This window comes from Verrucomicrobiia bacterium (assembly GCA_035489575.1).
Taxonomy (GTDB): domain Bacteria; phylum Patescibacteriota; class Saccharimonadia; order Saccharimonadales; family JAGQNK01; genus DATHJY01.
Genome location: DATHJY010000009.1, coordinates 1 through 97633 on the forward strand (window position 1 = coordinate 1; position 97633 = coordinate 97633).

A 97633-nucleotide genomic window follows, 5' to 3' on the forward strand; every position below is an offset into this window, starting at 1 on the left:
TGGCAGCTTGCGGAACTTGTCCTGTCTTTGTTATTGATTTCAAACGAAATACAGGACTGCACACAGTCCTCGCTGCGCAGGTAGCAGAACCTTCCCTGTCTAATCTGTTTACCCAAAGCCAGCCTGGGCCCACAGATGCAATCCAGCGCGAAGACCACAGCACGGGTGTCTTCACGTAGGCAACCCAGTGCCGGGGGATTGGATACATACGCTCAGATCAGGCTTTGCAGAAACTGATTGGACGGGGGCATTCGGCATTATGCGCTCCGAGGACTGTCTGAAGCCCTGCTTTCCATTGAATCAATTAATAAGGCAGGGCAAGTTCCACAGGAGCCAAATGCCGGATGCCACCCGAACAGTCATGTTTCTGGAACCGCCTGTCTGGGGGTGTGTATGCAATCCCTAGCAGACAGGCTTACGCAGAGGCGCAGTGCCTACTTATAGATGGATGTGATCACCACTGTCAAAGGCTAGATCTGGAGGTCTTTGAAATTGTCTTCGCCCAAGGACAGGATCAATTTGTCACGGTTGATGGTGTACTCGCGGCCACGATAGCGCAATATGCCTTTTTTCTTTAACTTGACCAGTTCTGCCGCCGTTGTTTCGCGCGTCAGGCCAATCAAGTCAGCAATCATTTGCTGAGTCAGCTGCATTTCTATGCGGTAAGAGCCCTTTAGCATTTCGCGGCCGTATACCTGCATCAGGTAGTACAGCGTGTACAAAACTTTGTCGGCAGCTTTGGGCTGTTCCAGTGCAGTGATACGCATCAGCGCACCAGCATAGTTGCCTAGATAGTGATTAGCCACGGCCTGTAAGGCTTCATGATTTTTATTGATATAGTCCCTGAACTCTTCGGTGGGGACCACGTACATTTCGCCGTCGGTCTGCGCCTCGTAATAATAAAAAGCAGTAGGACCTTTATCGAACGACCAAGTGGTGGGGAAAATATCACCCTGTAGCTTGAACGTCGCAATACGTTCGTCACCTTGTGGGGTGATGTTGTATAGCTTTACGATCCCCGACTTCACAATATAAGCATTCCGAGGAACCTCACCTTGATAGATAAGAATATTCCCCTGACGGAAGCGTTTGGTAATAAGTGTCTTTAAAAACGGCTGAAAAGCTTCACCTAGCACAGTCTGCAACTTCCCCATATTTGAAATTAGTTTGCCCTTCCATTGTAGCGTCATAGTGGCCAGGCAGCAAAATCACTTCGGTTATTGTACTATATGTAATCATTCTTACAGATAAATCACCCCTATATAGTTATGCTATTTATGAGTTAACAGCTCGAACATCAATAACGAAAGGAGACGAGCATGAGAAACTCGCAGGCCAATAGGGTAGACCTAGACACAAGGATTGATTCCTTCCTCGGCAGGAAGTTCAAACAATACCCCAATCTAAGCACTTCCGAAAAAGCCATAGGTACGCTCACGCGTCGTCCCCAGGACTCGTCCCCTACATAAGAAACTTCAAGTCCAGCTGATCGGAGCGGGACCGTGCAAGTTCTAGGTGACAGAGTAGATGTAATAGGTGCTGCATGTATGTTTGAACTTGTGCTATGGATTGGGCTTGGGGCACTTACCGGATGGATCGGCTCGTTAGCCACCCGGACAAATGATCATAGGGCTACGGTTCCGTACATACTATTAGGCATTATTGGTTCGGTCTGTGGCGGCATTGCGGGTCGCAGCCTCGGTATGACCGCTTTTAGCGGAAAACTCGCAATCAATCCAAATAGTCTTATGATTGCTTGGTTTGTGGCAGTAGTCTCTGTTGTAGCACTCAGTTTTTTCGGGCGGACTAGCTCAAGCTAAGCCGACCCATGACGTCCCAAGGGGGAGACAAAAACAATATGCGGCACCTTTTACATGTCCTTTGATTTGGCGATTTGGTAGGTTAGTTTGTTTTGGGCCAGATATATACCAGCACCCACAATCGCAAAATAGATAAGTCCCATAATACACGCCTCTAGTAAGTGAGACGGTTTGATTATCAGTAAATATGTGCCCGTAGCCAACGTCGCCGAGGCAAAGGCATAAGACGTCTGTAGTTTGCGCCTCGATGGCGCCAGATAGGTATAAGCCGTGAAGGCCATGCCGCCAAAGGCGGTCATAATATGGAGTAAAAGCATCATACTAAAAGTATACCACTAGCAAGTTTAATTTTACGGCAACCAGGCGTCGAGTGATATGAGTAGACTAAAGGCAGTGAGCACCACCAGCGACACCCCAAACAGGCCGCGCGCCCACTTGACGTCATCTTCTACGCCAAAGCCTTTGATTGCTTTATAAAGCCACCACAGCCCAACTACTGTCATAGCTACTAAGTACACATATCCCGTGTAGCCCAGGGTTGTTAGCAGGCTTGTCGCCACAACAAACAACACGATATAACCCAATATGCTTACCTTGGCACGATGATTGCCCTTTGCCACCGGCAGGACCGGCAAGCCAGCGGCCTTGTAGTCCTGGAATCGATACATAGCTATGGCGTAAAAATGTGGCATCTGCCAGCTTGCCAGCACCAAAAACACCAGCAAGGCACCAGTATCAAACCGGCCGTTTGCAGCCGTATAGCCGGCCGTTATAGACAAAGCCCCAGGTATGCTGCCCACCAGCGTACCTAGCGGAGAGGCCCGCTTGGCAACCGCATACACCCCAACATACATACCAAAAGCCAGTACGCCCAAGGACACCGTCAGTATGTTTGTCCCCACGGCTAGTACCGCAAAACCAAGCCCGCCCAGCGCAGCGGCATACACAAAAGCATGGGGTGGGCTTATGGCCCCTTGCACCAACGCACGGTTTTTTGTGCGGGCCATTTTTTTATCAATGTTGCGGTCAATATAATTGTTACAGACGCAAGCGCAGCCGATAACCAAGGCCACACCAACACAAGTAGCCAGCAGCTGCCAGAGATCAATCGACCGCCCAGAGGCCAGCAAAAAACCAGCACCAGCCGTCATGACGTTAGCTCGGATAATGCCTGGCTTTGTAACAGCAATATATTTCTTGGCTACTTCCACTTTTGCCCCTTAATGAGCTTGATTATATACGACACCGCTCATTAAGCGTAAGCAGAGGAGTCATATGGTATATTAAGCATAAGGATATCGGGCAAGTGATCATGGAGTGTTAAATGGCAAAACGCAAAAAAACCCAGGGTAAGCCTCTATGGCTGGCCTTATTTGGATTGGTAGGCCTCTGCGTGCTTGTCGCGGTACTTTTGCGTGGCAACGACGTTATCCTGTTTAACCCCAAGGGCCTAATAGCCACCGAGCAACATCGGCTAATGGTAACCTCTACATTAATCATGCTGGGCTTTGCGGTGCCAGTGCTCTTTTTCCTTTACTTCTTTGCCTGGAAATACCGGGAAACCAACCAAAAATCTGCCCACAACCCGGCTGCCAGTCGCGGCAAGCTGCCCGTCTTGGCATTTTGGGCCATGCCGACGGCTATCATGCTGATTTTGGCGTCGATAATGGTGCCGGCAACCTTCAAGCTCGAACCACAGGACAGCATCCAAACCGAAAAAGAACCTTTGACTGTCCAGGTGGTAGCCATGCGCTGGAAGTGGCTGTTTATATACCCCGAACAAAACATCGCGACTGTCAATTATGTACAGATCCCCGTGGATACCCCTGTCAAGTTTGAACTAACAGCTGACGAAACACCCATGAGCTCGTTCTGGATCCCCCACCTAGGTGGCCAGCTGTACGCCATGACCGAGCACGTCAACCAGCTAAACCTACTGCCCGACACACTGGGCGACTACGAAGGCAGCGCAGCCGAAATAAACGGGGCCGGTTTTGCTGGCATGAGGTTTAACACCCGCGTCAGCACCCAGGAAGATTTTGATGCATGGGTATATGCCAAAAAGCTATCCGCCCATGAACTAAGCACCCAGGAATATGCAAAATTGCTCAAGCCCACCGAGAATCACCCGGCCGAGTTTTATTCCAGCGCTGATCCAAAAATATATAGTACTATACTGAGTAAATACGCCGGATCTCACCAGCACCCTACAAAACAAGGTGAACATACCGAGCATGAGGGACACTACTAATGAGAGAATTCTGGCTGGGAAGGCTAAACTCGCACGCGCTGCCGCATGAGTGGTTCACTATTGCCGGGTCCGTATCTTTTATATTAATGGGGGTCACGGTCATTGCCCTCCTGACCTACACAAAACGCTGGAAGTGGCTATGGAACGAGTGGCTGACGTCGGTTGATCCCAAGCGGATCGGCATCATGTATTTTATCGTTGGAGGGTTCATGCTGCTTCGAGGTGGGCTAGATGCCATCATGATGTGGCTGCAGCAGTCACTGTCATCCGGAGCTTCGCACGGCTACCTGTCGGCGGAACACTTTCAGCAAATCTTTACAGCCCACGGCAACATCATGGTGTTCTTTGTGGCTATGGGACTTATCTTTGGCCTTATCAACTACATTGTTCCTTTGCAGATCGGGGCACGCGACCTAGCATCGCCGTTTATGAACACACTCGGGTTTTGGCTGTATGTGGCCGGCGTCCTTATGGTAAATATGTTCTTCTTGTTTGGCGGAGAATACGCCGCAACCGGCTGGCTGGCCGTTGCCCCGCTGTCCGGCAAAGCGTTTAGTCCGGGTGTGGGAGTGGATTATTGGATATGGAGTCTGCAAATTTCTGGTATCGGCACCACACTGGGCGCCATCAACTTTATTATGACCATCCTCAAAATGCGCGCCAAAGGAATGTCTCTTCTAAAGATGCCCTTGTTCACGTGGGGCAGCTTGTGCAGCATGATCATGGCGGTCAGCGTCTTTCCGCTGCTTACCATGACACTTTTCCTGGTGTTCTTTGACCGCTATTTTGGCACTCACTTCTTTACGACAGACGCAGGCGGCAATGCCATGATGTACACCAACCTGATCTGGATGTGGGGACACCCGGAAGTGTATATCCTCATGCTGCCGTCGTTCGGTGTCTTTTCAGAAATAGTTTCTACCTTTAGCCGCAAGCCAGTGGCTTACTACAAATCCAATGTTCTGGCCATGATCGGCGTCTCGTCCATTGCACTGTTGGTATGGCTGCACCACTTCTTTACTATGGGCGCCAGCGCCGAAGTAAACTCCGCCTTTGGGGTAGCAACCATGCTAATCGCCATACCCACAACCGTGCTGGTGTTCAGCTGGATTGCCACCATGTATAAGGGCCGGATACGGTTCACCACACCCATGCTGTGGTTCCTTGGGTTCATTGCCATTTTTGCGCTCGGGGGGATTTCTGGCGTGTTGCTGGCTATACCGCCCGTTGATTTCCAGCTGCACAACAGTCTGTTCTTGGTGGCACACTTTCACTCCACGGTTATCGGCGGGGTGCTGTTTGGCATCTTTGCCGGGCTAAACTATTGGTTCCCTAAATTTGCCGGATTCAAGCTAAACGAGCGGATCGGTCGGTACGCCGTGTGGAGTTGGATAATTGGATTCTTCGTCGCCTTTACTCCACTGTATATCCTCGGACTCATGGGAGCCACCAGAAGATTAGACCACTATGACTCCGCCAAGGGCTGGCAGCCATTCTACATCATGGCACTTGTCGGAGGTCTTATCATTGCCGTTGGCGTAGCCCTGCAAATCGTACAAATTATTGCCAGCGTCATACAAAGAAAGCGACTGTACGACACCACGGGCGATCCATGGGATGGCCGCACTCTGGAGTGGTCGGTCAGCTCACCCGCTCCCGCCTACAACTTTGCTACCATCCCAGAAGTAAATAGCCGTGATGCGTACTGGGAAATGAAGCATCTGCACAAACCAAAACATACCTACGAAGACATACCTACGCCCAAGAACACTGCCTCTGGCATATATATCTCTATCTTTGCTTTTTTGGCTGGATTTGGGTTTGTCTGGGAGATGAACTGGCTGGCCGTGGTTGGCATAGTTGGCATCATCGCCTGTTTGATTGCTCGAACGTTCAACGAAGATTCCGAATATATAATTTCGGCCGAACAAGTTGAAAAGATGGAAAAAACACACGCCCAAAAAGTTCGTGCCCTGCAGCGCGGTGACCATACCAACGAAGAAGACATGGGTCTTATAGAATTTGTGCGTATCGTGCTAGTTTGGGCCCTTGGAATAGCAAAGGGCATACTGAGGGGCAAAAGAAGATGACGCGTCATGCAGAAATGACTCACGAAGAAGCCGCCAACGACCGCGTGATGTTCGGCTTTTGGGTTTACCTGATGACCGACCTGTTGATGTTTGCCATATTGTTTGCGGTATACGCAGTACTCCACGGCAATACCATGGGCGGGCCAAGCGGCCGTGATTTGTTCAAACCCCAGTTGGCTCTAGCCGAAACGCTGATCCTGCTGACCAGTAGCTTTACCGCCGGTATCGGTATGATTGCTGCCCGCCGCGGTATCAAACGCCAAGTGCTGGTGTGGTTTGGCATCACCTTCCTGCTGGGGCTGGCTTTCTTGGGTATCGAGCTGTATGAATTCGCCGAATTTATCCACGAGGGTCATACCATGACCGTTAACGCATTCCTGTCTTCATTCTTCTTGTTGGTTGGTACACACGGCCTGCATATCACCTCGGGGCTACTATGGCTAGCAGTCACGCTGGTGTTTGTCATAAAAAGAGGTCTTAACTCGCACATGGTCCGCAAGCTGGCCCTGCTCAGCCTGTTCTGGCACTTCTTAGATATTGTCTGGATATTTATCTTCACAGTGGTGTACCTGAGGGCGTTCGTATGAGCAAGACAACCCACACCCCCCACCACCAGCCAAAGGGCGAACACGGCACAACCAAGTCTTATGTTATCGGCTTTATTTTGTCCCTGATCTTTACCATCATTCCGTATCACCTAGTGGTGAACAAAGTACTAACGGGCAACACACTGCTGGCAACAATCTTGGGGATCGCAATTTTGCAGATGTTTATCCAGATATTTTTCTTTCTGCACCTGGGCCGTGGACCCAAGCCGTTTTATAACGTAGTTTTCTTCTTTGCGACAGCCGGCATTATTGTGCTGGTCATAGGCGCTTCCTTGTTTATCATGAGCAATCTGTACCACAACATGTCACCCAGAGAGGTGGTCAAGAAACAGGCCCAAGAGGAAGGAATATCCCAGATAGGCGGCGAAAAGACCGGTGCCTGCGGCCAGCTCCAGGACAATCACGTCGTTACCATTAGCGGAGGTATCGCTACCCCCAGCCGTATCGAAGCCCAGCAGTGCGACACCCTGACGTTCATCAATAAAGACGGCCTGGAGCGCGAGATGGTTTTTGGCCCTCACCCTAACTACCACAGCTACGGCGGAGAAGATAAAACATTGCTGGACGACGAACGCGCCGAGACCATCACCCTTAACGAATCCGGAGGGTTCATGTTCCATGACCACCTCCACCCAAGCCTCACCGGCTACCTCACCGTAGCGCCCTAGGCCAAATTGTCAGTCTAAATAAAAATAACAGGAGAAACCATGGCGACAAAAAAGAAATTTCTCGATCATTCCGGAATTAAGGTATGGGCCTTGCTGCGCATTAGCTTGGGTGCCATATTTTTGTGGGCATTCGTAGATAAACTATTCGGCTTAGGTTTTGCGACTTGTCGCGATGCAGCCACCGGCAGTGTTACAACAATGTGCTCGAAGGCCTGGATCGAAGGCGGCTCTCCCACAATAGGATTTTTAAAGTTTGGGACAAGCGGACCACTTGCCGAATTCTACCAAACCTTAGCCGGCAATACATTTATTGACTGGCTCTTTATGATCGGCTTACTGTCCATTGGCGTAGCACTCATTCTGGGCATTGGCGTGCGGATTGCCACCATCACCGGTTCGTTATTGCTCCTTATGATGTGGGGTGCGGTCTTGCCGCCAGAAAACAATCCTGTGTTGGACGACCATATCATCTATATCTTCGTGCTTGCCGGCATCTATCGCACCAATGGCACGCAAGCTTGGGGCCTACGCACCTGGTGGGTCAAACAAAATGTCGTAAAGAAATTCTCAATTCTAGAATAAGACAGCTTGGGCTTTGCAACACCATGCAACCCGGCATTCTCACCTAAACTTTTATATACTCTTGTAAAAGCTTGAGTGAGAAGCCAAAGGGAGAACGAGACAGAGGTGCCGGCGGTTGCCAGCGCATGTCGGGTTCTGCCCTTTGGCCATCTCTTCCTACCCTAGGGGCAACGCCAGCGATCTAGTTGATCAGATCGACACGCCGCCGTACTGCTTGGGCTCGACACCCCTCGGACGCAACATGCGCTGCAAGCTGTCCCAGCTCATGTAGCGAAGGTATCCGACCTCGATCGGTTCGTCGGTGTCGAGCTTGAAGAACGCGACGGCGATCAGAGCCAGGCCACCCAGCCCGGCGGAGGTGTCAGGAACACTGGGGTAGACGCCGAAGTAGCCGAAGTCCAGATCCTTTCCGCCATTGGCGCCAGGGTTGACGGTTCGGGACTCGCGTTGGCCCAGCCGGAGGCACTTTTCGTGCGGACGCGCCCATGCGTGCTTGCCAGTGTGCAAATCGATGCCATCGATTGAGACGACGGCACGCACTGGCTCGTCCCGGGTGTTCCGAACAACCAGGCGGTAGCGCTCGAGCGGATGGACGCCGATGGTCTCCACACCGTCGAGCTCGTAAGGCACGTAGGGAAGACCATGCCAGCCCTTTTCGCCCGAGTGATTGATCACTACAAGTATCATCATGCACCTCGCATAGTGAGTAGTTGCCGCATTCCTTGCCAGGGTCGCAGCGTTGTTTGGGGGCATGATAGGCAAAAAAGGCTTGCGCCCATGATGCCACCAAACAACTATCGCACCTCCGACAGGCAGGAAGAGTGCTGTAAAAGTACAACGTATTACTATACAACAAAAAAATATAATCCGCAACTTAAGTCTCCCCAAAAAACAAAAATTTAGTCCGAACTTGCTTCGGCTAAATTTTATCTGCTCTCAGGAAGGAGCAGCCCACGAAAATGGAGCACATTTTCATGGCGCGATGAGGAAACCTATCCCGGTTTCCTCATTACCCCTAAAAATGGTCGCGAATATGCTTCATGGAATAAGCCCAGTCGGCAGTGGCTTTCTTGTGAGGGTTAAAGATATGTTGCGGATCAAAAATATCTTTGGTTTCCTTGAATAAGCCCAGCACTTTGGGGCCATACATTTGGCGCAACCATGGGCCGCGGATCATGCCGTCGTTGTGCTCGCCAGACAATGAACCACCATATTTCAGCACCAACTCGTTTACCTCGCGCATGGCAGGCATCAGCTTGGCTCGCTCCGAGGGCTCTTCTATCTTCATCAGTGGAATGACATGAAAGTTGCCATCACCCATATGCCCAGCCACCGTAGCCAACAGGTTGTATTTGGTAATTATCTTGCGCAGCCGCGGCAAAAACTCCGGCAGGTACGGTGGCGGCACCACCAGGTCATCAATAAAAGGTGCGGTGTGCTTGTCTTTTACTTTTTTTCGCAGCAGGTTAAAGCTCTCCCGGCGCATGATACGGAACTTCCAGGCTTTGGCGGTGGTGTTGTCTTCTTCTATGCCCTGCAGCTTGTTGTCTTTTAGCAGCTGGTGCATGGCAGAGATTTTCTGGTCTACCTCTGGCTGGGTTTGTCCGGTAAATTCTATCAGCAACACCATTTTGGGAATGCCGCGCAACAATACAAAGGCGTCTGGAATTAGCTGAAAGGCTAGCTTGATCAGTCCACCCCATCCCAGCGTCTTTCTAAAATAGGGGAAGAATTTGATAGACAGCATCAGGGTGTAGTTATCAAAGGACTCAAAGCTGGTAGGGTTCTGCGACACCACCTCATTAATCACTTGACCCAAATTCTTGGTGTTTCTCATGAATGCCACCAATACACCAGAATAGGGCTCTTGCGGCACCAGCTTAAACTGAATATCAGTCACTAACCCCAGCGTCCCCTGCGACCCAACAATCAGTTGAGTCATGTCAAACATCCCTGTTTCGCGGTCCCATACATTCCATAGGCTGTAGCCCGTAGAGTTTTTGCTGACGTTAGGCTTGGCCGCCTTGATGGTGTCATAATTTTTCTCGATCAGCTGAAATGTCTGCTTATACAGCTGGCCCTCGTATGTTTTTTGGGCCATTTTTTCATCCAGCTCTTTTTTGGTCAGCGGCTTTACGGTATATTCTTTGCCGTCAGCAAATACTACTTTTAGCTCTTTTATAAACTTCTCTGTCTTACCGTAGCGCAAAGATAGCTCACCACCAGAATTGTTGGCCACCATACCGCCGATAGTACACAGCTCGCGCGACGCCGGAAAACTGGGCATGAGGGCCCGATGCTTCAGCGTCTCTTTTTCGAATTCGCGGTAGAACATGCCAGGCTGGGCATGAGCATGTTCGTTATCACCCGTAATGAACTGGTTCATATGCTTGTTAAAATCTACGATCACCGACTCTCCAATAGCCCCGCCAGACATATCGGTACCACCACTGCGAGCGGTCAGCGACAGACTGGGTACAGTTTTGCGAGCTTCTGCGGCGGCGGACACAATCCGCTGCACATCCTTGGCATTCTTGGGGAACACCACCAGCTGCGGCATTACCTCGAACAGAGAGGCGTCGTGACTATAAAAGTCCCGAGTTTCCACCGAAGCATCGGTCTCGCCCGTAAAGCCAAACTGTTTCAGTGCCGTCAGAAAAGAGTCCATATATACGTGTCTAACCTTTAGCATTATGGTATCATGCCAGGGAAGAAAATGACTAAAATAGACCATTTTAGGAGCAGCATCTGAGCAACCACAACATTGTTATCGTTGGCGGCGGATTTGGGGGAGTCAAGGCCGCGCTAGAACTGGCGAAAGATCGCCGGTTTCATATCACGCTTATTAGTAGCCACTCGGACTTTCGCATTTACGGCACGTTGTATCATGTTGCCACCGGGGGTGCACGGCGCGTTTCTAGCATTCCACTAACAGAGATCTTTGCCGGTACCAAGGTCAAGGTCGTGATAGACAAAGTGACCGCCCTAGACCGCAAGGCACGCGCTGTCATCACCGGCTCCAAAACGTCCTTTGGCTACGATGCCCTGGTACTAAGCCTGGGTGTCACTACCAATTTCTTCCACATAGAAGGCCTAGAAGAATTTGCCTATGGCATAAAAACCCCCGACGACGCCGAAAAGCTAAAACAACACCTGCACAAGCAGATGGTAGGCGATGGTCGAACCGACCTAAACTATGTGGTTGTTGGCGGTGGCCCCACGGGAGTAGAACTGGCCGGTGTCTTGCCTTCATATATCCGCAAGATTGCCAAAAGTCATGGACTCAAACCCCAGAAAGTGCACGTAGACCTCATAGAGGCCGCCCCGCGGCTGCTGCCCCGCATGCCCAAAGACTTGTCCAAGAAAGTCAAAAAACATCTGCAAAAAATTGGCATTACCGTACGGCTAAACAAAGCCGTCCAGGCTCAAAGCGCCGATGCACTCATGGTAGACGGCAAACCCATACGCAGCCACACCGTCATCTGGACCGCCGGCGTTACCAACAACCCGTTCTTTAGCGCTCAAGAGTTCCAGCTAACCCACACCGGCAAAGTCCGGGTAGACCAATACTTGCAGGCCGAGCCTGGTATTTACGTCATTGGCGACAACGCCGACACACCCTATACTGGCATGGCCCAAGTGGCTATTTCTGACGCCAAATACGTTGCCAAGAACCTCGTGCGGCTGGCTGACAAAAAAGAGCCCCACCCCTACCATGCCAAAAAGCCCATATACGTCATGCCTGCCGGGCCAGGCTGGTCTGCCGCCTTGTGGGGAAACGTTCGGATATACGGACGGCTTGGGCATTTCTTGCGGCGCATGGCCGACTACATTGCCTACCACGACTACGTGCCTTGGCAGATGGCCCTCTCCCGCTGGACCGCAGAATATGACGACGAAGAAAACTGCACCACCTGCGACGGCAAGCTCCAAAGAGTAAAATACGAATCCGGCGAAGTATAAAAAACTTATAAAAGTAGTAAGGGTCCGGATAGGCACTGGGATGCACGCGGCAAGGCGGGCAAATCAGTGCTTTTCCGGACCCCAAAAGACCCGATCAAAAAGCGGCGTCTACCACCTACTGATCAAAGTCGGTATAGCCCGCGCCGGGCTGACGATCCACCCCGATTCTGCACCTACATAGGGTGCACGGTCACGATGCCAATCCAGCACCGGAACTCCAGACCACTCAGGTTGGGACGAGTCGTTGACCTGCAAGCCGGGCAACCAAACGCGCGGAACCATCTTTGTGCCCATTCTCACCAACCATTCCGGGTGCAGGGCCGCAGCCGCTAGCACTTCAAGACCTGGCGAAGTGTCAGGATGACGGACACTTTCTGGGCTGTGCTGGCAACGATGTTGCGGTGTCCAATAGCCACCCAGGTCAAGTTCCACGGTCTTCACCTCTGGCTCTGCACCATAGCGGCCGACGTCAAGCAATCGCAGCTGATCAGCTCCGCTGGAGACAGTGTCGACTGGCCAATACCGGTGTACATCGCACATCCACAGCCATAACTCGATATAGGTGGTCTGCAGATCGCCCAGCCAGATGTCAACGCTCAGACACCGCAGGCCGCTGCTGTGACCTTGCAAAAGCTGGCCACAAACCACATCGATCTGCTCTTTGGCAAGCGGCCAACTCCGCCATTCGGCACGTCGCCTCAGGGCCGTAGCCATGTCGGTGGGCGACGCGAACACGCTGGCCGGATCAAACGGAGCCACGGCAGCCCCGAAGCGTCGCCGGTCAATCTGACTTGGGTCAACCTCCAGCAACATCCTGAGCAAGTCCTGTGAATCCAGCAGCCGCTCGACAGTACCGCCAGGATGGTCGGCGAGCAACCGTAGTAGCCGTGTCACCTGATCTATACTGGCCGTCATCAACACTCCCTTCACCAAGTGTGCGAGGATATCCTGTGTCTCCCTGAATTGTCAGAGCAGGTATCCTATTCGGAAACGGCGCACTGCCGCCTAGCTTAGGCAACAAAACGCCACCTCCAAAAAATGCACAGCAGGTTCTAAAAAGTGCAACTTGTATACTATAAAATAAAAACTACTCAACGTCTATGAGTTACTGTATCCAGATGTGGAAAGGGTCCGGAGGGCACTGGGCGGCGCACGCATAAAAAGCGAGCATCGACAGTGCCATCCGGACCCAAAAGGACAAATGGCTGGTAACTACAGGCGTTCCACGATCACGGGGATCGAGTATGGCCCGCGCGACTCCGAGTCAAGCGCCTCGCCCATGAACAGCTCGTGCTCGGCGTCCACCCACCGCATGAGCGGCACGTGCGTCCACGGTGCATCGTCGCGCGCCCTGATCTGCAGACCCGGAAGCCAGATACCAGGAACCAGGCGGGAGCCAGTGCGCACGTACCACTTAGGGTGCAGCGCCGCGGCAGCCAGCAGCTCGAGGCCCGGAGAACTCTCTGAACGACGGACGCTAGCCGGACTGGTGAAGACGCGACCCGTAGTGCCACCAGGCCAATGAGCGCCCAGATCAAGCCGCACTACTCCCAGAGATGGCTGCCCCTCGACATAACGCCGGACGCCAGGCAGAAGCTGCATGCGATCACGGCCCCAGAAAAGTCCGCGCCACTCATGCACCACATCAACACCCAGGACGTCACCCATCCAGAGCCATAGCTCCTTGTAGGTTCTCTCGAAATCACCGAGCCAGATGTCAAAAGAGTAGCATGACAGGCCATGAGAAGGATGAAGCGGCAGCTTGTCCACGACTTCCTGAAGCTGTCGGGGAGTGAACGGCCAACGGCGTACGCGAGCACGTTCCAGAAACGCACTGGCCAGCTTTTCGTGCGAGGTGAACGCACTGGCCGGATCGAATGGCCGTAACCCCTCCTTGAAGGACAGCACGTCAACCTGTGACAGATCAACATCTTTGCCAAGCATCATCTTCAGCAGATGACCCGCTTCGATGAGGGCCTGCACTTCTTGTCTCGAGTGGCCGGCGAGAAGCTCCAATAGCCCTTTCGCTTGGCCTAAGGGCCTCCATGAGACATTCCCTTCTGTCTGCCGCAAGGATAGCCTATGTTCCCCTGGATGATCCAAGAGTAAGTATCCTGTTCGGAAACGGCGTGCTGCTGCCTAAATTAGGCAACAAAACGCCGCTTCCAAACGGTGTAGTACCAATATTTTAAAGTCCAAGCTAGATATTATGCAATAAATAAAACACAGATACAATGGCAGGCAGTCAGGATCGCTCGACGCCTTCTGCTCGATGGCGTGGAGAATGAGGCCAGAAAACTTTGGCCACAACCAATTCTCTGGGCAGCCACCCAAAGTGCCGGCTATCTGTACTTGTCTCTGAATGGTCCCCCAGCACAAAAATCCTGTCATCCTGCAGTTGGTCTAGGCGCTTTATCTTTTCTTTGCCGTTGTGCTCAAAAATAATCACGTCGCCCGGGCTCAGCCGCATAAACCATCGCCGCCCCACGACAAACGTACCCGGGGGAAGTACGGGCAACATGCTGTGGCCATGAATCTGCCTGACAGCCAGTGGGCGTCTACGACTTGGTGGCGGCAAAAACTTTGGCAATCTCATCAATCAGATCTAACAGCTTCTGGCTTTCATCCACGTCAGTGATCTTTTTGACCGCACCGGCCTGCTTGGTAGCCTTCCAAAATAAATCATGCAGGTCCGGGTGCTTTTCTAGGTGCTCGGGCTTAAAGTAGTCAGTCCACAGCACCCACAAGTGGTGCTTCACCAGTTCCAACCGCTGCTCTTTAATAAATACCGCTCGCCACCTGTCTTCTTCGTGGTCCAAGCTTTTATATTTCTCTAGTATTTTGTGCACCGACTCTGCCTCTATACGGGCCTGGGCAGGATCATACACCCCACAAGGCAAATCACAGTGAGCGTAAACCGGCTTGATAAAACTCCTTAAACGCATAATGGCTCCTTCTATTTCAAAGTCTTATTATACCAATCTTCATGCCACAAAACGCAAAATGATAATGTTAACTTTTTAACAGTAAGGATAGATGTCCGGCGGGAGCCGCAAATCGCGACGAGCCTGCTGCTGCGACATCACATATCACAAAAATTATTTGTGAGCTTTCTGGCAGTACCACTATGCCTCAAGCTGATACATTTACCCCCCTAATATTCTCCCTAAAAGAAAGGTGTGTTGTAGTGCGTATAGGTATTGTAGGGCCGTCAGATGAGCGAGTACCGCCGGTCCGGTACGGTGGCACCGAGGTGCAAGTATCTAACCTAGCCGAGGGTTTGGTAGAGGAAGGCCATGACGTAACACTCTTTGCCAGCGGCGACTCAGAGACATCCGCAACACTTCACGCCACAACGCCCCATGCAGTACGTGTGTTGCCTGAAGCTGCCGATTTTGACACACGCCGAAGGCTCAACAGAACAGCACTCAAGGCTGGCCTAAGGCATATTCGTGACAACCAGGACGCATTCGATGTCATTCACACCCACACATTCCCCCCTGAGCTTGTGATACGAGCCAGCCGTATCATGAATCTTACGATACCGCTCGTCTGCACGCCCCACAGCAGACTAGACCTTTCTATGTATAAAAGACTCCAGCAAAACTACCCAGACGCACCGTTTGTGAGCATCAGCAATGCACAGCGAGAACCAGCGCCAGATCTCAATTACATAGCCACTGTCTATAATGGCATCAAGATTCCGGAGTACGAAGTCAATGAGTCGCCAGGAGAAGACCTACTGTTCGTAGGCCGTATGTGTCCCGAGAAAGACCCGCTATCTGCCATAGAAATTGCCAAAAAGACCGGCAGACGCCTTATCATGGCGGCCAAGGTTGACCCGATAAACCGAGACTACTTTGAGACCGAAGTCGAACCCGCCATCGACAGCAGTAAAGACATCGAATACATAGGCGAAATCACACCCGCCGAACGCGACGAGCTACTACGCGATGCCTATGCGCTTGTTGCACCCATAAACTGGCCCGAGGCCTTTGGGATGTTTGTAGCAGAAGCCATGGCCGCTGGCGTACCTGTAGTGGGCCGAAGACGAGGTGCATTACCAGAGCTTATCAACGAGGACGAGGAAAAGCGCACCGGCTACCTGGGTGAAACCGTGGATGAAATGGCAAACTATGTAGAGAAAGTCGAGGGGCTCGACCGTCAGGGATGCCGTGACCATGTAGAGCTTAACTTTACTGCCAAGAAAATGGTTCAAGGCTATATTAGCGTCTATCGACAGCTCCTCTCACAAACGGCCTAGACATTCTTTCCAGCTGCTCTCCCTTATCTTGTTTGAGCGTTCGCCTGCTCTTGGCGCCAAGCTTCTATCTGGGCATGGTTGCCACTCAGTAATACTTCTGGCACCTGCATACCCCGAAAGTCTTCGGGGCGAGTGTACTGCGGAAACTCCAGATTGTCCCCGTCGCTAAAACTTTCTATCTCGGCGCTCTTTTCGCCGCCCAAAACACCAGGGATTAGCCGGACAACAGCGTCTACCAGCATCATGGCTGGCAGTTCGCCGCCGGTCAGCACAAAGTCGCCAATACTTACCTGCCGGTCTACAAGAGTAGTGATACGCTCGTCGTAGCCTTCATACCGGGCACAGATAATAATCATCCCGCTGTCTTCATCGGCAATCTCCTGGGCACGCTTTTGCACCAAACGGTCGCCTCGGGGCGTCATCAGATACACCAGCGCATCAGAATCTTGCTGCTTGGCGTGTTCTACCGCCGCAAACAGCGGCTCTGGCTTGAGCAGCATGCCATCGCCACCGCCATAAGGTGTGTCGTCTACGGTTTTGCGAGTACCCAGCCCAAAGTCGCGCAAATTGATATAGCTATACTCCACAATGCCTTTATCTTTGGCCTTGTAGAGCATGCTAGTTTCCAAAACGGGCGGAAACATCTCTGGAAATAGTGAAATAATCTGTATCTTCATGAGTATCATCTTATCAGAAGCATAAAAGTATCAGGGAGTCTCATACCCTTATGTCAATATCACAACAGTGTTTGTAGGGGGAAAGAATGAAATGATTTCATCATTCTTCCCCCCCAGGGTTATTTCTCTGCCTACTTGCCGCTAAAGGGCACCAATCCACCAAGTGCCGCACGCAATCCCAGGGGCCTTCCCCAGTCAAGCCGACGTAGCACCACGGCGTGGTCTTTTTGGACCGTAATGTCATAGTGGGTCGTGGCCAGCGCAGGCAGCCAGGTATGGCCATACAGGGCCTTCTCGGGGCTGGCAAAGAGAGAGCCCTCAGAAGCGTCTATCTTGAAATGGCCCGAGGACCGACTGTAGCCGGTGCCCCACACCTGGCGCTCACTCAACACAGCGTCGTCAGCCCAGCCCCCGAAGAGACGAGGCAAACCGTACACCCTGAACATGACATAGAACATATAGCCGTCTTCGGACTGACAGAGATACGTCCACCGCGGATTTACTCTCCGCTTTACCCCAGATAGGGTGGACCGAGTCATATCTTCTCCTGAAACTATAGGTTGGCGGCAGAGAATCACACATTATCTCGGAGATACTTCTCCCAAGATAGATCCCATACTCCCACAAATGCCGTACAAACGTCAACGAGCCTTCTCTCATTTATGCTCTGCAAATCAAAAAGAACCCTACGATAGGATTCCTTCTGGTTTGCTGCGCAATCAAAAAGAACCCTTTTTGTGGGGTTCTTCCTGGTTTGCTGCGCAAAACAAATAGAACCCTGTAAAAGGGTTCTATTTGTCACATATAAAGCTCCCACCAAGGTGGCTCGCAATGAGCTTTGACGCATTTTTGTTTTAAAAGTATTAGTCTTTGTATAGACTAGAATTCACTGTACCGCAACTCTTCTTTTATTGCAAGTGAAGCTTGTAGAGCTCTTTATGGCGAGGTGCTGAAACGAAAATAGATGCCAAGGTTTCGCCATTTTGGCTTATATATTCAATTGTCTCTGCCAAGTATCTATCTATTGTTAGATGAATACGGTTACGATCAATCAGTTGCAGGGCCCGGTCCACAAATTCCCTCCCCTTATGATAGAAGTGCCTCAGGAGCTCTGCCAGCTCAAGGATAAGCGCCACGGTGAGTTCTATGTGCTGATCTTTGACTCCAATATTTTTTAGCCACTTGCGTCTCATCAGATTCAAGAACACTTCCTCGGCCTCATGGTTGGTTCGCATTTCGTTCCTTGCGGCCATTGCCACCAAGGTAGCCAGCAGAAAACGCTCGCGACCAGGGAGATTGCGCATAATCGAATATTGTAGTGTAGTCCTATCGTCATGAAAAATGACCGAACTCATGATATACGCCATGTGATACCCAAGATCAGTCAAGCGCGCGCAAAGCTCCACGTGTTCTCCATGCATGCCAAAGAAGGGGTGAAAACCTCCTACTTCTAAGAATACAGGGGTGCGTACAGCAAAGAAGCAGCCATGAATAGCCGGCACCTGCACCACTCCCTTGGTACGCAAGAGCATACCCTGTCGTAATAGTGACCCTTCGGGCTTGTTTATAAGCTCTCTGGGTAGCCGGTCAAAGGCTGGTGGATGATCAAGATATGCCAGATCCGTCGAATCACGAAGCCACATAGACGGAAACCCAAAAGCACTCATCTCAGGGTGCTCGTCAGCCCTCTCCCAGAGCAGCTGAATGGTCTTGCGCGGCAGATACACATCGGAGTCTATGAATAGCAAAAAGTTTCCGATAGATGTGATCTGACTGCTCTCCTGCAAGAGTTGAGTGCCCTTATTTTTTGCAGTACTAATAGTAAGCGTGGCATCAAAGTGGTACACAATCGATGCAACACCCGCCCGAGCCCTGATATCTTGTAAGCCCTGGTAAATTACATCCCGTGTTTCCTTATGCAACGACTGATCTACCACTACAATGTGAGCCGACTTACCTGCGTCCTCCAGGCTGCACAGCAAATAGTTTAGGCACGCAATAACCTCTGGTCTTTCGAAAACCGGTATGACCACACTCATGTCGGCCCGCGAACTTACCTTTAGCCTCTTGGTCTTAACACGGCCTACCGACAGCGAATCATCCTTGAAAACTTTTTTGCCCCGCTCAACCACAAAGTAACCAGCGTCGCTCACTACACACCCCCTTATGAATAGATACAACCTACATAATCTACAGATCCACACAGAAACTACTACAGGATTTATCACATTTAATACATAGTTAGGTGATTGGTAGTGACGACGATAAATTTTTAAACCCCCAGAGTTGATCTGGGGGCTTATCGTGATATGTCGTCTAGCTTGCTAGATATCTAAGTCGTCTAAATCTTCTAGTTCTTTGCGAGTGTTCGCTACTACTTCGCTCTCTTTTTCTTCGGGTTCTTCCGCGGCAGTAGCATCAGCAGGGGCATCATCTGCAGCAGCGTCGTCCGCAGGGGCGGCAGCGCCATCATCAGATGCGGGGCCTGTTCCACCGGTAACATCTACAATCTTTAGGTTATAGCGGGCATCGTTCTTAGTACCCAGGGCACGCAACAGGGTACGCAGACTCTGAGCGGTTGCCCCACGTTTGCCAATAACCCGGCCTAGATCTTCGCCATCTACGGTTAGTTCTAGCAAAACACCTTTCTCATCTATCCGGCGCTCGATTGTGACGGCGTCGGGGTTACTTACCAATGATTTTACAATGTATTCGATAAATTGTTGGTCGATAGTCGCACTCATATTGTCAGCCATTCCTCCATGTTTACAGATTTCAGACTATCTTATTATACACCACGCCTTTCAAGGCCACTGCAAAAAGCCAGGCTGCGGGCGCCTGGCTTTTCTGCCTGTGTAGTAGTTTACTTTGCGGGTTTTTCTTCTGCGGCTGCAGGTTCTGCTTGTGCGGGAGCTTCTTTGGCTGAAGCTTCTGCGGCTTCGGCGGCTGGCTCTTCAGCAGGTATTTCTTTAGGGGCGGCTTCTTCTGCAGGGCGATTTTTGCGCAGTTTTTCGGCGTGCCTGGTGGCGCCCTGTTTGGCAGTGGGTAGTTTGACCCATGTAGGCAACTTGACACCTTCATTTTTCAGCAGGCGAGCTACACGGTCAGAAGGCTGCGCACCATGCTCTAGGTAGTAGGCTGCTTTTTCTTTGTCTATAACCGCTGTTTTAGTATGAGGGTTAAAGTGGCCCAAAGCAGCTACAACACGGCCGCTGGTTGGGGTCCGGCGTGAATCTTGGACGACTACGCGGAATTGGGCGTGGCCCTTGCGACCAGTACGCTGCATACGAATGGCTAACATTCTATGTTCTCTATCTTCCCATTAGGATTTATATGATTAACTGACCTATTTTACCAGAGAACCACCCCTGTAGTCAATCATTGCTTAATTTTTGGTGATCTGGGGTGGTATATTGACTATTTGGTATTTTATTGTATAATTATATACACTATTCCCTTAGGGATAGCACCTTACCAATCTCTGCTACCGATAACTGGAAATACAGGCACTTTTTAAATTAAATTGTCTGTATTTCCAGTTATCTCACCCGGAACAGCTGTTCCATGATTGCCAGGAGGCACCATGCCCACCGACACCACCCCGACCACTGTCATCGAGTTCGACAACCAGACCAACCCGCCCAGCGGCAACACCACCCAGGCCTTCGTCATCTTCGACGAGGGATTTCCCTCGGACGTGGAAGTCGAGCTCAAGGAGCTTCTCCCCGACCGCGTGGTGCAGAGCCCCGACCAGATCATCCACATCGCCGACACCCTCCTGACCCATGGCGTGTTCAGCTTCACGTTCTACACCACGCACAAACCGGAGCCCCAGCGCCTCGAGATCCACGACCTCGTCGCGGTGTTCACGGTGCTGCAGCATCTGGGCCAGACGGTCGTGAATGTCGCTCAGTACGAGCGCCGCACGGCCCCGCCGCTGTAGGTGGTGACGCCCCAGGGTCGTACCCAGTAGCAGAGATCAGAACGGGCCAGCGGCGGCAACAAGGTGCCTCACCGGCAACCCCACCCCGCAGCCCGTTCTGAACTCTCCCAGCTTTAGATGCCACCATGTAGAGCTAGGAGAGTAAACGGTTTCTAATCTTTTTGGATAGCGTGCAGGGCATTTTCGGCTGCAGCCACCTGAGCCATTTGCTTGCTGGGACCCATTCCTTTGCCGCGCTCTTTGCCGTTCACAAACACCCCAACCGTAAAGGACTTCTCGTGGTCAGGACCGACCTCTTCGAGCACCTTGTACTGAGGCGTATGCCCTTCCTGGCTCTGCGTCAGCTCTTGCAGGTGCGACTTGGGGTCCATCCAGGACCCTGACTTGAGGATATCGTCAAAGGTTATCAATAGGTTTTTGGCTATAAACTCGCTGGCCACATCATATCCTTGGTCCAGATACATAGCCCCAATCACTGCCTCGAAAGAGTTGGCCAGTATCTGGGCGCGGGCACGAGCCGTACCCCGCTTTTCGCCACGACTCAGCCGTAGCAGAGGTTCAAAACCCAAGCGAGCAGCTGCCGCACCAATGCTTTCGGTGCGTACCAAAGCACTCCGCCAGTTGGTCAAAATACCCTCTGGTTCGCCGTGGTGAGTGAACAAATACTCGGTGACCACCAGTTCTAGCACGGCGTCGCCCAAGAATTCTAGGCGCTCATTGTGCTCTTTGACGGTTTTCTTGTGTTCGTTTACATACGAACGATGAGTAAACGCCGTTACCAACAACTCTAAATCTTTAAATGTAATATCTAACTTGTCTTTGGCAAATGCTTGATATGCTGAAAAATCCATAAAACTCTAAGTAAGTTCCCCTCTATAGTCCTGCGTGTCTAATCTTTTTAAGCCCCAATAATATAATCTTGCCGATATCTTCGTACTCTATCTTGTCCAAAGCTTCGGTAGCCGGGAACCATTTGATACCGTTCATCCAATCCTCTGGCTTGAGGTCGTCGGTGTCACCCTGGCCTTGCACCAAGAATATCTCGGTGGTCATGAGCACCAGGCTAGACCCGCGACGATACCGGAAATTGATCTTGCCTAACCAGTTTAGGACTTTCATCTTTTGCAGACCAGTCTCTTCCTTGATCTCGCGCTCGGCTGTTTCTTTGGCTGTCTCGCCTTCTTCTATGTGGCCCTTTGGGATGGTCCACCGATTTTTGGCATCTTGGATTAGCAAGATCTCTATGTCTTTGGACTTGGGATTGCGACGAAAAATAATGCCGCCAGCGGTAGGCTCGCGCACAACCTCGCTAATAGCGGGACGACGCTTGTGTACAAACTTTCGAAAGCCCTGCAAGGGCTTTTGTAATGGCTTAGGTCTCTTCATTCTGTTCTGCTTTCTTGGGTTTGGCAGGAGTTCCCTCGGACGCACCTTCTTCGCCACCCCGCTCGCGCAACACCGTACCAAGGACACCGTTGATGAACTTGCTAGAGTTTTCCCCACCAAAGGCCTTGGCTAGTTCAACAGCTTCATTGATAACAACTTTGGGTGGCACACCGTCGCCATAGATAAGCTCGTAAGCACCCATGCGCAAAACGATACGATCCATGCGAGCAATCTGGTCAATAGGCCACTCTGGAGCAACGGGCTGCAGAATGGCATCAAGCTCAGTTTGTTTGGATTCGACGCCAAAAACCAGTGTCCGGATGAACTCCTGGTCATCAACCATATCTTTGTAACGGCTGATGTTTCGCGCCAATACTGACTCAAGGTCAAAAGTCGTGTCCTGACAATCCAAGCGAAAGTCTTGTTCGTACAAGGTCTGCAGTGCGATGATACGGCCAAGGTGTCGGTTCGATGCCATGTTGTTAACTATCCTCTTATCATGCTTATCCCCAGTATACGCTACTGGTTATAAAACTAGGCCGATTTTTTACCGGTTTCGCGGTTTGTAGTGCGGGCCTTTACTGGCGACTTAGCATTGACGGCACGGGCCAATTTAAGGACAAGGTGACTACGGCGTGTACCAGTGCGGCGTGGGCTGGTTCGTTTCTTTGGTTTACCCATGGTTAAAAAGCACTCCTGCTACTTAATCTGATGAATATTAGCCCTAGTATACCTTTTTATATAGATAAGCACAAGACGCAAATATTGACACGAAGTCTATTATGTGTTAATATTTACGTCTATGTCCGAAATAACACACGATGATGCCACGCCAGCCAAGGACGTACGCCTTGGCCAGATTACTTATGATCGCCGCCGTCCCGTGCAGTTTGAAGATGGCGAAGTTCAGCGAGAAGCGCTTGGCATCTGGAAAATTGTACTTACCGTTGGCGGCACAGCAGTTGGCATCGTTGGGTATGGTGCCTGGCGCCTCGTAAGCGGCAACAACGAAGCACCAACACCGCCGCCCGCCGAACCAATAGTGGTCGAAGCACCCATCGATCACGCAGGCGATGCCTACCTGCCTTCAGACCCCCTTATGCAAGACGTCGATGCCTTTCTTGGCTACGATGAGTAGTAAATACAGTTTACGGGGGTATAATTGACTTTTGAAGAGTTTTATTATAAAATATATGTAGATTTGTCCTTTCAAATCACGCCTAGAAGGAAGTGATTGCATGCGCACTCGTCTTGTCATAGCCGCCGCGGCAGCTCTGATCGGCCTGGGCCTGTTGGTCCCGTTCGCACTGAGCCATGTCGGTTCAGATGCCCAACCCTCGGAGTCCTCGCAAGAGGATCTCTGGTGCCCGCCCGAGCCCATAACCCACACCGTCACCGGCAACCTCGACACGCGGATCGACCTGCACGACGGCATGTGGTACAACGCCACGTACGCCGGCTCCCGCCTAAAGCTGGACCTGATGGTCGGCATCCAGCCGGCACTGATGCATCCGGACTATTCGGAATCGGAAGACTTCTCGGTCTTCGACTCTGACGCAGGGACGCAGCACGCCATCGACGAGGGATACTACCCCATCGTCCGATTCCTGACCGTTCCGACTGTCGACGAAGATCCCATCTTCACCTACATCGAAGGCGGTGGTCTGCACGTCTACGTGTCGGTCACGCCCGTGCGTGAAGATGGCTACCCCCAGGTCCAGATCTTCAGCGAGGGAGAGACCCTCAGAATGACTTGCGAGTTCCGCCGCTAACCATCACCACCTCTTTGCCCCGCCTAGGCCCCTTGCCCCATAGGGGATACTTCCGAATGGTTCGGAAGATCAAAGGTTTGCCCTCCTAGGCACCCCGGACCAAGCTTTCCCGCGTTTTTGGGTGCCACCGCACTCTCACCGCTCGCTCAGCTTGGTCCTTCTTTATATTTTGCTTGAAATATTTATAAAAGTATTGTATAATAGTGTCTTCTCTATCTTATAGAGATGTTTTTTGACAAGCAAACAGGAAGATTAGGTGGAGTAGTGGCGCTTTAGCACTTAAGGCACTACCACTCCGCCTAATCCCAACCAATCTGTTCCCCCCTCGAAAGCGAGTGACATGCCCATTCTCGTTGCCCTCTTCATGCTGGTAGTCCACCTGTACGTCGTGGCCTTCTGTGCCGTTCCTCTGGTGCACGCCCTTGGCCCCTACTTCACCACGCGACTCCAGCACCTGTCGAGCCGACACGATGCCATCAAGGCCGATCTGTTCATCCTGGGCGTCCCCCTGGCAGGCTTCGTGCTGTGCGAGTGGATGATCTACCTCAACGGTGGTCCTACGCTCATCTTCGCAGCTGCTGTCGCGGTGGTCATCGCGGTCATGCTGAACCTCTACTGGCACTACAAGGCCCAAGTCCACCCCCAGGGGATGACCAACTTCGAGATCGTCACCGAGACCGCCTTCGGGCTGGTCTTCGGCGCAGCCGCGCTGTACATGCTGTACGGACAGCTGGTCTAACCAACGTGGGAGCGACGAGCCAAGAGGAGAGAACAGAATAATAGAAGCTGCCGGTCTTTGACCCGCACCCTTCTATTTCTGTTTTGTCCTGTTTGCTTGTCGCCCTACCACGCTTTTTATTCCCACGCCCGTCCCATGGCTAGACCACGAAGTTTATGAGTTTTTTGGGGACATAGATAGTTTTCTTGGTGCCAGCTTCTATATAGCCGACCACTTTGGGGTCGGCCTTGGCTGCCGCTACTACAGTATCTTCTGTCGCATCTGTAGACACTTCTATCTGAGCACGTAGCTTGCCATTTACCTGCACCACAATTTTCATGGTGTCCTGCTGCAGATATGTCTCGTCCCACTCTGGCCAGGTGCTGACATGCACTGAGCCTTCTTGGCCCAATTGCTGCCACAACTCTTCGCTGATGTGCGGAGCAAATGGAGCCAGCAATTGTATCAGGGCGACCAGCCCTTGGTTCCACTCGTCTGAGCCTACCGGAATAGTTGTTTTATGCTTATACAATTCGTTGATGTATTCCATCAGCGCGGCCACGGCGGTATTGAAGCCCAGCTCATGCAGGTCTTCGGTTACGCGCTTGATGGCACGGTGCTGTGACTGCTGTAGAGCCCTGACGTCGCCGGCTGATTCTTTGGGGGCGTCAGCGGCCTCTTGCACCAGTGTCCAGATGCGCTGCAAGAAGCGATGGGCGCCACCCATGCCCTTGACGCTCCAGTTGGCCACCTGGTTCCAGGGGCCAATGAATAGTTCCATAATACGGATAGAATCAGCACCGTAGCCTTGTTCGATCAGAACACCTGGCTCTATGGTGTTGCCCTTGGACTTGCTCATCTTGGCGCCGTCGGGGGCCAGAATCATGCCATGGTTGCGCAGTGTCTTGAAGGGTTCCTGGAAAGTTATCAGGCCTTCGTCAAACATCACCTTGGTCCAGAAACGAGCGTACAGCAGGTGCATCACGGCGTGCTCGGCTCCGCCGATGTAGTCGTCTACCGGCAGCCAAAACTTGGCCTGTTCTGGGCTAAAGGGTTGGTCGTTGTTGTGTGGGTCGGCAAAGCGCAGGAAATACCAGCTACTGCAGGCAAAGCCGTCCATGGTGTCTGTCTCGCGCTCGGCTGGGCCGCCACAGGTGGGGCAAGTAGTGTTCACAAACTCTGGTACATTGGCCAGCGGACTACGGCCATCACCTGATGGTTCATAGCTCTTCACTTCTGGCAAAACCACGGGTAACTGGTCATCTGGTACCGCCACTGCTCCGTCTGTGGGACAGTGGACAATAGGGATGGGTGCGCCCCAATAGCGTTGGCGGCTGATCAGCCAGTCACGGATACGGTAGCTATGGACGCGCACGCCCATACCGGTTTCTTCCATGTGGTCTTTCATTTTCTCGGTGGCTTCGTGAATGTCCAGGCCGTCCAAGAAATCTGAGTTGATCATCTTGCCAGTCTTTTCCTGTACCTGCTCGGGCTTAGTCACCAGCGATTCGTCGCCGTCTGGACCCACCACAACGCGCTGAACAGGAATATCAAACTGCTGCGCAAACTGGAAATCACGCATATCATGGCCAGGCACACCAACCACCGCACCAGTACCAAAACCAGCCAGCACAAAGTCAGACACCCATACCGGCAACTTCTTGCCATTCAGCGGGTTATCTATATAGAAGCCGGTGAAGGCGCCGGTCTTTAGGCGACCTTCTTCTTGGCGTTCGAGTTCGCTCTTGTTCAGTGACTTTTGCACATAGTGTTCTACCGCCTGCCAATGAGACGGACCGTCGGTGGGGACAATTTCTTGTTTGATAACTTTTTGCACAAAAGGATGCTCGGGTGCCAATACCAAGAAGGTAGCGCCAAAGTTAGTGTCTGGGCGAGTCGTAAAGACGGCCAGTTCCTGGTCACTAGCGACATTGGATACTTTGTAAGTAATGTTTATACCGGTCTTGTGGCCGATCCAGTTGCGCTGCATTGTCTTGATGCTGTCCGTCCAGTTAACATCATCCAGATCTTTTTCTAGGCGGTCAGCATAGTCGGTAATCTTGAAGAACCACTGCTTAAGGGCTTTCTTTTCTACCTGGCTGCCACACCGCCAACACTGGCCGTTTTCTACCTGCTCATTGGCCAGCACGGTCTTGTCTACCGGGCACCACCACTGCATGCTTTCTTTTTGATAAGCCAGTCCACGCTTGAACAGCAGGTTGAAAAACCACTGGGTCCATTTGTAGTAGTTGGGGTCAGTACTGTCTATCTCGCGTGACCAGTCGTAGCCAAAGCCCATTTGGGTTAGCTGTTGCTTGAAGCGCTTGGTGTTTTCGTCTACGGCCTTGCGCGGGCTGGTGCCGGTCTTTATAGCATAGTTTTCGGCGGGCAAGCCAAAGGCATCCCACCCCATGGGGTGCAGCACATTGTAGCCCTGCATGCGGTTAAAGCGGCTGATGGCGTCGCCAATAGTGTAGTTGCGTACATGACCCACGTGCATGGCAGCACCACTAGGGTATGGGAAATATTCCAGCACGTAGCGCTTAGGTTTGCTGGGGTCTTCTGTGGCTCGGTGGATGCCCTGCTGTTCCCAGGTGTCTTGCCACTTGGACTCAATATCTTTTGGGATGTATCGTTTCATAATAAAAAACCAACTTGTATTACTTTGTTTGCATTATAACTTAGTGAAAGAGAAAATTGCCCTAGCGGGCGAGAAGAGTACGTGCGGTAGTATGTCGCATAATCATTGCTACACAATACTAAAGTAGCCAACAGAGGTCAATGGGCTAATGGCGTCCGAATATATCAGCCTTTGGGGATTGGAGCGAAAGACCCATAAGCTGGCTGACCGTTACCAGTTGATAGTGTTGTTTTAGGGTAGCCACAAATTCTGTGGCAGCGGCCACGGTCACCGATTTTATATCATGCATGACCACGATGCCGCCCGGCTTGGCCAAGGCAATGACGGCCTGAGCCAAAGCATGCGGATCTTTAGCATCCCAATCCTTGGGGTCAATGTTCCAGTAGGCTAGTGACATCTCGGTGGCTTGCTGCACAGCAGGAGTGTGGATGCCATACGGCGGACGCATCAGTCGAGGCGTAACTCCCAGGTCTTTGAAAGACTGCTGGGCGTGGGCAATATCCGCTGCAATATGCACTTGCTGCATTGGCCCAAAGTTGGCATGACCCCAGCTGTGGTTGCCGATCTCGTGTCCCTCGTGAGCCACCCGGCGTACAACGTTTGGATACTTCACTGCCTGTGAGCCCAACATAAAGAAGGTGGCACTGGCCTGGTGGGCAGCCAAGGTATCGAGCAAGGCGGCAGTATGTTCGCCCGGCCCATCGTCGAACGTCAGAGCCAGACAGGCCCGAACCGCACAGTCCAGAGCCGGCTTTGGTGGACTGAGTTCGGCAAACACTACGGTAGCTGGTGCGTGATTGATCTGGAGCACTCGGGCTGCAGACTGGCGGGACACCGTGGACTGGGGTGAGGATGACGCAGGGGCACAGGTGACACCAAGCTGCATGGCCAACAGAGCCACCCCGGCGGCGGCTGATTTAATGCAAGCGGCCATACTTGCCCCTTTGTCAAAAAGCATGAGCCTATTGTACAGCTTGGACTATTTGCTGCAAAGTCGCAGAAAACTTGGCGTCGTCAGCTTCCAGCAATGTCATGCGGAAACCAGGCACGTAACTATTAAAGCCTGTGGTCAGTGGCACCGTACAAATACCCGTGGCCGCCAGTAGCTGGTAGCAGAACCGTTTGTCAAAAGCATCCTCAGGAATTTTGGCCAATTCTTGGTCTAGGAGCGCCTGAGCCTTGGGGTTCGCCGCCGCTAATACAAAAGGCTTCTTCATGAATTCCTCAGAGAATGTCACCGACAGATAAAACGCTCCTTTTGGAATAACCACATCGAGTGCGGGGCTGGTACCAAGTACTTCCAAAGCTTGTTGGGCACGTTTGGCATACTGGATTCGTCGGACGGCAAGGTGAGCCGGATAGCGTTCGTCGCTCAGAATAGTAGGCAGCACCGCTTGCGGCAGCGTGGTCGAACATACTTCGTTCATCTTGGCTTCTTCTATAGACTGCACGTAGCGGGCAAAATCTGGATCTGCGTCTACATTGTAGAATTCTAGCCAGCCACACCGGCCACCAGGCCATGGCACTTCCTTGGACAAGCCACGCATGATCATAGTCGGAATGCCTACCGCCAGCTGTGCAATAGACACAAAGCCGCTATCTTCATAGGCCAGGTTAGCGTAGATCTCGTCGGCGATGAGGAACAGGTTGTGTTCGCGGGCGATATTCACAAACTCTTCTAGTATTTCGCGCGGGTAGACTACGCCAGTGGGGTTGTCGGGGTTAATAATCAGCAATGCGCAAACGCTGGGGTTGTATTCTACCTGCCTGCGTACGTCTTCTACGTCTGGCAGCCAGCCGTTGTCCGGCAAGAGTTTGTAAGTCAGTTGTGGCGAGCCGCCATGGGCACCCTCGAGCGATGAATGCGTAGGATAGGCGGGATTGGGACCAAGCACCCGGGCACGGGGATGCAGCCAAGCGTACACCTTAGTTACGGCATCGCCCAAGCCATTAAAGAAAATAATATTCTCAGACTTTAGGTCGATTCCCGTTTCTTTGGTACGTGTACGGGCCAGATACTGACGAGCCTCTAGCAATCCTTTGGTAGGCGAATAGGCAAAAGACTGCACGTCGGTTCGCACCTCGTTGGCCACGATATCACGAATCCAGTCAGGGATTTGTTCGCCCTTGGCCACGGGATCACCGATATTCTCCCAGATAATATCTACGTCTGCTTTGGCTAGTTTTTGAGCAAACTTTACAATGCCGCGGATTTCATACCGAAGCTCTCCTGCCCCGGGATGCACAATGTTGGTTCTCATTGGAATCTCCTTAAGAAATTAAATATCGACGTACGTCGGGTGACAAATCCGTCAGCAAAGAGTAAGAAAACAGCCCGTGCTGGACTGCAATGGTATCTATTGAATTTTGATCTGCCGAGTGGTTACTATACACCACTACTTCATCGCCTGCATGAACATTTTCATCCCCTAGAGCGACTATAGTGTGGTTCATACAGACCCGGCCAACAATGGGGTAGAATCGTGATCCAATTTTGACCTGGCCCTTATTGCTCAGCGCTCGGCTGACCCCCTCATGATACCCCAGCGGTAGTATGCCAATGCGCATAGCCTTAGGAGCGGTAAAGGTGTAGTTGTAGCTCACTTTATCGCCCTTCTCTAGCTGTTGCACCTTGCTAATGGTGCTAACTAGCCGCAGTGCGGGACGCAACCGCACAGTGTCATGTAGTGCATGTTTGGGTGGGAATGGGTTGATTCCGTACAGACCAATACCCAGGCGCATCGCGTTGGCATAGGCGGACTGCGCCCGGGGCCCACCGGCGGTTTGTGCCGTGTGGAACAGCGTTGGCTTCAACCCGGCAGCCAGTATCTTTTCTACTGATGTATCAAACAATTTTACGGCAGCGTGAATGGTCTGACTGTCGTCTCCGTCTGGGTCGGCCAAATGAGCCATGATACCTTCCAGCTGAATTTTCGGATACTGCTGTATGAGATCGATATATTTTTGCAGCTCATGTGGCATAACACCGTATCGGTTCATTCCCGTATTCAGTTCTAGATGAATCTTGACCCGTTTGCCCAGCTTGCCCAGAGCGTGCAGAGTGTCCTCGTCCTGGACGACAAAAGCTAATTGGCGAAACTTGAGCTTGGGAAAATTCTGTGGCTTGATCATACCCATAACCAAAATGGGCTGGCGCGGATTATGTGCACGCACCTTGAGCGCCTCGAAGTACCCATCTACTGCAATATAAGCGAACCATTCGCCTTTTAGTGCTGTGGCTACTTGCTGGATACCATGACCGTAGGCGTTGCCCTTTAGCACCGGGATTATCTGGAGTCCACTGTGCTGGCCGAAAAATTCAGCGTTGTGCGTCAGCGCAGACTTGGATATTTCAATACGATTGTATACTTCGTACGATCGCTGCAATTTCTTTGTTAGGCGGTGCAGATGTGTACGAATCATAGCCTTACCTAAAATTGCTTTAAGAAGTTGGTACCAAAGCTAGTTTGCAAACGCTGCTGGGCCGCAAAACGGGCTTCGGCGTATCCGACCAGTCGCGTCACCAGCTCTACGTTAGACACACCCTTTTGGCGCCAGTTGTGAGCGTATAGGCTGCCGGGTAGCGGATTGACTTCGTTGAAATAGACTGCGCCTTTCTTGCTGTCTATCAGCATGTCCACGCGAGCCGTGCCGGTGCAGCCCAGTGCACGGTAGACATCCAGACCAGTTTGTTCGGCTTTTTTGTACAGCTTTTCGGGCAGTTCGGCCGGGACCTTGCTGTAGCCTTGGGCACCCAATTTGCCACCCATTTTTTTGCCAGCGCCTTTGCCGCCCTGGCCCATATACTTAGTCTCGAAATCAAAGAAGTCTTCGCTCTGCACGAGGGGCTGTTCCAGATAGGATGGCACCGGATCCTCGTTACCCATAATAGGCAGCGTTACTTCGATAAGGTTGGGTACTGCTTCTTCAACAATCACTTTGTCGTCATAGTGCACGGCCACTTCCAGGGCATTCATGAGCTGCTTTGGGTCTGTCGCACGGGTAATGCCAATACTAGAACCAATGTGCGTTGGCTTCACAAATAGTGGGTACTTCAATGGCTTGATACGCGTCAGCACCTCTTGTGGATTTTGTGCCAGTTCGCGCGACATAAACCATACCCACTTGTTGCTGGACACACCCTGACTTATGGCCACCTGCTTGGCCAAGACCTTGTCCATGGCAATAGCACTGGCTGCTACACCACAGCCCACATACGGCACGCCGGCCATTTCTAGCAGTCCCATCAGATCGCCGTCTTCGCCGTGAGTGCCGTGCATTGCCGGAAACACCACGTCAATTTTTTTATAAGCTTTGCGGCCAGCGAATTGGCTGGATTTGACCAGTGTCAGGCCGTTGTCGAACAGCAAGTGAACTTTGGACGCCTTGTGCATAAAGCTTTCTAGCTCGGTGCCCTGGTACAGCTTGATATCTTTTAGTTTTTGGTCCCAGTACCACGAGCCGTCTTTGGCAATGTAGACCGGTTCTACTTGGTATTCTTTGGCTAGTTCGAGGGGTTTGATGATACTGGCGATGGCCGTGACTATCGAGACATCATGCTCGGTAGACTGCCCGCCAAAAATAACGGCGATTGTTTTCATAAGCCTAGTGTACGGCGGCCAAACTACAATTACAATATACAATTAATATGTGCAATTAAGCGTGCTTTGGGCGATAAGGAATGCCCGTTTCCTTTGACACACGCTGTGCGAAATCATCTAGATCTGCAAAATGCTCGCGCTCGTGCTGAGTGAACTCATCAAAGTCTTTTCTAAGTTCGTTCAGCATCCTGTAGAGCTCTTTGATGTCGTTCTCGATCGCCTCTTGGCGACCCTCAAGCCGTGCCAGGCGCTGGTTTGTTTCACGCTGGCCACCTTCAAGGTGCTTCTGACCAACTTCAAGCCGTGCCTGGCCTGCCTCAAGGTGCTTTTGACTTTTTTCGAGTCGAGCCTGACTCTCCTCAAGGTGCTTTTGACTCTCCTCCAGTCGTGTTTGTCCAACTTCGAGTCGGTCAAGGCGCTGGTTAGCCTCCTGCTGGTTCGCCTCAAGCTTATCCATGCGTCCACCAAGTTCATTAAAGCCAGTGCCAACCGCAAGAGCAAGCTCCTCGATTGATCCAGCCAAATCAGCTATGGTGGTGTCTTTTTTCTCGGCTTGAGTCATAAAGTCATTATATCATTGGCATCCGACGAGCTTAACGTAATAACCGCTATGCGTAATTATCAGTCCAGTCGTTCTGCAACACCCAGAGGTCTCCGGCGGCCACCAAGTGTTCCATTCCCGTGTAGAAACGCAGAGGATTGTCCTCTATATGTAGTTCGTTGCTAAAGCCGGCGTCTTTCAGGCCAGCTTCTATGGCTGGACGGGCTGAGTTTTCCATCAGAACCACGCGATCAGGATTGGCCCCCGCTATGAGCTGCCCCATGTGGTGATGCACACGAACGGTTTCTATGCCCTGATCGACCAAACCTGGTGTCACATACACCTTGCGCTTGGCGGGCAAGTCTTTGAGCAAGGCTAGGCCAGCCTTGATGCCGTCGATATTGCCGTTGTAGGTATCGTCGATAATCCAGGCGCCGCCAAGCGGGCGTGGCTGCATGCGGTGTTCGAATGGCACAGTCTTGGCCACGCCCTCTTCTATGTCCTTTTTGCTCAGCCCCAGGCCATCGGCTATTGCCGATACAGCTGCCAATGGCCCCACCTGGTGTCGCCCCAGCAATCCACTATGCAAGGATAGCTTTTTGCTGCCTTTGGCCATGGTAAACCGGACGCCGTCGAAGCCTACCTTTACGCCGCTGATCTTCCAACTGCCCACATGGTGAGCATCGTAGGTAATATGACTATCGGCGATATAAGGTTGAGCCGCCTCTGACTCGGCATTTACATAAACCTGCCTGTTGTCTAGGTAGTCCGCCAGACTAAAGATGTCCCGAGCGGCAGCCTCCAGCGTGGGGTACTGGTCCAGGTGGGCAGGCGCGATACCCGTAATAACGCCAATGGTGGGCCGAGTAGTCTGCGAAAAACGAGCCACGTCACCGGGCGCGCCCTCGCCATATTCGATAACCAGTACGTCTTCGCCGCCAGCGAGCTTTTTGGCAAACAAAGCGTGCGAGCTGGCCACATTTTTGTTGGCCGGTGTGATAGCCACCTTCCTGCCCTCGGCTAGGACCGTGCCCAGCAGTTCTTTCATGGTGGTTTTGCCGTAACTGCCGGCCACCGCAATTGTGGTGGCCGAATGCTTGGCAAAAATATCACGCGACTCGGCAATCAGCTTCTTTTCTTTGGGCCTGGTAATAAACACCCGCCCCAGCCACAACGGCACCACTATCAGATGCGCCCACACCAACGGCGACAACCATACCAAACAAACGCCACTAATCCCGACCGAATAATGCGCACCCCTAGCCCACAGGCCAATACAGAACAGGCCCAGCAGAATTTGCAGACCCATGCCGGCCACCAGTGCTAGTAACAGCATTTTCGCCGCCTTGGTCTTTTGCAGATCGCGCCGTTTCATAACTACGCCAAAACTGGGTGTTCGCCAGTACCATTTCAGGTAAGGTTCTATTTGGTATTCGGTACTCTGCAACATGTAGATCACCGTCTTTGGGTATCGTGGAGAAAATGAACTGATGGTTTTTCTCATTTTAGGAATCCTTTGACCAGCTCATAAACCTCATCCAGTCGGTCGTGGTGCACAAAATGTCCGGCACCTGGCAACACTTGTAATTTGCTGCCAGCAATGGCCACGTGGAATAGCTCGCCGTAAGTCACTGGCGTCGCGGTGTCTTCTGATCCATATATTAAAAGTGTGGGCAGTTTTAATGTGGCGGCCTCTGTCTGAACGTCATCGGTTACTATTTTCTTGAAGGTTTCTTGCAGGTGCTCGGCAACAAACAGGTCTGAACCGATGGCTTTATAGGCCTTCTTTTTCAGCCTGGTCTGGACCGACTTAGGCAGTGGCGCAGTAGCTAGCTTGGCAGTCTTGGCTGCCAGCCGGAGCATTTTCTTCCGGCCCCTGTACACATCCCGTATGCCAGCTGATGCCAGTAACACCAGGATGTCCGCTTTTAGTTCGCCAGTGGCAAGCCCTTTTATGGCAATGGTTCCGCCGTTGGAGTGGCCCACAATACCCTGTAGTTTGGGGGCATCAATTTTTTTTAGAAACTGTGACACAAAATGAACGTAGTCACCCACTCCCCACGTTTCTTGTGGTGGCTGCGTGCCGCCAAAGCCTGGCAGATCTACCACTATAGTTGTGTGTGTTGTCTGAAGCTTTTTGGCTAGCTGGGCAAAAGTAGCCTGACTGTCACCCCAGCCATGCAACAGCAGCACTGCCGGACCCTTGCCAGCTTGCTCGTAAGTAGTGAGCAGATTGTCTACGACAACATTCATTACTGGCATTATAACCCTAAACGCTTATGCTACTGGATAGATTGCAGCTTGGCCTGTAGCTCTTCAGTTGGAATAGTGTTTTCCGGAATAGTTACACCACGATTAATGCCAAAGCTACCATATTTTTCAATCCGGCTGCCCATTTGGTATTGGATCTCGACAAATCGCTGGCTCCAGACGTCTACCTTGATCTTGAAGACAATAGGTTCGCCGTCTTTGTACTGCGAAGGGTCGATACTCTCTAAGTGGGTAAGGTTCATATCAGAAGCAAATTGCTTCAGCATAGTCACATAGGCCTCGGGCTTTACACTGACATCATAGGTATAGAATGGCCGACCACCTTCTATAGCGTGCACTACTTTTTGTTGATCTATTTCGTAGACGTTTTTGTCGCGGATGAGCTTGAGCAGCCCCTGGCGCTTTTGGACATTCAGATTGGCAACCGGCACAACGCCCAGCGTTGATTCGTTATAAAGGTCACCGGCGGTCATACCCTGAGCAGGCTCGGATTTGCCCCAGATATTGAGCAAGCTGGAAAAATCCAATGATTGTCCCCCGGCATTTTTCTGAGTGGTATCTATCTGCGCATAACGCACATAGTCAGCCGTAGGCGTACCGACAGACTCGGTTTTGATAGTAGCGTTGACCTCGCCGGTCTGGTCGATAGTACTGGTACTGCGGGCGACATGTTGCGCACCTTGGCTAAGGTAGGCGTCCTGATGTAACTTTTGCGGACCACTTTCTTGGGTCACCTGGCGGCTTATGCCGGTCGTGCGCAAGCTGTTGTCTATTGCAGAGTAAAAAGTTCGTTCAGGATTGCTACGGACTACATGCCACCAAGCCCAGCCACTAATGCCGAATATTACCACCGCTGCTACTGTAAAGATTGAAGCCCATCGACCTTGGTCGGACGAGCCGGGGAGTTTGTTGAGTGATTTCATTTCCCCATTGTATCAATATAAGAGAAGAGGGACCAAGTATTACAGGATTTGTAAAAATTGGTCCCTTGTCCAGGGGGAATCGCGGACACCTTATAGGTGCCGGATGCTTCGTTGCTGGACACTCCAACAACTACTTATCCCTAGACGCCCGTCACGTTGCTTGCCCCTGGTAAGGGTCTTATGTCTCGAACATGAGCACCTTCTTGGCGCGCTGCCGGGCACTCAAGCCAGGCCACCGCTGCTTAGAGTCGCGGAACACGATGTACGAGAAGGCAAAGGCCAGAACCAGTGGAGTCCCGAGCAGCGACACCCACTGAGCGGCTTCAAGCCCCCAGATGATGTAGCTCCACAGGATGGCACCAATGACCCCAATCATAGGAATCACAAAGACCGCCCAGAACTTTCTCTCGCCTGGTGTTTCGAACATGGCCGTCCTTTTAATGTGTCCCGCCGTGGCAGGGTCTATCCATTCGGAGAGACACCTTTATTATACCGAGTGATACTGGTATAATAAGCAACTGAAATTTCTATGGGGCATTGGCGCAGTTGGCTAGCGCGCCTCGATGGCATCGAGGAGGTCATCGGTTCGAATCCGATATGCTCCACCAAGTACGAATACGTATCCTGGCATCAAGAGCTAAGCCCGTCCGATTGGACGGGCTTTCATTTGCCGTGAACCTGAGGTCTTGATCTAAGCTATACTAGAACGGTATAAAGGAGCATCTACATGGCAGACAAGCTAGATTTTTCAGGCACTTGGAAAAGCACATTTGAGTACGTAAATAAGCTAGAGCCAGAAGGCGGCAAGAGCGAGTACGACATCAAGATCCACCAAATGGGCAACCAGCTGGTCTTAGAAAGCATAGCTACTCCTGCTGGCAACTACTTTGTAGCCCGCCTGAGCCTAGACGACCACCTAAATCTACTAACAGGCAACTGGCAAGAAGACGCCTCGCCAGGCGGCGCCTACAAAGGCCAAGCCTACTACGGCGTAGGCATGCTCAAGATAGACCCAGACGGTACAACCCTTCGTGGCAAGATTGTCGAATACAACAACGACGTAGAGATCATCAGCGGCGACTGGGAAGTGACGCGCACAGACAAAACTGCCTAAAATATCGACTGTAAACGCCATATAAAAGAACCGACCAAAAGCCGGTTCTTTTATTCGTGCGCGCCCACCCTGCGGCGGATACTACGCCCATCTTTTTATTTTTGCACAGTTCTTGCAGCTGGTGTGGAGCAAGAAATTGTGAAGATGTTTGTTTTTCTTCGCCGCATAATGCGCACGATTACTATTAGCATAACCTATTTACTCAATACCGTCCACAAACCTGTAGAGTTCGAGTTGGAAATTGGCGTCGGTCAAGTAGAGTGCTGATGGCGAGGTTGCCTTGATGGTATTTGGATAATCAATGGTTACCATAACGACATTGCCCTTCTGCTGAAGGTAAAAAGTCGTAGGTACACTCACGGCTTCTTGGTGGTTCTTGAACGAGTCGTAATACAGCGCCTTACCCTTGGGCGTCTTCACGGCTATGCACCGAAGTAGCTTGGGCTCGGGCCGACGCGAGGCTTCTTTGCGCTCTGCCTGGCCCAACCTGCCTACTTGACGCAGTCCCGAGAAGTCACATTTTTCGTCTTTGTATTTATAAGGATCCAACACCGGGTCGTCCCTCAGCACTGTTACCTCGAAAAAATTCTGAGGGGCAAAAGTGATATCAGTGACCGGGGGTTGAGCCTGTACCTTCTTGATCCGCGCTTGGGTGGTGAGCGTCAGGTAACCAGGATACTGCTCGAACCGGTAGCCGCATTCATACCAGGTAGCAGCTACTTCTGTTTTGGAGCAAGGTATGTCTTTTGAATCCTCTTGGACCCCCGGCGGTAGGTAGCGCGGATAGACTGCCCAGTCTATATCTGAGACCTTTCGGTATACAAAGTCCGGTGTTGGCGGATCGTATAACTGGACGAGAATGTTCAGGCCCAGCACGGCAACCGCCAAAATACCGACAAGTGCGACTTTGTAGCGAAATACATTGGTGACATAGGTAAACAGCACAAACACGAACGCACCGACCAGGAACATGCCACCCAGTACCGCTGCCGGGTTACTATACAGCCGCTCCCAGCGGGTGAGTTCGTATCCTTTTAGATACTTGAGTTCGGTCCCCGGCAATTTAGAAAGCAGTATAAAGCCAGCATACAAGGTAGTCATAGACAGAGTTGCAATCGTCATCGCAGCCTCTAACCCACGATGCTTCAAACTGTTATAGGCGATAATAATAGCGCAACAATAAACCAGTGCAGGCAATCCGTTCTGAAAAATCATGGCAGTGTAGAGCGCCACTATAAAACTCATAGACGTCAGAACTGCAATAAAGGCCATCAACAGAAGCTGCGTGGCCGCTCCCAATAGGGCAACCTGAGCCCACGGAATTTTGTACTGCTCGATCTTCACAATGCCGGCCTGTGGATGGTTGGGCGAGATTGGCAAAACATCATCGGACCTTGCCCTTCTCCCTACGTCTATGCGTGCCTTCAGGATGAGCAAGAACAGCCCACCCAGCGCCACAATACTGGGCACGCTAAACCGAACCTCACCGGCAAAAGGCGCAAACACCGAGTAAGAAGCCAATATGGCCAAGACTTCTATCATGATCAAGGCGAGCCATAGTGACAACAGCAGCGAAACAGTCTTGAAACGGTTTGATACCAAACACATCACGCCCACGCCACCGAACCCTATAGATATCACCAGAAATGGCAGAAAGACAGAAAGACTGTTGGAGACGCTATAAGTGTCTCTTATTACAGATACGTCCGAAGCAGCCAACCCCAAGCACGCTACGCTGCCAAAAATGGTTACAACGCCCAAAATCCTGAGAGACAACGGACGCTTTGCAGTGTGCATTTTGTTCTCCAAACTAACCCCAATCCCCTGCCCTAGGCAAGTATCTGTTTTTCTATATGTACTAGTTCATCTGCACAGACCCTGAAGACGGTTTCGCTGCGTAGCTTTGCCTCTGTACCCTCAAACCATACCGATAGCCACTTACAGTGCAAGCCATTTTTCTCCTCGGTCCACTTCATATCTTCTTTCTCTGCGACAGCTTTGGCCGAGCTGTTTGGTGGGATAATGAAATCTACATGATCCAGCCCCACGGCATCGGACGAGCCAGGACGACGCTGCATGAGCTTGATAAGCGTTACACCGCCGGGGAGTGAGGCATCCCTCAGATGCAAGCTAGCCAGCCAGCGTTCGTTTATCCATCCCAGATGGATTTGGTCTGATTGGTCCTTTAGCTCGGCAAATAGTTTGTCGAATTCGGCCAGGTCGGTTGTTTTCCATGCAACCGAAGTTGGCCGGAGCGAGGCAAAAAACTCTTTGTTAGAGCGATCGGCTATAAATGTGGCCCATTTGGTTTGATAGTCTTCGAGTGCGGCAGTTAACTCTTCTAGCATATTATTTTCCCTCCTTAGGCTTTGGCGTTACCTGGGGCAGGACGCCAAATGTCAGTATAAACGCGAACACTACCGCAAAGCCACACATGATACTGGGTATGCCCATCAGTGATTCTGGTCTGAGGATATTAACAGTGGCGGTCGGCAGCAAGAACACAAGATAGCCGGCCACCAGCAACATCAGCGCATTTCCCTGCTTCTTTTTGGCCTTGCGCAGGAACCGAGTCGCCAACACGATGCCCCCGAGCAACCACCCATAGTAGTACACGCAGTAAAGTTCCATCAGACTGCCGCGCAAGTCAAAGATGACATAATTTCCGCCGCAAGCATGACCCACAAAGGCCCAGTCGCCTGCGCCAAACAGTACCGCCCAGGCCAGCCCCGTGGCGTAGGCAATGTATACCAAGCGGCGCCCCGGCCGCTCGGCAATCAGATGCACCAAGTGCAACCCCAAGGGTGGCAAAGCCGTAATAGCCACAAACCCAACGCGTGACCACAGGGCAGCAGAGGTGCCGGTGCCTCCACAGACGTAGTACTCGGCCAGCTGAAAAGTAGCCAAGAACACCAATGCACTGCTGATCAGCCTGACAATTGGCGACATTTTGTACCGCCACAACACATATGCCAACAAGGCACTCTCTATCAGAAAGGTGGCCACCATAACAGGCGGCGAAAAACAGTACAGCACTGTCTGCTTTTGCTTCATATTATTTAGAGCATAAGCTATTTAGCCGTGATTTCAAAACCTTAAGAGGACAGCATTTTTAGTAGTGCGGCTTCGTCTATTTGTTTGGTGCCATATTTTTCGGCCTTGGTCAGCTTGCTGGCACCCACGTTGGCGCCCACTACCAAGTAGTCGGTATCTTTGCCCAGCGATGACTGAAAGGTTCCGCCAAGGGCTCTGATTTTCTCGGCCGCCAGGTCACGCCCCATAGTCTCGAGCGAGCCAGTTACTACAAACCGCTTGCCCTTCAGGGCACCGTGGACCGTCTTGGCGTCTCGTGGCCAAGCACCCACCTGCCTAAATTTTGCCAGTAGTTTTTGATTCTCTTCTTCGTCAAACCATACCACCACAGACTCTGCGACAATGTCGCCAACGCCATCTACCGCCCGAAGCTCTTCTAACGTGGTGGTCCCCAGAGAATCGAGCCGCTTAAAATGCTGAGCCAGATCAATAGCTGTCTGTTGTCCCACGTGCCGAATACCCAGGCCAAAGATAAAGCGGGCCAGTTCTGGATTTTTCTTTTCCTCTATGGCTTTTAGCAAGTTTGTTGCAGAAACTTCGGCAAATCTATCCATTCCCAACACTTGTTCTTTGGTGAGCGTAAAGATGTCAGCCAGGTCCTTGACCAGTCCGGCGTCTACCAAAGCTATGACGTTTTTTTCGCCCAAGGTATCGATATCTAGTGCGCCCTTACTGGCAAAATGGCGCAGCCCGCGCTTGAGCAACAGTGGGCCAGTTGCGCCTTTGACGCGGTACACAGCCTCGCCCTCTGGACGCACAAACTCCATATCCGGAAACTCGCGGGCCAGCTCGCCTTCCATATGAAAGGGCTTGGTATTTTTAGGCCGCAGCTCAGTCAGGACTTTTTGGACCTGTGGAATGATATCCCCGGCCTTAAAGATAATAACGGTGTCGCCCACCCGAATATCTTTGCGGGCAATCTCGTCGGCGTTATGTAGCGAAGCATGCTGCACGGTGGTACCGGCCACAACCACCGGGTCAAATACGGCCACGGGCGTAGCTGCGCCGGTGCGGCCGATACTGATCAGAATGTCTTTGACAATGGTGGTCGCTTCTTCGGCCGGATACTTGTAGGCTACCGCGCCGCGGGGTGCTTTACCCACCGATCCCAGCTCTGCAAATAGCTTGCGATCGTTCAACTTCACCACCAGGCCATCGGTGTGGAACGGCAGCTTGTGGCGCTTTTCTTCCCAGTCTTCGGCAAATTCCATGAGGCCATCCACGCTACGTATGATTGTTGCCTGAACGTTAGCTGGCAGTCCAATAGCCCGGAGGGCCTCGTACGCGTAGGAGTTGGTAGGGACGTCACTGGTATTCTGACGCAAGATGTCATAAGCACGGAACTGCAACGGACGGTCGGCCACCAGCCGGGGGTCAAGTTGGCGAATAGTACCTGCAGCCAGATTGCGCGGGTTCATAAAAGTTGGCTGGCCTGCAGCTTCGCGCTTTTTGTTCAGCGCTTCAAAGTCTTTTTTGAACATGATGATCTCGCCACGAATCTCGGTCCGGCCCACCAGCAAATGATCATATTTCTTGCTGGGCCGCAAGTGCATAGGAAGACTCTCTATGGTTGTCACGTTAGCCGTTACGTCTTCGCCCACAAACCCGTCACCCCGAGTTATGGCCTGGGTCAAAACCCCGTCTTCGTACACCAGTGCACAGGCCAATCCGTCCATCTTAAGGTCGGCAAAAAATTCTGGGTTCCTTCCGGGGGCCAGTTTTTCGGTACGCTTTTCCCACGCTTCTAGTTCGGTACGGTTAAAGACGTCATTTAGACTCATCATTCGGCTGCTGTGCTGCACCTTGGTAAACCCAGGCAATGGTTGTCCGGCTACTCGCTGGGTGGGGCTGTCCGGCGTTATCAACTGAGGATAAGCAGTCTCTAGCTCTGTCAGTTCGTGCTTCAAGCTGTCGGCTGCGGCCTCGCTCATGGTGGACTCATCCAGCACGTGGTAGTGGTAGCGATAGTCATTTATGAGCACTCGCAGCTTGGCTACACGGTCTTTTGCCTGAGCAAGTGTCAGCTTCTGCTTCTGGGTGCTACTCATAGAGTTCCCTGTATAGGGTATACAGGTAGGCGTGAGCGATTGTGAATCCAAACATAGTAAGTATCAGGAAAAGCAGTGGCGCTAATGGTGTCAGATACAATGCAATCGGAACCATCAGCAGTGCCCCAACTATAAAATACAAAAACGGCAACAGCAGGAGCTTGCGAATAACGCTAAACCGGCGATACTTCACCAACTGGCGAGCCGTACGCAAAGCGCCAAAGGGCCTGGTGTCCGGAAGTGTCACCACATACAACGCGAATACCGAAGAACTCAGCAGGTACAGGCTAACATACAGCAAGCCACACAACATCACTAGCGCACCAATGCCCAACACCGGATTGCCCAGAACGCCCGCCGCTCCAAGGGCAGAAAACAAAAATACACCAACCAGGGCCGGCAAAAGCTGCAAGCCAGTGGCCAGCAGTACCAGCACAAATGGTACCAGCGGATACATGCCTTTATAAAAACTATCACGCAAAGACGCTCGCTTGCCGGCCATAGCCTGACGCAGCGCCCAAATGGTTGCTAGACTGACCACTACTAGCACAACCGACTGATAAGCCGAGCCACCTTCGCCCGAGTTACCAGTGCCGATCAGCGAAGTAGCAATAGTCACACCCTTATCCAGTTGGCCAGCTTCGACAACCTCTAGTTGTTCTTTGGTATCGCCCAGGTTACCCCCCGCCGCCAAACTTCCCACTAATACTATAGATAGGACTAAGTAGACCAGGATAATACTGCCGAACAGTCGCCAGTTGGTAGCCAGGGTGCGCAGCGCTTTCTTGAGAACCTTGAACCCATTGGGCAGCGCTGCAGTCTGGGCGCGCTGATTCTTCTTGACGCGCCATCTAGCCTTCTTGGATGGCTTGAGCTGGCGCGGCTTGTCGGACTGTGTCGCTACAGTGGCTTTTGATGGCTTTGGCTTGGTGGTTGTTTTCTTTTTTGTGGCCATGATTTTCTCTTACTTAGCTTCACTCATATGTCGCAACTTTGCAACGCGATCTTGCAACGGAGGGTGGGTGCTGAATAGGTTAGATAGGCCCTTACCCTTTAGCGGGTTGGCAAAAAAGAAGTGGGCCGTAGAAGCATTTTGCTTTTTGAGGGCGCTACCATGGGCTTCTATCTTTTCGAGTGCACTGGCCAGCCCCTCGGGATACCGAGTAGTTAGCGCCCCGGTGGCATCGGCCAGGTATTCCCGGCGCCTAGATATTGCCAGCTGGATAAAGACAGCTATAAGCGGTGCAATGATAGCGGCAGCGATGCCCAGTACAAAGAAGAGTGTATTGCCCCCACCCTCATCATCATTGTCCCGAAACCACACCATTCGAAGCATAAAGTCAGCAATGATGCTGACAATGGCCACCAGGGCGAAAGCAATCATGGACACCCGAATATCATAGTTTTTAATATGCCCTAATTCGTGCGCCATCACCCCTTCTAATTCGGTATCGGTCATAACGTCTAGGATGCCCGTAGTTGCAGCCACAGCTGCATGGTTAGGGTTGCGACCGGTCGCCATAGCATTGGGGGCCGGATCGTCTATGAGGTATACCTTTGGCATAGGCAAGCCATTGGTAATAGCCAGGTTCTCGACAATACGCCACAGCCGGGGGTTGTCTTTTTTGGCTATCTCTCGGGCACCGTTAAAGGCTAGTGCCACGCTAGAGCCCACAAAATAGCTAAACAACGCATACACCCCAGCCCCCGCCAGCACATAGGGCGTGAGGGCCTGCCGGCCCATATACAGCCCAAACAGCCAGCCCAAAACGCTTACCAGAAGTATGAACAGTACCATCAATAGTACTGTTCGTCGCTTGTTAGCCGCTATTTCTTTGTACACTAGAACTTACCCTGACCAATCAGCCTGAGATTTTGCTTAAAATTCAACCTTAGTCGGCTTGCTAATACTTGCCATTTCGCTTTCTTCTACCTCGAAGAATGCGCGTGCCTTAAAACCAAGCATGCCCGCAAAGATGTTAGTAGGGAAAGTTTTGACTTTGATATTAAGATCACGAGCCGATCCGTTATAGAACCGGCGAGCAGCCTGGATCTTGTCCTCGGTATCTACTAATTCTTCTTGGAGGTGCTTGAAGTTTTCGTTAGCCTTTAGGTCTGGGTAGTTTTCGGCAACCGCAAACAAACTCTTCAGCGTTTGCTCAAAGGCGTTTTCAGCCTTGGCAGTTTCTTCTACACCCTTAGCACCCATTGCTTGGGTACGGGCTTTGGTGACTTCTTCGAATACACCCTTTTCGTGTTTGGCGTAGCCTTTGACAGCACTAACCAAATTGGGAATAAGGTCATACCGGCGTTTAAGCTGCACGGTAATGTCGCTCCAAGCCTCGTCAACTCGGACGTTGGCCCGAACAAGGCCGTTGTACATTGCAATCAAAGCGATAACAACTACCGCAATTACTGCCAGAATTATCCACATCATAGGTAGGTTTTCCCCTTATATTTATCAGTAGTAGTGTAGCACTTTTGGCCCCAGGGTACCACTGTAGAGAGCGCCCGTTTGTTTATATATATTGTGCGATCCAGGTAGTCATATCGTCTATGTCTATGCCGGTGATGGTGTGATTGACCGCGCCGAGGTTGGTCATGGTTGCACCAGTAGCAGTCCCAAAGGCCGTTACAACACTAGGCACGCAAACAATGTCGTTAGACGAATACCATATACGAATGGGCACCGCTGCAAAAGTGGCAGTATTTACAGCTGGATTAAAATTGGCGGGCGGGGTACCGCCGTAGGCTGCAGTCACACTGGGACCCAAACCGGACCGGTTGTTATCGATAATGTCCTGAATATCTACAGCGGGAACATGGAGAACAATAGCAGCTACCTTGGAAATGTTAGCCCGTGCCCAATTCAGAACCGTCGTGGCACCCATGGACTGACCCAGCAATATAACCTGATCGGTACGCGCACCCATTTGGCTGTGAAAATATGTCATGGTGGCGTCCATAGCAGTCATGGCCGTGCTATTGCCCCAAGATATAACGCCTCCTGCATCGGTAGCGATAGCGGGCATGCGGTTAGTAGACGCCGCGTTGGGCGCAATCAAGCCAGAGATAGGATCTGTAAAGAAATAATCTGCCGTACCACCCGCACCATGTATCAACGCCATGCCAATTTTGGCGTCTGCATCTAGTGGGTCTAGCCGGTGCCACCACATCACATGACGCTCACCTGAAATATACTGGTCCACGCCGCGTGTCCGACACACCTGTTGGACAGCCATATTACTTACGCCTCTACGGCTTTAAAGAAGCTAGGCGCAATAGACGTTGCCACAATATTGCCGCTGCCGGACGTAACGTTGGCCACCAAGCGATAAGTATCAGGGGTATGAGGAGGTATACGTACTTCTATATAAATCTCTTCCTGCCGAATTGCCGTAGGGATAGTAACCGCGCACGCCTGAATAACTTGCAGCACAATCGTACCAGCACTGGGCATTATTCCGACCACGACCCCAGCGCCTGCCGTGTCGTTGGTCACGTGCACTATGGCCGAAAGATATACCGGACGAACAGTATCTGGCACCGTAACCGACAAGTTGGTGATGTTAGTTACGGCAAAGCCTGGTCCAGCGCCCGTTGTAACAATTCCCAGTTGGTTAGTCGTAATCGCCGCATAGGCCAGCTCGCGACCAGACGAGTGAACGGCAGCGTCAGCAACGTGAGCGTCAAATGCCGTGGTGTTCGTTTTGGCAGTCAATCCCGGCACCGTTGGACTTGCAGACGTGCCGCCGAGGTCACCGGTTAATTGGACGACACCCTTAGCAGTCGGTGAAGCGTCGGTGGCGGCACTGGCCACTGCTGCAGTTTTTAGGCTGCCATCGGTATTGTGAGCGGCTGCCAAGAAGTCGTTTAGGACGGCGCCCCACGTGTTCTCGTCGCCACCCGGGACTGGAAGTCGTGCCACTGTTTTATTTTCCTCGCTTACTACTTATGCTTTAGTGTAGCGAATATACCCCGACCTTGTCTAGAAAAGTTACAGGCCCAACTCTGCCTTGCGCGCTTCCATCTGCGAGATAACTTCTACGCGCCCTTCCTCGGATAGTTTAGCCAGAGTCTCTGGCAGTTGTTGCATTTGTAGTATAAATTCGACTATTTCGGCCACCTGTTTTGGTGTCATGTAAACCTCCTAGACTTACCCATAGGTAATTACTATTACCGTTCCCATTCCGCCCACGCCACCATTACCCCCAACTCCCGCGCCAGTTCCAGCGCCGCCGCCTGCACCGCCGCCACCGTTGGCACCACCTGCGCCACCAGCACCACCACTGCTACCCGATGTCGTGTGTGAACCGCCACCACCGCCGCCAGAGCCACCATTAGTTCCTACGCCAGCTACACCAGTGGCACCTACGCCGCCCTGAGAAGTCGAACTAGCTCCGCCAGCCCCCGCGGGTGAAACTCCGCCCGCACCCACAAAAGCGTTAGGGCTGTTAGCCGCATCGATAGAGCGACCAGGCGCGCCGCCGCCCACATGGCCCGCACCACCAGTAGCTGCAAAGGCACCTGTGATTGCTGCTGTGCCGCTTCCTACAATCAACGAAGTAGCACCCGGGTTACCACCAAGTCCGGCACCAAAAGCAGTACCGCCAAAACCGCCACCGCCGCCACTTGCTATAACGTACGATCCAAACGAAGAGCTACTGCCAACATTAGTACCCGTAGTAGTTGGGTCGGTACCACCTGCTCCACCTGCTCCGACGGTAACCGCTACCGTTCCCGTCAGGGCATTGGCGTCGAACTGCCCAACCACCACACCACCTGCAGCACCGCCGCCTCCACCCAACCGCACTACGCCAGAGGCAGCCGTTGCGCCCTTGCCGCCACCGCCGCCACCGCCGATTACAAACACCTCTATTACCTTGGCACCTGCCGGCTTGGTCCAGGTAGTACTGGCAACGTAGGCGTCGTAGGCCAAGACACCTTTTTGATTGAGGGCAGTTTGAGTTGCCGTAGAGATCGGCTTGCCAGCGTCAGATGTATTGTCCACATTTGCCAATCCCACCGCTGACTTATCCAGCGCCTGAAAGCTTTTGTCACCACGCCAGTAGTGCGCGGTCGTACCAGCCGTGATGGTGTTTTCTTTTCCGGCCAGGCCAGGCACCGTGGGACTGCCTGCAGTTCCGCCCAAGTCACCAACCAGCTGCACAATACCTTTCTTGGTTGTACTTGCGTCGGATACAGCGTCTTCAACAGCCGTCGGTTTAATAGAACCGTCAGTATTGAAAGACTGAGACAAAAAGTCATTCAGCACATCCCCCCATGAACCATCATCACTACCCGGAACCGGAAGCCGAGCCATATCTACCCCCCAAACTATACCCCGTTTTTCTTATGCTTATTCTACGTCCGCAACCACCCGGGTGTCTAGCTTAATAACAATTAAATAATTTCAATTCGCTAAATATGACATAGATATGCAAAAGAAATGGGTATAACTATCTCTTTTTAGAGGTTGTACCCTCGAGCAGGTCGCAGGTGCGACCATAGACCAAGGGGTTATAGACTTTGCCAACGCGCTCTTTTATCAATGAGGCTTCTTCCAGGGTCAGGTCCACTTCGTTAGCGCCGTAGAGCCTGGTGCTGAGTGCATATATCTGTGCCATGACGTCTGGCGCAGGTCGGTCTTTGTCTTCAAAAGCATTTAGAGCCGTCACAAATACCCGGCGATATGTCACAGGTTCGGTACCTTCTACCAATTTTCGGTCTTCGTAATCTGTCAGTTGGTCAGTAACTTTGATACGCATATTTGTTCCTCCAAATATATTTAGGATTATACAGCAAGTAGTTTAGATAACAGCCCGAGCAACTTCACGCCAGCCTTGCGTGCCGCCTATTTCGCTCAGCACCAGGGTCAGGCTATCCCCCGCCGTGGCCACAAAGTCTACTGCACCCGCCAACAGAATAGTAATGTTGGTCGTTGCCGTGGCCTGGGCATGCTTGACAGTAGGGGTAGCAGTAAACAACAAGGTAACCGTTGACCCATTTTGCCACCCGATATTAGACAGCAGATTAACCTGAGTGGTGCCGGTAATCTCAAAAACGTTACCGTCCGTACCTAGTACCAGGTTGTTGACCGACGCCACGTCTGCCCCCTGGTTGCCAAGTATTCTGCCGTCAAACCGGGCCGTGCCAGCATCTACCCATAGCGCAAACGGGCCATTGGTGACCGAAACGTTAGCACCGGCCACGGGCGCCCCGGCGATATACACGCTGGCTAAGTTGGTAATAGTGCGAACATTGGTGGTAGAAGTCATGGTGGCTACACCAACAGAAATACCATGCTTGTTAACAAGCGTAGCAGTCTGGTTGCCCACGCTAATGCTGACCGTCGGAATAAGGAGGCCTATGCTGTCGGTAGAAGCTCCCAAGCCGTTTGCAAGTGCAGGATGAGCAATCCTTGCCCCGACATTTGTAGTGAGCGCGCCGGTAAGCGAGGCAACATCCAAGCCGTACTGGTTGGTGAAGGTGCCGGCAAATGGGTTTATGACGTCAGTAACCGAATAGGCTGTAAATGACGTCAGTATGGACAGTGGATTAAAGATAGTAATCCCCGCCTGTACGCCATAAGCATTGGCTATAGTGGATGCACCCGAGTGAACGGTTTGAGTCTTTAGGCCATACAGATTCGTGACGTTTCCGGAAGTTCCGTACCCGGGTGAACTAGATATATTAATAAAGTCCGTCAGTCCCCCGGTGCCAGTTGCACTGGTTTCTAGGGCGAAACCCACTACGCTGGCAATGGTCTTAGCCAATGCGGCGATTGGCTTGATCCAGAGCGGCCTAAAGATGGTGCTGGCGTTCACTCCCCCTACATTCGTAAAGGAAACGGTACCATCTATCTGAGTAAGGGCGAACTCACCCGCACTTGTTGCAACTGATTCGGTATAGTCGATACCAAACCAGCGAGCAGTATGTGTGGTGGCACGCAGAACAAACTTGTCAGCGGCAACGACCGACACCGACCCCTTGGTGCCGTTAGTCGTAGAGGCCAGTGTCAGATTCTCTGAGCTGGCAGTTCCTCCGATAAGCGCCTGGCCACCGGCCCGGCCCGCAAGCAAAGCATACTGAGTGTGGTCATCATCGGTCAGACCAGTGAGCGCCAGGCCGTGGTCCAGCGTTCCGCCACCGGCAGCGTTTTGGTGATTATGCGTGGCACTGACAAAACTAGCAATAACAGGCGTGGTGAGCGTCGGGCTTGAATACGTACCACCGGTAATGGTCTTGCCTGTGAAAGTCACTGCCGTAGGAATACCCAGGGTCGGGTTGCCCGCAACGCCATTACCGTCGGTAATAGTAATCTCATTGGCCACGCCCATGATAGTTCGGCCAGTAAAAGTATCGGCAGCAGTCTGGGTTACTAAGCCATTGGTGTTATAGGCGGCCAAGGCCGTCAGGGTGGCATCGGTAGCCTGCGCGCCAATAGTGGCACGGGCGTCGCTGGCATTTACATCATCAATCAGTGACCGTCCAAAGGCAGTCAGGACAATTTCTTCGATATCTCCAGCTCCCGGGGTAGAACGCCCCAGCAGCCGATCGGTCGCCGAAACATTCTGGATCTTGGCGTAGGTTACGGCGTCGTTGGCAATAGTGGCCACGGCCGATCCAGCCGTTGCAGTTACGTCCCCTCCGGCGAGAGCCGAACGCTGGATGCCGCCAGAACCCGTGAATTCCAGGCCGCCAGAGACGGTTAGTTCCTCGACATCACCCGACGATGCAGTGTCACGCCCCAGCAACCGGTCTGTAGCAGATACATCTTGGATCTTAGCGTATGTCACGGAGCCATCTTTGACGTCTGCCGTTATGATTGGGGTTGCATCATCGTAAATAAAATCAATGGTGGCGGTATCGGTCAGGATAAAGCCCACAGCGTCTTGGGCATCCTCGTTGACATACTGCGTTACAGTAGAAGAAAGCGCACCACCTGTTAGCTGTAGCCCCGTACCGATCGTAATCTCTTCGACGTCGCCACTACCTCCTGCACTGCGCCCCAACAGCCGACTCGTTGCAATATTTTGGATTTTGGCAAAAGTCACGGCGTCGTTGGCAATAGTGGCCACAGCCGAACCAGCCGTTGCTGTTACGTCTCCGCCAGTCAGGGCCGAACGTTGAATGCCACCCGAGCCAGTGAATTCTAGCCCACCAGAAACCGTCAGTTCCTCGGTATTGCCGGAACCTGCGGTGTCACGCCCCAGCAACCGGTCTGTTGCAGATATATCCTGCATTTTTGCATAAGTGATGGAATTGTCATTTACATCGGCGGTGAACGACGGCGAGCTGTCTATGTAGGTCAAGTTCACGGTAACAGTATTGGCCGCCATTGCCCCTACTGCATCTTGGGCCATCTCGTCCGTATAGCCACCGGCAGAGGTCTGTGGCTCCCACTGGCTGCCCGCAGAGTTGTATAAAAGGACCTGGTTGTTGGTGGGCGAAGTCGGAGATACGGCGTGGCCTTGCAGCCCGGTAACTGTTGGCACACTTGCAGTACCACCCAGATCACCCGTGAGCTGCACTATTCCTAGGGCAGACGGCGAGGCATGGGGCGCGGCACTTCCAACAGCAGACGTCTTAAGCGAGCCGTCAGGATTCATCGACTGCTGCAGGAAATCGTTGAGTATATCCCCCCAGGCACCATCATCACTACCCGGATTTGGAAGTCGTGCCACTACTTGTGTCCTATATTTATCCTATTACGTTTACGGTTTATTTTAGTCCTCTCCTATGGTTATGTCCAGATACATATAGGCTGCCAGAAGCCGTCAAAACCTTAGTTTGCGTTTACAGCAGTGGCGGCATGCGCCTGACCTTTCGGGTACCAATGCGTTACGGTTGCTTCTGGCGAAAGCGGCTCTACCTGAACTGGCGCTAGTTGATCATCAGCCTCACACTCGACCACACGAAGACCCAAGATCGAACCGAGTTCGGCCTGGTCTGCTTCTCCAAATTCTGGCTGTGGGGCGGGTTGTAAATCTGGTGATAAGTCTGCTAAGGACATCTTTTCTCCTAGTGTGCACAATGTGCTTATTTTTAATACCACACAAGTATTTATAGGTAATCGAAGTGCCTGTCAATTAAAAAAATCTTGCGGAAGGATGTCAATACAGAGGTGTACCGAGTCACGAACTGTTGTAGTAGAATGAACCACTCCCTCAGGAATAAACAAGCCATCGCCAGGTTCCAAGGCCGCTCCAGCCTCAAACTCTGGGAAACCAAATCTCTTGCTCCCCTTTAGCTGCACAGCCAGAACGGGATTGCCATCGGGGTGAGGCGGAAAAACAGCATCACCGGTCTCGGATATGTAGACACCCGCAGACACCTCATGGGGACTGTACAACTCACCAAGCGCCACCCGCAGGCCATTAACCGCCGCGGACAGCCCTTCCACAGCACCAATGGTATAGCCGCCGTAGGTGCCCTGCCCCCTGACATCCGTCAGTTCACCTAAGTTTTTAGGGAATATGACCTTGTTTCCTGTCTGCGCAAAATTGCTATTGTACATAGACAGCGTCTGCAGACTCAACGCCCTGAGGACCAACGCCTCTTCGTCTTCACAAAAAGCCAGACATTCGCTCACTGTATCAGGGCCAATAAGCTCCTTGAAATGAGTTGGATTCTCGGCATGTAAAGCGTTTCTTAGCTCAGAACCAATCACAATAAATTCTACCCCCATAAAAAACAGCCCGAAAAACGAGCCTTTAAATAATGTTCTGGTGCGCGGGGCGGGAATCGAACCCGCAAGCCTTGTGAGCACGACATTTTAAGTGTCGCGTGTATACCAATTCCACCACCCGCGCTTATCCTGCCGTATTATAACAAAGCTGCTAGCTCTTGAGGTGTTTTAATCACTTTATCAATCAAGGCGTCACGGCATGGATCGCCCGTCTTGCCCGACAAAGCAAACACCGGCTTAGCCAGAGCAGTCGCATAGGCCATTTCCATGGTCACGCTTGTGCCTACATAATCGTCTTTATTATAGACAAAGCACACCTCGCTTTTCCTGATCCAGTCAAAATGCTCCAGGGTCAAACCCTTAAATAATTTCGAGGTAGCGTAATCAGACCCCACCTTTTCGTGCTCAAAGATTGGCTGCTGGATACTAGGCTCGAAAACCAGTACGCCCAAGTCCTCTAACTTTTTGCAAAAATCTGCAATTTCTTTTTTATAACGCTTAGATCCACAAACAACGACAGATTTCATAAACAGTACCCCTCATAAAATGGAGGTGCGTACGGGTAACGCTCCCGTCTACTGGGTTTTGCAGACCCATGCCTAACTTCTCGGCCAACGCACCATATTCCGGGAGTATTCTACCAAAAATCGCCTTGGCCTCCTATTGGCCTTGTTCAAAACCGATCCAATGAGGTATAATTTCACTCTGTTAAGCGGGTGTAGCTCAGTTGATAGAGCGCTTCCTTGCCAAGGAAGAGGCCAGGAGTTTGAGTCTCCTCACCCGCACCAGGAAAAATACCCCGGCTTTAGTCGGGGTATTTTTCTTGATCTATGGTTGATCTGGCTCAAACTCGGTGCCCGTAGGGCAAGTTTGTTAATCAAGGCCACGCACAGGAGCGTGGCTAAACAGCACGGCTGCAGATTTGCCCTGCCCCTTCACCCGCACCAATCCAACATAACAGATGAGACATGCCATTAGGGTGTGTCTTTTCATTCTCACCCTATCTGTTATACAAATTTGAGTCCCATTTGCATAAATCTTACTAGTAAACTAGTATAATAGTGAAATGATTATTTTTCGCTTGAATACTCGCTCTGGCGTTCCGCCGTACCTGCAAATTGTGCAGCAAGTTAAACAGGCATTTCAAATGGGTGTGCTGCAAGAGGGTGACCAGCTGCCTACTGTCAAAGAAGCTGTGACACAGATTGCCATAAATCCAAACACCGTATTTAAAGCGTACCGTGAACTTGAAAGCCTAGGTTTGGTAGAAGGCAGAACTGGAAGCGGCACATTTGCAAAGAAGCGACCTGACGGTCCTTCACTCGCCGTACAAACGAAGTTAGCGGGAAGCTTGGATACATGGATAGCAGAAGCGCATAAAGCTGGGCTTGATGATGAGCAAATAGAGGCATTGGTTCACGTCAATCTACATAACGGAAAGAGAAGGGATAAGTAGGTATGAGTTCTAATAACGCAATAGAAACAACGGGTCTTGGAAAGAAATATAGGTCATTCTGGGCGTTGAAAGACGCAAACATCACTGTTCCTAAAGGTAGCGTTACGGCTCTTGTCGGTCCAAACGGTGCCGGTAAGACTACTTTACTTAAATTGTTAGTTGGCTTAAGCACATCTAGTGCTGGCACCAGCACAGTACTGGGCGAGCCATCAAGTAACGCTGCTGATTTTATTGCTGAAATTGGTTACCTTGCACAAGAAATACCCCTCTATAAACAGTTCAATACAAGCGACCATATAACGATGGGTGCGCATCTAAATAAAACTTGGGATAAAGCATCGGTAGAAAAGCGCATAACGGAATTGGGTATTCCATTAGGCCGTGCCGTTGGCAAGCTCTCTGGCGGTCAAAAGGTGCAAGTTGCATTAGCTTTAGCCCTAGCAAAGAAGCCAAAGGTTCTGTTGTTGGACGAACCTGTTGCTGCGCTAGACCCTCTTGCTCGTGTAGATTTCCTATCGTCACTGGCTCAAGCAGTAGCTGACGCAGAAGGTGAGCTGACGGTTGTAATGTCATCTCACTTACTCGCTGACCTAGAGCGTGTATGCGACCACGTTATTATTTTGGCTGCTGGCAAGACGCAAGTGTGCGACAGCATAGATAACGTCCTAAAAACACACAAGTTACTTACGGGTCCAAAGAACGATAAACCAAAAGCGTCAAACTACACAATTATTCAAGAGACACACTCTCCTCGCCAAACAACGCTTGTAGTTAGACAAAAGGACGGCAAAATCAACGAACCACACTTCAAAGTACAAACCGTAAACATTGAGGAAGTCGTATTGGCTTATATGGAACAAGACAAAGCAAGCAAGTTAGGAGGCGTAAAATGAACTGGCTTATTTGGCGACAATACAGAAAACAATTACTGATTTTTGTTGGTATATTCATCATCTTTGCAGCAGTAGCAATTCCGTTTGGTGTGAACTTTTGGAAACATTACCAAGAAGTGCAAACCAGTTGCAGTCAAGTCGGTGCTGCTGGCTGTAGTCAGAAAGAAATTAGAAATGTTATTTTCAGAACCGCAGCCGAGGGACAGGTTGTTAATCTCGTAAAGCTGACGCTCTTGGGCTTACCGTTCTTACTGGGTCTATTTTGGGGTGTACCGCTACTTGCAAAAGAGTATGCCGAGAATACGAACAAACTCGTTTGGACGCAAGGTATCTCAAGGCGCAAGTGGCTCACTACAAAGCTAGCTTGGGTACTATTTGCAACGGTCTTGTATGCAGGAGCGTTCACGGCAGTAGCGACTTGGTTCTCACGTACAGGCAATGCAGTTAATAGTGATAGATTTACAGAACTAGCATTTATGAGCCAAGGAGTTGTCCCAGTTGCAATGGCGGTGTTCGCCGTTTGTGTTGGTATTCTTTTCGGAGCTTGGTTTAAGAGATTACTTCCAGCATTAGGGGCTACGCTCGGACTATTGTTAGTTCTACAGATTGCCGTTCCTACGTTTGCCCGACCTCACTATCAGGCTACTCAGGTTACTACAGAGTCATTAAAAGTAGAGAAGGGCGAGTTTGCGCCTGGTGGACCGAATAAAGAAGATTGGACTATTAGCGCAAAACAGCTTGATAGCTCTGGTAAGGAATTAGACTCTAAGTTTCCGCCACAGCAATGCATCATTGACGAAGAACAAATGCAGAAAGAACGAGCAGAGTCGCAGGAAGCACCAAAACCTGGTACACCAGAAAAGCCCAGAACTGCTGCCTTTTCACTTGCTGGTGGACCAGTCATTAGTATAAATTGCTTATCGGACTTAGGCTATCACTGGGAAGTTAAGTATCAGCCAGCATATCGCTACTGGAACTTCCAACGTATTGAGACCGCATTGTATTTAGTACTGACTGGGATGGCAGTATCTGCAACCTACTGGCTTGTCCTAAGGCGTGACGCATAAACAATAGCGTAAGTCCCAGCTCTTACTTACTAAGCAAGTAACGTCTGTAAGGTGCCTCTAGCATCTGCCTCCAACCTAGGAGTTCTTGGCTGAATAAGTGTAAACTTTTACTACTATCCCTGCACCTTCATAATTACCAGCTTTCAAGCTTTTTGGAGGAGAATTTCATAGACAAAACCTGAGCTAGATAATGTAAAATGTCTTAGGAGTTAAATCTATTTAAGAACTTAATTTTAATGAAAAGGGATAAATGAGATGACGAAATATATCGATGGATTTGTGCTTGTAGTGCCCAAAGGAAAAGAAGCCGAATACCAGAAAATGGCAGAAGAAGGGCGAGACTCTTGGATGAAGCACGGTGCGCTTCAATACTTCGAGTGCAGAGGTGATGATCTGAAGCAGCAGGAAATGGGTGACCAAAAATCACGTGCTTTTGCTGAAATGACTGGCGCAAATAGCGATGAAAATATCTGGTTTTCTTTTATTGTTTTTGAGTCTAAAGAACACCGCGATGAAGTAAACAAAAAAGTTATGGCCGAGATGGATGAATCATATAGCGATCAGACTGACTTTGAAATGCCGAACGATATGAAGAAAATGGCGTACGGTGGCTTTGCGGTAGCCGTAGAAGGATAAAATTAAAAAACAGAGATGAAAGCCAAAAAATCTAATCTAAAAAGGATGGACAACGTTGGTATCGTGGTGGAATCACTCGATAAAGCCGTTTCTTTTTTCACTGAGCTTGGCCTAAAGCTCGAAGGACGGGCAATGGTTGAAGGGGAATGGGCTGGGCGTGTCACCGGCTTAGGCAACCAGAGCGCTGAGATTGCTATGATGGTTACCCCCGACGGACACGGCAGACTTGAACTATCGCGTTTTCTTACCCCACCCGTAATCGCCGACCATCGCAATGCTCCGGTGAATGCACTTGGCTATCTACGCACTATGTTCACCGTAGAAGACATTGACGAGACAGTATCTAGACTCCAAAAGCATGGAGCCGAGCTTGTCGGTGAAATAGTTCGGTACGAGGACTCTTATCGCCTTTGCTACATTCGTGGTCCTGAACAAATCCTCGTTGGACTAGCAGAAGAACTCTAGAAGGAATCAGACGACTATCGTTAATGTGCTAATAGGTTGCGGATAAATTAAACCGATTTGCAAGTTTCGTTTGAGTTGGTAGGATCAACATTCTCGGAATTTACAGTTAGAGATACGTACATTATCTGGCATCAAGAAGCCCGTGCTGGGGGCTGCGGTGCTTGAGGCTCGCCCCTCACCGGGATGCACTAGAGCCAAATGCGGTGCAAATGTAAGTCTTGGGCTACAATGAAACTATGAAAGAAATACAATTCTTAGTTGAGATACATGCTCCTAAAGAAAAGGTGTGGGACACTCTATGGCAAGACCAAACACTTCGCGAATGGGCGGGTATCATTGACCCGGGAACATACATGTCAGGGGAACTAAAAGAAGGTAAAGAAGTACAGTTTATATCTTCTGAAAACGGGTATGGTGTAACAAGTCTGGTTGAAAGGCTCGTGGCCCACGAATTTTTGCTGCTCAGGCACCAGGCAGATACGCAAGGTAGCGGAGAAAAGGAACGCGCCCAGGAGTGGACTGGCGGCAAAGAAAGCTACTCACTAGTAGAAAAGGATGGCACCACGACTTTAACTGCCGTATTTGATGTTCCGTCAGAAATGGAAGAATACTTCAAAGACACCTACCCCAAAGCCCTAGAGCGAGTTAAGGTATTGGCCGAAAAAGATAAGTGACAATTTCTGGGCCAACACAAACTCGTTAGGTGATTAACCCTGATAGTACGTCATGCCTGTCATCCAGAAAACGCTTGGTCAGCCTATAATGCTCCGTATCCTCGTAATTCACTATCTGCATACCATTCTTTCCGACTAAATAAATATCTGCGTCAGGATAGCCCATGATAATAGGAGAATGTGTAGCAATAATAAACTGGGCGCCATTACTGACGTGCTGATGCAGAAGAGTTATGAGCTTGAATTGCCGAGCAGGAGACAGCGCAGCTTCGGGCTCATCCAGTATATAAAGACCATTTCCCCTAAACCTGTGCTCCATTGGAGAGATAAATGATTCACCGTGTGATTGCTCATGCAGGGAGATGCCGCCATACGAAGATGTAATTGGTGGTCCACCCTCAGGGTCTTCATCTAGTCGTTCAATTTCAGACGCAACATTGTAAAAGCTTTCTGCCCTTAGAAAGTAACCGTCACGTGGCCGTCTAATACCTTTTACTAAGGTAAAGTAGTTGTGGAGTTCCGAATGACTATCTTTGGTTGAAAAATGAAAGTTCCGCGAGCCCCCTTCTGCATTAAATCCCATGCCAATGGCAAGCGACTCAAGTAAAGTCGATTTGCCGGAACCATTCTCTCCCACGATAAAGGTTACCTTTGGGTGGAACTCAAGACTGGTAAAATGCTCGACTATCGACAGATTAAAGGGATAGGTATCATGGCTTGGAAATTCTTCATAATTAATCGAAGCTTCAATTAAATAGTGGCGGGCATCAATTGCTTTCATCCCTGCATTATATTGTAGCGATACGCCAATAAGCTAGTACCATCAATAGACCTTGGCATAAGGATTATTTTATTTGCTATGATTAACAGTATGAAAACTAAACCAACTGGGATAGACGTAGAGTCTTTCCTAGGAAGTGTAAGCGACAAAAGGCGCGAAGAAGCCCACACATTGATTGCTCTGATGCAAGAAATATCTGGCGAAAAACCATGCATGTGGGGGCCGAGTATCATTGGGTTTGGCTCGCAGCACTATAAGTACGATACAGGGCGCGAGGGCGATATGCCCCGGCTAGCTTTTAGTCCACGGAAGGCTAATATAACGGTTTACTTCGAGGGTTTTGATAGATACGGCGAATTGCTAGCAAAACTAGGCAAACACAAAAGGACCGTGGCTTGTTTGTATATAAATAAGCTTGCGGATGTTAAGCTCGACGTATTGCGCGCAATGCTTGAGCAATCATTTGCAGCATAACTACGTGTGTGCATGGTTATACCCTTACTGCTGCCTGGCTATCTTAATTTCTCGACTCCACATGCGGCAAATCACTACAGACAGAGTAGTATATAGAGATGGCCCAAACCCCTTCTAGCGTTGTTATATTTTCGCATGGCTTTGGCGTACGCAAAACTGACCGCGGATTATTTACCGCGATCTCCATTGCTTTGCCCAACACCCAAAGCGTGATGTTTGATTACAATCCCATAAACGAGCAGTCGAACACACTGACGGTAAAACCTTTGCATGAGCAGGCATTGAAACTTCGGAAAGTCATTAATGCTGCTAGGGCTGAATATCCGGACGCAATTCTTGACCTAGTATGTCACTCTCAGGGATGCGTTGTAGCGGGGCTGGTGAAGCCTAGGGGCATACGCAAGGTTATTATGCTCACTCCTCCGGACGATATGAATGAAGCAACCGTTGCCGAGCAGCTCGGTGCGCGTACAGGAACAGCCATTGATGTAACGGTTAGGACACGTTTGTCACGCGCTGATGGCAGCACGACGGTTATTCATCCTGATTACTGGCAAAGCCTGGCCGGTATCGAGCCCGTGAAACTCTATAATAGACTGGCTCGATTTACGAAGCTGCGTATCATAAATGCCAGACAAGACGAAGTGTTGGGTGAGGTCAGGTTTGAAGGAATTGATCCGGCGATCCCACTCGTAACGCTGGATGGCAACCATAATTTTGATGACGAAGAAGCTCGCAAGCGGATCCTCTATATTCTGCAAAAAGAGCTAGCAAAAAGCTAGGCTTTCTCGACTCCGCCAAACCAGGTTGTAAGCGCTTGGGGTAGCTCTGGATCTGCGATGTTTCCTGTCCAGGCAACGTACCCGTCCGGTCGGATTAATGCGGCAGAGGCAGCGGTGATCTCGCCAAGAACGGGGAGTTCCCACGTACCTTTGTAAGTAGCGTTGATCAATTTAACCCTACCGGACCAAGCAGAAACATCAAACTCATCGGCCCCGCCCAGATTAAGAAGTACGGCCTTGGCATCATGTAATAGGCTGAACAAACGCGTCGGGCCGTCTGCGACCACTAGATCAAGGTCGGGCATGCGCCGTCCGAGCAAGGGGTACCCCTCTCCAAGGTCGTAGTGAATATCCAGGGCAGAGAGCATGCCCACTACGTGTTTGCGCGGCTCGTCCATGTCCAGTAGTTCGGTCATGATCTCGTGGGTGGCCACATGTTGGCCGTCGGGTTTGCTCAGGACAATTTGCGCTCTGGTGTTCTGCAATACCCGGGCACCAACCGGATGGCGCTCGGCATGGTAGCTATCCAGAAGCTTCCCTGGCGATGTTTTGTTGACCACTTGTGCCAGTTTCCATCCCAAATTCACGGCGTCTTGCAAACCAGTGCCAAGGCCTTGGCCACCTTGTGGCGGATGTATGTGTGCGGCGTCGCCGGCGAGTAATATGCGTCCTTTGCGATAAGTCGCCGCTTGCCGGGTGGCGTCGCTGAAACGCGAGACCCAATTGACGGCAGTCAGTCCATAATCTGTCTCATATGTAGAGACAAGTGCCTCGCGAAGTTCTTCCATGCTCGGCCTGTCGCCATGCTTGACGACCTTTTCGCGTATTGTGACTCCTATCGATTTGCCGTCTGCCGATGGGCCAATACCACCACCTTCAGGACGCATGCCGAACGCTGGCGTTTCACTCATCTTTACCTCGGCAATAATGTAACTAACCGAGGCGTCCAAACCGGGGAAGTCAATCCCGGCTACCTTGCGGACCAGACTCTGCCCTCCATCACAACCGACCAGATAATCTGCCCGCAAAGACTGACCATCCGACACTTTAATAGTGACGCCGTGGTCGTCTTGGGTGAAGTTCGTTACCTCGCTGCTACGCATAATTGGAACACCAAGTTCTTCAGCCCAATCTGCCAGGATAGGCTCGAACTTGCTCTGCGATATTCCCAGTAAGTAGTTGTGGCGAGTCGGAAAGTCACTGATATCTAATCTAGCGCCAGCAAATCCTATGTTTGGGTACGATTGCCCTGCAGAAATAAACCGCTCTGCGACACCACGCTGGTCTAATACTTCTACAGCACGAGCGTGAATGCCCTTGGCGCGTGACTCATCCAGGTGCTGGTCAGCGCGGCGTTCGACGATGACAACGTCAACCCCAGCCAGCTTAAGCTCAGCCGCTAACATCAGCCCGGTCGGACCACCTCCAGCGATCACTACTGCGTGTTTTTTTGTCTCCACTTTCACCCCCGTTTCCTAGCTAAAATTATAACATCTCAACAATTTAGGGTCAGGGCTACAATCCGGGGTTTTCTTTTAGTTATTTAGCCGGATGGCTCTTGGCCCAGGCAACAACTTCGTCAGGTTTGTTCATGGCTGTACCGTCGTCTAGTACTAGAACTGGCACAAAATACGAGCCAGTCAACGCAAATACTTCCCGGCGTACTTTGCCCTGGAGAAATTTTGGCAGATGTTCTTGCCCTTTTGCTTTTTGGATCTGGGGGTTATGGCCTGCTGCAGTCAAGGCTTTATGGACCTTTGCGCAGTCGTGATGGTCGCTTCCGTTGGTGCTCCAGCATATGTATAGCTTCATGTTTTGGATTATACACCTGGCATCAGCGAAAAGCGTAGCAAACCCCGTGCTACAATTCCCTGGATGAATCAAAAAGCAAAAGACATACTGCGACCACTGTATGCCTGGGCGTTTACTGAGGCACTTATTTTTTGGTATGCCATCGAGAAGCTGCTGTGGAGCGGTTCCGGTATCACCGCCAAACAAATAATCATTCTAGGCATAATCGCCCAAAGCAGCCAGATTCTTATCGAAGTACCTTCGAGCATCATCGCCGATCGCTGGAGCAGGCGGAAGTCGTTGATGGTGTCGTCGGTCTTTATGCTCACCGCAATTGTCATCGTGCTAAGTGTTCGCTCATTCTTGTCGTTTGCAATTATGTCTTTAGTCTGGGCGTTCTACTATTCTTTCCAGTCAGGGACAGTCAATGCATATATCTATGATCTCCTGAAAGAAAAAGGCGAGCAGTCACAATACAGAAAAGCCTTGTCGCGGTATACCACATTTCAACTAGCTGGATTGTTGGTTTCTTCTTTGGCTGCAAGCGTGCTTATCAAGCTCGGCGACTTACTCACCCCTTATTGGGTAACGCTTATCCCAACTGTGGTTGCACTTGTGTTGCTGTGGCGTATGCATGATCCAGCCGTAGAACGTACAGAACAATCTACCGGCACAGCCTCCCATCATGTGCGAAGCGCTATTCTTAATGTATCTAAGAAAAAGTGGCTTATTGCCATCTTTGTCGCATTGGCGCTTGTAACGGCAGGCCGTTTTGTTTGGTACGAGTACTATCAGCTATATGCGCTAAAACAAAACGTAGCTCCCATGTTGTTTGGACTGCTGTTGGCGCTTATACATGTAGGCAACATAGCTGGCTCGGAGTTTGCGCACCGTGTAAAAAGTCCGAACAGAGTACTACTAACAGCACTCGGCGCGTTACTAGCCAGCACGACAGCCCTAGCATTTGTGACGGGTACTCTCGCAATAGTTATATTCCTGGTGGTGTGTTTCTTTGGCTCGCAGGCTGGCTCAATAGTCCTGGACGAAAACCTACAACACGAAACAGCATCTGAGCTACGCGCAACAACTCTGTCAATGGCTGGGCTCGTCAGCAGAATTTTCTTTGGCGTTTCGGCTGGAGTAATAATAGCCTTTAATACATCACCAAGAATAATCGCGATTGTAACGCTCGTGGCATTTATCGGTATAGCCCTGTATTTGCCAGTGCGTAAACGACTTGCCAGTGCGGTATCCATAGAGGATGAGCTTATACCTCTTCCCACATCTCCCGAACTGTGACCGATTTTTGCTCGTCCTGCATAGTCTGGGGTGAAACTCTGTACACTTAAGTTCGGCCGCCAATATCAGCCCGGTCGGACCACCCACCTTCCATAGTTACTAGCGCGTGCCTTTACTCTACTCACCCATGTCCTCTAACCACCCCACATAACTAAAGCTGTGTCCTGTCTTGCTTTAGTAGCTTTAACTTGTCGAGGATCCTGGTATACACAATATCTATTGAATAAGGCGGCGCGCCCGGTGTGTCCCGTTGCGCAGGGGCTTCATGATGAGACTTATGCCTGAAGGACGCCGAGGGTACGATTAAATGGAGTGCTTTCGGTCGCATGTCTTTTCCGGCAGTTGGCGCCGGTCCACCTTCTTTGTGCTCTGGCATTCCCGCATACAGCGCTGCCAGCGATGAGCCCAGAAGGAATCCACTATACCAAGCCAAAGCTCGTGGCATAGGGACTTCAGAGTGTCTATTCATATATCTTCTGTATCGAGCTGCTACGAGAAGAGAAGGAATAGCGAGATTGCTTAAGGGCTCGGGCAGCTTTGTGAGTGCCTCGCCAACAATAGTCCTTTTTACACCCACAGGCTTGCCTGCTTCGTCGTACTTTAGTATAGGGTCGTTGGCTGGGTCCAAACCCTGGAACACAAGGGCACCGTGAAGCTCTTCGTCTGCAAGGATATTTTTAGTATGTCTCCGGGACACATAGCTGTCGCCCAAGGTTTTTTTAAACGCATGAAAAATTGAGCCGGGTGGATATACCACCTCTTCGTGATGATGTTTGCGGTGTTCAATGCTAAACGTAGTGGGGTCAGACCCAACCGCCCACAATGCAACTTCGGCCATCTCTCGCACCGGACTCACGAGCTCATCTGTTCTATGTGCTTGTCGGTGCGCTAAAATCTCAGCCGACAAAGGACCAATCACTACTCCGTACCCCAAACCTTCGCCAAAACTAGCTGCTAATTCTATCGGTCTCATAATGCCCTTCTTAGTGTGAAACTACTATACAACATAAGCCCGTACTAAGAGAAAATTCACACACCCCTTGTATTAATTCCTCTACATTATGGCGTGGTGTTTGTCGCCGATGTGATACTATATGACGCAAAATAAATGAAGGAGGCATTAGGTGAGCGAAGCTGGTGACTTAGCAAAAGCGGCAGCGGTGGGTATGGCAGCGGGAGTGGTTGGTATTGCAGTCGGTGGTGAAGCTTGGGGACATGAGTCGTTGGCACACCGGACTGCAGAACTGCATCCAGTAGCTGCAGTAGCAGGTGACTTGTGCTTATGGGCACTGGGCGTTGATATAGCCACTACGGATGTAGGTCACCGAAAGCATCATGCCACCGAAATGCAACACCCCGTTCGATCTCTTGGTGTGGCATTTGTAGATACTATGAAGGATATATATGTCACGCGAAAGCAGGCCCAAGAAATATTGCGCGATACGTCTCTTCATGGCTATATTATGGATTTTGGCATGGACAGAGCAACTGATCCACTCCTGGAATATGATAATGAAACTCCTACAGCAATCAAACGAGGCCATTGGCCAGGCAAGCTATTCGGAAGAGTGTTGCCCGAACCAGCGGGTAGGCTTGCTGTCCCGGCTGCCATTATTGGCATAGGTGGCCAGCTTGCCGAGAAAGCCTTTCCGGGCAAGGGACGTCAGATGCTTCTGGCAGGCTATGCGGGCTATGCAGCCTTTTCACTAGTTGCCGCTCTTATACCAGGTGTTGCCGAATACACTAATGGTGGAGACGGTAAAACAGTGGGCAGAGATATTATGAAAGGGTCTAAGGCTCTGTCGCTCATAATGCCTTGGGTAGCTTTTCGGCATGGCGAGCATCACGAAAATCCTGCCAAGCGTAGATTGGATAGCGAGCCTGCCTATTCCAGTGCACGTTTAGTTATGGTTGCACTTGATAAGTTGGGTCTTGCGAGACCAACCGGATCAGAGGAAACCGCAGTGGCTCATAAAGCAGTTATATCCGCGCCATTAGACGCTGAGCAACTTGAGTTTGAGGCGGCTACATAATAATCTAGCGATGGCAACCCTAGGGATAATTTAGGCAGAGTGGGTAGAGTCGGGACGCCGGCTACCGACCCAGCTATCGCTGGATTTGTTAAGATAAAGGTATGAGAAAAATAGTAGTACTAATGATGATCAGCCTGGATGGGGTTATGCAGGCGCCTGGTGGGCCGGAAGAGGATACTTCGGGCGGTTTTAAATACGGTGGTTGGACCTATGCATACTCTGACGAAGCTATGGCCGAAATAATTAGCAAAGAATTGAGTGAGCCATTTGACTTGCTGCTGGGCAGGAAGACATACGACATATGGAACGCGTACTGGCCCAAGCAAACGGGTTTTGTGGCTGACCCTTTTAATAAAGCTAAGAAATACGTGGTATCGGGCAAAGGCGTAGACCTCACCTGGAAAGAGTCAATTCTTATCAGTGATGACGTTGTGGCTCAGCTCAAAGCCCTGAAGGCAGAAGACGGTCCGCAGCTGCACGTATGGGGTAGCAGCGTGCTCATCCAAACACTCCTAAAGCATGATCTGGTTGATGAACTACGGCTCAGAATATACCCGGTCACGCTTGGCAGCGGAAAGCGTTTGTTTGCAGAGGGAACAATCCCTGCTGCGTTTGAGTTGCTGGACTCTACGGCTTTGCCAAGCGGTGTCATCCTAGCCAATTACAAAAGAGCTGGCGAAGTTAAAACCGGTTCGGTTGTCTAGAACACACTGTGAGACTCTATCTTTCCTCTTACGGACTGGGCAATAAGCCAGAAGAAATGCTACCCCTAATCGGCAACAATAAGCGTGTGGCAATCATCATGAATGCCCAAGACGCCAAGGCACCCGACAGACGCAGTGAACGTCTGCAGCAAGAAATCGACGGTCTGGCCGCTCTTGGCCTGGTGCCCGAAGAATTTGATTTGCGGGACTACTTTGATGATCAGGACAACCTAACAGCTGTCGTTAAACAGTTTGGATACATATGGGTGAGGGGCGGCAATGTTTTCTTGTTGCGGCGTGCGTTTAAACAAAGTGGCTTCGACCAGCTACTTACGCAACTACTGCAAGATGACCAAGTAGCTTACGGCGGTTTTAGCGCAGGAGTGTGTGTCTTGGCGCCTTCCCTACACGGTATTGAACTAGTTGACCCCACGGATGAGCTAGCAGAGGGTTACGATAGCGACATCGTATGGGAAGGCCTGGGGATTCTTGAGTATGCAGTAGCGCCACACTATAAGTCCGACCACCCGGAGTCAGCAGACATAGATAAATGCGTAGCGTACCTCAAAGAAAAACAAATCCCTTATAAAACACTACGAGATGGTGAGGCAATTGTAATCAATGGGAATTCAGAAAAACTAGTTTCCTAGGGCATAGCCCTTACCTGCCCCTATCGGAAGTCTTCTGTTGGTTTGGCCAGCCAGCCAAAAAATAATTGCATATGCTTACGTAACAGCGTATAATCTGTTGTATATTTATCAATTAACCCGGAGACGGCGACAAAAATGTTTATAGTTACAAGTATTCTGCTAGCAGATGTTGCCGGCTTACGGCGTTAAAACTCTCTTTTAGCAAAACCTCACAACTGCCCTGAGCCATAGCGTAGACTATGATGGAGCGCTCTATACATACCACTAATTATGCGGCAACCAACCGCTCTACTTTCCAAGGATCCCTATGAAAAATTATCCATCACTTCGTGCGTTTGCCAGTTATATTGCAACGTTCAAGAAGTCATTTCTAGCTACTGCATTAGCATTTTCTATAGCCAACATACCGCTGGCTGTTTTGCCGTTGCTCATTGGACAACTTACAGAAAGCCTCACCACCAACAGCGGACAGGCCATATGGTGGCTGGGTGCTGTTATCGGCGCCAGCATACTCCATAACATTCTATGGATTGTCGCAGACTTTCTATACAGAGATAAGCTGCTGGAACGGCTGCACCGGTTTGACGACATCGTGTTTGGCAACATCATGACTCATGATTACGGCTTTTTTACCGAACGTTTTACCGGCAAAATAAGCAGCTACGCCGGCACCTTGGGCCAGGAACTGCGTGACATATGCGATAATTTCATGCACTCGTACTCAGCAGCTATTGTCTTTATGCCAGTGTTTGTGGCAACCATGTTCAGCGTAAATATCTACATTGGCGCGCTATTCACGGCGTCCTTGGTGGCAATGTTTGTTGGCGGGAAACCCCTAGCCAAACGCGATGCCGCAGCCGAGCGCAAACAGGCAGATGCCAAGTCTACCATAGACGGCTATACCGTAGACTCCATTGCTAACTTTATGGCCATAAAGTCATTTGGCAACGAACAAACAGAAGCCAAGCATCTGTACGCCAAGCGCGTTCATCTGATTGTAGTCAGCAAGTATGCGTATCTACGCGCCATTTACTTTTGGGGCTATATGGGTACGGTGGTGCGAATGTTCATGTGGACCGCAACGTTTGCGATGGTTATTTACCAGTATCTACATGGTGATATATCGATTGCCCAGGTATCTACCTTTGTAGCGGCTATCATGGTTTACCAAAGCTACATTTGGGAAATAGTTTGGAACTTTTCGCAGCTGAATATCAAGATTGCCCGCATCGAAGAGGCCTATCGTTACCTGTTCGGTACCCGCGATATCATCCGCCAACCATTGCCGGCCACTTCACCACGCTTGCCTGATAGTGCCTTTAAAAACAGTTTAGAAATACGCAATATGCACTTTGCATATCCCGACAAGCCTGACGTGCCCGTCCTCCAGAACATTAGCATGACCGTCCAAGTCGGAGAAAAGATTGGCATCGTTGGCCCCAGTGGCGGTGGCAAGTCCACTCTGCTGAAACTACTGCTTGGGTACTACCCAGTAGAGCCCGACACACTACTTGTAGATGGCAAGCCAGTAGAGAGCAGCCAGCTGACCGATCTCCTGTCATACGTGCCACAAGATACCTCGGTATTTCACCGCTCTGTTCGTGACAACATAGCTTACGCCCGCCCAGACGCCACCACAGAACAAGTCATAGCCGCAGCCAAGCATGCTCAAGCCCACCAGTTTATCAGCACGCTGAGCGAGGGGTACGACACATTAGTCGGCGAACGCGGCGTCAAACTGTCCGGAGGCCAACGGCAACGCATAGCCATTGCCAGGGCACTGCTCAAAAACGCACCATTGCTGCTACTAGACGAGGCTACCAGTGCCTTAGACAGTGAGAGCGAGCTGCTGATTCAGCGTGCTTTTAGCGATCTGTTGGCTGGCCGCACGGCGATTGTCATTGCGCACCGGCTCAGTACCATTCAGCGCATGGATCGTATCTTGGTCATAGTCAAGGGGCGGATTGTGCAACAAGGCTCACACGCCCAGCTCGTAGACCAACCCGGTATGTACCGGGCACTTTGGCAGCACCAAAGTGGAGGCTTTCTTGAAGACTAACGCTAAAAACTAACCACGGTTGCCCGGTATCGACAGAACAGCCCCACGGGGCTATTTTTGGGTTAGTCACCGAGGCTAGCCAAGTACCGGCAAAGATTCGACCGGTACTTTGAGTACCTGAGCTAAACGCTCAATATGTTGAAACTTACAGTATTTTATCGGTTCATTGTCATGGGAATAAATGCGGTAGTAGTGAGTAAAAGTAACCTTCTCATTCTTAAAATTCTTTGCGCTTGTTGGCTTGTCGATTCGTTTGATCACCCAGCCGCCAGGCTGCTGATCTAGGATCCGTTTAATTTTTGCATAGTGGTTGAACGGCACATGAGGAAGTATAAACTAAGAGGTATGAGCAAACTTATTCTAAACATGACCATGTCACTGGACGGCTTTACGGCCGGCCCAAATATTCGGCCCGAAGAACCTATGGGGGACGGCGGCGAGGAACTTCACCGCTGGATGTTTGCAGGCGGCAGCACGGACGAAAACCCTGGAAAGTTCCAGACTGAGTTTTTTGAAAATATCGGCGCCTACATTATGGGCAGGCGAACACTGGACCTAGGACTAGAGCCATGGGGAGAAAACCCGCCGTATCATGCCCCGTGTTTTGTATTGTCAAAAGAGCGGCACGACACCATAACAAAACAGGGCGGCACATCATTTGCTTTCGTAACTGACGGTGTCCACAGCGCATTCAAACAAGCGCAGGCGGCAGCGGGCAGCAAAGATATCATAGTCATGGGAGGCGCCAATGCGGCGCAACAGTTTGTAAATGCCGGCTTGTTTGACGAGCTGTACATCCACGTTGCACACATGCTGCTCGGGAGCGGCACCAGACTGTTCGACAACCTCACAATCAAACCAACTGACCTAGAAAAAATCGCCGTGACCGATGCGCTGGGTGCAACGCATATGAAATTTCGATTCCGCAAGCTCGTATAATTAGGGCATGCCCCGTAGGTCACGCAAGCAACACCATGCGGCAGATTTCGATCTAGATATTCTATCGGGAGACACCGATATGTTTCGATGGTTTTTGCTGTGTTATCTATTTGGGAAGCCAATTCAGTCCGACGCTGCAGTAACAACGTGGCGGCTTTTTATCACAGAAAAGTTAGATACGCCTTGGGCTATCGTGGCAGCTTCCGACCACAAACTGGTCCGAGTACTACACAAAGGTGGCTACACGCGCTACCAGCATGTGACTGCACGTGGACTGCAAGTTTGTATGGAACGATTGATACATGACTATGAGGGCTCGCTGTATCTGATGCTAGAAAACAGCCTAGACGAAGATGAGTTTTCTAAAAGACTCCAGGAGTTATATGGTGTCGGCCCAAAGATAGCAGAGATTTTCCTGCACGAGACCGAAGAGATCTTTGCCAGAAGAGTAGAATAGTTGCCTACCCTTTTACTGCGTTAACAGATCGACAGCAAGGTGTATATAAATTACCTTGACAGTCATAGTAATGTGTCATACGATGTAGTCATGATAAATAAATTGTCATCAGACTTGCTTCGTGGCCACACGGACACGATCATCCTCAAATTACTGGTGGGTGGCGATAAGTACGGGTACCAAATAACCAAGCTTATTTACGAAAACTCGGACGGCGTGTACGAGCTAAAAGAAGCCACCATGTATTCCAGCCTCAAACGCCTGGAGCACGATGGCCGCATCATTTCGTATTGGGGCGACGAAAGTCAGGGTGGACGGCGCAAGTACTACCGGATCACTGGGGCTGGTCGTGAAGTATATGAAAGTAATAAACAGAACTGGGATTATGCCAAGAAAATCCTGGGCAAATTATTGTAAGGAGAATAGACATGGAAAAGAAACTACAGCAATTTTTAGACAACGCATTTGCACCCTACGGTGACTTCCCTGCGCGGGCCGATGTCACCAAAGAGCTTCTGGCCAACCTTGTAGAAAAGCACAAGGACCTGAAGAGCCAGGGCATGAGCGACGAAGCCGCTTACCAGGCGACCATCGATTCGTTCGGTGATGCTTCTGAAATCATGGAGCATCTGCCACATAGCGAAAATAGGCATGCCGATGAGCCGGAAGACGAATCGAACATACATAAGTCATTGAAGAAAGCACTCAAACGCGCAAAAGCAGGCATGGGCCTGTCCAAGTTTGGCGGGGTAAGCCTGAACCAGGCAGACCTGAGCGACTCTGATTTGGCCAACAACGACTTCAGCTACAGTTCACTGACAGAGGCAAACTTCGACAAGTCAAGACTGAGCGGGTCGGCTTTCCGGGCGGCAGATCTCAAGAGTGCATCGTTCCACGGTGCAGATTTGTCTGGGGCTACCTTTGCTGCGACCGATTTGCAAGATACGAACTTTACAGGCGCAAACCTCACCAAAACAAAGATCACGGCTGCTAATCTCAAAGACGCCACTTTTGATGACGCTACCCTGGCAAGCACAACCTTCCGCCACTCAGACCTAAGTAACCTTTCATTTGCCGACCAGACCCTTACTGATGTTATTTTCAGCAGCAGTTCACTCAAGAAAACATCATTCAAAAACGCGACACTGCACAACGTATCGTTCCACCACTCTGACGTAAAGCACACCATATTCGACGGAGCAAAAATGGACAAAGTTACCTACGCACTGCTCAAAGGCGCCAAAGCCAATCTAGAGAACGTTACTGTTCAGTAAAGATCAGTTTCTACACTAGCTGCATGACACATCGAGCAGAACAACAAAAGATATTTGCTAAGATGTACCTATGAAACTAGTCCTATGTTCGGAAGGCTTCCATACCAATAACACGGTACAGGCGTGCGTGGAATTATGCGGCAAGCCCCAAGACAAGATATCTTTTGCCATTATCAACGAAGCATACGCGGTTGTAGGGGGCGATAAACGGTGGGTGCTAGATAACCTTAACGACGTTGCCAAAAACTTTCCTGCAGAGATAGATATTATCAACCTTCTAGCCCTCTCGTTGGACGAGGTAGAAGCCAGAATTATGCAAAAAGACGCCCTGTTTGTGGTTGGCGGCAGCTCGGACTATCTGGTAAAAGTCTTCCAGCAAACAGGCTTTTCTAAGCTGTTGCCCACACTACTCGAATCAAAAGTATACGTAGGCAGCAGCGCCGGATCGATGGCGCTAGGCAGACGCGTGCCGGATGAAGTGCGACGCCGAATATTTGGCGAAGACGAGCACTTTGAAGTAGATGAATACCTGAACATAGTCGACGTAGCTCTGATACCCCATCTGGACTCTCCACATTTTCCTAACGACAGGATCGAAGTACTGGATGAAGTGGTCAGGCCCCTGGACTTCCCTGTCTACGCCCTCCGTGACGACTGCGCTCTGATTGTTGATGGCACCACACAGAAATTCATCGGCAGTGATCCATATAAAATACATGCTACTTCTGCTTAGCAATTTTATACTCATTTTGCAAAAAAGTAACTAAAATTGTACTATTAATTTATCTTGGGCGACTTGCCTGGGTGTTCGTTACTATCCCAAAACCCTCAAAACGGGACGGGAGAAGGATGGTCAGAGATGACCGCACTGCAACCGATGGCGTTTTTTCACGAGGACGGACTTGTTGCCGCGTGGAAATTTGCCGGCAAGTACGCAGGCCCCGATGGCCACATTGCCACGTTGCCCGAAATCGTCGAGGCTCGCCTGGCGACCGAACGGGACAACCTGCCCTGGAGACGATACTTCACGACCAACTCGGCCGAATACTACGGCATGGGCACTGATGGCCGCCAGAAGCTGATCGTGGCCCATGGTGTTGGACCGATGGCCTCACTGGAGGGCATCAAGCGAGCCTACTCTTGGGAATACAAAGACACGGACCGTCGCCGCAGGGGTGGCCGCATCTCTGCCAAAGAATTCCTGCGGCTCGAGGCAGGCGACTACGGCGAAGTGACGGTCATCGACTTCCGGGACTACCTGGAACAGTGGGGCGACAGCCTTTACAGCTTCCGCACTACCGCCACAGCCCAAGTAGACACCTTACTCATGGCCCGCTTGGGTCCAAAAGCAGGTGCCTACTTGTTGGCTCATGACAGACTGGCCACGCAGTGGCACCAGGACCAATCGGTCGAGATACCAGGTGGCAGCTACCCAATCATCGTCCAAAACGATGGCGCGGCCAACTGCTCCTATACCACCTATCCACGAAATGGCAGTGGCTTTGATTGGTCCAGAATGATCCCTCGTTCGCTCGAACCAGGCAAAGCCATGGGGCATTTGCTGAGCACCTCTGGGCTCGCCCACATGCACAGCAGCGACTCCCGTGGCCACTGGCAGGGTCTGACCAACGACGTCTCCTGCCATGAATGGTGGAATGGTGTCCGACTTGTCAGCACACCCCCGGATGCGACCTGGCAGGATGGCGTCGTAGAGTCACCAGAGCCTCGTGATGTACTGCGCCACGACTGGCAACGCTTCATGCGACCGAACGATGACGCACCGTACACCCCTCCGCGTCTGTACTTGATCGAGCAGGCTGGTGTCGAGTGGTTTACCCGTTACTCCAAGCCGAGCAAAGGCGACCGCCTGGACAGCGGCGACATCGAATTTCGTGTGCGATCAGTGCGCGCTATTGGTGACACACGGCAGTTCAAGGTGGATGATGACTTCTTCCTCCGATACAACCTGTCGCAAGTAGTGGCAATTACCCCCGAAGGGGCAAACGCCTACAACATTGTCCACTACGGCCCACCGGACGGTCACGTCTTCACCACCGTGACCGTCCAGTTCTACGAGGCCGATGTTGACACATCGCAGCGACTGCCACCGGTCAAAGAGATCAAGCAGGATTACAAACTCCTGATGGGATAGACGAGCATGGCCTCGTTCCGTTCACCCCGTGTACGGGACGAGGCCTTCGTCATTTTTATATAACAACTCTGCGTACTCGTTGCTACCAGAACATTCATACCGCTACTTGATCTTGTAAAGAGTCACTGGCTTTCCATCTACTTCCTGATCTGACATTTTCACAAAGTATGTTTCAGTAAACTCATTCAGCTTTGCGTTGTCATCTTGCGAGTGGCCGTACAGGTAATACTCGACCCCAGCATTCTTTAGGATTCGATAATAGTCTGCGGGGTTTTCTTGGAGCGCAATCACGCCTAAGCATTTTAATCGCAAGTAATAGCACACATAATAAGCGTTGAATTGTTCGGAAATGACCTTTGAATCCTCGGGCATCTGGCCAGAGACTGCTTGGGCAACCTTGTAGTAAGGCCGCTCATCGTACCTGAGTCTTGTGAGGCTAGGCACGAGGGTCATGACACCCACGATGGCAATAATGATTGCACCCACAACAATCTGCCTAGACAAGATCACCCGCGCCCTGCGCAGCTGCTCTACCCACAAACCTATAGGAATAATGGGCAGTACTCCTGCAGTAATGAGATACCGAGAATCGGTCATGATCAACATATGTCCCGCAACCCATACTAATGCGATGCCCGCAAACACAACATAGTCCTTGCGGTAGGGGCCTTTTTTTAGCATGCCCAAGATAGCTACAAGGAAACCAAAAGCCACTATGGGCCCATAGATGTCGACAATCTTAACTGTCAGGCTTGCATTTGCCCATACAATTTTCTTGAGGTAGTAAGCCTTGTTGTGGTGAAGCTCCCAGTCGTGCTCAGGAATAAGTTCAATAACATCAGTAGGGTCTTCCCAGTACCACATTGCCGTAGAGTTGGTAGGCATAAGTGGCGCCCCAATAGGAAAAGCACCGCCCTTTGAGGCGGGGCTATAAATCGAATACGCAAAGCCCCCAACGGTAGATAAAGTTGGCTGCCCATACTTCAGAGAGATCAACCCTATAAAAGGAAGGGTTAACGCAAAGAAAGTAATCAGCGCTGGAGCAAAACGATGAAAAATAAGTTGCGTGTTTTTGCGTGACTTACGCCACTGCCAGAAAGCCAGGCCAAGAATAACCCCAAGGAACAAATAGAAGCCAAGAGCCTTTGCGTAAAACATCAAGGCGCCAAGCAGACCCAACCAAATTGCTTTTTTGCGGCTCGGGGAGTCGTCAAATCTAATCACATGCAAAACAAATGTAGTGGCAACTGCCGCCATGAGCAAGTCTCTGGAGCTTGCCTGAATAGACAGCATGTCAACAAGAAACAACGAGAGCAGCAAGCTGGTCAAAAGAGCAATTGACTTGGCCACTTTCCGATACAAAAGAAAGCGATAAGCGCCAACAAGTATGACCAGGCAACAAAGCGTAGCGGTTATTTTAGAGGCGACCAACAGGTTGACATCGAGCCAAACCCACGGCACAAGCAGCCAAGATAACAAGGGGCTCCAGTAGCCGTTAATAGCACTGCGCAAGTTAAAGTGTGCATATTTTTCAGCAATACTAAAATAAGCCGTGGAGTCTGGGTTAAGTTGATATCTCAGCCATGTAGTGGACAGTACAATTCCAATACCAAGAAACAAAACACATAAACCCAAAAATAAGCCGTGGTTTTTAAGTGTTTTTTTGGTGTATTCCATCAGGATAGTTTTATTATACATGGCAAAAAATAAACCTATTTATTGCATCCATAAGCTAATTTCCTTACTGCACCCACAGCGATACGATGCCATACTCCTACCTAAAGAAAGGAGCATAGATGGTCGGAACAATACTCTACGCAATAGGTGGCATAATAGAAGCCCTCATTGGACTACGGATTGTCTTGCGCCTGCTTGGTGCCAACCCGGCCAGTGGGTTTGTGAACATGGTATATGACTGGAGCACCCCTTTTGTCACGCCCTTTTCTGGCATCTTTGGTCAGGACGCTACGGTTGTTTCGAATACGGGCGTTGTTACACAGAGCGTGTTTGACTGGACCGCTGTGATTGCCCTGATAATGATTGCGCTCATAGTGGCCGTCCTGGGCAGACTATTTGTGCACCCCCGTGGCGCAGCCGCATAACCCACAGACCTGGGCCATAAAGAGATTACAGTGGTAGTCTCTTTTTTGTTACTATGACCAGATGAAGTTATACGTTGCACGACATGGCCAGACAAATTACAACGACCTGGGGTTGTGCAATGCAGACCCTTCGGTTGACGTACACCTTACCAAAGACGGTATCGGACAGGTAGAGGGCCTTTCAGAGCGCCTGAAGCACATAGACATAGACCAGATTTTTGTGTCTGAACTTAAGCGAACCAAACAAACGGCGGAGATACTAAACAAATATCATGACGCTCCCGTCGCAACAGACGCCAGGCTGAACGATAATCGGACAGGGTATGAGGGTCTAGACTATCGCAAGTATCTTGCCGCTCTAGACAGCGCAGAAAATAAATGGTCTGTGCGCCTCAATGACGGCGAGTCACTAGAGGACGTAAGAGTAAGAATCCGAAGTTTTCTGGACAGTCTGAAGTCCAAAGACTTCGACGCTGTCCTGATTGTTACCTCCATGTTCATTGTGCAGGCTATCTACGGCGTCGTGCACGATCTTTCGTACCAAGAGGCGTGGGATCTTCAGGTAGACAAAGCAAGCTGTATCGAGCTAGAGCTATAGTCCCACCCGGCCTAGGATGTGCTGATACAATGAGTGTATGAGTGAACCAAAAACGAAAGTTAACGACGGCGACGTGAAACAGTTCATCAACTCGGTTGATGGCCAAAAGAAACGGGACGACAGCTTTAAGCTGCTTCAGATATTTTCGAAGGTAACCGGGGAAGAACCCAAAATGTGGGGAACGAGCATCATCGGCTTTGGCCAATACCACTACAAGTCCGAAAGAAGCAAACAAGAAGGCGACTGGCCGCTGACCGGCTTTTCGCCCAGAAAACAAAATTTGACGCTATACATCATGCACGGGTTCGACGACTACGCAGACTTGCTGCAAGGCCTGGGAAAGCACAAAACAAGCAAGGGCTGTTTATATATCAACAAGCTAGAGGATATAGACCAGGGTATCCTGGAAGACCTTATCAAAAGATCCTTCCTAGCTATGAAGGAAAGCACATCTAAATAACGATACATTTTTATTGTAAAACGATAAATCATGTGCTATACTTGATGCAATGAAACACAAGAAAGGTCTACCCATGAAAAATGGATCAACGTTGTTCTTGCGCGCTGCTATCTTAGGTGCGGCGCTTGTAGTAGTGCTTTTATCTGCCTGGGCAGTGACAGATGTATTCAGCCACTGGCCAGAACAATCCCCAGAGCTTGCACGCTGGCAGTATCCGATCATCTTCGTCATCACCGCCAGCGCTAGTACATTTTGTGTAGCCGTCCGCCAGATATGGAAACTCCTAAACCTCATAGATAAAAACAAGGCTTTTACTAAGGCATCAGTAAAAGCGATGAAAAACGTAAAATACTGCGGTCTGTTGATCAGTGCCCTGTTTGCAAGCTGGATGCCACTGGCCTTTCACGCTGCCCAAAACGAGGATGCGCCAGGAATGATACTGATATTCGGAGCGATCTTTGTTGGTATCCCATTTGTAGTTGCGATCTTTGCAGGAGTTGCCCAACGACTGTTCCAGAATGCTATTGATATAAAGTCAGAAAACGATTTAACGGTCTAGAATCATGGCAATAGTAATCAACATAGACGTCATGCTGGCCAGGCGCAAAATGAGCGTTACCGAGCTATCAGAGAAAGTTGGCATAACCATGGCCAATCTTTCTATCCTGAAAAACGGCAAAGCAAAAGCCGTCCGGCTATCTACCCTAGAGGCAATCTGCAAGGCCCTGGGGTGTCAGCCCGGAGACATTCTAGAGTACAAAAATCATGAAGCGTAGAGCCCCGCTCATCGCAGCCGTATCGTTCCTATTGGGATTAGTGTTTGACTGGCTATTTTATGGCAGGGTGCCGGGTATCTCTGTCGCTCTATACGCTTCTTTAATCCTTGGCCTTACCTTTTACTTTGCCGAGCGATTCAAGAAACCGCTCGACTTGGCCATAGCCTGGCTGACGCCAGTTGTGGCATTCTTTTCGCTGATGGTTTTTGTGCGAGCAAATGCCCTCCTGACGGTTATAAACATTTTTATCGTGATGTATCTGTTGCTCGTGGTGGCGCGCTTGGCGTACTTACCCGACCAAGGGTTACGGCAGTATACTATTTCCCGCTACCTGGGCCTGATGTTTAGCCTGCCCAGGAATTTCATGAGCGAAGCTTGGCGATTTTTGCTCGGGCTGGCCGCCAGCCGCACCGCCTCTAAGCCAAAATCTGCAGCTGCGCCTATTATCAGAGGACTTCTTTTAAGTGTGCCGATTTTAGCCTTGTTTATGATTCTTTTGTCCTCGGCCGACCTAGTGTTTAAGCAATACATTGGCTCGCTGTTTAACCCTAGCGTTTCTGCCGAAACAATTTTCCGGTGGGGGCTGATTGGCTTTGTAACAAGTTTGTTTGCTGGCGCTTATGCGCTGATATTCATGCCGACTGACAAACCACAGATTCCCACGCCCGCCAAGAAAAGCCCCGGTCTGGGCGCTATGGAATCGTCAATTATTCTGGGGTCTGTTAGCACGTTGTTCTTGGTGTTTGTGGTGGTGCAGTTGGCATATCTTTTTGGCGGTTCGGACCATATAGCCTCTACCGGTTACACATACGCGGAGTACGCACGCAAGGGGTTCTTTGAGCTGATTGCAGTAGCGGCGATTTCGTTTGCCCTTATCCTAACCATCAAAAGGGCCACTGCGCTGCGGACTAAGTCGCAGAACCTCACATTTAAGTGGCTTAGCAGCGTGCTTGCGGCAGAGGTAACGGTGATTATGCTGTCTGCTCATATGCGACTTGGTCTGTACGAGGAAACCTATGGGTTTACTACACTTCGTTTGTTGAGCCATCTCTTCGTCGTGTGGCTGGCAGCTGCTTTCGGCCTGCTAGTTTTTCATATCATACGCAGTAACAGCAACAACCATTTTGCGTTCCAGCTATTCATAAGCATATTGTGCTTTTTTGCGCTGATAAATATTGTTAATCCTGATGCTTTTATCGCCAGGCAAAATATTAACCGCTTTAACGACACAGGCAAACTGGACCTGCGCTACCTGAGCACATTGTCAGAAGATGCCCTACCCACTACTTCGCAGCTGCTTAATAACCAAAATAAAGACGTGCAAAATAGTACTGCAAACATTCTATATCGGCAGCAGCGCTCTGCTGACAGACAGGCAAATGACTGGCAGTCTGCGAACGCAGCAAGATGGCGGGCAGATAAAATATTTCGTGACAATGCTGCTCAAATTGAGGCCGGAAAGGTATATATCAAATACCCGGATCTAGACGGGACTCAAGAATAGTACCAGGGCGCCCTGGCTTGCCAGCCTGGATCAGGCGATCCTGACTATAGCTTTACCCACGTAGACACCGTATGGAGCATAGACGTCCGGCCAGATGAGCCCTCGGCTGTGATTCGGGAAGCTGTTCCTAAAGAAGTTCTTGCCGCACTATTTTTAAACCTTGCTCTAAGCCTACTGGATCATTTTTAGATATGTAGTACGGCAGGTCAAATGCTCTGTTAGCTTTGCGACGTATAGCTATCTTGTCACGAAGCAGCGTAGTGTCGCCGTAGGCACTGAGCGCAGCATCCATAAGCATGGGGTTGTCCAGACCGATGAAATCCTTAGATTGGTCATAGTAATTTGTGTCTCCGAAGTCAATAACTCCTAAATTACTGTCAGCGTCGATAATCATGTTGTATGTACCGAGATCACCATGACAAAGACGGCTTTCGGAGCCAAGTTTCTTCATGGTGTTTGGCAGCTCTACCATGGCAAAATGCTTGATCTTTTCTTGCTCCGAAACGCTAAACCTTCTTACAATAATCTCTAGCGAGAATCGGTATTTTTTCTGATAGAACTTTATCTCGTCATCAACAGACACGCTCACTGCCTCGTCAAGCTTTTTTGCGTGTAACTGTTTTAGGAAAGTACCAATCTGGGTACCAAGCCTGCCTAAAGTCTGAGGGTCCAGCGATTCGATAGCGACGCCCAAGTTCCGCCCCTTGACGCCAGTGTAGGCAAAATACGAATGATCTTTGCCTTCCCATGTAATCTTAGGAAAGGCGAGGTCGGACTTTATGTTCTCCAATGTCCTAATAGCCGCGATCTCCTTGGATTGTCTGCCGCGTATTTCATCGGAGCGAGGAAACTTAAAAACGTATTCGCCATTATTAACAATGTAGGCCCTGTTATCCCAGCCCTCATCATTCAATACAATATCGCCCCCTGAAACAGTGGGTAAGAGACCGGAGATTATGGACTCTTCTTTTGCACGCAGCTCTTTAGGTGTATTTTGTGGAGGCATTTCATAATAATAGCACTGGTTTGCCGCAACGCTGGCGAGTAAGCCTACCTATATTATTTACAAACTTTGACAGGTAGCACACTTTTGGTTATTTTAGTGCAATGACAACACACGTAGCGGCTTTTGCCCCCGACCAACTTCCAAACATCGAGTATGCAAGAGTAAACGAAGAGCAAGTGGCGCATATTCGGGCGGCTATGGATCTACCCGAAAACCAGGAGCGCTTTGATGTTTCGTTCCTTCCCGTCGAAGCAGCCGAACAAAGACAGGCAGCCGCAGAAGAGTGGGCGGCTTATCTCCAGGCCAAGGGCGATGCCAGGATAAAAGCAGCTGGAGCCGTGATGGCAATGAGCACCAGAGACGAATCCCCAGAAGGTTTGCGCGAACTCCTAGAAGACGAAGACCATGTGCCAGGTGGCCGTTTTGTAACCCATGCACTTTGGAAAGTAGTCAAAAAACAACCTGGGGCACAGTCATTTGACCTTTTACGTACCTACTACGACTCAAAGCCATAATAAGCGACACCAAAAACCGTCAGGTCTCGGAGCGAAAGGTCTATGACCAGTCTGCTAGAATTGACCTTATGACTTATGACATACCCGGCCAAGGACGGCTAGACATACAGACGATTATTCTTGACCTAAATGGCACCCTATCGGTAGGTGGCGTGATACCAAATGGAGCAAAGGAACGACTTACGACTTTGAAGGCAAGAGGATTTAAGGTCCTATTCTTTACCGGCAATACAAGAAATGATGCCGATCAGCTGGCGGCAGATCTGGGTATAGACTGGAAACTCGCCAAGAGCGCCGGGGAAAAGCGTGACCTAGCCCTGCAGCTGGACCCGGACACCTGCGCATCTGTAGGAAATGGCCTGATCGACCTAGAACTCATGAAGGTAGTCAAGCTTGGTATCGTAACCCTGCAGGGCGAAGGCGTACATATGCAAACTCTTCTGGTTTCAGATATCGTCATTCCAACTATAAATGACGCTCTGGATTTATTCATAGACGACCAGCGCCTGAAAGCCACCCTCAGAAAGTGAAAAAGATCCGGCCAGTAAAAAAGCTGCGTTGCTGCAATAACGGCCTGATATTTGTATTAATTATATAATTAGCATCTTATGCGTATCGAGAAGCTAGATATCGAACCGGTCGAGCTGTGCCCAGACTGTCCGCGTCGTGGTGATTGCCGAGGCGTAGCCAGGGTGGCTCTGGATACCATTTTCAAGGCGTCCTTCTTTACCATAACAGTACCCAAGGGCGACCCCGACGCTTTTATGGGGCGGGTGTATGTGGACGATCAGGGCGGAGAATCTGACGTATTCCTAACCCAGGACGATACACCCATTCGCGAGTGCAAAGGCCCCGTGGTGACAAAAAAGAGACTATTCAAGCCAGATGACGTCGGGTGTCGCGCCTTCAGAGTAAGGCTACGCGAGATATGGGCCGCAGTTGCCGAAGACGAAGAGCAATGGGCCAAGGAAAGAGCACAGGCAATCTATCTAACACCAGAAGAAACCAACGGACTTATAGCGTTGGAGCCCGCCGAGCGCCGAGCGCTCGCAACCCTGCCGAGCGACCACATTAACGAACTCATACTCTTTAACCGCAACCACCCGGACCGGGTAGACGATCTGCGTCAACTATCAGAGGCATAGTGCGTATTGCCCAGCTGGCTGTTTGCTATAATCTTAAGCATGAACGAACAAGGCATTTCGCTCGAAGAAGCCTGCGAAACGAACGCCATTGGCACGGCTCAGGATTATCAGCGAAACTGCAACCCTGACGGCACTGTCCGCACAGAGCCCAAAGAGACAACTCTCATCGTTCCAGGCAGCAGCAATCGCTCTGTAAGCGTCCAAAACACACTCTTGTACAGTGGCGTGGGCTTCGTAGCCTTGCTAATTGCGATCATCCTTGGCCTCTCGGCTCGACACTTTCTAAAGAAGAAATAAACTCCAGCCCATCGTTTCGCTTATTGCTCCGGTCCGAGAAAAAACAATCCGCGCTAGCTAGGCGCGGATTGTTTGCCCTAAAAGACTAGGTAAAGTCTACAAGTCACCACTAAATAGGTATGGCGTATTGAAACTACCCAGGGTGCTAGAGACTATGCCGTAGGGGCTTGTGCCCACCCAGAACCAGCGGTAAATGGCTGCGCCGCCAGCCGCTGGATAGTCGTAGTGCGTTCCGGTGTAAGTACCGGCAGCTGGGAATGGTGCAAGCTCACTGGACTTCTGCGATGCATAGGCAGTACCCGTGTTCTGAATCTTCAACTGCACCCATCCACCCGCGTTGGATGTCCGTGTTACTGCAACACTGCAAGTGTGCGTACCGGTTCGAGTCTCGTCGTACACGTAGGCAGAACCATTCCAGACGTAGAGGTAGGCATTATATGCGCCATGAATGCCGTAGAAGGCTGGATATGACGTGCTATTTGCCGCAACAGTGGTATAGACTTCGCGCCAGGTGCTTTGATTTAGCACCCTCACACGGATAGACTTTGATACCGCTGTCGTGTTTCTAACTGGCGTGTTTAGCAGATTCCTCGAACAGTACTGAAGAGGAGTCGCGAAATCAACATTGGCAACAGCGCCAGCGAGTGGCGCAGCAAGTGCAGATGGGGTCTGCAGTCGACCCGCAACATCTGTCTTGACTAACTCTGTAGGACCAAGCGGTTCAGTTGGCTGCGCATCTTGGCTGCCTGCTTCAATGGGTGGCTTGTCCTGTGGTCCGGAAGTTACGTTACTGGGCGGTGGCGTTTGCTTGCTACCGTCCGAGGTCGTCGCTGCGGCATAGGCGCTGCCAGCAGTACTCAACAATATGACGCTCAGGGACAAAGCAGCTGCCAGACTTCGGGGTCTTATTAATGCACGTTTCATAGTAATTATGATGCTCCGTTTTATTTAATTGTGGTGTTTTAGCTTCATAGCAAAGACACGCCAAATAAGCCTTGTTCTAGTTTTGACCTGAGGAAAACTAAAAACCAAGTCAGTGTGTCATTTCTGAACCAACTTACCAGCTTTTTTGGGTTATAACCAGTCCTTAACAATGAAGCCTATCGCACAGTATGCGGACATTTTGATTCAGTGAAAGCGAAAAATTTTACACACAATCTGTTCAAAAAAGCATAACTTTAGTTATATACGTGATGGATGTGACGTTGGTGGAGCGTTTAGGCGAACTCGACATTGAAGCCATGATGGAAACTAGGGCTGCTTCGAAATGAGTTCCAAGAATTCCGCTGGCTTGAGTACCTTGATGCCTTTGTAAGACTCCAGCACGAGCAAGTCTTTATCGCCGCTGACAATATACTGACAATTGCCTAAAACTGCCGTTTCTAGAAATATATTGTCGTCGGGATCGCGACAGATGGTAACCTGAATACTCCCCAGCTTAACCGTTCGCGCGTCTCGCTCTAGCAGCTTTTCTAGCTGTTTTAGCTCTTTTGCAAAAGCCGGGAACTTGGACAGTATCTTACGCTTCAGCTCAGTAAGTATCTCTACCGAAACAACGGCATCAAACGCACCCTCAGACAACAGGTCAATGACCAGGCGTGGCTTACCACCAAATACCAGAGCCGATATCAGGACGTTAGTATCAACAACGACTCTAGGCTTTTTTTTCACGTTTGTAGTCGTCTAGTACTTGGTAAACCTGTTCTTCGCTCGTTATGCCCATTTCTTGGCCCATTTTGTTGCCAGCATCAAACAACTCTTTCCATTGTTTACGCCTTTCTAGGTCAGCGAGAGCAAGCCGGCGGAAATATTCGCTGCGACTTCCCATATCCTTCTTAACTGCCATATCTATGTCTTTCAGCAGTTTTTCATCGAGTGCAATGTTGAGTGTTTTTGTAGCCATAGTGACCCTTTCGTATATGGATATATTATATTGATATTGTATGGTAGTGTCAACCCGGGTTCTGCACCCATCGCTTGCAATCTTATTGACCCGGGCTATTATTAATCCATGCAACTTATAACTGCCGATCCAACTCAACTGCAAAACAGACTCCAGGCCTACCTAGAAAACGACCCTAAATATAAGGCTGCCTTCGAGTACACTAAAAGCCGTTTTAACGAAACCGAAAGCCTATCCGCCCACAACTGGGCGCATATTTACCGAGACACCCTAAACGCTATCGTTGTTGGTGAGGCTGAGGGCGCAGATATGAGTCCTAGTATCAAAAGTCAAGCCATAGCTGGGCAGTCTTGGGCTACTCCCGTTGTTGCGTAGCAACATAGGGAGTCTGTCTTTTTAAGACTGCGTAGATACGGTGGGTGAGTTTCCGGGCGGTGCTAACCGTGGCAACGGTATAGCTTTTGCCTCTGTCTCGCTGGTGCTGGAAGGCTGCTTTCAGCTCTGGATCAAACCGTTGAGCTACGGTACTGGCCATATAGAGATCACGGCGGAGAAATGGCGAACCTCGTTTGGTGAGCTTGCCCGTCCGTTGGCTTGGGCCACTCTGCATAATTTTGGGATCTAGCCCGGCGTAAGCCACGAGCTGCTTGGCTGAATCAAAACGGTTAAGATCTCCAATTTCAGCAACAATGCCCATGGACAGAATGGCGCCAATGCCTGGGATACTCTGAATGAGCTGGACGGATGGGATGTGCTCAAGCAGCTTTGCTGCTTGAGCACGGTAGTGGGTCAGGGTGCCAATGAGGTGTTGCCTGGATTCGTTGAGCTGCTTGGTGTCGAGAGTCGCAAGGCTCTCTTCCATGTACTGCCGCATAAGCTCGAGCTTGGTGGCGGTATCCCGTAGGCGACTAGCAAGCCGCAAGTAAACCCGAGCTTTGGCGAGGGCTTCGTCAGCTGGGTGGGTGAGGTAGCCAGCACCTTGCAGGCCGAGCAAGGCAATGTGGTAGGCGTCCTTGGTATCGGTTTTTGCTTTGCGAATGGTAGCCCGGGTGAATTGCTTGGTCTGAATGGGATTGAGGAGCCTGCAGGGTACGCTTCGCTGTTGGCAGGCGGCTAGCACATATTGTTGGTAGATGCCGGTAGACTCCACAATAACTTGAACGTGCGGATGGTCTGCTCGTACCAAGTCTAAAACTTTAGCAATGGCCAAGGTGTTGTTTGGGCGGCGCCCAAACAACACCTTTTTCCCGGCACGTGTAATGAGCGCATAGTCTGCGTGCGCTTTGCTAATATCGAAGCCTAAATACATAAAGTACCTCCTTGAAAGTTGTAGGTCGTCCAAGAAAGAAGAGAAAGAAAGAGAAGAAAGAAACGGGAGCTATCCCTACCGCCAGAAAGCCCCAACAGACTCATGAGTTATTGTTGGCAAACAGCTGGAATACCTGCTTCCAAAACCTAGCTATTTGTTGCCGTGCTACTCTGGGATAGGGCCACAAACTCCGAGTATAGGCAGCTGAAATTGTCAGCTCCTAAAGCAAACTTCTGTGGCCTCCCATACCTATGATTGTAGAGCAAGCAATGTTGCTCTGGGTGGGATTATATGAGCAAGCTCCTGTGCGCGAGGCTTGCGAGCGAACTGGGCTCTTCGGGCTATCCCAGTTCAAGCCCGAGAACATCCACCAAGAAAAATACCCCAGCTTTCACTGGGGCACTTTTCTTGGTGGCTCCTCCCAGACTCGAACTGGGGACACAAGGCTCTTCAAGCCTCTGCTCTACCAACTGAGCTAAAGAGCCACACTATTACTGCTACAAAGTACTGCCCCGAAGAGCTTTTTGTCCCTGGGGACAACTTGTTATTGGCGGGCTAAAGCCCTTGGCTCTTCAAGCCTCTGCTATTGCCAACCCGAGCTAAAGAGCCACACTCTGCTTAAGTTAAGCAGACATAACTTCGGTATTTTACGAGAAAACGGGCTTTTATTCAAGAGCCACCCCTACTGGGGCTTTGCTGAGCAACATGGCGTAATGGAAGTCCCTGCTTTTGCCATAGAAAAGAAGCCGCTCAGGGTAAGATATCGCGGGACTGCGCCTGCAAGACGTCTATTTGCGACTGCCGGTCGCGGATCATATCTGTGATACGTTTGACATCGTCGTCTAGCTGTCTCTTTCTCATGACTATCTGCGCTTCGAGCTGGCCAATAATCTCCCGTAGAGAATGAGGATCGCCATGATCACCCAGGCGAGATATTTCTTGCTGGCGCTGGCGGACTTCGTTACTGAGCTCTACGGTAGTCCTGTTGACCACCTGGCGCAAGTTGGTGTCTTGGGAGCGTAGCTCGCCTACCTCTTGTTTGAGCAGATCAACCGCTTTCATCAGCTCTGTTGCGGCAGTTTTCATATGGTCATTAACTGGCATGTTCGCTCCTTCCTGTTAATTAACAAGTAGTATAGCTCTTATAGAAAAAATATGGTGTAAAATTTTTTACAATCTTCAGTACGAAGCAAACACCCCCCTTGCCCATCCTGTGATTTTCAAAAAAAGACTTGTGTCTAAGACATATATATCCAATACACCGTTTGGAAGGGAGTCTTTTTTATTTTGGCTGCTTTTATTTGGCTTTCGATAAGTTTTAAAAAATTGACTAAGCGGAATTCCTGTAATGCTAGACCAATATGTCTCTGCACTCGTGTGCTCAAGATGGGGATGAATGTGTATATATCCACGAAACTTTTCTTCCGGCACATTACACACACGCCTAAAGAAGGCCATCATAATTTTTATCATTTCCGGATCCCCGTTCGAAAATCGAACCATACGCTGGGTTTTGCCACCCTCTGCCCAGTACAGCATAGTACCCATTAGCCACAAATCCTTGTGGGCTATTTTAGGTATATCCTGTTGAGCTATTGAAATTACCAACTCGCGCTTCCTATGCTCGTTAGCGAGCCGCGCTTTTCTTCTCTTTTCAACAGCCTCTCTTATATGGCTATTTTGACTTAAGACTTCTTTTTGATCATTAGTTAGCTCTATATCTCGAACCCAAAGGCTAACACTACTTTTTGCAACACCTAGCTCTCTACTAATTTCCTTTATCGAAAGTCCACGTTCACGTAACTTTCGTGCAGCAACTTTTTCTATAACTTTCAAAATAAAACCCCCAAATATGTGCTTATGTTAGCATACAATTGGGGGTTCAATAGATTGTAAATAATGAAGGATTCGCCTGCTGGCCAAAGAAAATTGCTCGTGGCCGCGACAATTTCAAATACGCCACTAGGCATATTTGAAACAAGGGTCTGGGCAGTGCGCTCATAGCATTCCGTTCGAGCCCTCGCCGCTACCGTCACATAGAAAAAACCCTGTCTTTCAACAGGGTTTTTTCTATGGTGGGCGCTGAGGGACTCGAACCCCCGACCCTCTGTGTGTAAAACAGATGCTCTAGCCAACTGAGCTAAGCGCCCGAAAATAACCATGAAATCATACCAGATGTAAGCCAAAAATCCAAGCAGCCCTTACTCGTGGGAAGCGTCGTGTTGTTCCTCGGCGGTAGGTGGAGTGTCGTCTGGGGACATGTCCATACCCTCCATATTACTTTCGGGCTTGCCCAGCCCGTGCACATGGTCACCCTTGGACATTGGTGGCAATTCGTTTTTATCTGTCAGGATTGGCAGGTAGCCCGCAAAGTTACAGTGCGCCAGCTTGTATTCGTACCACCCGGGATCTGCCGCGGCTTTGACGGTAACAAACTGCGCCTTATGAGCCTTGAGGTCTTTACTGATATTGAACTTCTTCAGCACAAAAGTATCGTCGACATCACTGATTACCCGAAAGGTGATGGTCTGGCCAGGCTTGGCCTGAAGCCGACGATCGCTTATGGCGACACACCCGACAAACCGGAGCTTGACGGCTGTCTGGGCTGACACCTGGGGGCGAATAAGGACAACTAGCAGCACAAAGATAGCCAACGCCCGAAAAGCTAGCACGAGAGCCGGCAGCCTCACATGCTTTTTAATACGGTGAACATGATGAGCATTTTTGGCGATGATTGCGTGGCGTTTCGATGGCTTTTGCGCTGGTTTTTTCATATGCCACCATTATACCTCAGCTACTCTGGAAGCGTGGGCTACAGAAGCAACCAGATTGCAGATATCGTAGGTGGGGCTGGATTCCCAAACCTTTGCATTATAAAATAGTAAGCATGACTGTCATGGGGTGCAAGGGACAGACGTGACAAAATCAAAGTAAACAGGGATTAAATACCGAAGTGGCCAGGCTACCAAACCCGGGTGGTGACAACAATGCATGGGGCGATGTCCTCAACGATTTTTTGACACAGTCCCACAATACCGACGGAACTCTTAAGCGGGCAGCTATCGAAGCAACAGGCGCTATTTCTGATGCCGTGGCATCGCACGCCGCCCAAGCTTCTTTGCATGGTACCGGAGCAGAGCTAGCCATTGCCCAAAAAACAGATGTCGTGTTTGCTACCACCTCGACTACACCGGTAGCTGTGCCCGGTTTGTCCATAACCGTAATTGTGCCAGACAGACCCTACGTGGTACGCCTGACCGCCACCGGGATCATGGCCCTTGCTAACAATTTTAGTAGGCTCGATATTATGCTTTCCGGCGGAACGGCGATTGCAGTGCCACCGGCATTTGGATATACAAGCGCTATCAATGGGCAAGCCACTTTTGTGACAGAGCTGCGCGTGCCAAATGCTTTTCATAATCCAGCAGTCAGCGCAACGGTGACCTACCAGGTCTATGCCCGGACAGAGAGTGCCTCGTCTGCCTTCACGCTTTTGGCCGGTAACTTTTCTGGTGCTAACTACTCAGCCACGCTCGTGGCCATGATGCAATGAGCTATAGGGCGGCGCTTCATACAATTAATGGCGTCAAGGTGGGACTGTTCCGTCCACGAGCAACAACCGGTCCCGTGGCACTACTGCTGGGACGTTCTCCGGAAAACTGGTACGGCACCGACCCTTCTGCCCAAGCTCGCAAGCTCGTGGACGCCGGGTACTGGACGGTTTCGGTTGATACTCCAAATTGGGGTAATCAGACAGACCTGGACAATATCGATGAGGCGCTCGGGTGGCTCAATACAACCTGGGGAAGAAACAGTGACCGTGTTCTGGTCGTCGCCCACAACGGTGGCGCAGTAGCGGCGCTCAATTGGGGTATACGCAACTACCAAAAAGTCGCCTCACTGTCGCTGCAGTCACCTATTATCGACATTGCCGAGCGCTACGGCCGACTGGCTGCAGCCAACAGCACTCCAGTTGCCCTGAGCCTACCCGGCACCAACGGTGTTTATGCCTATACCGATGACCATACATCGCTCGACATCCCCGGCGACATCGATATCCGTGCACAAATAGCCCCCACCGACTGGACGCCATCGACCCCCCGATCGATTGTCAGTAAATACGTGTCTTTGGGCAACCAACGCTCCTACCGCCTGCGCTTACTCAGCAGTGGTTTCTTGGAGCTGGTGTGGACGAGCGATGGCACCACACAGCTCACTGCAGCTTCGACCGCCAGCCCCGTTGTATCGGACGGCGCTACGTTAGCCATACGGGTAACACTGGACGTCGATAACGGCGCAGCTGGTCGAACAATCACCTTTTATACGGCGCCCACGCTAGCAGGCCCCTGGGCACAACTGGGTAGTCCGATAGTCACCGCAGGTGTCACCTCTCTCCTGAATAGCACCGCACCGCTAGAAGTAGGTTCTGTGGCAAACGGTATCGAACCATTCCAGGGCTCGATCTTTGCAGTAGAGGTCAGGAATGGTATAGATGGCACAGTGGTAGCTAATCCTGTTTTTTCAAAACCTGGAGTTATCAATTTTACCGACTCAGCCGGCCGGGGATGGTGGCTGAACGGCACGGCAAACATGATCTTGCTTGTATCGGGCGGAGCCGAGACTGATGCTATCGAAGATGCCTACGGCGGCACGAGCGCCACCTTTGCCGCAGCTATGCCAACCTGGAATCCAGCCTTCCTCCACCGCAAATACGAAATAAAGGATATGCTAGGCGACCGTACAAAGCTGTGGTGGTCAGGCTCGGATACACAAACGCCACCGGCAGTCACTGCGGCCCTGGCAACAGTTTTTAGCACCGCTACGGGCACACTCACCGGTACGGACCCCACACTTGTAGACCCCACCCCGCTGGTCAGCGAAGTGGTGAGTGACGACACTACCTGGATCAACCAGCCCGGGCTTGTAGAGGCAGCCCGCTGGCGGGAATATGCCCGTACCTCTCTGGTAAACGCCGGCTATAGATCGGGCGACTCTGGTGTTAGTTGTGTATTGCCGGATGGTCGGATAGTAACCATTTTTGCAGACACCGGCATCGGCTCCGTTGATTCTGATGACACCTACGCTAACGTTGCCGTCACTAGAAATTCTATGATTATTCAAAACGCCGACCTGTCGTTTGCCGGACAGCACTATTCCGGCGCCCCCGGCAATACGCCCCCTTTCATGCCCAACCAGACCACCTACCCAGGCAGATGGTACTGGCCGCTTGGCTGCATGGTAGAGAACGGACGACTGCACGTGCTTGCCCCGCTGCTGGCGGGCAGTGGCTTTGGTACGAGCGAAGATCAGCATATTATCTCGATGGACGCCTCTACCTTTGCCATATTATCAACAACATCACTTGGACTCATTCCGGAGTTTAGTCCCATCCACTTGGTGCCGGATCCCATAAGCGGCTATACCTATGTAACCACCGACTCACCGTCGGGCATGGGACGGGTGCCGTCTGGGCAACTCCTCAACCCAAGTGCCTGGCAGGCTTGGAACGACAGTGCCTGGGTATCTGACCTGAGCCAGGTAGCACCACTGGTTGACACAAATCAAACCCCTATCGTTGTTGGGCCGTTTGGCGACGACATAGCGATGCGCCGGACTTCTACCGGCTTTGTGCTAGCGGTAGTGGGAGCCTTTGGCGCTGGGATCGAACTATATCGGTCGGCATTGCCCCAAGGTCCGTGGGAACACTACCGTTCTGTGGTGATTCCTTTAGCCGGAGAACTATACGAAGGGACCACTTTTCAATATCTGCACAACTGGCACCCGCATCTTGATGTGTCAGCAGACCAGCTCATGCTGTCGTACAATGTCGGGGTCTTTGGCGCAACTGCGCCGCTTGGCCGAACCGGCTTCTCCGAGGGCGTGTTACATTTCATGGTGGTGCCCCTGACATAGCCCAGGGCAGAATACGCCCGCCAGTAATCGCCCCTGTCTAACGCTTAAGGCTGCCGTACGATCATTACACCATTCGATCCAGTTTGTGCCAGTTCGTTGATATCACGCACATAGTTCTCATAAGAAAATGCCGTTCTTCTTAAATTGGGGGTAAGATAGTGGGCCACCAACTGTTCTACGCTGAGCAGTGTGACTTCCAGTCCAAACTCTTGCTCCAGAATTGTTTTTGCGATGCGATAGCTATTCATCTTGTACCTGGCCGCTACACCCGACTTGCCGCTGTCATACAGGGCGGTTTGCTGGTCGGCCATAAAATCACCAGTATCACCGACAACAAATATTCCTCCGGAAGCAATCTGTGTTTTAAATGCGCTGACCACTGTCTTGATAAGCCCGCCAGGAACGTTAACGCTCTTTCTGTCATATTCTGCGATGTACCTGCCAAAAGGATGCTCGGCAACATCAAAAGGCCGCATAGCTCTTTCTACCTCAATACCGTCATAATCCTCCACAGAGGCGTCAGGCAGTGGCCTACCCGCGCGTAGTGCTTCAAGAAGCGCCTGCCGCTCTCCCTGTGAGTTGGCCACCCTTACCCTGTAGAGCGTTTGGTACCACTCATCACCAATACGCGAAAGGTTTACGTCTTCTGGGAACCAAACACTGTCAAAAACATAGGCAGCAAACAGTACGTCGAACTTTTCTTTGCTTGGTAGTTTCTGCAAATCATCAAAAAGCGAATAGCGCTCGCTCGAAAAAGTAGCATAGTCAACAGCTGGCACAGAATCGAGCCGCGGTTCTACAAAATCTGTCAGCACAATGTCCAGCTTTTCTATGCCGCTATTGTGGGCGGCCCATGCAGGAAAGTGCCAATGTCCTACATCGCCTCCGCTGCCAAGTTCTTTGATACGCACTTTGTGACCACGATGCTGTTCGGAGAACAAGGCACCCAGGGCAAGGTTGAACGGGACATTACTCGTAAAAAACTGCCCGCGCTGCGTTTCCACGTTTGCAAAAGCTGGCTCAGCACCATAATATGATGCATTTAGTGCGTTCAGGGCATCGGGCAAAAAGTCAGACTCAACGGCTCCCTCCTTTCCTTCTAGCCCCAATCTGAGCAATTCATCTTGCGAAAGCTCCGACCCCTTTGCTCGCCGCGCAACCGCAACCTGCCTTGCCAGGGATGGGGTAACTACAAAATCAAAGGCCGGTGTTTTTCCAAGCGTATCCTGGAGTACGAGCCGTGCAACCCGGCGGTCAAGCAGTGGTTCGCTATAGTCCGGAAGAGACGAGGCGCTATCTGCCCTAGCCAGACGATCCACCAAAAGTTGCGCAAGGTCGCCCTGAACATCGCCGGCATAAGAGCGGGGCGATTCGTCACTTATATGCACCAAAGGTATTCCTGCTATCTCTTCTGCAGGCACCTGCACACCTTCCCGACCATCAGAAACTCTAGGCATAACAGATAGCATATCGCAATTTTTGCGATACTTGAACATATTTTTGCGTAACCGGCTGTACTATCGTTCTCTCAGTAGTCAAGGCGGGGCGAAGGGCTAAGCATAGCCTGCCCTAGCAGTATGCCTCCTTGACCTGCCCAAAGAACCCTACTGAGCCTAGTATTCTTTTGATACGAAAAAGCTGCGCGAGATAGAGCTTCGATGGAACACCATTGAGCCTAGTTTACTCCTTATGTACGACAAACTCGTCACGCTTGTCTTTACCTTGCATGACATTGATACTATGATCTTAAAAGATAAGTATGGTAACTGTCTCGAAGGTGAGGATTAACAAATGACTCGCTATTCAGAAGAAGGCGATGGAGAACAAATCCAGACTCGTGAAGGAGTCGAATTCTTACGACGCGGTGCCGAGCAGTACGCCCAAGATAACGGCTTAGTGGTACCGGATGTTGATTTCTCAAATATAGTAGCCGACCCAGTGCTAGGCCGTCAGATCGGGGCGGCTTACGAAGTGGCGCCGTATTTCGATCCGGCAGCATTCCCGGCTTATAGCGCTTTCAGTACTGAAACGGCGATGCAATTCTATTTCCTCACATCCGCACCTGAGGAAGGAGGGCTGGGGATCGAAGTCAAAGGTTCCGACAGCGACCCCTACCATGACGCCGACTCAAGGGTACCCAACATTGACTGGATGATGGACGACTTGTGCAATCATCGGTTAAGGATCTTGGTCTCCAAGGAAAGCGAAATACATCTCATGGACCCCGTCGTAAACACGATGTTCAGGGCCGTCCATGAAGCGTTCGGTCATGCAGCCATCGGCTGCGGGTTCGATCCGGACGGTGAAGAAGCGGCCTGGTATGCACACAGCCATCTGTACTCGCCTTTGGCTAGACGGGCACTCACCACCGAAACTCGCGGGCAGCAGAACGCTTTGCTCTATGACAGCGGAGAAGGCCTCCCGTTGCAGAAATTTTGTCTGCTGCTTGCCGAGTTTGCCAATCTCGACACAGTCACATTCCGCACTACAGCGAGAGAGATTTGAATCCAAGTTGACCGAAGCCAAAGCAAAAAAGAAAGGCTCCACGAAATAAATTCTGGAACCATCCTCTCTGTAGATTTGAACTTCTAAACTTGGTGCGAGAGAGGACTTGGGCACGCTAGGCGGGCCCGCCAGTGAGCTGACTTGAAACAAGTTCCAAATCAGTCACATGGCCTTGCGATGAGCCACAGGCTGTTCTCACCTCAGCCGGTTCAAGCCCTCTGCCCGCAACGAAACATAATAAAAAGACCATCTTTGCAGATGGTCTTTTTATTATGGTGCCCTTGAAGCAGTTTCTTTCGAACATCTTTTGGGTTGGTTGGATCAACTTATGCGAACACTCGCGAGATACACTGACGCCATTAATCCGCCGAGGCTAACCATATATATGCCGTCTATGGCCAACCTTCGTAACCTGAACTATCTTAATTTCATCCTCAATGACATATAAGATCCTATAATTGCCCTGGCGAGCACGATACTCCTCTCTGCCCGAAAGCTTCTTAGACCAGACAGGCCGAGGGTTGTTAGCAAGGGACTTTATACGATTCATAATCTTTTGGGTATCGCTTTTAGGAATTTTTACTAGATCCTTGCGGATAACGCTCGGTAGAATCTGGATATTATATGCCACCACTGCGCTGAAGCTCTTTTAGGGCAGCCTCGTATGAAAGTGGGGTCTCTTTTTTGGCTAATCGCGAGCGAATGGTAGTAATGTCCTCCAGATCTTCCGCGAGCTGGGCTTGCAATGCTTCATTCATAAGGCCCGAAATAGACTGGCCAGTTTCTACCGCACGCAGTTTTAGGGTCTTATACAATTTCGAGTCTAGATAGAGTGTTGCCTTTGTATTCATACTACCATTTTACCGTCATGACAGCATGCTGTCAATTTGCTTCACTAGGCAGTAATCGATCGGACTTGGACTCAAACTTAGCAGATTCAATAGGCCAAACTACAGAAAAGGCGCTCGATGCATAGCATCGGCGCCCCCTGGTGTCCAGTTTGGTGCACGAGACCGATATTAGATATTAGATGGCACCACGTCTATGACAGTATCTGAACCACCCCACACCCTCTCTCCTTCTAGGGCGCTTTTACTCGGACCAAGGTCCTCGGAGGACACCCGGCTGACCCTGACGGGAGAGGAGATGCGGGGTGGTTCAGTAATGGTCTGTACACCGGATATGAACACAACTCTAGCAGATGGGAGTCCGCTCAAATACACAAAAAAGTGCCCGAAGATAGATTTTGGTCACCCCTGTTCCCTGTTTGGCGCGGATGAAAGGGCATGGTCACCTTCCGCAACCCCGGAACTTCTGCCCTAGCAACACAGTTGCCAGGTGAAGATTCCCTTATGAACAGCCACCGGCTGTTCGCGCCTCACCAGTTCAAGTCCTCTGCCCGCGTGTAACCAAAAACAAAAACCCATCTTTGCAGATGGGCTCTTGTTTTTGGTGCGCGAGAGAGGACTTGAACCTCCACGAGCAAATGCTCACTAGCTCCTGAAGCTAGCGCGTCTACCAATTCCGCCACTCGCGCACATTAGAACCATTATGAAGGTTCAAGTATTGATTTAAAAGGACTTGGTCACCTTCGGCGACCCCGGAACTTCGCGATTGAAAACAAGTTTTCATCGGAAGGTTCCCTTGCGGACAGCCACTGGCTGTCCTCACCTCCACGAGCAAATGCTCACTAGCTCCTGAAGCTAGCGCGTCTACCAATTCCGCCACTCGCGCGCTTCGATCAACGAGCTCTCTCGTCAACCGGGAATACTGATACTTGGCTATTTTATGACTTTCTGACATAAAAAACAAGCGCAGAACAGGGGCAAAGCTCTTGGAGTAACTTTTGAATTTTTTATGCTTTAATGGTATTATATGTGCCGATAGATTCGATCTGTCTGTTCCTCAACAACACGAGTAAAGGAAGTGATCCCCGTGTTTCGCTCTAGACGAGTTCCTGCCCAACGCCCCTCCCTGTGGCTGTCTGGCATTGTGAGCGCTACGACCGCCATACTCCTGTACGAGGGGCTCTACCGCATAGCGGAAGAACCGGACTCCTCCGAGAAGCTGCACAGCTTGGTCTTCGGTGACATCAGCGACTGGCCACAATCCAACCTGCTGAATGTGGTGCTGATGTGCTTGTTCTGCTGGACTGCAACCTACTCGGCGGCAAAAGCTCTCGAGGCAGATCGGCCCCCTGTGTCTGATGACGACCCGCCGCGGCGGCTGGTCTATCTGCGCCAAACGGGTTGGCGGGCTGGAGTTCTGTGCGCCCTCTTTGCACTTGGTGGCCTGTTTGGTCTGGTTGGTGCTTTTTTCCACTGGTACAGTGGAATGGAGTTCTTCGCGATTGGGGCCATCGTTGTTGGGATTTTTGCGACTGGCATCGGCGTCTGCCGGCTAACCTGGAACTACTTCCAACGCAAGCTCGGAACCGATCTTTTGAAGGGAGAATGATGTCAACATCACGGCCCAATGTCAGACAAGAACAGCTCAGCGACCTACGCAATACCGGTCTCTTCAGCATCCCTGCGGGTGTACTGTTGTTCTACGCATTCCGCTGGATGGCCGAACAGTCGGTCAGTGACGGCAGAAGTGATGATGCAATTCAGAGCTGGGTCTTCGGTAACATCAGCGACTGGCCATCGGTCTTTCGAGGGAACGCGCTCCTGGACTGCATGGTGGGCTGTCTGCTGTTCTGGATGATGGTCTACTCGATCTGCCGAAGCGGTGAGCTCGGTATCGCTCTGCGACAGCCGTCGCCCGACCCCAATGACCCACGACCGACCTACCTGAGATTCCGTGGCAGAGCTGGACTGCATCTGTCTATGGTGTGCTTTCTGGTGGCGTTCCTTGCGTGCGGTATTACGCTCGGTGTCAATTGGTACGCCGGCCTGGAGCTCTTCGTGCTCTGCGGGGTAGGAATTGCCATACCGGTAGCGACCACCAGGATACTGCGCTGGGGACTGTCCAAGCTTGGTCGGGTGCCTGATCGGGAGCATCCGGGCGGTTAGCCCACTTTCTTTACATCGGTTATCGTCCGAGAGCACCCGCTCCCGGGCACGGGACCACTCAGGCAATATAGAAGAGGGATTTCTCTCTGCCGCTTGCATCATCCGATGCTTTCCCGCTGCTTGAGAGGTCCCTTTTCTATATCTTTTTTATGAACGAGGCATGTGGTCGTACAGGTGTTCCAGGTTGTAGTCTTGGCGCAGCATTCCCCGGACCTGGTCCATAGATACGTCTACTTTTACGCCAGGATTGAGCGTGTTGTATGGGTCAAATATTTTCTTTACCTTTTGGAATAGCTGATACACTTCGGGGCCATACAAGCTCTGCAAATACAGGCCACGCAGTCGGCCATCGCCGTGTTCGCCCGTGGTGCTGCCACCCAACGAGATCACCAAGTTATAGTATTCGTCCAATACTTTGAATAATTTTTGACGGTCGCCCACCTGGGACAAGTTCATGAGTGGTTGCATGTGTACATTGGCATCGCCGGCATGGCCCCATATGGCAGCCTGCAAGCCGTGTCGAGCGAACAACTGATACACCGCCTCCAGGTATTCACCAAAGCGCTCTACGGGCACCACGCCATCTTCTATGATGGGTATAGCCTTGCTGTTACCCTCGCTATACGAAGTAACCGTGGCAGCGCTATGCCGGATGCGCCACAGCTCTTCCTTGGCCTGCTGCTCTGTTTCTATGCGGTACGAAATCTGGTATTTGCTGAGTAGCTTGGTGGCTTTTTTGGTCAGGCGTTTCTGCTGGCGCTCGGCGGGGTTGTCAAATTCTAGTAGCAACAACAGTTTAGGAATGGGCTGATTGATTATCCCTTGTAATAGGTTAGGATTGTGCGTCTGTACAAACTTTAGCAGGTGCTCGTCTACCACCTCCATGGCGCTGGGCAGGTCGGGCAGCTTGCGGAGCTCCATAATTACCTGGCAGGCTACCTGCAGGTCGTCGAACTGGGCAGCAATGAGCGTCGTAGCAGGGGTATGGGGTTCTGTGGTCAGGGTGATCTCGCTGACGATTCCCAGCGTACCCTGCGAGCCCACCAGCAGTGGGGTTAGATCAAAGCCATCCTTGCGCTTGACCATATCTAGCGCGTAGCCGGCTGAATTCTTGGTAACGACTGGCTGCATTTGCTTGACCAGGTCCTTGTTTTCTTCTAGCAGGGCGTCGAGTGCTCGATAGACTTCACCCTCGAAGGTCGCCAGTCCCAGCTTTTTGCTGAGTTCGCGTTTGGATAGTTTCTTGGTTTCTATAACTTCGCCATTTGCCAGCACTGCGCGGAGGCTTTTTACAAACCCACGTGTGTCGCCATATTTCAGCGACTTTTCACCCGATGCGTTGTTGGCTACCGCGCCGCCGATGGTGCAGTATTCCATAGAAGCCGGATAGGGCGGCAAGAACCGGTTATGGGTATGCAGGGTTTGCTGGAGCTTGCCGTAGTTGACCCCCGGCTCTACCGTGATATTGCCCGTCTTGCTATCTAGTTCTAAGATGCGGTTCATGTGGGCCGGAAATATCAAAAGCACCCCACTACCAATAGCCGCACCTGACTGATCAGTACCCGAGCCGCGCGCTGTAATAGGGATAGCCCGACCGCGTTCGGCCAACTGCCACGAAAACCGAGCAGTTTTTCTGATGTCGTTTTCGTTACGAGGATAAACCACAAGGGCTGGCGTGAGCGTCAAAACACTCGTGTCAGTAGAAAAGTACCTGCGGGCATCTGCACTGGTGGTTACCTCGCCAACCAGGTGCTCCTGCAGGTAGTGCGCGACTTTGTTCATAAGCTAATTAGAAACCTCATAAAGCTTTAGCATTGCTAGTGGCTATCATACCACACTCACCCCTCTTGAGTTTTTACCTCAAAAATCGTACTATAACACCGTATTGCAGCTACCCCGCTGACCAAACCAAGCAAATTTATTTGCTGTTTGTGTAGCGGAAGAGGCGCCGGCTTGGTGAGGTAGCTAGATTTGCTGGGCAAACTTGTTTTGCCGGCGAATCAGCTACCTCACCATTACAACCGAACGATCAGTGAGGTTGTATGCAGAACCCAAGAAAATCCAGTCTTTGTAAAAGAAAAAGATTTCTTGGCGTGAGGCTATACACGGTAACGACGCGCGAGTGGTGGAATGGTAGACACGCTAGTCTGAGGGACTAGTGCCGCAAGGCGTGGAGGTTCAAGTCCTCTCTCGCGCACCAATTTGAGAAGCCTGCCAAGGGTAGGCTTTTTAAATTGGTTCACAGGGCCTCGAACCTTCACCCAAAAAGGCGTGGAGGTGAGACATGCCTGTGGCATGTCGCAAGGCAATCTTCTGGGGCAAGCGTGCTTGCCGC

Annotated in this window: 110 protein-coding genes and 8 tRNA genes; 52 read left to right on the top strand and 66 right to left on the bottom strand. The window is 50.8% G+C overall.

The features are described from left to right. Positions 1-470: 470 nt before the first annotated feature. Positions 471-1154, bottom strand: coding sequence for a Crp/Fnr family transcriptional regulator (locus tag VK694_03665; protein ID HTE57820.1), 684 nt, complete (start codon positions 1152-1154; stop codon positions 471-473). A gap of 165 nt (positions 1155-1319) precedes the next feature. On the opposite strand from VK694_03665, the gene VK694_03670 reads away from it, so the two are divergent. Continuing rightward, on the top strand, positions 1320-1469 hold the full coding sequence (locus VK694_03670; protein HTE57821.1) for a hypothetical protein: 150 nt from the start codon (positions 1320-1322) through the stop codon (positions 1467-1469). Positions 1470-1547: 78 nt separating this feature from the next. Continuing rightward, positions 1548-1820 (top strand): GlsB/YeaQ/YmgE family stress response membrane protein, encoded by a 273-nt coding sequence (locus VK694_03675; GenBank protein ID HTE57822.1) that lies wholly within the window; start codon positions 1548-1550, stop codon positions 1818-1820. Between the two features lie 50 nt (positions 1821-1870). Here the strand turns inward: VK694_03675 and VK694_03680 are convergent, their stop codons facing one another. Together VK694_03680 and cyoE are read right to left on the bottom strand one after the other, a co-directional pair. After that, on the bottom strand, positions 1871-2140 hold the full coding sequence (locus VK694_03680; protein HTE57823.1) for a hypothetical protein: 270 nt from the start codon (positions 2138-2140) through the stop codon (positions 1871-1873). Between the two features lie 30 nt (positions 2141-2170). Further along, entirely contained in the window at positions 2171-3031 is an 861-nt protein-coding gene (cyoE, locus tag VK694_03685; protein ID HTE57824.1) for a heme o synthase, read from the bottom strand. 113 nt (positions 3032-3144) lie between these two features. On the opposite strand from cyoE, the gene VK694_03690 reads away from it, so the two are divergent. Genes VK694_03690 through VK694_03710 form a run of 5 tightly spaced genes read left to right on the top strand, consistent with a single transcriptional unit; the run spans position 3145 to position 8019 of the window. Next, the gene (locus VK694_03690; GenBank protein HTE57825.1) at positions 3145-4071 is read left to right on the top strand and encodes a COX aromatic rich motif-containing protein; all 927 of its coding nucleotides are present in this window, start codon (positions 3145-3147) and stop codon (positions 4069-4071) included. Next, positions 4071-6161 (top strand): cbb3-type cytochrome c oxidase subunit I, encoded by a 2091-nt coding sequence (locus tag VK694_03695; protein HTE57826.1) that lies wholly within the window; start codon positions 4071-4073, stop codon positions 6159-6161. Before VK694_03690 ends, VK694_03695 begins: the two co-directional genes overlap by 1 nt. Continuing rightward, on the top strand, positions 6158-6748 hold the full coding sequence (gene cyoC, locus VK694_03700; GenBank protein ID HTE57827.1) for a cytochrome o ubiquinol oxidase subunit III: 591 nt from the start codon (positions 6158-6160) through the stop codon (positions 6746-6748). The genes VK694_03695 and cyoC overlap by 4 nt, the downstream gene beginning before the upstream one ends. Continuing rightward, positions 6745-7437, top strand: coding sequence for a cytochrome o ubiquinol oxidase subunit IV (gene cyoD, locus VK694_03705; GenBank protein ID HTE57828.1), 693 nt, complete (start codon positions 6745-6747; stop codon positions 7435-7437). The genes cyoC and cyoD overlap by 4 nt, the downstream gene beginning before the upstream one ends. 39 nt (positions 7438-7476) lie before the next feature. Beyond that, entirely contained in the window at positions 7477-8019 is a 543-nt protein-coding gene (locus VK694_03710) for a hypothetical protein (protein HTE57829.1), read from the top strand. Positions 8020-8208: 189 nt separating this feature from the next. Here VK694_03710 and VK694_03715 read toward each other — a convergent pair whose 3' ends face one another. Together VK694_03715 and VK694_03720 are read right to left on the bottom strand one after the other, a co-directional pair. Then, positions 8209-8892, bottom strand: a complete 684-nt coding sequence (locus tag VK694_03715) for a hypothetical protein (protein HTE57830.1) — start codon at positions 8890-8892, stop codon at positions 8209-8211. 142 nt (positions 8893-9034) lie between these two features. Next, positions 9035-10687: an FAD-binding oxidoreductase gene (locus tag VK694_03720; protein ID HTE57831.1), complete on the bottom strand. Its 1653-nt coding sequence runs from the start codon at positions 10685-10687 to the stop codon at positions 9035-9037. 101 nt (positions 10688-10788) lie between these two features. Here VK694_03720 and VK694_03725 point away from each other — a divergent pair, with 101 nt between their 5' ends. Then, positions 10789-11982, top strand: coding sequence for an FAD-dependent oxidoreductase (locus VK694_03725; GenBank protein ID HTE57832.1), 1194 nt, complete (start codon positions 10789-10791; stop codon positions 11980-11982). Between the two features lie 108 nt (positions 11983-12090). Here the strand turns inward: VK694_03725 and VK694_03730 are convergent, their stop codons facing one another. The 4 genes from VK694_03730 to sodN form a co-directional block, all read right to left on the bottom strand. Next, positions 12091-12897, bottom strand: coding sequence for a hypothetical protein (locus tag VK694_03730; GenBank protein HTE57833.1), 807 nt, complete (start codon positions 12895-12897; stop codon positions 12091-12093). 297 nt (positions 12898-13194) lie between these two features. After that, positions 13195-13998 carry a hypothetical protein gene (locus VK694_03735; protein ID HTE57834.1) on the bottom strand — a complete coding sequence of 268 codons (804 nt, stop codon included), beginning with the start codon at positions 13996-13998 and terminating at the stop codon, positions 13195-13197. 229 nt (positions 13999-14227) lie between these two features. Continuing rightward, positions 14228-14578 (bottom strand): S26 family signal peptidase, encoded by a 351-nt coding sequence (locus tag VK694_03740; GenBank protein ID HTE57835.1) that lies wholly within the window; start codon positions 14576-14578, stop codon positions 14228-14230. Then, positions 14541-14927 carry a superoxide dismutase, Ni gene (sodN, locus tag VK694_03745; GenBank protein ID HTE57836.1) on the bottom strand — a complete coding sequence of 129 codons (387 nt, stop codon included), beginning with the start codon at positions 14925-14927 and terminating at the stop codon, positions 14541-14543. Before sodN ends, VK694_03740 begins: the two co-directional genes overlap by 38 nt. A gap of 242 nt (positions 14928-15169) precedes the next feature. Here sodN and VK694_03750 point away from each other — a divergent pair, with 242 nt between their 5' ends. After that, positions 15170-16246 carry a glycosyltransferase family 4 protein gene (locus tag VK694_03750; GenBank protein ID HTE57837.1) on the top strand — a complete coding sequence of 359 codons (1077 nt, stop codon included), beginning with the start codon at positions 15170-15172 and terminating at the stop codon, positions 16244-16246. A 23-nt stretch (positions 16247-16269) separates the two neighbouring features. Here the strand turns inward: VK694_03750 and trmD are convergent, their stop codons facing one another. From trmD to rpsP, 5 genes are all read right to left on the bottom strand, one after another. Then, the gene (gene trmD, locus VK694_03755; GenBank protein ID HTE57838.1) at positions 16270-16923 is read right to left on the bottom strand and encodes a tRNA (guanosine(37)-N1)-methyltransferase TrmD; all 654 of its coding nucleotides are present in this window, start codon (positions 16921-16923) and stop codon (positions 16270-16272) included. Between the two features lie 131 nt (positions 16924-17054). Then, complete coding sequence (locus VK694_03760) at positions 17055-17462, bottom strand: hypothetical protein (protein HTE57839.1); 408 nt, start codon at positions 17460-17462, stop codon at positions 17055-17057. Between the two features lie 369 nt (positions 17463-17831). Further along, positions 17832-19076, bottom strand: a complete 1245-nt coding sequence (locus tag VK694_03765; GenBank protein ID HTE57840.1) for a glycosyltransferase — start codon at positions 19074-19076, stop codon at positions 17832-17834. 171 nt (positions 19077-19247) lie between these two features. Further along, positions 19248-19679 (bottom strand): KH domain-containing protein, encoded by a 432-nt coding sequence (locus tag VK694_03770; GenBank protein ID HTE57841.1) that lies wholly within the window; start codon positions 19677-19679, stop codon positions 19248-19250. Between the two features lie 107 nt (positions 19680-19786). Next, entirely contained in the window at positions 19787-20224 is a 438-nt protein-coding gene (rpsP, locus tag VK694_03775; GenBank protein ID HTE57842.1) for a 30S ribosomal protein S16, read from the bottom strand. Positions 20225-20506: 282 nt separating this feature from the next. Between rpsP and VK694_03780 the strand changes: the two genes are divergently transcribed. Beyond that, complete coding sequence (locus VK694_03780) at positions 20507-20866, top strand: hypothetical protein (GenBank protein HTE57843.1); 360 nt, start codon at positions 20507-20509, stop codon at positions 20864-20866. Between the two features lie 152 nt (positions 20867-21018). Here the strand turns inward: VK694_03780 and rnc are convergent, their stop codons facing one another. From rnc to VK694_03800, 4 genes are read right to left on the bottom strand one after another with little or no spacing between them, the layout of a single operon-like run. Next, on the bottom strand, positions 21019-21717 hold the full coding sequence (gene rnc / locus VK694_03785; GenBank protein ID HTE57844.1) for a ribonuclease III: 699 nt from the start codon (positions 21715-21717) through the stop codon (positions 21019-21021). A gap of 22 nt (positions 21718-21739) precedes the next feature. After that, a complete protein-coding gene (locus VK694_03790; protein HTE57845.1) occupies positions 21740-22252 on the bottom strand; it encodes an NUDIX domain-containing protein in 513 nt (170 codons plus the stop codon). Continuing rightward, positions 22239-22730 carry a transcription antitermination factor NusB gene (gene nusB, locus VK694_03795; protein HTE57846.1) on the bottom strand — a complete coding sequence of 164 codons (492 nt, stop codon included), beginning with the start codon at positions 22728-22730 and terminating at the stop codon, positions 22239-22241. The genes VK694_03790 and nusB overlap by 14 nt, the downstream gene beginning before the upstream one ends. A 56-nt stretch (positions 22731-22786) precedes the next feature. Beyond that, entirely contained in the window at positions 22787-22933 is a 147-nt protein-coding gene (locus tag VK694_03800) for a hypothetical protein (protein HTE57847.1), read from the bottom strand. Positions 22934-23054: 121 nt separating this feature from the next. Between VK694_03800 and VK694_03805 the strand changes: the two genes are divergently transcribed. The 3 genes from VK694_03805 (at position 23055) to VK694_03815 (ending at position 24763) form a co-directional block, all read left to right on the top strand. Then, a complete protein-coding gene (locus tag VK694_03805; protein ID HTE57848.1) occupies positions 23055-23390 on the top strand; it encodes a hypothetical protein in 336 nt (111 codons plus the stop codon). A 100-nt stretch (positions 23391-23490) separates the two neighbouring features. Continuing rightward, complete coding sequence (locus VK694_03810) at positions 23491-24024, top strand: hypothetical protein (protein ID HTE57849.1); 534 nt, start codon at positions 23491-23493, stop codon at positions 24022-24024. Positions 24025-24364: 340 nt separating this feature from the next. Further along, complete coding sequence (locus VK694_03815; protein HTE57850.1) at positions 24365-24763, top strand: hypothetical protein; 399 nt, start codon at positions 24365-24367, stop codon at positions 24761-24763. Positions 24764-24902: 139 nt separating this feature from the next. On the opposite strand, the gene leuS is transcribed toward VK694_03815, so the two are convergent. The 10 genes from leuS to VK694_03865 form a co-directional block, all read right to left on the bottom strand. After that, complete coding sequence (gene leuS, locus VK694_03820; protein HTE57851.1) at positions 24903-27383, bottom strand: leucine--tRNA ligase; 2481 nt, start codon at positions 27381-27383, stop codon at positions 24903-24905. 145 nt (positions 27384-27528) lie between these two features. Further along, on the bottom strand, positions 27529-28317 hold the full coding sequence (locus tag VK694_03825) for a polysaccharide deacetylase family protein (GenBank protein HTE57852.1): 789 nt from the start codon (positions 28315-28317) through the stop codon (positions 27529-27531). Between the two features lie 28 nt (positions 28318-28345). Further along, positions 28346-29644 (bottom strand): pyridoxal phosphate-dependent aminotransferase, encoded by a 1299-nt coding sequence (locus VK694_03830; protein ID HTE57853.1) that lies wholly within the window; start codon positions 29642-29644, stop codon positions 28346-28348. 10 nt (positions 29645-29654) lie between these two features. After that, complete coding sequence (gene alr, locus VK694_03835; protein HTE57854.1) at positions 29655-30806, bottom strand: alanine racemase; 1152 nt, start codon at positions 30804-30806, stop codon at positions 29655-29657. A gap of 8 nt (positions 30807-30814) precedes the next feature. Then, positions 30815-31984 (bottom strand): D-alanine--D-alanine ligase, encoded by a 1170-nt coding sequence (locus VK694_03840; GenBank protein HTE57855.1) that lies wholly within the window; start codon positions 31982-31984, stop codon positions 30815-30817. Positions 31985-32039: 55 nt separating this feature from the next. Further along, entirely contained in the window at positions 32040-32546 is a 507-nt protein-coding gene (locus VK694_03845; protein HTE57856.1) for a hypothetical protein, read from the bottom strand. Between the two features lie 46 nt (positions 32547-32592). Beyond that, positions 32593-34029, bottom strand: a complete 1437-nt coding sequence (locus tag VK694_03850) for a Mur ligase family protein (protein ID HTE57857.1) — start codon at positions 34027-34029, stop codon at positions 32593-32595. After that, complete coding sequence (locus tag VK694_03855) at positions 34026-34778, bottom strand: alpha/beta hydrolase (GenBank protein ID HTE57858.1); 753 nt, start codon at positions 34776-34778, stop codon at positions 34026-34028. The genes VK694_03850 and VK694_03855 overlap by 4 nt, the downstream gene beginning before the upstream one ends. Positions 34779-34807: 29 nt before the next feature. After that, a complete protein-coding gene (locus tag VK694_03860) occupies positions 34808-35719 on the bottom strand; it encodes a hypothetical protein (GenBank protein ID HTE57859.1) in 912 nt (303 codons plus the stop codon). A 178-nt stretch (positions 35720-35897) separates the two neighbouring features. Next, entirely contained in the window at positions 35898-36146 is a 249-nt protein-coding gene (locus tag VK694_03865; GenBank protein HTE57860.1) for a hypothetical protein, read from the bottom strand. A 104-nt stretch (positions 36147-36250) separates the two neighbouring features. Here VK694_03865 and VK694_03870 point away from each other — a divergent pair. Both VK694_03870 and VK694_03875 read left to right on the top strand, forming a co-directional pair. Next, positions 36251-36327: transfer RNA gene (locus VK694_03870), tRNA-Ala, on the top strand. Between the two features lie 119 nt (positions 36328-36446). Next, entirely contained in the window at positions 36447-36833 is a 387-nt protein-coding gene (locus tag VK694_03875) for a hypothetical protein (GenBank protein ID HTE57861.1), read from the top strand. A 198-nt stretch (positions 36834-37031) separates the two neighbouring features. On the opposite strand, the gene VK694_03880 is transcribed toward VK694_03875, so the two are convergent. The 18 genes from VK694_03880 to VK694_03965 all read right to left on the bottom strand — a co-directional run bounded on the left by VK694_03880 (position 37032) and on the right by VK694_03965 (position 52286). Beyond that, positions 37032-38630 carry a hypothetical protein gene (locus VK694_03880; GenBank protein HTE57862.1) on the bottom strand — a complete coding sequence of 533 codons (1599 nt, stop codon included), beginning with the start codon at positions 38628-38630 and terminating at the stop codon, positions 37032-37034. A gap of 32 nt (positions 38631-38662) precedes the next feature. Then, complete coding sequence (locus VK694_03885; protein ID HTE57863.1) at positions 38663-39181, bottom strand: hypothetical protein; 519 nt, start codon at positions 39179-39181, stop codon at positions 38663-38665. Position 39182: 1 nt separating this feature from the next. Then, entirely contained in the window at positions 39183-39887 is a 705-nt protein-coding gene (locus VK694_03890; protein ID HTE57864.1) for a hypothetical protein, read from the bottom strand. A 41-nt stretch (positions 39888-39928) separates the two neighbouring features. Then, entirely contained in the window at positions 39929-41974 is a 2046-nt protein-coding gene (ligA, locus tag VK694_03895; protein ID HTE57865.1) for an NAD-dependent DNA ligase LigA, read from the bottom strand. After that, positions 41967-42929: a hypothetical protein gene (locus tag VK694_03900; GenBank protein HTE57866.1), complete on the bottom strand. Its 963-nt coding sequence runs from the start codon at positions 42927-42929 to the stop codon at positions 41967-41969. Before VK694_03900 ends, ligA begins: the two co-directional genes overlap by 8 nt. Positions 42930-42938: 9 nt before the next feature. Further along, positions 42939-43817: a M48 family metalloprotease gene (locus VK694_03905; GenBank protein ID HTE57867.1), complete on the bottom strand. Its 879-nt coding sequence runs from the start codon at positions 43815-43817 to the stop codon at positions 42939-42941. Positions 43818-43853: 36 nt separating this feature from the next. Beyond that, entirely contained in the window at positions 43854-44411 is a 558-nt protein-coding gene (locus tag VK694_03910; protein HTE57868.1) for a LemA family protein, read from the bottom strand. 82 nt (positions 44412-44493) lie between these two features. Then, complete coding sequence (locus VK694_03915; protein HTE57869.1) at positions 44494-45216, bottom strand: alpha/beta hydrolase; 723 nt, start codon at positions 45214-45216, stop codon at positions 44494-44496. A gap of 5 nt (positions 45217-45221) precedes the next feature. Further along, on the bottom strand, positions 45222-45902 hold the full coding sequence (locus VK694_03920; protein HTE57870.1) for a hypothetical protein: 681 nt from the start codon (positions 45900-45902) through the stop codon (positions 45222-45224). Between the two features lie 69 nt (positions 45903-45971). Next, positions 45972-46115: a hypothetical protein gene (locus tag VK694_03925; protein ID HTE57871.1), complete on the bottom strand. Its 144-nt coding sequence runs from the start codon at positions 46113-46115 to the stop codon at positions 45972-45974. A 15-nt stretch (positions 46116-46130) separates the two neighbouring features. After that, complete coding sequence (locus VK694_03930) at positions 46131-47297, bottom strand: hypothetical protein (GenBank protein HTE57872.1); 1167 nt, start codon at positions 47295-47297, stop codon at positions 46131-46133. A gap of 136 nt (positions 47298-47433) precedes the next feature. Further along, the gene (locus tag VK694_03935; protein HTE57873.1) at positions 47434-47742 is read right to left on the bottom strand and encodes a hypothetical protein; all 309 of its coding nucleotides are present in this window, start codon (positions 47740-47742) and stop codon (positions 47434-47436) included. 42 nt (positions 47743-47784) lie between these two features. After that, the gene (locus VK694_03940; protein ID HTE57874.1) at positions 47785-50661 is read right to left on the bottom strand and encodes a hypothetical protein; all 2877 of its coding nucleotides are present in this window, start codon (positions 50659-50661) and stop codon (positions 47785-47787) included. A gap of 101 nt (positions 50662-50762) precedes the next feature. Beyond that, positions 50763-50990: a hypothetical protein gene (locus VK694_03945; GenBank protein ID HTE57875.1), complete on the bottom strand. Its 228-nt coding sequence runs from the start codon at positions 50988-50990 to the stop codon at positions 50763-50765. A gap of 72 nt (positions 50991-51062) precedes the next feature. Next, positions 51063-51665: a hypothetical protein gene (locus VK694_03950; protein ID HTE57876.1), complete on the bottom strand. Its 603-nt coding sequence runs from the start codon at positions 51663-51665 to the stop codon at positions 51063-51065. 38 nt (positions 51666-51703) lie between these two features. Next, a tRNA-Leu gene (locus VK694_03955) sits at positions 51704-51789 on the bottom strand. Positions 51790-51802: 13 nt separating this feature from the next. After that, the gene (locus VK694_03960) at positions 51803-52192 is read right to left on the bottom strand and encodes a hypothetical protein (GenBank protein ID HTE57877.1); all 390 of its coding nucleotides are present in this window, start codon (positions 52190-52192) and stop codon (positions 51803-51805) included. A gap of 20 nt (positions 52193-52212) precedes the next feature. Continuing rightward, positions 52213-52286 (bottom strand) — tRNA-Cys (locus tag VK694_03965). A 91-nt stretch (positions 52287-52377) separates the two neighbouring features. Here VK694_03965 and VK694_03970 point away from each other — a divergent pair. From VK694_03970 to VK694_04000, 7 genes are all read left to right on the top strand, one after another. Then, positions 52378-52453, top strand: a tRNA-Gly gene (locus tag VK694_03970). Between the two features lie 278 nt (positions 52454-52731). Beyond that, entirely contained in the window at positions 52732-53121 is a 390-nt protein-coding gene (locus tag VK694_03975) for a GntR family transcriptional regulator (GenBank protein HTE57878.1), read from the top strand. 2 nt (positions 53122-53123) lie between these two features. After that, complete coding sequence (locus VK694_03980) at positions 53124-54014, top strand: ABC transporter ATP-binding protein (protein HTE57879.1); 891 nt, start codon at positions 53124-53126, stop codon at positions 54012-54014. Further along, positions 54011-55081, top strand: a complete 1071-nt coding sequence (locus tag VK694_03985) for an ABC transporter permease (protein HTE57880.1) — start codon at positions 54011-54013, stop codon at positions 55079-55081. Before VK694_03980 ends, VK694_03985 begins: the two co-directional genes overlap by 4 nt. A gap of 255 nt (positions 55082-55336) precedes the next feature. Further along, the gene (locus tag VK694_03990; protein HTE57881.1) at positions 55337-55717 is read left to right on the top strand and encodes a DUF1428 domain-containing protein; all 381 of its coding nucleotides are present in this window, start codon (positions 55337-55339) and stop codon (positions 55715-55717) included. Between the two features lie 15 nt (positions 55718-55732). After that, the gene (locus VK694_03995) at positions 55733-56182 is read left to right on the top strand and encodes a VOC family protein (protein HTE57882.1); all 450 of its coding nucleotides are present in this window, start codon (positions 55733-55735) and stop codon (positions 56180-56182) included. A gap of 236 nt (positions 56183-56418) precedes the next feature. Beyond that, positions 56419-56856: an SRPBCC domain-containing protein gene (locus VK694_04000; GenBank protein HTE57883.1), complete on the top strand. Its 438-nt coding sequence runs from the start codon at positions 56419-56421 to the stop codon at positions 56854-56856. A gap of 25 nt (positions 56857-56881) precedes the next feature. Here VK694_04000 and VK694_04005 read toward each other — a convergent pair whose 3' ends face one another. Continuing rightward, positions 56882-57637: an AAA family ATPase gene (locus VK694_04005; GenBank protein ID HTE57884.1), complete on the bottom strand. Its 756-nt coding sequence runs from the start codon at positions 57635-57637 to the stop codon at positions 56882-56884. A 90-nt stretch (positions 57638-57727) separates the two neighbouring features. On the opposite strand from VK694_04005, the gene VK694_04010 reads away from it, so the two are divergent. Beyond that, positions 57728-58111 carry a DUF1801 domain-containing protein gene (locus VK694_04010; GenBank protein ID HTE57885.1) on the top strand — a complete coding sequence of 128 codons (384 nt, stop codon included), beginning with the start codon at positions 57728-57730 and terminating at the stop codon, positions 58109-58111. A gap of 98 nt (positions 58112-58209) precedes the next feature. Continuing rightward, positions 58210-58893, top strand: a complete 684-nt coding sequence (locus tag VK694_04015) for a hypothetical protein (protein ID HTE57886.1) — start codon at positions 58210-58212, stop codon at positions 58891-58893. Here the strand turns inward: VK694_04015 and VK694_04020 are convergent. Then, positions 58890-60359, bottom strand: coding sequence for an FAD-dependent monooxygenase (locus tag VK694_04020; GenBank protein ID HTE57887.1), 1470 nt, complete (start codon positions 60357-60359; stop codon positions 58890-58892). The two genes, VK694_04015 and VK694_04020, sit on opposite strands and share 4 nt — an antisense overlap. 73 nt (positions 60360-60432) lie before the next feature. Beyond that, positions 60433-60705 (bottom strand): hypothetical protein, encoded by a 273-nt coding sequence (locus VK694_04025; protein HTE57888.1) that lies wholly within the window; start codon positions 60703-60705, stop codon positions 60433-60435. Positions 60706-60768: 63 nt separating this feature from the next. Here VK694_04025 and VK694_04030 point away from each other — a divergent pair, with 63 nt between their 5' ends. After that, positions 60769-61983 carry an MFS transporter gene (locus VK694_04030; protein HTE57889.1) on the top strand — a complete coding sequence of 405 codons (1215 nt, stop codon included), beginning with the start codon at positions 60769-60771 and terminating at the stop codon, positions 61981-61983. A 151-nt stretch (positions 61984-62134) separates the two neighbouring features. Here the strand turns inward: VK694_04030 and VK694_04035 are convergent, their stop codons facing one another. Continuing rightward, entirely contained in the window at positions 62135-62956 is an 822-nt protein-coding gene (locus VK694_04035) for a hypothetical protein (GenBank protein ID HTE57890.1), read from the bottom strand. Between the two features lie 151 nt (positions 62957-63107). Here VK694_04035 and VK694_04040 point away from each other — a divergent pair, with 151 nt between their 5' ends. The 10 genes from VK694_04040 to VK694_04085 all read left to right on the top strand — a co-directional run bounded on the left by VK694_04040 (position 63108) and on the right by VK694_04085 (position 72251). Next, complete coding sequence (locus VK694_04040) at positions 63108-64016, top strand: hypothetical protein (GenBank protein ID HTE57891.1); 909 nt, start codon at positions 63108-63110, stop codon at positions 64014-64016. Positions 64017-64117: 101 nt separating this feature from the next. Further along, positions 64118-64720 (top strand): dihydrofolate reductase family protein, encoded by a 603-nt coding sequence (locus VK694_04045; GenBank protein ID HTE57892.1) that lies wholly within the window; start codon positions 64118-64120, stop codon positions 64718-64720. 56 nt (positions 64721-64776) lie between these two features. Then, positions 64777-65370 (top strand): Type 1 glutamine amidotransferase-like domain-containing protein, encoded by a 594-nt coding sequence (locus VK694_04050; GenBank protein ID HTE57893.1) that lies wholly within the window; start codon positions 64777-64779, stop codon positions 65368-65370. Between the two features lie 307 nt (positions 65371-65677). Next, on the top strand, positions 65678-67429 hold the full coding sequence (locus VK694_04055) for an ABC transporter ATP-binding protein (GenBank protein ID HTE57894.1): 1752 nt from the start codon (positions 65678-65680) through the stop codon (positions 67427-67429). A gap of 345 nt (positions 67430-67774) precedes the next feature. Beyond that, the gene (locus tag VK694_04060) at positions 67775-68368 is read left to right on the top strand and encodes a dihydrofolate reductase family protein (protein HTE57895.1); all 594 of its coding nucleotides are present in this window, start codon (positions 67775-67777) and stop codon (positions 68366-68368) included. Positions 68369-68375: 7 nt separating this feature from the next. After that, complete coding sequence (locus tag VK694_04065; GenBank protein ID HTE57896.1) at positions 68376-68825, top strand: DNA methylase; 450 nt, start codon at positions 68376-68378, stop codon at positions 68823-68825. Positions 68826-68915: 90 nt separating this feature from the next. Then, complete coding sequence (locus VK694_04070; protein ID HTE57897.1) at positions 68916-69242, top strand: PadR family transcriptional regulator; 327 nt, start codon at positions 68916-68918, stop codon at positions 69240-69242. 11 nt (positions 69243-69253) lie between these two features. After that, on the top strand, positions 69254-70099 hold the full coding sequence (locus tag VK694_04075; GenBank protein HTE57898.1) for a pentapeptide repeat-containing protein: 846 nt from the start codon (positions 69254-69256) through the stop codon (positions 70097-70099). Positions 70100-70169: 70 nt separating this feature from the next. Next, positions 70170-70832 carry a Type 1 glutamine amidotransferase-like domain-containing protein gene (locus VK694_04080; GenBank protein ID HTE57899.1) on the top strand — a complete coding sequence of 221 codons (663 nt, stop codon included), beginning with the start codon at positions 70170-70172 and terminating at the stop codon, positions 70830-70832. Between the two features lie 126 nt (positions 70833-70958). Further along, positions 70959-72251, top strand: coding sequence for a hypothetical protein (locus VK694_04085; protein ID HTE57900.1), 1293 nt, complete (start codon positions 70959-70961; stop codon positions 72249-72251). A gap of 102 nt (positions 72252-72353) precedes the next feature. Here the strand turns inward: VK694_04085 and VK694_04090 are convergent, their stop codons facing one another. Next, the gene (locus VK694_04090; protein HTE57901.1) at positions 72354-73949 is read right to left on the bottom strand and encodes a hypothetical protein; all 1596 of its coding nucleotides are present in this window, start codon (positions 73947-73949) and stop codon (positions 72354-72356) included. A gap of 98 nt (positions 73950-74047) precedes the next feature. Between VK694_04090 and VK694_04095 the strand changes: the two genes are divergently transcribed. From VK694_04095 to VK694_04120, 6 genes are all read left to right on the top strand, one after another. Next, positions 74048-74353, top strand: coding sequence for a YggT family protein (locus VK694_04095; GenBank protein ID HTE57902.1), 306 nt, complete (start codon positions 74048-74050; stop codon positions 74351-74353). A 61-nt stretch (positions 74354-74414) separates the two neighbouring features. Continuing rightward, positions 74415-74951: a histidine phosphatase family protein gene (locus tag VK694_04100; GenBank protein ID HTE57903.1), complete on the top strand. Its 537-nt coding sequence runs from the start codon at positions 74415-74417 to the stop codon at positions 74949-74951. A 37-nt stretch (positions 74952-74988) separates the two neighbouring features. Next, positions 74989-75411: a DUF1801 domain-containing protein gene (locus VK694_04105; GenBank protein HTE57904.1), complete on the top strand. Its 423-nt coding sequence runs from the start codon at positions 74989-74991 to the stop codon at positions 75409-75411. A gap of 49 nt (positions 75412-75460) precedes the next feature. Beyond that, the gene (locus VK694_04110) at positions 75461-75970 is read left to right on the top strand and encodes a DUF2975 domain-containing protein (GenBank protein HTE57905.1); all 510 of its coding nucleotides are present in this window, start codon (positions 75461-75463) and stop codon (positions 75968-75970) included. Between the two features lie 4 nt (positions 75971-75974). Then, a complete protein-coding gene (locus tag VK694_04115; protein ID HTE57906.1) occupies positions 75975-76187 on the top strand; it encodes a helix-turn-helix transcriptional regulator in 213 nt (70 codons plus the stop codon). Then, a complete protein-coding gene (locus VK694_04120; GenBank protein HTE57907.1) occupies positions 76177-77691 on the top strand; it encodes a DUF4173 domain-containing protein in 1515 nt (504 codons plus the stop codon). The genes VK694_04115 and VK694_04120 overlap by 11 nt, the downstream gene beginning before the upstream one ends. A 127-nt stretch (positions 77692-77818) precedes the next feature. Here the strand turns inward: VK694_04120 and VK694_04125 are convergent, their stop codons facing one another. Beyond that, on the bottom strand, positions 77819-78697 hold the full coding sequence (locus VK694_04125; GenBank protein HTE57908.1) for an aminoglycoside phosphotransferase family protein: 879 nt from the start codon (positions 78695-78697) through the stop codon (positions 77819-77821). Positions 78698-78798: 101 nt separating this feature from the next. Between VK694_04125 and VK694_04130 the strand changes: the two genes are divergently transcribed. From VK694_04130 to VK694_04145, 4 genes are all read left to right on the top strand, one after another. Next, the gene (locus VK694_04130; GenBank protein HTE57909.1) at positions 78799-79212 is read left to right on the top strand and encodes a hypothetical protein; all 414 of its coding nucleotides are present in this window, start codon (positions 78799-78801) and stop codon (positions 79210-79212) included. A gap of 68 nt (positions 79213-79280) precedes the next feature. Next, positions 79281-79742, top strand: a complete 462-nt coding sequence (locus tag VK694_04135; protein HTE57910.1) for a hypothetical protein — start codon at positions 79281-79283, stop codon at positions 79740-79742. 78 nt (positions 79743-79820) lie between these two features. Continuing rightward, complete coding sequence (locus tag VK694_04140; GenBank protein HTE57911.1) at positions 79821-80357, top strand: hypothetical protein; 537 nt, start codon at positions 79821-79823, stop codon at positions 80355-80357. 39 nt (positions 80358-80396) lie between these two features. Further along, complete coding sequence (locus VK694_04145) at positions 80397-80654, top strand: hypothetical protein (protein ID HTE57912.1); 258 nt, start codon at positions 80397-80399, stop codon at positions 80652-80654. Between the two features lie 96 nt (positions 80655-80750). On the opposite strand, the gene VK694_04150 is transcribed toward VK694_04145, so the two are convergent. From VK694_04150 to VK694_04160, 3 genes are all read right to left on the bottom strand, one after another. Then, positions 80751-81578 carry a hypothetical protein gene (locus tag VK694_04150; GenBank protein ID HTE57913.1) on the bottom strand — a complete coding sequence of 276 codons (828 nt, stop codon included), beginning with the start codon at positions 81576-81578 and terminating at the stop codon, positions 80751-80753. 327 nt (positions 81579-81905) lie between these two features. Then, positions 81906-82325, bottom strand: coding sequence for a putative toxin-antitoxin system toxin component, PIN family (locus VK694_04155; protein ID HTE57914.1), 420 nt, complete (start codon positions 82323-82325; stop codon positions 81906-81908). Then, positions 82309-82557 (bottom strand): hypothetical protein, encoded by a 249-nt coding sequence (locus VK694_04160; GenBank protein HTE57915.1) that lies wholly within the window; start codon positions 82555-82557, stop codon positions 82309-82311. The genes VK694_04155 and VK694_04160 overlap by 17 nt, the downstream gene beginning before the upstream one ends. Positions 82558-82665: 108 nt before the next feature. Here VK694_04160 and VK694_04165 point away from each other — a divergent pair, with 108 nt between their 5' ends. Then, complete coding sequence (locus VK694_04165) at positions 82666-82932, top strand: hypothetical protein (protein HTE57916.1); 267 nt, start codon at positions 82666-82668, stop codon at positions 82930-82932. Here the strand turns inward: VK694_04165 and VK694_04170 are convergent. From VK694_04170 to VK694_04195, 6 genes are all read right to left on the bottom strand, one after another. Further along, entirely contained in the window at positions 82913-83866 is a 954-nt protein-coding gene (locus VK694_04170; protein ID HTE57917.1) for an IS110 family transposase, read from the bottom strand. The genes VK694_04165 and VK694_04170 overlap by 20 nt on opposite strands. Before the next feature lie 409 nt (positions 83867-84275). Beyond that, positions 84276-84351: transfer RNA gene (locus tag VK694_04175), tRNA-Phe, on the bottom strand. 265 nt (positions 84352-84616) lie between these two features. Next, the gene (locus tag VK694_04180; GenBank protein ID HTE57918.1) at positions 84617-84970 is read right to left on the bottom strand and encodes a hypothetical protein; all 354 of its coding nucleotides are present in this window, start codon (positions 84968-84970) and stop codon (positions 84617-84619) included. Positions 84971-85045: 75 nt separating this feature from the next. Beyond that, complete coding sequence (locus VK694_04185) at positions 85046-85702, bottom strand: hypothetical protein (GenBank protein HTE57919.1); 657 nt, start codon at positions 85700-85702, stop codon at positions 85046-85048. A gap of 237 nt (positions 85703-85939) precedes the next feature. After that, positions 85940-86016 (bottom strand) — tRNA-Val (locus tag VK694_04190). A 51-nt stretch (positions 86017-86067) separates the two neighbouring features. Then, positions 86068-86640, bottom strand: coding sequence for a hypothetical protein (locus tag VK694_04195; protein ID HTE57920.1), 573 nt, complete (start codon positions 86638-86640; stop codon positions 86068-86070). Between the two features lie 179 nt (positions 86641-86819). Between VK694_04195 and VK694_04200 the strand changes: the two genes are divergently transcribed. Then, complete coding sequence (locus tag VK694_04200; protein ID HTE57921.1) at positions 86820-87419, top strand: hypothetical protein; 600 nt, start codon at positions 86820-86822, stop codon at positions 87417-87419. After that, the gene (locus tag VK694_04205) at positions 87416-89779 is read left to right on the top strand and encodes a hypothetical protein (protein ID HTE57922.1); all 2364 of its coding nucleotides are present in this window, start codon (positions 87416-87418) and stop codon (positions 89777-89779) included. Before VK694_04200 ends, VK694_04205 begins: the two co-directional genes overlap by 4 nt. A gap of 44 nt (positions 89780-89823) precedes the next feature. Here the strand turns inward: VK694_04205 and VK694_04210 are convergent, their stop codons facing one another. Next, entirely contained in the window at positions 89824-91236 is a 1413-nt protein-coding gene (locus VK694_04210) for a hypothetical protein (GenBank protein ID HTE57923.1), read from the bottom strand. 334 nt (positions 91237-91570) lie between these two features. Here VK694_04210 and VK694_04215 point away from each other — a divergent pair, with 334 nt between their 5' ends. Next, positions 91571-92284 (top strand): hypothetical protein, encoded by a 714-nt coding sequence (locus VK694_04215; GenBank protein ID HTE57924.1) that lies wholly within the window; start codon positions 91571-91573, stop codon positions 92282-92284. A 373-nt stretch (positions 92285-92657) separates the two neighbouring features. Here the strand turns inward: VK694_04215 and VK694_04220 are convergent, their stop codons facing one another. From VK694_04220 to VK694_04230, 3 genes are all read right to left on the bottom strand, one after another. Beyond that, on the bottom strand, positions 92658-92918 hold the full coding sequence (locus tag VK694_04220; protein ID HTE57925.1) for a type II toxin-antitoxin system RelE/ParE family toxin: 261 nt from the start codon (positions 92916-92918) through the stop codon (positions 92658-92660). Continuing rightward, complete coding sequence (locus tag VK694_04225; protein ID HTE57926.1) at positions 92905-93135, bottom strand: CopG family transcriptional regulator; 231 nt, start codon at positions 93133-93135, stop codon at positions 92905-92907. The genes VK694_04220 and VK694_04225 overlap by 14 nt, the downstream gene beginning before the upstream one ends. Positions 93136-93734: 599 nt before the next feature. Continuing rightward, a tRNA-Leu gene (locus VK694_04230) sits at positions 93735-93821 on the bottom strand. 398 nt (positions 93822-94219) lie between these two features. Between VK694_04230 and VK694_04235 the strand changes: the two genes are divergently transcribed. Beyond that, positions 94220-94741 (top strand): hypothetical protein, encoded by a 522-nt coding sequence (locus VK694_04235; GenBank protein HTE57927.1) that lies wholly within the window; start codon positions 94220-94222, stop codon positions 94739-94741. Beyond that, positions 94741-95298, top strand: coding sequence for a hypothetical protein (locus tag VK694_04240; GenBank protein HTE57928.1), 558 nt, complete (start codon positions 94741-94743; stop codon positions 95296-95298). The genes VK694_04235 and VK694_04240 overlap by 1 nt, the downstream gene beginning before the upstream one ends. Positions 95299-95445: 147 nt before the next feature. Here the strand turns inward: VK694_04240 and VK694_04245 are convergent, their stop codons facing one another. After that, on the bottom strand, positions 95446-97080 hold the full coding sequence (locus VK694_04245) for an FAD-binding oxidoreductase (protein HTE57929.1): 1635 nt from the start codon (positions 97078-97080) through the stop codon (positions 95446-95448). 334 nt (positions 97081-97414) lie between these two features. On the opposite strand from VK694_04245, the gene VK694_04250 reads away from it, so the two are divergent. Continuing rightward, positions 97415-97498: transfer RNA gene (locus VK694_04250), tRNA-Leu, on the top strand. Positions 97499-97633: the final 135 nt, after the last annotated feature.

Bases quoted from the DNA above. Each gene is read 5' to 3' on its own strand.
- VK694_03665 (HTE57820.1), bottom strand. From the start codon at position 1,154: ATGGGGAAGTTGCAGACTGTGCTAGGTGAAGCTTTTCAGCCGTTTTTA.
- VK694_03670 (HTE57821.1), top strand. From the start codon at position 1,320: ATGAGAAACTCGCAGGCCAATAGGGTAGACCTAGACACAAGGATTGAT.
- VK694_03675 (HTE57822.1), top strand. From the start codon at position 1,548: ATGTTTGAACTTGTGCTATGGATTGGGCTTGGGGCACTTACCGGATGG.
- VK694_03680 (HTE57823.1), bottom strand. From the start codon at position 2,140: ATGATGCTTTTACTCCATATTATGACCGCCTTTGGCGGCATGGCCTTC.
- VK694_03690 (HTE57825.1), top strand. From the start codon at position 3,145: ATGGCAAAACGCAAAAAAACCCAGGGTAAGCCTCTATGGCTGGCCTTA.
- VK694_03695 (HTE57826.1), top strand. From the start codon at position 4,071: ATGAGAGAATTCTGGCTGGGAAGGCTAAACTCGCACGCGCTGCCGCAT.
- cyoC (HTE57827.1), top strand. From the start codon at position 6,158: ATGACGCGTCATGCAGAAATGACTCACGAAGAAGCCGCCAACGACCGC.
- cyoD (HTE57828.1), top strand. From the start codon at position 6,745: ATGAGCAAGACAACCCACACCCCCCACCACCAGCCAAAGGGCGAACAC.
- VK694_03710 (HTE57829.1), top strand. From the start codon at position 7,477: ATGGCGACAAAAAAGAAATTTCTCGATCATTCCGGAATTAAGGTATGG.
- VK694_03720 (HTE57831.1), bottom strand. From the start codon at position 10,687: ATGGACTCTTTTCTGACGGCACTGAAACAGTTTGGCTTTACGGGCGAG.
- VK694_03730 (HTE57833.1), bottom strand. From the start codon at position 12,897: ATGACGGCCAGTATAGATCAGGTGACACGGCTACTACGGTTGCTCGCC.
- VK694_03740 (HTE57835.1), bottom strand. From the start codon at position 14,578: ATGAGATTGCCAAAGTTTTTGCCGCCACCAAGTCGTAGACGCCCACTG.
- sodN (HTE57836.1), bottom strand. From the start codon at position 14,927: ATGCGTTTAAGGAGTTTTATCAAGCCGGTTTACGCTCACTGTGATTTG.
- trmD (HTE57838.1), bottom strand. From the start codon at position 16,923: ATGAAGATACAGATTATTTCACTATTTCCAGAGATGTTTCCGCCCGTT.
- VK694_03760 (HTE57839.1), bottom strand. From the start codon at position 17,462: ATGACTCGGTCCACCCTATCTGGGGTAAAGCGGAGAGTAAATCCGCGG.
- VK694_03770 (HTE57841.1), bottom strand. From the start codon at position 19,679: ATGGCTGACAATATGAGTGCGACTATCGACCAACAATTTATCGAATAC.
- rpsP (HTE57842.1), bottom strand. From the start codon at position 20,224: ATGTTAGCCATTCGTATGCAGCGTACTGGTCGCAAGGGCCACGCCCAA.
- VK694_03780 (HTE57843.1), top strand. From the start codon at position 20,507: ATGCCCACCGACACCACCCCGACCACTGTCATCGAGTTCGACAACCAG.
- rnc (HTE57844.1), bottom strand. From the start codon at position 21,717: ATGGATTTTTCAGCATATCAAGCATTTGCCAAAGACAAGTTAGATATT.
- VK694_03790 (HTE57845.1), bottom strand. From the start codon at position 22,252: ATGAAGAGACCTAAGCCATTACAAAAGCCCTTGCAGGGCTTTCGAAAG.
- nusB (HTE57846.1), bottom strand. From the start codon at position 22,730: ATGGCATCGAACCGACACCTTGGCCGTATCATCGCACTGCAGACCTTG.
- VK694_03800 (HTE57847.1), bottom strand. From the start codon at position 22,933: ATGGGTAAACCAAAGAAACGAACCAGCCCACGCCGCACTGGTACACGC.
- VK694_03805 (HTE57848.1), top strand. From the start codon at position 23,055: ATGTCCGAAATAACACACGATGATGCCACGCCAGCCAAGGACGTACGC.
- VK694_03810 (HTE57849.1), top strand. From the start codon at position 23,491: ATGCGCACTCGTCTTGTCATAGCCGCCGCGGCAGCTCTGATCGGCCTG.
- VK694_03815 (HTE57850.1), top strand. From the start codon at position 24,365: ATGCCCATTCTCGTTGCCCTCTTCATGCTGGTAGTCCACCTGTACGTC.
- leuS (HTE57851.1), bottom strand. From the start codon at position 27,383: ATGAAACGATACATCCCAAAAGATATTGAGTCCAAGTGGCAAGACACC.
- VK694_03825 (HTE57852.1), bottom strand. From the start codon at position 28,317: ATGGCCGCTTGCATTAAATCAGCCGCCGCCGGGGTGGCTCTGTTGGCC.
- VK694_03830 (HTE57853.1), bottom strand. From the start codon at position 29,644: ATGAGAACCAACATTGTGCATCCCGGGGCAGGAGAGCTTCGGTATGAA.
- alr (HTE57854.1), bottom strand. From the start codon at position 30,806: ATGATTCGTACACATCTGCACCGCCTAACAAAGAAATTGCAGCGATCG.
- VK694_03840 (HTE57855.1), bottom strand. From the start codon at position 31,984: ATGAAAACAATCGCCGTTATTTTTGGCGGGCAGTCTACCGAGCATGAT.
- VK694_03845 (HTE57856.1), bottom strand. From the start codon at position 32,546: ATGACTCAAGCCGAGAAAAAAGACACCACCATAGCTGATTTGGCTGGA.
- VK694_03850 (HTE57857.1), bottom strand. From the start codon at position 34,029: ATGAGAAAAACCATCAGTTCATTTTCTCCACGATACCCAAAGACGGTG.
- VK694_03855 (HTE57858.1), bottom strand. From the start codon at position 34,778: ATGAATGTTGTCGTAGACAATCTGCTCACTACTTACGAGCAAGCTGGC.
- VK694_03860 (HTE57859.1), bottom strand. From the start codon at position 35,719: ATGAAATCACTCAACAAACTCCCCGGCTCGTCCGACCAAGGTCGATGG.
- VK694_03865 (HTE57860.1), bottom strand. From the start codon at position 36,146: ATGTTCGAAACACCAGGCGAGAGAAAGTTCTGGGCGGTCTTTGTGATT.
- VK694_03875 (HTE57861.1), top strand. From the start codon at position 36,447: ATGGCAGACAAGCTAGATTTTTCAGGCACTTGGAAAAGCACATTTGAG.
- VK694_03880 (HTE57862.1), bottom strand. From the start codon at position 38,630: ATGCACACTGCAAAGCGTCCGTTGTCTCTCAGGATTTTGGGCGTTGTA.
- VK694_03885 (HTE57863.1), bottom strand. From the start codon at position 39,181: ATGCTAGAAGAGTTAACTGCCGCACTCGAAGACTATCAAACCAAATGG.
- VK694_03890 (HTE57864.1), bottom strand. From the start codon at position 39,887: ATGAAGCAAAAGCAGACAGTGCTGTACTGTTTTTCGCCGCCTGTTATG.
- ligA (HTE57865.1), bottom strand. From the start codon at position 41,974: ATGAGTAGCACCCAGAAGCAGAAGCTGACACTTGCTCAGGCAAAAGAC.
- VK694_03900 (HTE57866.1), bottom strand. From the start codon at position 42,929: ATGGCCACAAAAAAGAAAACAACCACCAAGCCAAAGCCATCAAAAGCC.
- VK694_03910 (HTE57868.1), bottom strand. From the start codon at position 44,411: ATGATGTGGATAATTCTGGCAGTAATTGCGGTAGTTGTTATCGCTTTG.
- VK694_03915 (HTE57869.1), bottom strand. From the start codon at position 45,216: ATGGCTGTCCAACAGGTGTGTCGGACACGCGGCGTGGACCAGTATATT.
- VK694_03925 (HTE57871.1), bottom strand. From the start codon at position 46,115: ATGACACCAAAACAGGTGGCCGAAATAGTCGAATTTATACTACAAATG.
- VK694_03930 (HTE57872.1), bottom strand. From the start codon at position 47,297: ATGGCTCGGCTTCCGGTTCCGGGTAGTGATGATGGTTCATGGGGGGAT.
- VK694_03935 (HTE57873.1), bottom strand. From the start codon at position 47,742: ATGCGTATCAAAGTTACTGACCAACTGACAGATTACGAAGACCGAAAA.
- VK694_03945 (HTE57875.1), bottom strand. From the start codon at position 50,990: ATGTCCTTAGCAGACTTATCACCAGATTTACAACCCGCCCCACAGCCA.
- VK694_03950 (HTE57876.1), bottom strand. From the start codon at position 51,665: ATGGGGGTAGAATTTATTGTGATTGGTTCTGAGCTAAGAAACGCTTTA.
- VK694_03960 (HTE57877.1), bottom strand. From the start codon at position 52,192: ATGAAATCTGTCGTTGTTTGTGGATCTAAGCGTTATAAAAAAGAAATT.
- VK694_03975 (HTE57878.1), top strand. From the start codon at position 52,732: ATGATTATTTTTCGCTTGAATACTCGCTCTGGCGTTCCGCCGTACCTG.
- VK694_03980 (HTE57879.1), top strand. From the start codon at position 53,124: ATGAGTTCTAATAACGCAATAGAAACAACGGGTCTTGGAAAGAAATAT.
- VK694_03985 (HTE57880.1), top strand. From the start codon at position 54,011: ATGAACTGGCTTATTTGGCGACAATACAGAAAACAATTACTGATTTTT.
- VK694_03990 (HTE57881.1), top strand. From the start codon at position 55,337: ATGACGAAATATATCGATGGATTTGTGCTTGTAGTGCCCAAAGGAAAA.
- VK694_03995 (HTE57882.1), top strand. From the start codon at position 55,733: ATGAAAGCCAAAAAATCTAATCTAAAAAGGATGGACAACGTTGGTATC.
- VK694_04000 (HTE57883.1), top strand. From the start codon at position 56,419: ATGAAAGAAATACAATTCTTAGTTGAGATACATGCTCCTAAAGAAAAG.
- VK694_04005 (HTE57884.1), bottom strand. From the start codon at position 57,637: ATGAAAGCAATTGATGCCCGCCACTATTTAATTGAAGCTTCGATTAAT.
- VK694_04010 (HTE57885.1), top strand. From the start codon at position 57,728: ATGAAAACTAAACCAACTGGGATAGACGTAGAGTCTTTCCTAGGAAGT.
- VK694_04015 (HTE57886.1), top strand. From the start codon at position 58,210: ATGGCCCAAACCCCTTCTAGCGTTGTTATATTTTCGCATGGCTTTGGC.
- VK694_04025 (HTE57888.1), bottom strand. From the start codon at position 60,705: ATGAAGCTATACATATGCTGGAGCACCAACGGAAGCGACCATCACGAC.
- VK694_04030 (HTE57889.1), top strand. From the start codon at position 60,769: ATGAATCAAAAAGCAAAAGACATACTGCGACCACTGTATGCCTGGGCG.
- VK694_04035 (HTE57890.1), bottom strand. From the start codon at position 62,956: ATGAGACCGATAGAATTAGCAGCTAGTTTTGGCGAAGGTTTGGGGTAC.
- VK694_04045 (HTE57892.1), top strand. From the start codon at position 64,118: ATGAGAAAAATAGTAGTACTAATGATGATCAGCCTGGATGGGGTTATG.
- VK694_04050 (HTE57893.1), top strand. From the start codon at position 64,777: ATGCTACCCCTAATCGGCAACAATAAGCGTGTGGCAATCATCATGAAT.
- VK694_04055 (HTE57894.1), top strand. From the start codon at position 65,678: ATGAAAAATTATCCATCACTTCGTGCGTTTGCCAGTTATATTGCAACG.
- VK694_04060 (HTE57895.1), top strand. From the start codon at position 67,775: ATGAGCAAACTTATTCTAAACATGACCATGTCACTGGACGGCTTTACG.
- VK694_04065 (HTE57896.1), top strand. From the start codon at position 68,376: ATGCCCCGTAGGTCACGCAAGCAACACCATGCGGCAGATTTCGATCTA.
- VK694_04070 (HTE57897.1), top strand. From the start codon at position 68,916: ATGATAAATAAATTGTCATCAGACTTGCTTCGTGGCCACACGGACACG.
- VK694_04075 (HTE57898.1), top strand. From the start codon at position 69,254: ATGGAAAAGAAACTACAGCAATTTTTAGACAACGCATTTGCACCCTAC.
- VK694_04080 (HTE57899.1), top strand. From the start codon at position 70,170: ATGAAACTAGTCCTATGTTCGGAAGGCTTCCATACCAATAACACGGTA.
- VK694_04085 (HTE57900.1), top strand. From the start codon at position 70,959: ATGACCGCACTGCAACCGATGGCGTTTTTTCACGAGGACGGACTTGTT.
- VK694_04090 (HTE57901.1), bottom strand. From the start codon at position 73,949: ATGTATAATAAAACTATCCTGATGGAATACACCAAAAAAACACTTAAA.
- VK694_04095 (HTE57902.1), top strand. From the start codon at position 74,048: ATGGTCGGAACAATACTCTACGCAATAGGTGGCATAATAGAAGCCCTC.
- VK694_04100 (HTE57903.1), top strand. From the start codon at position 74,415: ATGAAGTTATACGTTGCACGACATGGCCAGACAAATTACAACGACCTG.
- VK694_04105 (HTE57904.1), top strand. From the start codon at position 74,989: ATGAGTGAACCAAAAACGAAAGTTAACGACGGCGACGTGAAACAGTTC.
- VK694_04110 (HTE57905.1), top strand. From the start codon at position 75,461: ATGAAACACAAGAAAGGTCTACCCATGAAAAATGGATCAACGTTGTTC.
- VK694_04115 (HTE57906.1), top strand. From the start codon at position 75,975: ATGGCAATAGTAATCAACATAGACGTCATGCTGGCCAGGCGCAAAATG.
- VK694_04120 (HTE57907.1), top strand. From the start codon at position 76,177: ATGAAGCGTAGAGCCCCGCTCATCGCAGCCGTATCGTTCCTATTGGGA.
- VK694_04125 (HTE57908.1), bottom strand. From the start codon at position 78,697: ATGCCTCCACAAAATACACCTAAAGAGCTGCGTGCAAAAGAAGAGTCC.
- VK694_04130 (HTE57909.1), top strand. From the start codon at position 78,799: ATGACAACACACGTAGCGGCTTTTGCCCCCGACCAACTTCCAAACATC.
- VK694_04135 (HTE57910.1), top strand. From the start codon at position 79,281: ATGACTTATGACATACCCGGCCAAGGACGGCTAGACATACAGACGATT.
- VK694_04140 (HTE57911.1), top strand. From the start codon at position 79,821: ATGCGTATCGAGAAGCTAGATATCGAACCGGTCGAGCTGTGCCCAGAC.
- VK694_04145 (HTE57912.1), top strand. From the start codon at position 80,397: ATGAACGAACAAGGCATTTCGCTCGAAGAAGCCTGCGAAACGAACGCC.
- VK694_04150 (HTE57913.1), bottom strand. From the start codon at position 81,578: ATGAAACGTGCATTAATAAGACCCCGAAGTCTGGCAGCTGCTTTGTCC.
- VK694_04160 (HTE57915.1), bottom strand. From the start codon at position 82,557: ATGGCTACAAAAACACTCAACATTGCACTCGATGAAAAACTGCTGAAA.
- VK694_04165 (HTE57916.1), top strand. From the start codon at position 82,666: ATGCAACTTATAACTGCCGATCCAACTCAACTGCAAAACAGACTCCAG.
- VK694_04170 (HTE57917.1), bottom strand. From the start codon at position 83,866: ATGTATTTAGGCTTCGATATTAGCAAAGCGCACGCAGACTATGCGCTC.
- VK694_04180 (HTE57918.1), bottom strand. From the start codon at position 84,970: ATGCCAGTTAATGACCATATGAAAACTGCCGCAACAGAGCTGATGAAA.
- VK694_04195 (HTE57920.1), bottom strand. From the start codon at position 86,640: ATGAAAAAACCAGCGCAAAAGCCATCGAAACGCCACGCAATCATCGCC.
- VK694_04205 (HTE57922.1), top strand. From the start codon at position 87,416: ATGAGCTATAGGGCGGCGCTTCATACAATTAATGGCGTCAAGGTGGGA.
- VK694_04210 (HTE57923.1), bottom strand. From the start codon at position 91,236: ATGCCTAGAGTTTCTGATGGTCGGGAAGGTGTGCAGGTGCCTGCAGAA.
- VK694_04215 (HTE57924.1), top strand. From the start codon at position 91,571: ATGACTCGCTATTCAGAAGAAGGCGATGGAGAACAAATCCAGACTCGT.
- VK694_04225 (HTE57926.1), bottom strand. From the start codon at position 93,135: ATGAATACAAAGGCAACACTCTATCTAGACTCGAAATTGTATAAGACC.
- VK694_04240 (HTE57928.1), top strand. From the start codon at position 94,741: ATGTCAACATCACGGCCCAATGTCAGACAAGAACAGCTCAGCGACCTA.
- VK694_04245 (HTE57929.1), bottom strand. From the start codon at position 97,080: ATGAACAAAGTCGCGCACTACCTGCAGGAGCACCTGGTTGGCGAGGTA.